General features: G+C 54.0%; 104 protein-coding genes and 4 pseudogenes (2 of these 108 cut by a window edge). 60 read left to right on the top strand and 48 right to left on the bottom strand.

From position 1 onward, the window contains the following. Positions 1–1,299 carry the end of an autotransporter outer membrane beta-barrel domain-containing protein gene (locus GSQ70_RS04925; protein ID WP_370521105.1) on the top strand. It extends 2,103 nt beyond the left edge of the window, so only the last 1,299 of its 3,402 coding nucleotides appear in the window; its start codon lies off the left edge, out of view; it ends in the stop codon at positions 1,297–1,299. Positions 1,300–1,302: 3 nt separating this feature from the next. Here GSQ70_RS04925 and GSQ70_RS04920 read toward each other — a convergent pair whose 3' ends face one another. Continuing rightward, the gene (locus tag GSQ70_RS04920) at positions 1,303–2,148 is read right to left on the bottom strand and encodes a LysR substrate-binding domain-containing protein (protein ID WP_158781517.1); all 846 of its coding nucleotides are present in this window, start codon (positions 2,146–2,148) and stop codon (positions 1,303–1,305) included. Between the two features lie 117 nt (positions 2,149–2,265). Here GSQ70_RS04920 and GSQ70_RS04915 point away from each other — a divergent pair, with 117 nt between their 5' ends. Together GSQ70_RS04915 and GSQ70_RS04910 are read left to right on the top strand one after the other, a co-directional pair. Next, positions 2,266–3,435, top strand: coding sequence for a methionine aminotransferase (locus tag GSQ70_RS04915; RefSeq protein ID WP_158781516.1), 1,170 nt, complete (start codon positions 2,266–2,268; stop codon positions 3,433–3,435). Positions 3,436–3,455: 20 nt separating this feature from the next. Continuing rightward, the gene (locus tag GSQ70_RS04910; RefSeq protein ID WP_158781515.1) at positions 3,456–4,232 is read left to right on the top strand and encodes a transporter substrate-binding domain-containing protein; all 777 of its coding nucleotides are present in this window, start codon (positions 3,456–3,458) and stop codon (positions 4,230–4,232) included. A gap of 58 nt (positions 4,233–4,290) precedes the next feature. Here the strand turns inward: GSQ70_RS04910 and GSQ70_RS04905 are convergent, their stop codons facing one another. Together GSQ70_RS04905 and pepT are read right to left on the bottom strand one after the other, a co-directional pair. Next, complete coding sequence (locus GSQ70_RS04905) at positions 4,291–5,040, bottom strand: SDR family oxidoreductase (protein WP_158781514.1); 750 nt, start codon at positions 5,038–5,040, stop codon at positions 4,291–4,293. Positions 5,041–5,183: 143 nt separating this feature from the next. Then, on the bottom strand, positions 5,184–6,419 hold the full coding sequence (pepT, locus tag GSQ70_RS04900) for a peptidase T (protein WP_158781513.1): 1,236 nt from the start codon (positions 6,417–6,419) through the stop codon (positions 5,184–5,186). Between the two features lie 132 nt (positions 6,420–6,551). Between pepT and GSQ70_RS04895 the strand changes: the two genes are divergently transcribed. Together GSQ70_RS04895 and GSQ70_RS04890 are read left to right on the top strand one after the other, a co-directional pair. Continuing rightward, positions 6,552–6,980, top strand: coding sequence for an OsmC family protein (locus GSQ70_RS04895; protein WP_158781512.1), 429 nt, complete (start codon positions 6,552–6,554; stop codon positions 6,978–6,980). 190 nt (positions 6,981–7,170) lie between these two features. Beyond that, complete coding sequence (locus GSQ70_RS04890) at positions 7,171–8,763, top strand: ABC transporter substrate-binding protein (RefSeq protein ID WP_158781511.1); 1,593 nt, start codon at positions 7,171–7,173, stop codon at positions 8,761–8,763. On the opposite strand, the gene GSQ70_RS04885 is transcribed toward GSQ70_RS04890, so the two are convergent. Then, positions 8,745–9,662 carry a helix-turn-helix transcriptional regulator gene (locus GSQ70_RS04885; protein ID WP_158781510.1) on the bottom strand — a complete coding sequence of 306 codons (918 nt, stop codon included), beginning with the start codon at positions 9,660–9,662 and terminating at the stop codon, positions 8,745–8,747. The genes GSQ70_RS04890 and GSQ70_RS04885 overlap by 19 nt on opposite strands. 83 nt (positions 9,663–9,745) lie before the next feature. Beyond that, a complete protein-coding gene (locus GSQ70_RS04880; RefSeq protein WP_158781509.1) occupies positions 9,746–10,669 on the bottom strand; it encodes a LysR family transcriptional regulator in 924 nt (307 codons plus the stop codon). A gap of 160 nt (positions 10,670–10,829) precedes the next feature. Between GSQ70_RS04880 and GSQ70_RS04875 the strand changes: the two genes are divergently transcribed. From GSQ70_RS04875 to surE, 3 genes are all read left to right on the top strand, one after another. Beyond that, a complete protein-coding gene (locus GSQ70_RS04875; RefSeq protein ID WP_158781508.1) occupies positions 10,830–12,260 on the top strand; it encodes a M20 family metallopeptidase in 1,431 nt (476 codons plus the stop codon). Next, on the top strand, positions 12,257–13,534 hold the full coding sequence (locus GSQ70_RS04870; protein WP_158781507.1) for an MFS transporter: 1,278 nt from the start codon (positions 12,257–12,259) through the stop codon (positions 13,532–13,534). The genes GSQ70_RS04875 and GSQ70_RS04870 overlap by 4 nt, the downstream gene beginning before the upstream one ends. Positions 13,535–13,681: 147 nt before the next feature. Further along, positions 13,682–14,572, top strand: coding sequence for a 5'/3'-nucleotidase SurE (surE, locus tag GSQ70_RS04865; protein WP_158781506.1), 891 nt, complete (start codon positions 13,682–13,684; stop codon positions 14,570–14,572). Positions 14,573–14,625: 53 nt separating this feature from the next. On the opposite strand, the gene aldA is transcribed toward surE, so the two are convergent. After that, complete coding sequence (aldA, locus tag GSQ70_RS04860; RefSeq protein WP_158781505.1) at positions 14,626–16,065, bottom strand: aldehyde dehydrogenase; 1,440 nt, start codon at positions 16,063–16,065, stop codon at positions 14,626–14,628. Positions 16,066–16,436: 371 nt separating this feature from the next. Here aldA and rhaT point away from each other — a divergent pair, with 371 nt between their 5' ends. Beyond that, entirely contained in the window at positions 16,437–17,471 is a 1,035-nt protein-coding gene (gene rhaT, locus GSQ70_RS04855; RefSeq protein WP_158781504.1) for an L-rhamnose/proton symporter RhaT, read from the top strand. A gap of 34 nt (positions 17,472–17,505) precedes the next feature. Here the strand turns inward: rhaT and rhaR are convergent, their stop codons facing one another. Both rhaR and rhaS read right to left on the bottom strand, forming a co-directional pair. Next, positions 17,506–18,357 (bottom strand): HTH-type transcriptional activator RhaR, encoded by an 852-nt coding sequence (gene rhaR, locus GSQ70_RS04850; RefSeq protein WP_370521035.1) that lies wholly within the window; start codon positions 18,355–18,357, stop codon positions 17,506–17,508. Between the two features lie 8 nt (positions 18,358–18,365). Further along, on the bottom strand, positions 18,366–19,193 hold the full coding sequence (gene rhaS / locus GSQ70_RS04845) for an HTH-type transcriptional activator RhaS (RefSeq protein WP_158781503.1): 828 nt from the start codon (positions 19,191–19,193) through the stop codon (positions 18,366–18,368). Between the two features lie 299 nt (positions 19,194–19,492). Here rhaS and rhaB point away from each other — a divergent pair, with 299 nt between their 5' ends. The 4 genes from rhaB to rhaM are packed head-to-tail and all read left to right on the top strand — an operon-like array spanning position 19,493 to position 23,374. After that, entirely contained in the window at positions 19,493–20,965 is a 1,473-nt protein-coding gene (gene rhaB, locus GSQ70_RS04840) for a rhamnulokinase (RefSeq protein WP_158781502.1), read from the top strand. Continuing rightward, the gene (locus tag GSQ70_RS04835; protein ID WP_158781501.1) at positions 20,962–22,218 is read left to right on the top strand and encodes an L-rhamnose isomerase; all 1,257 of its coding nucleotides are present in this window, start codon (positions 20,962–20,964) and stop codon (positions 22,216–22,218) included. The genes rhaB and GSQ70_RS04835 overlap by 4 nt, the downstream gene beginning before the upstream one ends. A 9-nt stretch (positions 22,219–22,227) precedes the next feature. Then, positions 22,228–23,070: a rhamnulose-1-phosphate aldolase gene (gene rhaD, locus GSQ70_RS04830; protein WP_158781500.1), complete on the top strand. Its 843-nt coding sequence runs from the start codon at positions 22,228–22,230 to the stop codon at positions 23,068–23,070. Next, positions 23,060–23,374, top strand: a complete 315-nt coding sequence (rhaM, locus tag GSQ70_RS04825) for an L-rhamnose mutarotase (protein WP_158781499.1) — start codon at positions 23,060–23,062, stop codon at positions 23,372–23,374. Before rhaD ends, rhaM begins: the two co-directional genes overlap by 11 nt. A gap of 74 nt (positions 23,375–23,448) precedes the next feature. Here rhaM and GSQ70_RS04820 read toward each other — a convergent pair whose 3' ends face one another. Beyond that, positions 23,449–24,633, bottom strand: coding sequence for a sugar transporter (locus GSQ70_RS04820; RefSeq protein WP_158781498.1), 1,185 nt, complete (start codon positions 24,631–24,633; stop codon positions 23,449–23,451). Positions 24,634–24,907: 274 nt separating this feature from the next. Between GSQ70_RS04820 and GSQ70_RS04815 the strand changes: the two genes are divergently transcribed. Next, positions 24,908–25,402 carry a hypothetical protein gene (locus tag GSQ70_RS04815; protein WP_233268251.1) on the top strand — a complete coding sequence of 165 codons (495 nt, stop codon included), beginning with the start codon at positions 24,908–24,910 and terminating at the stop codon, positions 25,400–25,402. Between the two features lie 107 nt (positions 25,403–25,509). On the opposite strand, the gene GSQ70_RS04810 is transcribed toward GSQ70_RS04815, so the two are convergent. Beyond that, positions 25,510–26,058: a flavin reductase family protein gene (locus GSQ70_RS04810; protein ID WP_199257317.1), complete on the bottom strand. Its 549-nt coding sequence runs from the start codon at positions 26,056–26,058 to the stop codon at positions 25,510–25,512. Positions 26,059–26,275: 217 nt separating this feature from the next. Between GSQ70_RS04810 and GSQ70_RS04805 the strand changes: the two genes are divergently transcribed. From GSQ70_RS04805 to GSQ70_RS04795, 3 genes are all read left to right on the top strand, one after another. Further along, positions 26,276–27,148, top strand: coding sequence for an NAD(P)-dependent oxidoreductase (locus GSQ70_RS04805; RefSeq protein WP_158781496.1), 873 nt, complete (start codon positions 26,276–26,278; stop codon positions 27,146–27,148). 212 nt (positions 27,149–27,360) lie between these two features. Next, positions 27,361–27,843 (top strand): Rrf2 family transcriptional regulator, encoded by a 483-nt coding sequence (locus tag GSQ70_RS04800; RefSeq protein WP_158781495.1) that lies wholly within the window; start codon positions 27,361–27,363, stop codon positions 27,841–27,843. A 191-nt stretch (positions 27,844–28,034) separates the two neighbouring features. Beyond that, positions 28,035–29,858 carry a S8 family serine peptidase gene (locus GSQ70_RS04795; protein ID WP_158781494.1) on the top strand — a complete coding sequence of 608 codons (1,824 nt, stop codon included), beginning with the start codon at positions 28,035–28,037 and terminating at the stop codon, positions 29,856–29,858. A gap of 48 nt (positions 29,859–29,906) precedes the next feature. On the opposite strand, the gene GSQ70_RS04790 is transcribed toward GSQ70_RS04795, so the two are convergent. Then, on the bottom strand, positions 29,907–33,077 hold the full coding sequence (locus GSQ70_RS04790) for an efflux RND transporter permease subunit (RefSeq protein WP_158781493.1): 3,171 nt from the start codon (positions 33,075–33,077) through the stop codon (positions 29,907–29,909). A gap of 20 nt (positions 33,078–33,097) precedes the next feature. Further along, positions 33,098–34,261 (bottom strand): efflux RND transporter periplasmic adaptor subunit, encoded by a 1,164-nt coding sequence (locus GSQ70_RS04785; RefSeq protein ID WP_158781492.1) that lies wholly within the window; start codon positions 34,259–34,261, stop codon positions 33,098–33,100. A gap of 376 nt (positions 34,262–34,637) precedes the next feature. On the opposite strand from GSQ70_RS04785, the gene GSQ70_RS04780 reads away from it, so the two are divergent. The 5 genes and pseudogenes from GSQ70_RS04780 (at position 34,638) to GSQ70_RS04760 (ending at position 39,134) form a co-directional block, all read left to right on the top strand. Beyond that, on the top strand, positions 34,638–34,979 hold the full coding sequence (locus GSQ70_RS04780; protein WP_158781491.1) for a helix-turn-helix domain-containing protein: 342 nt from the start codon (positions 34,638–34,640) through the stop codon (positions 34,977–34,979). Between the two features lie 139 nt (positions 34,980–35,118). Then, positions 35,119–36,138 (top strand): AI-2E family transporter, encoded by a 1,020-nt coding sequence (locus GSQ70_RS04775; protein ID WP_158781490.1) that lies wholly within the window; start codon positions 35,119–35,121, stop codon positions 36,136–36,138. A gap of 29 nt (positions 36,139–36,167) precedes the next feature. Continuing rightward, positions 36,168–37,598: pseudogene (locus GSQ70_RS04770) on the top strand (methyl-accepting chemotaxis protein); the annotation flags it as partial. Positions 37,599–37,811: 213 nt separating this feature from the next. Further along, the gene (locus GSQ70_RS04765) at positions 37,812–38,765 is read left to right on the top strand and encodes an AEC family transporter (RefSeq protein ID WP_158781489.1); all 954 of its coding nucleotides are present in this window, start codon (positions 37,812–37,814) and stop codon (positions 38,763–38,765) included. 165 nt (positions 38,766–38,930) lie between these two features. Continuing rightward, on the top strand, positions 38,931–39,134 hold the full coding sequence (locus tag GSQ70_RS04760) for a hypothetical protein (protein ID WP_158781488.1): 204 nt from the start codon (positions 38,931–38,933) through the stop codon (positions 39,132–39,134). An 80-nt stretch (positions 39,135–39,214) separates the two neighbouring features. Here GSQ70_RS04760 and GSQ70_RS04755 read toward each other — a convergent pair whose 3' ends face one another. From GSQ70_RS04755 to GSQ70_RS04745, 3 genes are all read right to left on the bottom strand, one after another. Next, positions 39,215–39,478, bottom strand: coding sequence for a biofilm development regulator YmgB/AriR family protein (locus GSQ70_RS04755; RefSeq protein WP_233268250.1), 264 nt, complete (start codon positions 39,476–39,478; stop codon positions 39,215–39,217). Between the two features lie 443 nt (positions 39,479–39,921). Next, positions 39,922–40,167 (bottom strand): regulatory protein YcgZ, encoded by a 246-nt coding sequence (gene ycgZ, locus GSQ70_RS04750; RefSeq protein ID WP_158781487.1) that lies wholly within the window; start codon positions 40,165–40,167, stop codon positions 39,922–39,924. A 275-nt stretch (positions 40,168–40,442) separates the two neighbouring features. Next, the gene (locus GSQ70_RS04745) at positions 40,443–40,751 is read right to left on the bottom strand and encodes a hypothetical protein (RefSeq protein WP_158781486.1); all 309 of its coding nucleotides are present in this window, start codon (positions 40,749–40,751) and stop codon (positions 40,443–40,445) included. Between the two features lie 202 nt (positions 40,752–40,953). Between GSQ70_RS04745 and GSQ70_RS04740 the strand changes: the two genes are divergently transcribed. After that, a complete protein-coding gene (locus tag GSQ70_RS04740) occupies positions 40,954–41,484 on the top strand; it encodes a ribonuclease domain-containing protein (protein ID WP_158781485.1) in 531 nt (176 codons plus the stop codon). A gap of 1 nt (position 41,485) precedes the next feature. Continuing rightward, positions 41,486–41,755 (top strand): barstar family protein, encoded by a 270-nt coding sequence (locus tag GSQ70_RS04735; protein ID WP_158781484.1) that lies wholly within the window; start codon positions 41,486–41,488, stop codon positions 41,753–41,755. Positions 41,756–41,828: 73 nt separating this feature from the next. Here GSQ70_RS04735 and GSQ70_RS04730 read toward each other — a convergent pair whose 3' ends face one another. The 4 genes from GSQ70_RS04730 to GSQ70_RS25925 all read right to left on the bottom strand — a co-directional run bounded on the left by GSQ70_RS04730 (position 41,829) and on the right by GSQ70_RS25925 (position 48,937). Next, positions 41,829–44,219 carry a virulence factor SrfC family protein gene (locus tag GSQ70_RS04730; protein WP_158781483.1) on the bottom strand — a complete coding sequence of 797 codons (2,391 nt, stop codon included), beginning with the start codon at positions 44,217–44,219 and terminating at the stop codon, positions 41,829–41,831. After that, entirely contained in the window at positions 44,216–47,200 is a 2,985-nt protein-coding gene (locus GSQ70_RS04725; protein WP_158785216.1) for a virulence factor SrfB, read from the bottom strand. Before GSQ70_RS04725 ends, GSQ70_RS04730 begins: the two co-directional genes overlap by 4 nt. Before the next feature lie 2 nt (positions 47,201–47,202). Then, entirely contained in the window at positions 47,203–48,615 is a 1,413-nt protein-coding gene (locus GSQ70_RS04720; RefSeq protein ID WP_158781482.1) for an SrfA family protein, read from the bottom strand. A gap of 85 nt (positions 48,616–48,700) precedes the next feature. Continuing rightward, a complete protein-coding gene (locus GSQ70_RS25925) occupies positions 48,701–48,937 on the bottom strand; it encodes a hypothetical protein (protein ID WP_158781481.1) in 237 nt (78 codons plus the stop codon). A gap of 83 nt (positions 48,938–49,020) precedes the next feature. Between GSQ70_RS25925 and GSQ70_RS04710 the strand changes: the two genes are divergently transcribed. Then, positions 49,021–49,203 (top strand): hypothetical protein, encoded by a 183-nt coding sequence (locus tag GSQ70_RS04710; RefSeq protein ID WP_158781480.1) that lies wholly within the window; start codon positions 49,021–49,023, stop codon positions 49,201–49,203. Here GSQ70_RS04710 and GSQ70_RS04705 read toward each other — a convergent pair. Continuing rightward, entirely contained in the window at positions 49,181–50,134 is a 954-nt protein-coding gene (locus GSQ70_RS04705) for a LysR family transcriptional regulator (RefSeq protein ID WP_158781479.1), read from the bottom strand. The two genes, GSQ70_RS04710 and GSQ70_RS04705, sit on opposite strands and share 23 nt — an antisense overlap. Positions 50,135–50,250: 116 nt before the next feature. On the opposite strand from GSQ70_RS04705, the gene GSQ70_RS04700 reads away from it, so the two are divergent. From GSQ70_RS04700 to GSQ70_RS04690, 3 genes are all read left to right on the top strand, one after another. Beyond that, positions 50,251–51,567 carry a serine hydrolase gene (locus tag GSQ70_RS04700; RefSeq protein ID WP_158781478.1) on the top strand — a complete coding sequence of 439 codons (1,317 nt, stop codon included), beginning with the start codon at positions 50,251–50,253 and terminating at the stop codon, positions 51,565–51,567. Between the two features lie 205 nt (positions 51,568–51,772). Further along, entirely contained in the window at positions 51,773–52,789 is a 1,017-nt protein-coding gene (locus GSQ70_RS04695) for an NAD(P)-dependent alcohol dehydrogenase (RefSeq protein WP_158781477.1), read from the top strand. A gap of 27 nt (positions 52,790–52,816) precedes the next feature. Continuing rightward, positions 52,817–53,035 carry a VF530 family DNA-binding protein gene (locus GSQ70_RS04690; protein ID WP_158781476.1) on the top strand — a complete coding sequence of 73 codons (219 nt, stop codon included), beginning with the start codon at positions 52,817–52,819 and terminating at the stop codon, positions 53,033–53,035. A gap of 50 nt (positions 53,036–53,085) precedes the next feature. Here the strand turns inward: GSQ70_RS04690 and GSQ70_RS04685 are convergent, their stop codons facing one another. From GSQ70_RS04685 to GSQ70_RS04675, 3 genes and pseudogenes are all read right to left on the bottom strand, one after another. After that, positions 53,086–54,429 carry an MFS transporter gene (locus GSQ70_RS04685; protein ID WP_158781475.1) on the bottom strand — a complete coding sequence of 448 codons (1,344 nt, stop codon included), beginning with the start codon at positions 54,427–54,429 and terminating at the stop codon, positions 53,086–53,088. Between the two features lie 144 nt (positions 54,430–54,573). Continuing rightward, positions 54,574–54,654: pseudogene (locus tag GSQ70_RS26330) on the bottom strand (helix-turn-helix domain-containing protein); the annotation flags it as partial. 279 nt (positions 54,655–54,933) lie between these two features. Beyond that, entirely contained in the window at positions 54,934–55,317 is a 384-nt protein-coding gene (locus GSQ70_RS04675) for a DUF1090 domain-containing protein (protein WP_158781474.1), read from the bottom strand. A gap of 75 nt (positions 55,318–55,392) precedes the next feature. Between GSQ70_RS04675 and GSQ70_RS04670 the strand changes: the two genes are divergently transcribed. The 4 genes from GSQ70_RS04670 to GSQ70_RS04655 all read left to right on the top strand — a co-directional run bounded on the left by GSQ70_RS04670 (position 55,393) and on the right by GSQ70_RS04655 (position 59,065). Next, on the top strand, positions 55,393–56,046 hold the full coding sequence (locus tag GSQ70_RS04670) for a DUF6037 family protein (RefSeq protein ID WP_158781473.1): 654 nt from the start codon (positions 55,393–55,395) through the stop codon (positions 56,044–56,046). 134 nt (positions 56,047–56,180) lie between these two features. Next, positions 56,181–56,888: a response regulator gene (locus GSQ70_RS04665; RefSeq protein WP_158781472.1), complete on the top strand. Its 708-nt coding sequence runs from the start codon at positions 56,181–56,183 to the stop codon at positions 56,886–56,888. 11 nt (positions 56,889–56,899) lie between these two features. Then, entirely contained in the window at positions 56,900–58,180 is a 1,281-nt protein-coding gene (locus tag GSQ70_RS04660) for a HAMP domain-containing sensor histidine kinase (protein ID WP_158781471.1), read from the top strand. A 117-nt stretch (positions 58,181–58,297) separates the two neighbouring features. Then, entirely contained in the window at positions 58,298–59,065 is a 768-nt protein-coding gene (locus GSQ70_RS04655; protein ID WP_158781470.1) for a MipA/OmpV family protein, read from the top strand. Between the two features lie 30 nt (positions 59,066–59,095). Here the strand turns inward: GSQ70_RS04655 and GSQ70_RS04650 are convergent, their stop codons facing one another. After that, a complete protein-coding gene (locus GSQ70_RS04650; RefSeq protein WP_158781469.1) occupies positions 59,096–59,785 on the bottom strand; it encodes an SDR family NAD(P)-dependent oxidoreductase in 690 nt (229 codons plus the stop codon). 166 nt (positions 59,786–59,951) lie between these two features. On the opposite strand from GSQ70_RS04650, the gene GSQ70_RS04645 reads away from it, so the two are divergent. Beyond that, the gene (locus GSQ70_RS04645; protein ID WP_158781468.1) at positions 59,952–60,896 is read left to right on the top strand and encodes a LysR family transcriptional regulator; all 945 of its coding nucleotides are present in this window, start codon (positions 59,952–59,954) and stop codon (positions 60,894–60,896) included. 93 nt (positions 60,897–60,989) lie between these two features. Here the strand turns inward: GSQ70_RS04645 and GSQ70_RS04640 are convergent, their stop codons facing one another. Both GSQ70_RS04640 and GSQ70_RS04635 read right to left on the bottom strand, forming a co-directional pair. Beyond that, positions 60,990–62,390: a Xaa-Pro peptidase family protein gene (locus GSQ70_RS04640; protein ID WP_158781467.1), complete on the bottom strand. Its 1,401-nt coding sequence runs from the start codon at positions 62,388–62,390 to the stop codon at positions 60,990–60,992. A gap of 207 nt (positions 62,391–62,597) precedes the next feature. Further along, the gene (locus tag GSQ70_RS04635; RefSeq protein ID WP_199257223.1) at positions 62,598–63,437 is read right to left on the bottom strand and encodes a PadR family transcriptional regulator; all 840 of its coding nucleotides are present in this window, start codon (positions 63,435–63,437) and stop codon (positions 62,598–62,600) included. Positions 63,438–63,584: 147 nt separating this feature from the next. Here GSQ70_RS04635 and GSQ70_RS04630 point away from each other — a divergent pair. Continuing rightward, positions 63,585–63,986: pseudogene (locus tag GSQ70_RS04630) on the top strand (recombinase family protein); the annotation flags it as partial. 103 nt (positions 63,987–64,089) lie between these two features. Here GSQ70_RS04630 and GSQ70_RS04625 read toward each other — a convergent pair. Both GSQ70_RS04625 and GSQ70_RS04620 read right to left on the bottom strand, forming a co-directional pair. After that, the gene (locus tag GSQ70_RS04625) at positions 64,090–65,550 is read right to left on the bottom strand and encodes a Cu(+)/Ag(+) sensor histidine kinase (protein WP_158781466.1); all 1,461 of its coding nucleotides are present in this window, start codon (positions 65,548–65,550) and stop codon (positions 64,090–64,092) included. Further along, a complete protein-coding gene (locus tag GSQ70_RS04620; RefSeq protein WP_158781465.1) occupies positions 65,540–66,223 on the bottom strand; it encodes a copper/silver response regulator transcription factor in 684 nt (227 codons plus the stop codon). The genes GSQ70_RS04625 and GSQ70_RS04620 overlap by 11 nt, the downstream gene beginning before the upstream one ends. A gap of 185 nt (positions 66,224–66,408) precedes the next feature. Here GSQ70_RS04620 and GSQ70_RS04615 point away from each other — a divergent pair, with 185 nt between their 5' ends. The 4 genes from GSQ70_RS04615 (at position 66,409) to GSQ70_RS04600 (ending at position 72,723) form a co-directional block, all read left to right on the top strand. Beyond that, complete coding sequence (locus GSQ70_RS04615) at positions 66,409–67,794, top strand: Cu(I)/Ag(I) efflux RND transporter outer membrane protein (protein ID WP_158781464.1); 1,386 nt, start codon at positions 66,409–66,411, stop codon at positions 67,792–67,794. Between the two features lie 30 nt (positions 67,795–67,824). Beyond that, complete coding sequence (cusF, locus tag GSQ70_RS04610; protein ID WP_158781463.1) at positions 67,825–68,181, top strand: cation efflux system protein CusF; 357 nt, start codon at positions 67,825–67,827, stop codon at positions 68,179–68,181. A gap of 101 nt (positions 68,182–68,282) precedes the next feature. After that, entirely contained in the window at positions 68,283–69,566 is a 1,284-nt protein-coding gene (locus GSQ70_RS04605; protein WP_158781462.1) for an efflux RND transporter periplasmic adaptor subunit, read from the top strand. 10 nt (positions 69,567–69,576) lie between these two features. Further along, entirely contained in the window at positions 69,577–72,723 is a 3,147-nt protein-coding gene (locus GSQ70_RS04600; RefSeq protein ID WP_158781461.1) for a CusA/CzcA family heavy metal efflux RND transporter, read from the top strand. A 230-nt stretch (positions 72,724–72,953) separates the two neighbouring features. Here GSQ70_RS04600 and bla read toward each other — a convergent pair whose 3' ends face one another. Together bla and GSQ70_RS04590 are read right to left on the bottom strand one after the other, a co-directional pair. Further along, a complete protein-coding gene (bla, locus tag GSQ70_RS04595) occupies positions 72,954–73,829 on the bottom strand; it encodes a class A beta-lactamase (RefSeq protein WP_158781460.1) in 876 nt (291 codons plus the stop codon). Position 73,830: 1 nt separating this feature from the next. Further along, positions 73,831–74,502 (bottom strand): TetR/AcrR family transcriptional regulator, encoded by a 672-nt coding sequence (locus GSQ70_RS04590; protein WP_158781459.1) that lies wholly within the window; start codon positions 74,500–74,502, stop codon positions 73,831–73,833. An 81-nt stretch (positions 74,503–74,583) separates the two neighbouring features. Between GSQ70_RS04590 and GSQ70_RS04585 the strand changes: the two genes are divergently transcribed. Both GSQ70_RS04585 and GSQ70_RS04580 read left to right on the top strand, forming a co-directional pair. Further along, positions 74,584–76,119 (top strand): MDR family MFS transporter, encoded by a 1,536-nt coding sequence (locus GSQ70_RS04585; RefSeq protein WP_158781458.1) that lies wholly within the window; start codon positions 74,584–74,586, stop codon positions 76,117–76,119. Next, positions 76,103–76,453: a hypothetical protein gene (locus GSQ70_RS04580; RefSeq protein ID WP_158781457.1), complete on the top strand. Its 351-nt coding sequence runs from the start codon at positions 76,103–76,105 to the stop codon at positions 76,451–76,453. Before GSQ70_RS04585 ends, GSQ70_RS04580 begins: the two co-directional genes overlap by 17 nt. A gap of 64 nt (positions 76,454–76,517) precedes the next feature. Here GSQ70_RS04580 and GSQ70_RS04575 read toward each other — a convergent pair whose 3' ends face one another. Next, positions 76,518–77,447, bottom strand: coding sequence for an AraC family transcriptional regulator (locus GSQ70_RS04575; protein WP_233268249.1), 930 nt, complete (start codon positions 77,445–77,447; stop codon positions 76,518–76,520). 112 nt (positions 77,448–77,559) lie between these two features. Between GSQ70_RS04575 and GSQ70_RS04570 the strand changes: the two genes are divergently transcribed. Next, complete coding sequence (locus GSQ70_RS04570; protein WP_158781456.1) at positions 77,560–78,393, top strand: oxidoreductase; 834 nt, start codon at positions 77,560–77,562, stop codon at positions 78,391–78,393. A 6-nt stretch (positions 78,394–78,399) separates the two neighbouring features. On the opposite strand, the gene GSQ70_RS04565 is transcribed toward GSQ70_RS04570, so the two are convergent. Next, positions 78,400–78,999, bottom strand: coding sequence for a pentapeptide repeat-containing protein (locus GSQ70_RS04565; protein ID WP_158781455.1), 600 nt, complete (start codon positions 78,997–78,999; stop codon positions 78,400–78,402). Positions 79,000–79,073: 74 nt separating this feature from the next. Beyond that, positions 79,074–79,325, bottom strand: coding sequence for a DUF2534 family protein (locus GSQ70_RS04560; RefSeq protein WP_158781454.1), 252 nt, complete (start codon positions 79,323–79,325; stop codon positions 79,074–79,076). Between the two features lie 385 nt (positions 79,326–79,710). On the opposite strand from GSQ70_RS04560, the gene GSQ70_RS04555 reads away from it, so the two are divergent. From GSQ70_RS04555 to GSQ70_RS04530, 6 genes are all read left to right on the top strand, one after another. Continuing rightward, positions 79,711–80,016, top strand: a complete 306-nt coding sequence (locus GSQ70_RS04555) for a DUF1471 domain-containing protein (protein WP_158781453.1) — start codon at positions 79,711–79,713, stop codon at positions 80,014–80,016. Positions 80,017–80,166: 150 nt separating this feature from the next. After that, complete coding sequence (locus GSQ70_RS04550) at positions 80,167–80,571, top strand: GFA family protein (protein WP_158781452.1); 405 nt, start codon at positions 80,167–80,169, stop codon at positions 80,569–80,571. A 152-nt stretch (positions 80,572–80,723) separates the two neighbouring features. Continuing rightward, the gene (treZ, locus tag GSQ70_RS04545) at positions 80,724–82,511 is read left to right on the top strand and encodes a malto-oligosyltrehalose trehalohydrolase (protein WP_158781451.1); all 1,788 of its coding nucleotides are present in this window, start codon (positions 80,724–80,726) and stop codon (positions 82,509–82,511) included. Then, the gene (treY, locus tag GSQ70_RS04540; protein ID WP_158781450.1) at positions 82,508–85,009 is read left to right on the top strand and encodes a malto-oligosyltrehalose synthase; all 2,502 of its coding nucleotides are present in this window, start codon (positions 82,508–82,510) and stop codon (positions 85,007–85,009) included. The genes treZ and treY overlap by 4 nt, the downstream gene beginning before the upstream one ends. A gap of 54 nt (positions 85,010–85,063) precedes the next feature. Beyond that, entirely contained in the window at positions 85,064–87,136 is a 2,073-nt protein-coding gene (gene glgX, locus GSQ70_RS04535; RefSeq protein ID WP_158781449.1) for a glycogen debranching protein GlgX, read from the top strand. Positions 87,137–87,224: 88 nt separating this feature from the next. After that, positions 87,225–87,530 carry a hypothetical protein gene (locus GSQ70_RS04530; RefSeq protein WP_158781448.1) on the top strand — a complete coding sequence of 102 codons (306 nt, stop codon included), beginning with the start codon at positions 87,225–87,227 and terminating at the stop codon, positions 87,528–87,530. 36 nt (positions 87,531–87,566) lie between these two features. On the opposite strand, the gene GSQ70_RS04525 is transcribed toward GSQ70_RS04530, so the two are convergent. The 3 genes from GSQ70_RS04525 to GSQ70_RS04515 all read right to left on the bottom strand — a co-directional run bounded on the left by GSQ70_RS04525 (position 87,567) and on the right by GSQ70_RS04515 (position 89,878). Continuing rightward, the gene (locus GSQ70_RS04525; protein WP_158781447.1) at positions 87,567–87,932 is read right to left on the bottom strand and encodes a DUF1330 domain-containing protein; all 366 of its coding nucleotides are present in this window, start codon (positions 87,930–87,932) and stop codon (positions 87,567–87,569) included. 41 nt (positions 87,933–87,973) lie between these two features. Next, the gene (locus GSQ70_RS04520) at positions 87,974–88,699 is read right to left on the bottom strand and encodes a YafY family protein (protein ID WP_158781446.1); all 726 of its coding nucleotides are present in this window, start codon (positions 88,697–88,699) and stop codon (positions 87,974–87,976) included. A gap of 63 nt (positions 88,700–88,762) precedes the next feature. Next, positions 88,763–89,878, bottom strand: coding sequence for a metallophosphoesterase (locus GSQ70_RS04515; protein WP_158781445.1), 1,116 nt, complete (start codon positions 89,876–89,878; stop codon positions 88,763–88,765). 270 nt (positions 89,879–90,148) lie between these two features. Between GSQ70_RS04515 and GSQ70_RS04510 the strand changes: the two genes are divergently transcribed. The 4 genes from GSQ70_RS04510 to GSQ70_RS04495 are packed head-to-tail and all read left to right on the top strand — an operon-like array spanning position 90,149 to position 93,532. Next, entirely contained in the window at positions 90,149–91,018 is an 870-nt protein-coding gene (locus GSQ70_RS04510; RefSeq protein ID WP_233268534.1) for a metal ABC transporter substrate-binding protein, read from the top strand. Then, complete coding sequence (locus GSQ70_RS04505) at positions 91,015–91,833, top strand: manganese/iron ABC transporter ATP-binding protein (protein WP_158781443.1); 819 nt, start codon at positions 91,015–91,017, stop codon at positions 91,831–91,833. Before GSQ70_RS04510 ends, GSQ70_RS04505 begins: the two co-directional genes overlap by 4 nt. 2 nt (positions 91,834–91,835) lie before the next feature. Then, positions 91,836–92,696, top strand: coding sequence for an iron/manganese ABC transporter permease subunit SitC (gene sitC, locus GSQ70_RS04500; RefSeq protein WP_158781442.1), 861 nt, complete (start codon positions 91,836–91,838; stop codon positions 92,694–92,696). Next, positions 92,690–93,532 carry a metal ABC transporter permease gene (locus GSQ70_RS04495; RefSeq protein ID WP_158781441.1) on the top strand — a complete coding sequence of 281 codons (843 nt, stop codon included), beginning with the start codon at positions 92,690–92,692 and terminating at the stop codon, positions 93,530–93,532. Before sitC ends, GSQ70_RS04495 begins: the two co-directional genes overlap by 7 nt. 111 nt (positions 93,533–93,643) lie before the next feature. On the opposite strand, the gene GSQ70_RS04490 is transcribed toward GSQ70_RS04495, so the two are convergent. After that, positions 93,644–94,282: an NAD(P)H-dependent oxidoreductase gene (locus GSQ70_RS04490; RefSeq protein WP_158781440.1), complete on the bottom strand. Its 639-nt coding sequence runs from the start codon at positions 94,280–94,282 to the stop codon at positions 93,644–93,646. Between the two features lie 401 nt (positions 94,283–94,683). Here GSQ70_RS04490 and GSQ70_RS04485 point away from each other — a divergent pair, with 401 nt between their 5' ends. Next, complete coding sequence (locus tag GSQ70_RS04485) at positions 94,684–94,863, top strand: GrpB family protein (RefSeq protein WP_158781439.1); 180 nt, start codon at positions 94,684–94,686, stop codon at positions 94,861–94,863. Between the two features lie 293 nt (positions 94,864–95,156). Here GSQ70_RS04485 and GSQ70_RS04480 read toward each other — a convergent pair. Further along, a pseudogene (locus GSQ70_RS04480) lies at positions 95,157–95,855 on the bottom strand (methyl-accepting chemotaxis protein); the annotation flags it as partial. Positions 95,856–96,105: 250 nt separating this feature from the next. On the opposite strand from GSQ70_RS04480, the gene GSQ70_RS04475 reads away from it, so the two are divergent. Next, entirely contained in the window at positions 96,106–96,585 is a 480-nt protein-coding gene (locus tag GSQ70_RS04475; protein ID WP_158785212.1) for a nuclear transport factor 2 family protein, read from the top strand. Here the strand turns inward: GSQ70_RS04475 and GSQ70_RS25920 are convergent. After that, entirely contained in the window at positions 96,568–96,789 is a 222-nt protein-coding gene (locus GSQ70_RS25920; RefSeq protein WP_233268627.1) for a hypothetical protein, read from the bottom strand. The genes GSQ70_RS04475 and GSQ70_RS25920 overlap by 18 nt on opposite strands. 61 nt (positions 96,790–96,850) lie before the next feature. Between GSQ70_RS25920 and GSQ70_RS04470 the strand changes: the two genes are divergently transcribed. After that, positions 96,851–98,011, top strand: a complete 1,161-nt coding sequence (locus tag GSQ70_RS04470; RefSeq protein WP_370521034.1) for a glycoside hydrolase family 10 protein — start codon at positions 96,851–96,853, stop codon at positions 98,009–98,011. On the opposite strand, the gene GSQ70_RS04465 is transcribed toward GSQ70_RS04470, so the two are convergent. Beyond that, positions 97,983–98,507, bottom strand: a complete 525-nt coding sequence (locus tag GSQ70_RS04465) for a TetR/AcrR family transcriptional regulator (protein ID WP_233268248.1) — start codon at positions 98,505–98,507, stop codon at positions 97,983–97,985. The two genes, GSQ70_RS04470 and GSQ70_RS04465, sit on opposite strands and share 29 nt — an antisense overlap. 89 nt (positions 98,508–98,596) lie before the next feature. On the opposite strand from GSQ70_RS04465, the gene GSQ70_RS04460 reads away from it, so the two are divergent. The 3 genes from GSQ70_RS04460 to GSQ70_RS04450 all read left to right on the top strand — a co-directional run bounded on the left by GSQ70_RS04460 (position 98,597) and on the right by GSQ70_RS04450 (position 102,397). Then, positions 98,597–98,989, top strand: coding sequence for an MFS transporter (locus GSQ70_RS04460; RefSeq protein ID WP_233268247.1), 393 nt, complete (start codon positions 98,597–98,599; stop codon positions 98,987–98,989). A 542-nt stretch (positions 98,990–99,531) separates the two neighbouring features. Further along, the gene (locus tag GSQ70_RS04455) at positions 99,532–100,914 is read left to right on the top strand and encodes a diaminobutyrate--2-oxoglutarate transaminase (RefSeq protein WP_158785211.1); all 1,383 of its coding nucleotides are present in this window, start codon (positions 99,532–99,534) and stop codon (positions 100,912–100,914) included. 13 nt (positions 100,915–100,927) lie between these two features. After that, positions 100,928–102,397, top strand: a complete 1,470-nt coding sequence (locus tag GSQ70_RS04450; RefSeq protein WP_158781436.1) for an aspartate aminotransferase family protein — start codon at positions 100,928–100,930, stop codon at positions 102,395–102,397. A 36-nt stretch (positions 102,398–102,433) separates the two neighbouring features. Here GSQ70_RS04450 and GSQ70_RS04445 read toward each other — a convergent pair whose 3' ends face one another. After that, positions 102,434–103,135, bottom strand: a complete 702-nt coding sequence (locus GSQ70_RS04445; RefSeq protein WP_158781435.1) for an O-methyltransferase — start codon at positions 103,133–103,135, stop codon at positions 102,434–102,436. Positions 103,136–103,298: 163 nt separating this feature from the next. On the opposite strand from GSQ70_RS04445, the gene GSQ70_RS04440 reads away from it, so the two are divergent. After that, positions 103,299–103,865: a TetR family transcriptional regulator gene (locus GSQ70_RS04440; protein ID WP_370521033.1), complete on the top strand. Its 567-nt coding sequence runs from the start codon at positions 103,299–103,301 to the stop codon at positions 103,863–103,865. A gap of 118 nt (positions 103,866–103,983) precedes the next feature. On the opposite strand, the gene GSQ70_RS04435 is transcribed toward GSQ70_RS04440, so the two are convergent. The 6 genes from GSQ70_RS04435 to GSQ70_RS04410 form a co-directional block, all read right to left on the bottom strand. Further along, positions 103,984–105,372, bottom strand: coding sequence for a sugar porter family MFS transporter (locus GSQ70_RS04435; protein WP_158781433.1), 1,389 nt, complete (start codon positions 105,370–105,372; stop codon positions 103,984–103,986). A 230-nt stretch (positions 105,373–105,602) separates the two neighbouring features. Then, a complete protein-coding gene (locus GSQ70_RS04430) occupies positions 105,603–106,610 on the bottom strand; it encodes a substrate-binding domain-containing protein (RefSeq protein WP_158781432.1) in 1,008 nt (335 codons plus the stop codon). Between the two features lie 36 nt (positions 106,611–106,646). Further along, the gene (locus GSQ70_RS04425) at positions 106,647–107,624 is read right to left on the bottom strand and encodes an ABC transporter permease (RefSeq protein ID WP_370521032.1); all 978 of its coding nucleotides are present in this window, start codon (positions 107,622–107,624) and stop codon (positions 106,647–106,649) included. 75 nt (positions 107,625–107,699) lie between these two features. Further along, entirely contained in the window at positions 107,700–109,202 is a 1,503-nt protein-coding gene (locus GSQ70_RS04420) for a sugar ABC transporter ATP-binding protein (protein ID WP_158781430.1), read from the bottom strand. Then, the gene (gene xylB / locus GSQ70_RS04415; protein ID WP_158781429.1) at positions 109,202–110,719 is read right to left on the bottom strand and encodes a xylulokinase; all 1,518 of its coding nucleotides are present in this window, start codon (positions 110,717–110,719) and stop codon (positions 109,202–109,204) included. The genes GSQ70_RS04420 and xylB overlap by 1 nt, the downstream gene beginning before the upstream one ends. Before the next feature lie 3 nt (positions 110,720–110,722). Beyond that, entirely contained in the window at positions 110,723–111,757 is a 1,035-nt protein-coding gene (locus GSQ70_RS04410; RefSeq protein WP_158781428.1) for an NAD(P)-dependent alcohol dehydrogenase, read from the bottom strand. Positions 111,758–111,977: 220 nt separating this feature from the next. Between GSQ70_RS04410 and GSQ70_RS04405 the strand changes: the two genes are divergently transcribed. Further along, positions 111,978–112,520, top strand: a complete 543-nt coding sequence (locus GSQ70_RS04405; RefSeq protein ID WP_158781427.1) for a D-lyxose/D-mannose family sugar isomerase — start codon at positions 111,978–111,980, stop codon at positions 112,518–112,520. 84 nt (positions 112,521–112,604) lie between these two features. After that, the gene (locus tag GSQ70_RS04400) at positions 112,605–113,606 is read left to right on the top strand and encodes a LacI family DNA-binding transcriptional regulator (RefSeq protein WP_158781426.1); all 1,002 of its coding nucleotides are present in this window, start codon (positions 112,605–112,607) and stop codon (positions 113,604–113,606) included. An 8-nt stretch (positions 113,607–113,614) separates the two neighbouring features. On the opposite strand, the gene GSQ70_RS04395 is transcribed toward GSQ70_RS04400, so the two are convergent. Continuing rightward, on the bottom strand, positions 113,615–114,312 hold the 3' portion of the coding sequence (locus tag GSQ70_RS04395; RefSeq protein WP_158781425.1) for an MFS transporter. Its footprint extends 511 nt past the window's final position; the window shows 698 of its 1,209 coding nt (coding positions 512–1,209); its start codon lies off the right edge, out of view; its stop codon occupies positions 113,615–113,617.

Here is a 114,312-nt window from a genome sequence, read left to right as displayed (position 1 = left end):
AATACCGCGCTGGGCGGTGACAGTTCAGCCACCGATAAACTCACTGTTAATGGCAATACTTCCGGCACCACCGGAGTCAGCGTGATGAATGCCGGAGGGACTGGCGCGCAAACGCTGAACGGGATTGAAATTATCCATGTCACCGGGAGCTCAGACGGCGAATTTACCCAGGACGGCAGGATCGTGGCCGGGGCTTATGACTACTCTCTGGTCCGTGGTCAGCAGGATAACAGCGGTAACTGGTATCTGATCAGCCACAAACCCGACCCTGATCCACAGCCGGATCCGCAGCCCGGCCCGGCACCACAACCGGATATCCGCCCTGAAGCAGGCAGCTATACCGCGAATCTCGCGGCTGCCAATATGCTGTTCACCACCCGGTTGCACGATCGTCTGGGTGAAACTCAGTATGTTGATGCATTCACCGGTGAGACGAAAGAAACCGGTATGTGGATACGTCATGAAGGCGGACATAACAACTGGCGCGACAGCAGCGGACAGCTTAAAACCCAGAGCAATCGCTATGTTATGCAGATTGGCGGCGACGTTGCGCGCTGGAGCGCTGACCGCCTTGACCGCGGGCATCTGGGCCTGATGGCTGGCTATGGTCACAACAGCAGCAACACCCGTTCCTCCGTGACTCACTACGGTTCAGGAGGCTCAGTAAATGGTTACAGTGCAGGGGCTTATGCTACCTGGTATGCCAATGATGAATCCCATCAGGGCGTGTATGTCGACAGCTGGGCACAGTACAACTGGTTCAACAACCATGTGAAAGGCGACGATATTCAGGGTGAAGCCTACAAATCCAAAGGCTTTACCGCCTCGCTGGAAACAGGTTATACCCGGAAAACCGGTGAGTTCAGGGGCAGCCACGGTTCACTCAATGAGTGGTTTATCCAGCCGCAGGCCCAGATTGTCTGGATGGGCGTGAAAGCTGACGATCACCGTGAATTTAACGGTACCGGGGTTCATGGCGAGGGTGACGGCAATATTCAGACGCGCCTCGGGATGCGGACTTTCCTGAAAGGTCATCATGCCATGGATAATGATAAAGAGAGAACGTTCCAGCCGTTTGTGGAAGTTAACTGGCTGCATAACAGCCGTTATTTCGGGACAAAAATGGACGGTATAGGTATCCACCAGACCGGCACGCGCGATCAGGGCGAAGTGAAAACCGGCCTGGAAGGGCAGATCGCTCCGCAACTGGATGTCTGGGGCAACGTTGGGGTACTAATTGGCGATAAAGGCTACAACGACGCCGCTTCTATGGTTGGCGTCAGATATAACTTTAAATAGGTTCTAAGACCTTAACCACGCCACCAGCTCCTGGAGTTGTGGTGGCGCTTCCTCCGACGGGCGCTGGATCAGACTGTAGACCGCGCCCGTTTTTACTGTCGCTGTAAAAGGCGCGATCAACCGTTTCATTGCCAGATCTGCCTCGATCAGCGTCACATCCGCCACCGTCACGCCAAATCCCTGAATGGCCGCACTGATTGCCAGATCCATCGTGTCAAAATGCTGGTTGCGCCTGATAGCAACTTTCACCTGCTGCTGGCTGAGCCACAGCTGCCAGTCACGGCTGTCAGCAGTTGGGTGCAGAAAGGTAAAGCGTGGCAAATCCTCAATCTTCAGATCGGTTTCCGGCTGCAGGCTCGCAGCGATCACCGGCGTCAGCTCTTCATTAAACAAACGGTAGCTGCCCGCGGTGGGGGGGCCATAGACAATCGCCGCATCAAAATTATCCAGCTGGCTGCTGTGGTCGACGGTGGTGGTTAGCGCCACATGCAGATCGGGCCGCGCCTGCTCCAGCGCCACCAGTTTGGGTACCAGCCAGCGCATGGCACAGGTCGGGGCTTTCAGGCGGACCACTGCATGCGTTTTACTGGCCTGTTCCGCTGCCTGCATCATCTGTTCAAAGCTGGTTTTCATCGCCGGGAGCAGGCTGGCGCCCTGCGGGGTGAGATACAGACCCCGTGCGTGACGGTCAAACAGAGCAAAACCCAGCCAGTTTTCCAGTGCAGCAATCTTGCGGCTGACTGCTCCCTGAGTGATACAGAGTTCACCGGCTGCGCGGGTCAGATTGAGATGGCGTGCAGTGACAATAAAGGCATGAACTGCATTTAGCGGAAGCGGACGCCGTGACATGAATACCCTTTGAGCTATGTTTAAAAGTCATGGCTATTATGACAACAATTCGCTTGTCGGCTCAAGCAGCCTCACGTTGAATGAGGAATAAAGCCTCAGATCACTACCGGAGACAGCATGACCATCCTTTCATCCGTTCAGCAGCATTCCAAACTTCCTGATGTGGGCACCACCATTTTTTCCGTTATCGGCCAGCTTTCCGCGCAGCACAATGCCATTAACATGTCGCAGGGTGCGCCAAATTTCCCTTGCGATCCGGCGCTGGTACAGGGCGTGACCCGGGCAATGGAGCAGGGCCATAACCAGTATGCGCCAATGACCGGACTGGGTGCGCTGAAAGAGGTGCTGGCCAGCAAGGTTAAAGCACTGTACGGCCAGCAGTATGATGCGGGCAGTGAAGTGCTGATCACCGGCAGCGCCAGTCAGGGGATCTATGCGGCTATTGGTGGCCTGGTGCATGCAGGCGATGAGGTTATTTTCTTCGAACCTGCGTTTGACAGCTATGCACCGGTAGTGCGGCTGCAGGGAGGTGTTCCCGTCGGCCTGAAATTGCAGATGCCGGACTTTGCCATCAACTGGGAACAGGTGCGGGCGACTATTACCCCGAAAACCCGGATGATCATTATCAACACGCCGCATAATCCAAGTGCGCAGGTGCTGAGCCGCGAAGATTTGGATCAGCTGGCGGCGATCACCCGCAACACCAATATCGTGGTGCTGTCTGACGAAGTGTATGAGCATATTCTGTTCGATGGCCGTCAGCATCAGGGCATGGCGACTCACCCGGAGCTGGCACAACGCAGCGTAATCGTCTCTTCCTTTGGCAAAACCTTCCATGTCACCGGCTGGCGGGTGGGCTACTGCCTTGCTCCGGCTGAGCTGATGGAAGAGATGGTGAAGGTACATCAGTTTATGATGTATTCCGCCGACACGCCGATGCAGGTGGCCTTTGCCGACTATTTGCGCAACCCGGAAAACTACCTTGGCCTCGGCGCGTTTTATCAGCAAAAACGCGACACGCTGATTGAACTGCTGAAAGAATCGCCGTTCCGTTTGCTTCCTTCGGCTGGATCTTTCTTTATGCTGGCGAGCTATGCAGATTTCAGTGACGAAACCGACAGTGAAATGGTAAAACGTCTCATTGTTGATTACGGTGTGGCAACTATCCCACTTTCGGCGTTCTACACGGATGGTACCGACAATAAATTGATCCGTCTCTCTTTCGCAAAAGACGAAGCCACGCTGCGGGCAGGCGCTGAAGCGCTGTGCCGGGTGAAGCCTCGCTAAACACTCCTGAGGGGAAGTTGATGAAGAAGTTAAGTGCACTGTTAGTGGCGGCAGGGTTGCTGTCTTCCATCTCTGCAATGGCGCAGGAAACGCTGCGTTATGGTCTGGAATCACAATATCCACCGTTTGAGAGCCGCAATGCGTCCGGCGATCTGGAAGGCTTTGATATCGAGCTGGGCAAGGCGATCTGCCAGGTCGGTAACTTCAAGTGCAGCTGGGTCGAGAGCAGCTTTGATGCACTGATCCCGGCGCTGGCCGCGAAGAAATTTGATGCGATTAACTCGGCGATGAACATCACTGAAGCGCGAATGAAAAGCATTGGCTTCACCAACCCGATTTACCGTATTCCAAGCCAGCTGATCGGCAAAGAAGGTTCCGGCCTGCAACCTGCGATTGACTCGCTGAAAGGTAAAAATATCGGTGTGCTGCAGGGTTCCGTACAGGAAACCTATGCCAAGAAACACTGGGAACCGCAGGGCGTGACCGTGACTTCCTATCAGGACCAGAACCAGGTTTATAACGACATGGTGGCGGGCCGTCTGGATGGCACGCTGGTGATGTCAGCGGCGGGTCAGTCTGGCTTCCTGGAGAAACCACAGGGCAAAGGTTTTGCTTTCGCCGGTGGCCCGGTTGAGGATAACGATGTTCTCGGCGTGGGGATTGGTTTTGGACTGCGTAAAAACGATACCAAACTGAAGCAGGAACTGGATGCGGCGATCGCTAAGGTTCAGACTGACGGTACAGTGACTAAACTGGCCGCGAAGTTCTTCCCGGGTATTGACGTTTCCGTTAAGTAACGGCGAACAAGCGGCCTGTATCTGCAAAGGGGAGCAGGTACAGGCCGCATGACCTTCTTTATTTCTGCGATTGTGCCAGTTCTACTGCGTCATCGCCTGCCGGGATCCTCATCGGCGACGTTGGATCGGTTGCCGCACGCCACACGGCTTCAGCCACAGCTTCAGATTCTGTTATCGGTCCGCTGTACTCACGCCATTCGGTAAATACCTGCTCGCCCTGGGTAACATAAGCGGGTGGGAAAGCCCCTTCCAGTCTTGGTTGTGCATTTTCCCCAAAGCGGGTACCTGGCGCACGCCCCGGCAGTACAAGCCTCATGCGGATATTGAACGGTTCCAGTTCCAGCGCCACCGATTCGGTAAAGGCATTCACGGCAGCTTTGCTGGCGGTGTAAACGGAAAGCAGCGGCAGTGATTTGATGGTCACGGTCGAAGTGACATTGACGATCACACCTGTATTACGCTCCCGGAACTGGGGCAGAACAGCCTGAGTCAGCGCGATAGTCCCCAGCGTGTTGGTTTCAAAAACTTCCAGCGCAGTGTCCATCGGAGTGCCTTCCAGCGCGCCGAGCATGCCAATCCCGGCGTTGTTGACCAGGACATCAATCGGTCCGGCAGCCTGCAGTGCTTTGCTGATGCTTTGCGGATCGGTCACGTCCAGCGGCAGAATGCGCAGGTTAGAAGACCGCGGCAGAATATCCTCGCGCGGGGTGCGCATGGTGGCAATCACCTTCCAGTCGCGGGCAAGAAAGTACTGTGCAGTCGCCAGGCCAAAGCCGGATGAGCATCCGGTGATCAGGACAGTTTTCATGGTTCACTCCTTTTCGGTTGGGGATTGAAAAGGATAGGGGGGAATAATCGGACTGACTATCACTCAGTGTCCATAAAACGTTTGCGAGAGTCCTTATTATAACGGTGAGAATCCGCCGGCCTTCACGACCGGGCGAAAAAGTCTCACGACTCAGCAGCCAGCAGGCAGAGCTTCTCTGCAACCTGATAGGACTTCACAAATGAAGGCACCGGCAGGAACTCGAACTTAGAGTGGAAGTTATGCGCGCCGGTGAAAAAGTTTGGCGTCAGCAGACCTTTGGCTGACAGGGCTGCACCGTCGGTACCGCCACGCATTGGCGTGACTTTCGGTTGGATATCCAGCTGTTCCAGCGCGGTAAAGATCAGGTCAACAGCCCGGCGATCTTCACCGATCGCATTGCTGATGTTGCTGTAGATATCGCTGATTTCCAGCTCAACTTTACCGGTTGGATACTGCGCGGCAATCTTCGCGGCAACGTCGTGCAGCCGGGTTTTACGCTGCTCAAAAGAATCCAGATCGAAGTCACGAATCGAGGCCTTAACCACGGCCTCGCTGGCATTGGCGGACATATCGTTAAACCAGACATAGCCTTCGCGGCCTTCGGTGTGTTCCGGTGTCTGCTGGCGGTCGAAATGGCCGATAAAGTCCCATGCCATCAGCAGAGGATTGACCAGCACGCCTTTGCCTGACATGGGATGTGCGGTCACGCCGGTGAAGGTAATCCTGGCTCCCGCCGCATTAAAGTTCTCGTAAACCACTTCACCCAGCTCGCAGCAGTCGATGGTGTAAGCGAAGTCGACGTTAAAACGTTTCTCCAGGTCCAGCGCCTTCGCGCCACGCAGTCCAATCTCTTCGTCCGGTACAAACGCCACCACGATATCGCCATGTGGCGTGTCGTGAGTCAGGTTTTCCATCAGCGTCATCACCACGGTGACGGCCGCTTTGTTATCCGCACCCAGCACGCTGGTGCCGTCGCTGAAAATAATGTCCTGGCCGTGATAGGCATTGATTTCAGGATGTTCTGCCGTTCGTAACCAGATGTCCTGTTGCTGATTAAGGCAGAGATCTTTGCCTTCAAAGCGCAGCGTCTGCGGGTGGATATGCGGGGAAAGACCGACGTCGACGGTATCGATGTGGGTGATAAAACCGATGCGCGGTGCAGCAGGGCGATTGCCTGGTTTGACGGCGGTCACGGTGGCGAACTCATCAATCACCACGTCCTGCAGCCCCATCTCCCGAAGTTCATCCGCCAGCATCTTCGCCATATCATGCTGCTCCGGCGTGCTTGGCAGCACGCTCGCTGAGGCATCGCTCTGGCTGGTGACGGCCAGATAGCGGTAAAAGCGGGTGCAAAGCTGATTAGCCAGTTCCTGATTCATGCAAATGTCCTGTTTGTGATGAGTGCATTGATAATTTACGGACAGAGACTGGCCGATTGCAAGTCGGTGTCCGGCAATGTGCTGAAAACTCACTATACTCAGAGTTCACGACAAACAAACGGGAGGAATGGAATGACCATTCATAAGAAAGGGCAGGCTCACTGGGAAGGCGACATCAAACACGGTAAGGGCACCATCAGCACCGAAAGTGGTGCGCTGAAGGAACAACCATATGGCTTTAACACCCGTTTTGAAGGCAAACCCGGCACAAATCCGGAAGAGCTGATTGGTGCCGCGCATTCGGCGTGCTTCTCCATGGCATTGTCACTGATGCTGGGCAACGAAGGTTTCACTCCGGAAAGCATCGACACCGTGGCCGACGTCTCGCTGGATAAAGCCGGAGACGGTTTCAAAATCACTAAAATCGCGCTGGACAGCAAGATCAGGCTGCCGGGCGTGGACAGCAGTAAATTCGATGAAATCATCAATAAAGCGAAAGCCGGTTGCCCGGTTTCTCAGCTGCTGAACGCTGAAATCACGCTCGACTACAAACTGAACTGAGCCTGATTCCACACTCCCTGCCGTCCGGCGGGGAGTAAATTTTCTGCCGCATACCTGATGCTAAACCGGTTCAACTTCCTGAAATATAGTTAAATTATATGCCTGTAAATGCAGATTTTTTGCTGGCCCCCTCTCTTTTTCCTGCGTAAATTGTTATCCGGACAACAGGTATTCAAAACGCGAGGATGCAATGAAAAAATCCGTATTGAGAACGGCAGTGGCCGCTCTGACGCTGGCAGTGGCCTCCGGGGCCATGGCGAAAACGCTGGTGTATTGCTCTGAGGGATCGCCAGAAAACTTTAACCCGCAACTCTACACTTCTGGCACCAGCGTGGATGCCAGCGCCGTGCCGGTCTATAACCGGCTTGTGGATTTTAAAGTCGGCACCACCGAACTGGTGCCCAGCCTTGCCGAAAGCTGGGACATCAGCCCGGACGGCACGGTTTACACCTTCCATCTGCGCAAAGGGGTGAAATTCCAGAGTAATAAAGCCTTCAAACCCACCCGGGATTTCAACGCCGACGATGTAATTTTCTCCTTTATGCGGCAGAAAGATCCCAAAAACCCCTACCACAACGTCTCAAACGGGGCCTATACCAACTTTGAGAGCCTGGAGTTTGGTTCGCTGATTAAAAGCATCGATAAGGTCGACGAGCACACGGTCCGCTTCACGCTGGCCCATGCTGAAGCGCCGTTTCTCGCCGATCTTGGCTGGTACTTTGCTTCCATTCTTTCGTCAGAATATGCCGATGAAATGCTGAAAGCCGGTACGCCGGAAAAAGTCGATCAGGATCCGATTGGTACCGGCCCGTTTGAGCTGGTGCAGTATCAAAAGGACTCACGCATTCTGTTCCGCGCCTTCCCGCAATACTGGCAGGGCAAAGCGAAGCTCGATCGCCTGGTGTTCTCCATCACCCCGGACGCTTCGGTACGTTACGCCAAACTGGAAAAAAACGAGTGCCAGGTGATGCCGTTCCCGAATCCCGCTGACCTCAAGCGGATGGGCGAAAATAAAAATATTACGCTGATGCAGAAAGCCGGGCTGAACATCGGCTTCCTGGCGTTTAATACTCAGAAACCCCCGTTTGACAACGTCAGGGTCCGTCAGGCGCTGACCATGGCAATCAACAAACCGGCGATTATTCAGGCAGTATTCCAGGGTACCGGCACGATGGCGAAAAACCTGCTGCCGCCGGGAGTGTGGAGCGCGGACAAAGACCTGAAGGATTACGATTACGACCCGGAAAAGGCGAAAACGCTGCTGCAGGAAGCCGGGATTAAACCAGGAACCGCAATTGACCTGTGGGCCATGCCGGTGCAGCGTCCTTACAACCCGAATGCACGTCGTATGGCCGAGATGATTCAGGCAGACTGGGCAAAAGTGGGAATTAAGGCAAATATCGTCAGCTTTGAGTGGGGTGAATACCTCAAGCGGGTGAAAAATGGCGAGCATCAGGCGGCGCTGATGGGCTGGACTACCGCCACCGGCGATCCGGATAACTTCTTCGGTCCGCTGTTCAGTTGCACCTCCGCCAACGGCGGGTCCAACTCGTCAAAATGGTGCTATAAGCCGTTCGACAAGTTGATTACCGAAGCCCGTGAAGAGCAGGATCATAACAAGCGCATCCAGCTCTACCAGCAGGCTCAGAAAATCATGCATGATCAGGCTCCGGCAGTGATGATTGCTCATTCAACGATTTTTGAACCGGTTCGCAAAGAGGTGACTGGCTATGAGATCGACCCGTTTGGTAAACATATTTTCTATCAGGTTGATGTGAAGTAATTTCCTGAGTAATCCTGTGAAATGAGGTCGCTACAGGCCTCTTTTTCCTCTCCGCTGGCAACCGGCCGTGTTCGTTGCCAGGTGTCTATCAGACGCTGAACCTTGTTGCGATCAACCAGGCTGGCAGGGGTGTAGATCACCAGTCCAAGATCGGCCCGGCCATCGATAGCAAATGAGGAGTATTCAAAGGAGACGTCTCCCACTTCGGGATGTTCAGTCCGCTTCAGCCCTTCTCCAAAGCGCTGTACGTCATAGTCACCCTGCCAGATGGCCGCAAAATCAGGGCTGCGCTGGCACAGTTCATCAACCAGCCCCTGTACTTTCTCCTGTGCCCCGGCACGGATCACTTCAGCGCGGAAAACGGCAACAACATTAGCTACATCCCGCCGCCAGTTACTCATGCTGTTACGCACCCGGGGATTGCAGAACAGGATGCGCAGAATATTGCGGTCTTCCGGTGGCAGCGTTTCATAGTCGAGCAACACGGCGCGTGCGGCATCGTTCCAGGCCACAATGTCCCACAGCGATGTTCTGACCAGCGCCGGGCTGTGCTCAAGCGAGTCCAGTACGCGCTGCAACTGCGGCGAAACCGGTTCGCCGGGCTGATACTGCACGCGGGGCGGGCGCTGCTGCGCCAGTAAAAAGAGGTGTTCGCGCTCTTCTTTATTCAGTTCCAGTGCTTCCGCAAGGCGGTTCAGCACTTCTGAAGAGGGGGAGCCGCCGCGGCCCTGTTCCAGCCAGGTGTACCAGGTGGCGCTGACATTGGCACGCTGCGCCACTTCTTCCCGCCGCAGTCCGGGTGTGCGGCGACGGATCGGTGAAATGCCAAAATTCGCCGGATCGAGCTTGCCCCGGCGATCTTTCAGGTAGTTACCCAACAGTTTGCTGTCTGGCGTCACAGAAAAGCCCTCAAGGTCATAAGCGAAAAATCAGGTCCGACTGCGTGAGGCGGCCTGCAATGATTACCAGTATAACGCAGACCCTACAGGCCATATTCATGCATGAATAGGGCATTCTGCTGTTGCAACTGTACGCGGATGAATTCCAGAAACAAATTGAGCGCCGCCGAGCGCTGGCGTCCGGAGACGGTCTGTACCTGCAGCGTTCGCTGGGTAAGCTGGTCGATCCCCATTGAGCGCAACGCGAGACAGTGTTCCCGCGCCTGATATAGCACGGTGAACTGGCTGCAAATGGTGATGGCCAGCGGATTCTGCTGCAGGAAAGTATAGAGGGTGCTGAAATTATTGCAGGTCAATGCCGGTTCGATAAAAGTACCGCTCATCTGGCAGCTCAAATCAAACAGCTGGCGTACCGTTGTGCCCTGGTCAGGCAATGCAACAGGATAAGCCGTTAAATCCTGCAGCTGAAATGTCCTGTTTGCCAGCGGGTGTTGCTGATTCATCACGATCAGCACCGGCGCAGCCCAGGAACCCACCACGTCCACGCCGCGCTCCGGATGCAGGCTGAACTGGAATGCCACGTCACATTCGCCGTGACGCAAAATGTCGGCCACCTCCAGCGCACTGCTGACCGTCAGATTAAAACTCACCGAAGGATTCTGCTGGCGAAACTGTGAGCACAGCGTCGGCAGAAGGCTGAAGGCCATGCCATCCGTGCAGGCCACGCGCAGTGCGGTACGTCTTACGGCTTTCAGCCCTTTAATTTCAGCCAGCGCGTGTTCCATGCCCAGCATGCTGCGGCGGACGTGATTTTCGAAGATTTTTCCGGCGTCATTCAGCACCATTCCCCGCGGATGACGTTCAAACAGCGGTGCGCCCACCTTAGCTTCCAGCCGCTGGATCTGGCGACTGATGGCCGATACTGCGACAAAGAGCTGCTGGCTGGCTGCGCTTAATGACCCGCAGTTGGCGACAGCCAGAAAATAGCGAATTTCGGTACTGTGCATCTGTGCGCCTCTTACTGGTGCATGCCGCGTGATTGTGCAGGAGCGCTTTGCTTTTAAAGCAAGACTGGTTTGATATTTTGATAATTGTGGCAAAGCAGGATTTTAGCTTAGATGGTCTGCATAACAAAACAACAAATCAGCAAGCACAACGGGCAGGCTTATGACAGGTGAACAGGCGGTGGCGCAGGCCACCAAATACTTCGACAGTGGTGAATTCAAGCAGGTGCTGGCCCGGCGGGTGGCAATCCGTTCTGAAAGCCAGCGAGAGGATCGTGACAGCGAACTGCAGCGCTATCTGGCTGATGAACTCACCCCGGCGATGCAGGCGCTGGGTTTCACGCTGACGCAGATTGATAATCCTCAGGCCCCGCTGCGGCCATTTCTTCTGGCCACGCGCATCGAACAGGCTGAGCTGCCCACGCTGTTATGCTACGGGCATGGTGACGTGGTGTTCGGCGATGATGAGAACTGGCGTGAAGGGCTGACGCCTTGGGAGTTGAAAGAAGAGGGCGATCGCTGGTACGGCCGCGGAAGCGCAGACAATAAAGGGCAGCACTCGGTCAACATAGCCGCACTTGAGCAGATCTTTGCAGCGCGGAGCGGAAGTCTGGGGTTCAACTGCAAATTCCTGTTCGAGATAGGGGAAGAGATCGGCTCGCCAGGTCTGGCGCAGATTTGCCGGGACCATCAGGAGCTGCTGAGCGCGGATATCTTTATTGCCTCGGATGGCCCGAGGCTGAATGCCGACAGCCCGACGCTGTTCCTGGGTTCACGGGGTGCAGTCAATGTTCGCCTCAGTATCAACGCCCGCGACCGCGATTATCACTCCGGCAACTGGGGCGGCTTACTGAGCAACCCCGGCACGCAACTGGCGAACGCTGTGGCGTGCCTGGTGAATCAACACGGTCAGCTGCAGGTCAGTGCGCTGAAGCCACCGGCTATTTCCGCTGACGTTCGCGCTATTCTCAGCGAAATAGACGTGATGACTTCCGGCAGCGGCCCGCAGATTGATCCCCAGTGGGGCGAAGCGGGTCTGACCCCGACTGAACGCCTGTACGGCTGGAATACGCTGGAGGTGCTCTCTTTTCTGACCGGTAACCCGGCACGGCCGATGAACGCTATTCCCGGCAACGCAACGGCAGTTTGCCAGTTGCGTTTCGTGGTGGGAACTGACTGGGAAAACATTGAGCAGCATTTGCGCCATCACCTGCAGGAGCACGGTTTCAGCCAGGTGGAAGTGACCGTATTACGCGGCTCTCCGGCAACCCGTCTTGACCCACGTGATCCCTTAGTGGGTTGGGCGCTGGAAGCGATGCAGCAAACCAGCGGCAAAAAGCCGGCGCTACTGCCGAATCTGGGGGGTTCGCTGCCCAACGACGTGTTTGCCAATATTCTGGGGCTGCCAACGCTTTGGGTGCCTCACTCCTATCCGGCCTGCGGACAGCATGCGGTTGATGAGCATATGCTGAAGTCCATCGCCCGTGAAGGGCTGCAGATCATGACCCGCCTGCTGTGGGATTTGGGCGAGCAGGGTGAACAACTGCTGGCCAGCCATCGTAACTATCAGCAGCAGAAAGGAGCTAAGCAATGAGCACCTTAATGCAACCGTCTGCGGCAACCGCAGTACAGCCCAATCTCTGTAAAACCCTCTTTGCTACCTGCGTGGGGAATGCGCTGGAGTGGTTTGATATTGCTGTCTACGGCTTCTTCGCCAGCTATATCGCCCATGCCTTTTTCCCCACTCAGGATCCGTCCGTTTCCCTGCTGCTGACCTTTGGCAGTTTTGGCGTGTCATTTCTGATCCGACCGTTTGGGGCGATTGTGCTGGGAGCCTATGCCGATCGCGCAGGGCGCAAAAAAGCGCTGATGTTATCCATCCAGCTGATGATGCTGGGCGGGGTAATCATCGTGCTGATGCCGTCCTATAGCAGTATCGGATTGATTGCTCCGGTGATGATCCTGCTGGCAAGGCTGATTCAGGGCTTTTCGGCGGGGGGGGAATTCGGCAGCTCAACGGCCTTTCTGGTGGAGCATTTTCCTGAACGCCGCGCGTTTATTGCCAGCTGGCAGTTTGCCACTCAGGGGGCGAGTACGCTGATGGCGTCGGCCTTCGGGCTGGGCCTGACCCAGTGGCTGAGTGAGGCGCAGATCCAGCAGTGGGGATGGCGTATTCCGTTTGCTTTTGGCCTGCTGATTGGGCCGGTGGGCTTGTATATCCGTCGCCATGTGCATGAACCAGCCAGTTTCACCGCACAGCAGCAGACCCATTCCCCACTCAAACTTCTGGTGGGTCAGCAAAAGCGCCTGTTGTTACTGGCGATTGGGCTGATGGTTATCTCCACCGCCATCAACTATATGCTGAATTATGTGCCTACTTATGCGACAAAAAGCCTGCATCTGCCAGGATCTGCTGCCTTCAGCGCCACGTTGCTGGCCGGGGTGATCCTGACGGTGGTGACGCCGCTGATGGGGATGTGGGCGGAAAAAATAGGTCGCAGACCGCTGATGTGGAGTTCGTTGGGGCTGCTGATCCTGACTATTTACCCGGCCTTCCTGCTGGTGGTTAACCATCCCACCGGCGGGATGCTGCTGGTTTTGGTCGGCTGGATGGCGCTGCTGAAGTCGGTTTATTTTTCTACCGTTCCGTCGATGATGGCCGATCTTTTCCCCACAGCTACCCGTGCCAGCGGCATGGCAATTAGCTATAACATTGCGGTGACAGTGTTCGGCGGTTTTGCACCGCTGATCTGCACCATGCTGATTACTGCAACCGGCACCAGCCTCGCCCCAAGCTATTATCTGATGGTACTGGCGCTGGTCAGCGGCTGGGCGCTGTATAAAAGCCAGCGCAGGCTCAAGAATTAACAAAAAACACGTTGCAAGTTTTAATGACGGTGGTATCAGTAATAGCTGATTAACAGGGTTGTTACTGTAAAACAGGCAAAACCTGAGCCGGTCTGATTATTTTCAGACCGGCTCAGGTTTTTTTTTGGATTAATTATGGAGATCACAATGAAAAAAATTTTACTGACCACAGGGATCCTGCTCGGCAGCATAATGACCGCACAGGGAGCAGAGCGACCATTACGCATTTTGCTGGTGAACGATGATGGTTGCCACTCGCCGGGCATCACCCAACTGCAGAGTAAGCTGGTGGCAAAAGGCTATGACGTCTGGCTGGTGGGGCCTGCCACAAATCAAAGCGGCATCGGTTCGGCCATCACTTTTAAACCCAATAAAATTTTCGATGTTGAAAAAGTTGCAGAAAAAACATGGTGTTTTCCCGGCACTCCAGCGGATTCTGTGGACTTCGGCCTGCTGGGCGTGATGAAGGACTCACCACCGGACCTGGTCATTTCAGGGGTTAACGATGGCCCGAACACCGGCGTTGCCCAACTGAATTCCGGTACGCTGGGAGCGGCGGTCAGGGCTGTCCGCTATGGTTATCCGTCCATTGCTGCCAGCATTGGGTATAACCTGACCGAAGAAGAGATGCGCAGCGGCTGGCCGAGCACGAAAAAATACTGGCCGGATGCAATAGATTACGTGGTGACCATGGTAGGAAAATTGGCGTATGACTGGCAGCCGGGGAAATCTTTATTACCTGAAGGTTCGGGCCTGAGTATTAACTACCCGCCTTTGCCTGAAGGGGAAATAAAGGGCGTGAAATATAGTGATAATGAACGTTATCCGACGCCACAGCATCATTATAAATTGCTGCCTGATGGCAAGGCTCAACAGATTATGAATCAGGCGGTATTGCAACCCAGCCAGGCTGACACGGATACCGGGTGGCTGAATAAAGGCTATATTGTTTATTCAATTTTTGATGGGGACTGGAATGCAGCTCAACTGACGGGAGAATATCAGCAGCGGTTGGGTAACGGGCCGCTATCGAATTAATGCTGATGACTGAAATGATTAAGGCCGGAATTTCCGGCCTTGTTTTTCGGCTTTTAGTGAGCCTGCAAATAAGCCACATGGGTCTGCAGATACTCTTCCAGCCCGTGACGGCCATCCGCGCCGCCGATGCCAGATTTCCGCCAGCCAGCATGGAAGCCCTGCATCGCTTCGAAGTTTTCGCGGTTAACGTAGGTTTCGCCGAACTTCAGCTGTTTCAGCGCCTGCATGGTGGTGTTCAGGTTCTCGGTAAAAATTGAGGAAGTCAGACCGTACTCGCTGTCATTCGCCAGCGCGATAGCTTCGTCCAGGGTTTTGAAAGCAATCACCGGCAGCACCGGACCAAAAGTCTCATCCTGCACGATAGCCATTTCCTGCCGCACGTTGGTCAACAGGGTGGGCTCAAAGAAGAAGCCACGGTCGCCTTTACGCTTGCCGCCCGTCACCACTTTCGCCCCTTGTTCCACGGCGTGAGCCACTTTCTGCTCGACGCGCTTCAGGGCATCGGCAGATATCAGCGGACCCATCGTCACGTTATTTTCTTTCGCCGTATCGCCGCTGGTCACTTCTTTAAATGCTGCGGTCAGGCGTTTTACCATCTCGTCATACACACCTTCCTGCACGTAGAGGCGTTCTGCACAATTACAGACCTGCCCGGTATTGATCATCCGTGAATCAACAATCGCTTTTACCGCCAGATCGAGGTTGGCATCGTTCATCACAATGGCAGGCGCTTTGCCACCCAGTTCCAGCGACACTTTGGTGACGTTTTTCGCGGCGGCCTGCAGAGTGGCGATCCCGGCATTGACGCTGCCGGTCAGGCTGACCATACCGACTTCAGGATTGGCGGCCAGCGCCTGGCCCACTTCCGGGCCATAGCCGGTGACCAGGTTGAACACCCCGGCAGGCAGGCCGACTTCATCAACAATCTCCGCAAACAGGATCGCATTGTTCGGCGTCAGTTCACTGGGTTTAATGACGATGGTGTTGCCGGTGATCAGCGCTGGCGCGGCTTTGCGGGCAATCAGAAAGAAAGGGAAGTTCCACGGCAGGATGCCGGTCGTCACCCCAATGGCTTTTTTGAATACCATGATGGTTTCATTGGCGCGGTCACTCTGGACGATTTCACCCTCGTAACGACGCGCCCATTCGGCCATGTAATCGAGGTAATCGGCGGTGAACAGCACCTCGGTTTGCGCCAGCTGCTGAGTTTTTCCGCCTTCGGCAACAATAGTGGCGGTGATTTCCGCTTCGCGACGACGCACGCCAGCGGCAATTTTCCGCAGCCAGTTACCGCGCTCGATGGCTGACAGTGCTTCCCATCCGGCCTGAGCAGCGGAAGCAGCCTCGATGGCGCGGTCGGCATCTTCCCGGCCACCTTCCGGGATCTGCGAAAGGATCTCTTCAGTGGCCGGATTAATCACATCAATCCAGCGACCACTGCGGTTTTCGACAAACTGACCGTTAATGTACAGACGATGTTGGCGCAGGGACATGGCAAATTCTCCGTAAACGATTTTTTATAGTGTGGTTAATGGGTTGTTGCATAAAAAGCATAGTGCCGGAGCGGCAAAAGAGCCGCCTTTCTGTGGCTGCCAGACGCCCACTGAAGATGGCAAAAAAGAAAAGGTGTGAAGCAGGACGGAGAAAACAGGATTTTTCTGAGTTAAATTAGAGGATTAGGATGGCTTACGCTTCTTTACAGTTAAAATCACCAGAAACCGTATTTGTGATCGCTGTCGGCGGCAGGCGCTGGATTTTGCCATTTTTGCCGGGTGCCGGGCAGTCAGCCTAAGGTGGCACCCGAACGTTCCTTCGTAGACTGCAACCTACCGGGAAAATTACCCTCCTACGAAGGAAGAGAATAATGAGTCAAGCTATCGTGTCAGGCATCCTCTGGCATCTGGTAGGCGCCGCCAGTGCCGCTTGCTTTTATGCCCCGTTCAAAAAAGTCCGCCACTGGTCATGGGAAACCATGTGGTCAGTAGGTGGCATCATGTCATGGATCATTCTGCCCTGGGCCGTCAGTGCCGTGCTGTTGCCGAATTTCTGGGGCTACTACAGCTCCTTTTCCCTCTCACAGCTGTTGCCGGTCTTCCTGTTCGGTGCGATGTGGGGCGTGGGTAACATCAACTATGGACTGACCATGCGCTATCTCGGCATGTCGATGGGGATTGGTATCGCCATCGGGATCACCTTAGTGGTCGGCACGCTGATGACTCCGCTGTTACAGGGACGTTTTGTCGAACTGTTCAGCTCAGAAGGCGGCAGGCTGACGCTGCTGGGTGTGCTGGTCGCGCTGGCTGGCGTGGCGATTGTTTCCCGTGCGGGCCTGCTGAAAGAGCGGGCGATGGGGATCACCGCTGAAGAGTTCAACCTGAAGAAAGGGCTGCTGCTGGCGGTGATGTGTGGCGTCTTCTCCGCAGGGATGTCCTTTGCCATGAACGCCGCGAAACCGATGCATGATGCGGCTGCGGCATTAGGTATCGATCCGCTGTATACCGCGCTGCCAAGCTACGTCATTATCATGGGCGGCGGTGCGGTGGTAAACCTTGGTTTCTGCTTTATCCGTCTGGCCACCAAATCCAGCCTGTCGGTGAAAAGCGACTTCTCGGTAGCGAAATCACTGTTGATTTCTAATGTGCTGTTGTCGCTGCTGGGCGGAACCATGTGGTATCTGCAGTTCTTCTTTTACGCCTGGGGCCATGCGCGCATTCCGGCGCAGTACGACTTTATCAGCTGGATGCTGCACATGAGTTTCTATGTGCTGTGTGGTGGTCTGGTAGGGCTGGTACTGAAAGAGTGGAAAAACGTTGGACGTCGTCCGGTCAGCGTACTGTGCGGAGGCTGCTTTGTGATTATCATCGCCGCCAATATCGTCGGCATGGGAATGATGAACTGATCGCTGTCGGACGCCACCGCAAAGTGGCGTCCGATCAATCCACTTTAACCCGCATCCCGGGATGCTCGAACTGCTGCCGGAAGGCACTGGGCGTCATACCCGTCTCCTTCGTGAACACCACTGAAAAATAATTGCTGTCATCAAAGCCGCTGCTGGCCGCCACTTCGCCGATCAGGCAGTCGCTGCTGCGTAGCATAAACTTGGCCTTGCACAGTTGCAGCTGACGAATGTACTGCGAGGGCATCATACCGGTCTGCTGGCGGAACAGCTGTTTCAGCGCACGCTCCGAAAGCTGATGCTGCCGGCAGAAAGCGGCCAGATCAAAGTGGGAGGCAATCTGTCCCTGAATGGCGGACATCAGCAGATCCAGCTGCTCTCCTTCAGGAAGCTGCCAGGCGCAGTCTGCTTTGTAGCGGTGGCGCTGCAGAATCAACAGCAGTTGCAGGAACAATGCCTCGGTCAGCTGGCGGGAAAGCAGATCGCTCTTACGGCTCTCCTGTGACAGCTGCTGGATCACGCCGCGTGCCAGCGCCATTCCCCTTGTGGTCAGCCGCCAGGCAGCCTCATCCTGCGGCAGAAATTGTGACCAGTCCAGGCCCAGGCGAAACCGATCAGGGCAGTAGATGATGTTATCGAGCACCAGCTCGTTGACCGATTCGTAGCTGTGGCAGTCATCAGGGCAAACGTAGAAGAGATCGCCGCAGGTGATCAGCCACGGCCGGTCGTTCATCAAATGCATCCCGTTGCCACGCCAGACGATCACCAGCTCACTGAATTCATGAATATGTGGGGGAAAAGAGGGCTGAGGGGTGCGGTCAGCAACCGCCACCGGCATCAGCTCTGAAGGAAAATAGTCGGCTTTCGCCAGACGAAGGGGCACGCTCACGTTTCACCTCACAGGTCATTTTGCCTGATGGTACGCGGAGAAGTGCCGAACTCGCGCTTAAAGAGTGTGGAAAAGTGATTGCTGTCACCAAATCCGCACTGAAATGCGATATCGGTGATGCGTGTTTCACTGTGGCGCAGCAGGTGCCTGGCCTGCAACAGGCGCAGGCGGTTAAGGTAACGTTGCGGTGTACTGCCGGTCTGTTGCTTAAGCTGACGGTGCAGCGTGCGCAGGGAAAGTGAAAATTTCTCTGCCAGCTCTTCCCAGTCCACTTCCTCACTGTAATGGTCGGCCAGCCAGTCGAGCAGGCTGCACATCCGGCCGTTCTGGTCCTCGCCCGGCTGCTCGCTGCAACCCCGACGCAGCAGCACCAGCAGCTGCATAAAACGCATCTCCTGTTCCGCATGGCTCTCCAGAGTTATTGGCGCGGTGGGCTTTTCCAGCTGGTTAATCAGCTGTTTTGCCTGCTCCAGCACTTTATTACTGATGCGCCAGTGGGAAGGGTAATTGCCATCGCACTCCTGCGGCAGCAAATGTTGAAAACCGGTGATGAAGCGAAAGGCTTCCGGCCCGCGATAAAGCACGTTGGTCAGGATCAATTGATCGGTTTTTTCATAAAGGTGGCGGTCGTGATCGCGGACGAAGCACACGCAGCCGCCACACAATGGCTTAGGTTCACCGTTAAAGACATGAATGCCAGCCCCCTGTTCGACAATCACTATTTCATGAAAATCATCGTGATGATGCTCAGGAAAAGCACCCTGCGGAGCCCGGGGTTCAATCGCCACCGGCAATCCACCACCGGGGAAGAAATCCACGCTATGCAACACGGTCATGATCCATCCTCGTTAGTCACTGTCGACGCAGTCTACTGCCTGGTCCTGACCCTTCACCTTGAATTTTCGACATGAAAAGCCAGCCCGGAAGCTGATTTTTCAAGAACGGGCAGGCGGAAATGCAGAATTGCGTGTCGTGTCACATCCGGGTCCGGCGGCAGGCAAAAATGAAAATGTGAGCTGATTCACGTTCACCTTTGCCGTGCTGCCAGGCCGTTGCAGCGTCTGGCAGTGGCGGGAAGGTACTAAATTTGCTGGCTTTTAGACTGAAGGCATTGAACTGACAGGAAGCCAATGCCATGAGCATGAGAAATTGTGTTGCCATTGACCTGGGGGCATCCAGCGGCCGTGTGATGCTGGCCCGCTTTAATGCCGCCAGCGGGAAACTGCAACTGGAAGAAGTTGCCCGCAGTAAAAACAGTCTGGTCACCGTGGACAATCACCAGTGTTGGGATGTGGATGCGCTTGAAGCGTTTATCGTCAGCTCACTTAACAAGCTGGAGCCGCAGGGTATTGTGGCTGACAGCATCGGGATTGATACCTGGGGCGTGGATTACGTGCTGCTGGATAAGGAAGGTCAGCGCATTGGTCTGCCGGTTGCTTACCGTGACGATCGCACCCATGGCGTGCTGAACCGCGCCTGCCGGGAGCTGGGTCGTGAGAATATCTATCAGCATACGGGCATCCAGTTCCTGCCATTTAACACTCTTTACCAGCTAAAAGCGCTGTGCGAGAGCAAAGCCGCATGGCTGGATGACGTGCAGCACGCGCTGTTGATCCCGGATTATTTCCATTACCGGCTTACCGGTGAGCTGAACTGGGAATACACCAACGCTACCACGACTCAGTTACTGAACATCCACAGCGGCGACTGGGATGCTGATTTGCTGAAATGGGCCGGTGCCAATCCGGACTGGTTCGGCAAGCCTTCTCAGCCTGGCCGTAAAGTGGGTCACTGGCAGACGGCTTCAGGACAATCCGTACCAGTGATCGCGGTGGCGACTCACGACACTGCCAGTGCTGTACTTGCCGCACCAGTGACAGGGAATAATGCCGCCTGGCTCAGCTCCGGTACCTGGTCATTAATGGGGTTTGAAAGCCCTGAACCCTGCAACGGCAAAGCAGCGCTGGCGGCCAATATCACCAATGAAGGCGGTGCAGAAGGGCGCTACCGTGTGCTGAAAAACATCATGGGGCTTTGGCTGCTGCAGCGCGTCTGCAACGAGCTTCAGATCGAAGATCTGTGTGGACTGGTGAAAGAGGCCGAAGGCCAGCCAGCATGCCGTTCGCTGGTCAACCCGAACGATGACCGCTTTATCAACCCGGCCAGCATGGTGCGTGAAATTCAGGATGCCTGCATGGAACAGGGTATGCCCCTGCCTGCAACCGCTGCCTCGCTGGCCCGTTGTATTTTCGACAGTCTGGCGCTCTATTACCGGCAGGTGCTTGAAGAGCTGGAACAGGTTCGCGGCGACACCTTCAGCCAGCTGCATATTGTAGGCGGTGGTTGTCAGAACCCACTGTTGAACCAGCTCTGTGCTGATGTCTGCGGCATTCCGGTTATCGCCGGCCCGGTTGAGGCCTCCACGCTGGGCAACATCGGCAGCCAGCTGATCGCCTGCGGCGATGTGCGGGACGTGTCGCACTTTCGTCAGATCGTTGCACAGAATTTCCTCTTACAAACTTATACCCCACAAGCCAGTGACGTATACCGCCGCAGTTGGCCACTTTTCCAGTCACTGACACACACGGCTAAGGAGCTATGTATATGACCCGAGCAATCGATCAGGCCTTTGAACTGGCTAAACAGCGTTTTGCCGAGATCGGCATTGATGTTAACGCCGCAATGGCCCAGCTGGATAAGATGCCCATTTCCATGCACTGCTGGCAGGGTGATGACGTTCGTGGTTTCGAAAATCCGCAGGGAGCGCTGACAGGCGGCATTCAGGCCACCGGTAATTATCCGGGCAAAGCCCGCAATGCCGTGGAGCTACGTGCCGATCTGGATAAAGCGATGTCGCTGATCCCCGGCCCGAAAAGACTGAATCTGCATGCGATCTACCTGGAGAGCGATACGCCGGTGGAACGTACCGACATCCAGCCAAAACACTTTGCCCACTGGGTGGAATGGGCGAAAGCCAACAAGCTTGGGCTGGATTTTAACCCGTCCTGCTTCTCCCATCCGATGAGCGAAAGCGGATTCACCCTGTCCAGTGCCAACAAAGAGGTACGCCAGTTCTGGATAGAGCACTGTAAAGCCAGCCGCCGGATCTCTGCTTCCTTTGGCGAGCAGCTGGGCACGCCGTCAGTGATGAACATCTGGGTGCCGGACGGCATGAAAGATTTAACCGTAGACCGCTTTGCCCCTCGCCAGCGCCTGATGACCGCTCTGGATGAAGTGATCAGCGAGAAATTCAGCCCCTCTCTGCATATCGATGCGGTGGAAAGCAAGCTGTTCGGCATCGGTGCCGAGAGCTATACCGTCGGCTCTAACGAGTTCTGCCTGGGTTACGCCAGCAGCCGCCAGACCGCACTGACGCTGGATGCCGGTCACTTCCATCCGACAGAAGTGATCTCCGACAAAATCTCCACTGCGATGCTCTATGTGCCGCGCCTGCTGCTGCATGTCAGCCGTCCGGTACGCTGGGACAGCGATCACGTGGTGCTGTTAGACGACGAAACTCAGGCCATAGCCAGCGAAATCGTCCGTCAGAAGCTGTTCGACAAAGTGCATATCGGTCTGGACTTCTTTGATGCCTCCATCAACCGCATCGCCGCCTGGGTTATCGGTACGCGCAATGCGAAAAAAGCCCTTCTGCGTGCGCTGCTGGAGCCGGTTGACCAGCTGAAAAAACTGGAGCTGGAAGGGGATTACACCTCACGCCTGGCGTTGCTGGAAGAGCAAAAATGTCTGCCGTGGCAGGCTGTGTGGGAGGCATATTGCCAGCGTCACAACGTCGCGGCCGATGCCAGCTGGATCGGCGACGTCCGTCATTACGAACAACAAATTCTCAGCAAACGTTAAGGGTGCAACATGCAACACATTCAGACTTCATGGTTTGTCCAGGGGATGGTCAAAGCTACCAGCGACATGTGGCTCAAGGGATGGGACGAGCGCAACGGCGGTAACGTCAGCCTGCGCCTGCTGGATGAAGAGGTAAAACCTTTCGCACAGGATTTCTATCGTGAGCCGAGAACCGTTGAGCTTACCCAACCTGCGCCGGGGCTGGCTAACTGCTGGTTCCTGGTTACCGGCTCAGGCAAATTTTTTCGTAACGTTCAGCTCGATCCTGCTGACAGCCTGGTACTGCTTCGAGTCAGTGAGGATGGCCGTGCCTACAGCATTTACTGGGGCCTGACCAACGGCGGTCTGCCGACATCCGAGCTGGCTTCGCATTTCCAGTCACACAGCGTGCGTATGAAGGTCAGCAACGGTGCGGACCGCGTTATCATGCACTGTCATGCCACTAACTTTATGTCGCTGAGCTACGTGGTGGATCTGGATTCGGCGAGCTTCACCCGCCTGTTATGGGAAGGCAGCACCGAGTGTCTGGTGGTGTTCCCGGACGGCGTGGGGATTGTACCGTGGATGGTACCGGGCACTGACGGCATTGGTGATGCCACTGCAGAACAGATGGCTTCGCACAGTCTGGTGATGTGGCCGTTCCACGGCATCTTCGGCGCGGGGCCGACGCTGGATGAGACTTTCGGCCTGATTGATACCGCCGAAAAATCATCTGAGGTGGTGGTTAAAGTGCTGTCGATGGGCGGTATGAAGCAAAGCATCACGACCCAGGAACTGATTGCGCTGGGTGAACGCTTCAGCGTGAAACCCTGGCAGGCGGCGCTGGACGCAAGGCATCCTCATGTTGCGTAAAGCGTTCGTGATGCAGGTACATCCCGATAAGCATCAGGAATACCAGCAGCGGCACAATCCCATCTGGCCGGAACTGGCTCAGACGCTGAAAGATCATGGCGCGCATCACTACAGCATTTTCCTTGATGCTTCCCGTAATCTGCTTTTTGCGGTGGTGGAGATTGAGTCAGAAGAACGCTGGAATGCCGTGGCGCAGACGGAAGTGTGCCAGCGCTGGTGGCGTTCGATGTGTGAGCTGATGCCGTCGAATGCCGACTGCAGCCCGGTAAGCGCTGAGCTGCCTTCGGTGTTTTATCTGGAGTAGACGGGCCAGCCCGGGGGATAGTCATCCTGAAAAAATGGGGCGAAATTAACGCCCCATTTCATTTCCTCTGGTTCTCAACCGTTAATGCGAAGCTGCGGATAGCGTTTCATACTCCAGGCGCACCACGCCAGTGAGACCAGACCGATGGTTCCTCCCACATAGCCAATGTTGGCCATATCCAGATGCAAACTGACCTGATTTCCCAGCAGCGCGCCGCCACCGATCCCGATGTTATAAATACCCGACAGCAGCGACATTGCCACATCTGTGGCATCCGGCGCCAGCGCCAGCACGCGCACCTGAACCGCGAGGCCAATAATCATCATCGACATGCCCCAGATAATACACAGCGTTGAAATTGCCACGCTGTGAGTCGCCGCGAGATATAGCCCCAACATACACAGTGAAATCAGCGCTATTGCACCCAGTAAAAATGTTGCCGGGTATTTATTCCCCAGTGAGCTGAACAGGATGCTGCCGACAATTCCGGCGGCTCCAAATATCAGCAGCAGGAAGGTAGTGAAATTATCACCCATTGAAGCGACGCTCTGAATAAACGGCTCTATATAGCTGTAAGCGGTATAATGTGCAGTAACCACCATCGCAATCAGCAAATAAAGCGAAACCAGAGCGGGGCGCTTAAATAACATCGGCACGCTGGAAAGCGATCCGGTATGTTCGCTTGGCAGCTTCGGCAACAATTTCGCCAGGCACAGCATGGTGATCAGCGCCACCACGCCAATCACGCCAAAAGTGATCCTCCAGCCCAGATACTGCCCAATCAAACGGCCAATCGGTAAGCCCAGCACCATCGCCAGCGCGGTCCCGGTTGCCAGCATACTCAGCGCCTGCGTTTTTTTACCGGCCGGAGCCACACGGATCGCCAGAGAGGCGGTGATTGACCAGAAGATCGCATGCGACAGGGCGATGCCAATCCTCGAGACCACCAGGGTATTGAAACTCCAGGCAAAAGTGGAGAGCGCATGACTGGCGATAAACAGCAGGAAAATAGCAATCAGCAAAAAACGCCGCTCAACCTGGCGGGTCAGCAGCATCATCGGCAGCGACAGCAGGGCCACCACCCAGGCGTAGATGGTCAGCATCAGCCCGACCTGCGCCGTATTCATGGAGAAGCTGGCGGCAATATCAGACAGGAGACCCACCGGCGCAAATTCGGTGGTATTAAAAATAAACGCGGCAATGGCTAACATGATGACACGTAGCCATGCGGTTTTGCGTGAGACGGTAGATGATTGCATGAAAGTTAACGGCTTGTTGGTATTAAGTTAATTTCGCGCCAGGCGAAATCAGAAAAAGAGCGCATATTGTGTTTTATTTAGGTCACAGATGACATCTAAAAAAACATCTTTTTTTGTAAATCAGATCCTTTAATCCCCTGAGGGCCGTTCAGTATAGTCAGACAACGTGGTTGTTCCAGTTAAAACGGGAAAATTACCGCGATTCAGAATTATTTAATGGCGTTATTCCGCCAATATTGGCGATGACAGCGTCAATAAAAGTTTTAACAGCCGTTTGCAACAGCACCTGTTTTCGCTGGCCGGACATCACTCCCCGTTACAAACAGCAGCAAAGGTCTGCGCTAAAGTTTCTGCGCACGGCCAGCTCCTGTTGGATACGCTGAGCCCTTTGCCTGCGGTGATCCAGACCAGCCGCTTCGATATTCTCGGTTATAACGAGGCCTGGAGCAGGCTGCTTAACCTCGATCTTGAAACTATCCCGGAGGAGGATCGCAACTGTATCCTGCTGGCTTTTACCAATCAGGAGTGGCGTCGTTCGATGCTGGACTGGGAAACGCTGATGCCGAATATGGTGGCGATGTTCCGCACGCAGATGGGGGATAATCATGAAGACCCTTACTGGAAATCCATGCTGGATCGTCTGCTGACCTCCTCTGAGGAGTTCCGGCAGTTCTGGCTGCGCTATGAAATCCGCGCCATCGACAATCAGGTGAAGCGTTTTTTCCATCCGAAAGTGGGCGGGCTGCCGACAGCCGGGCTGAAGCTCTGATTTTAATCGATGCACGCTGGCACCCACTCTGGAAGCGATGAAAATTTAGAGCGATAACTGTATTGCACAGCAGGTCTGACTCCCGGCGTTCTGGCTTCCATCAAAATTCAGAGCATTTCAGGGCGAAATTGCGAGCGGCGGCTGACGTGTTTACCCGACAGCATAAACTCACCGTCGCCACAGTAATGCACGGTTTCAGGCTGTGCGGGTGAGGGAGCCACATGGGCTTTCACCACTTCAAATATGAAGAAATTGAAGTTATCCACCAGCGAATCGTCATAAAGTTTGCATTCAAAGCAGGCATGACACTCTTTAATCAGCGGGGCTTTAACTTTACTGGCTTTCCCGGCTGTCAGAGAAAATTCACTTAACTTATCCACCTGTTCCCCGCTGCAGTTACCAATCGCCACAACCGTATCCAGCAGCGAGGATGTCGGCAAATTAATCACGCACTCCCCACTGTTCCTAATCAGCTGATGGCTGTGATTCCCGGCTGAAATCATGCAACCAACCAGTGAAGGGGAAAACTCAAGAATGGTGTGCCAGCCCAGCGTCATGATGTCCGTCTCTTTTCCTGAAGCGGAGGAGATCAGTACTACCGGGCCAGGCTCGAGAAAATGACGTACGTTGTGCACAGGAAAATCCACTTTCTTCATCATCACACTTCCTCCCGTTCAGTCATAAGAGGCGGCAATGTTTGTCTGCCGCTGCTCCTTACACTATAGATCCCCCGCAACCGTAATACTTTTTAACGTATTCACTGACGCAAAACAGCGCGGTAAATCAAGCATTTCGCGCCAGATTACGCTACCCTGGAGAGCTGACGGTGGTCGCAGCGCCACCCCTGTTAACCCATCAAAAGGATGACACCAGATGAATAAACGTCCCTCTGTAGCGGTATTGGGATTGGGCGCAATGGGCCACGCCTTTGCCGCCAACCTGTTGAAAAATGGCTTTACAACTTATGGCTGGAACCGGACTAAGGCGCGGGGCGAAGACCTGCAAAGTGCCGGACTGCAGCTGGCCGACAGCCCGGAAGAAGCGGTGAAACAGGCTGATGTGGTGATTGCCATGCTGGCAGATGCGGCTACCACTGAAAGCGTACTGAAACAGATGCAGTCCTCGCTGAAGCAGGGCGCAATCGTGGTGCAGATGGGCACCATCGGTGTGGAGTCAACTGAAAAACTGATCGCCACTTTCGCTGGGCAACGGGCAGATATTGTGTTCCTTGATGCGCCAGTGTCCGGCACCAAGGCGCCGGCTGAAAACGCCCAAATCGTGATTCTGGCGAGCGGCGATCGCGAAAAATCCAAAGCCATTGAACCTGTTTTTGCGGCAATTTCTAAAGGAACAAAGTGGCTGGGGGAGGCCGGCGCATCTTCACGTATGAAGCTGGTAGTGAACTCCTGGCTGATTTCAATGGTGCAGGGGCTGTCGGAAAGTACCCGGCTGGCAAAAGAATTCGGCTTCTCGCCGGAAGAGTTCTGGAACGTGCTGGAAGGTGGCCCGCTGGCGGTTCCATACGTCAAAGGTAAGCTGGATATGATTAGCGGTGGTCAGTACGATCCCCAGATGCAGCTGACCTGGGCGCTAAAAGACGTCAATCTTGCGCTGGCGGCGGCACCGGAAAGCGAACTGCCGGGACTGACGCTGATCTCTGACGTCTGGCAGGATGCGGTGGATAAGGGCTATGGCGAGAAAGATTTATCGGTGGTCTACCGCTATTTAAGTGAAAAAACGAAGTAATCTTCTGGCAGCCGGGCGCGAACCGGCTGCCATAATTGTCGATTTTTCAGCGTGATAAAGGGAATAGCAGTAATCGCTTAAGGGGATTCTTCTAAAGTGCAACAATATTTGTTATATTAATCAGGCGTTGTTTTTTATAGTTTACTGATTTTTAATGCTTTTTAAGACCACCGTCAATCCGGTGATGCACAGCTAAAAGCAAGGATCTGAACATGCTTGATATTCGTTTTCCTACGGCCTTACAAATGGTGCTCAGTGTGGCCCAGGCGGAGCGGGAAGGTAAACGCAGCACCAGCAAAATTCTGGCAATGGGCCTTGAGGCCAACCCCAGTTTCGTCCGTAAGATGATGGTGCCGCTGACCCGCGATGGCATCATTGTCTCGACGCTGGGGCGCACCGGCACCATCAGACTGGGCCGTCCGGCTGAAGAGATCACATTGTGTGATATTTACACTTCTGTGCTGGAAGATAAGCCGCTGCTGGCAGGGCGTCCGGAAGTTCCGGCGCGATGTCTGGTCAGCGCCAATACCTGCTGGTTCTTCAAAGAGCTGGCGCGCGAAGCCGAGCAGGCTTCAATGAACGTGCTGGCGAAGCGCACGGTAGCCGACGCACTGAAAGAAATTTACGAGCGGGACCGCCGCTACCCGGAAGGCAGCTGCGAGGCGCAAAAAGCCCACGATAACGCCGAATCCTGATTGACCTTTTTTCTGAAACTTATCCAGCCGTTATTTTTAACGGCTGGATTGTTTTTTTTGAAATTTACTCTCCCGATTCAATCAATTAAATTATTTTCGAAGTGAACAGGAATATATTTTTATTCAGTGAGTTAAATTTATTTAACTGCGCTCTTCACTTCATTGCAAAAAAAATAATTTAAGGAATGAAAATGAGAGAGTTTCTTGACGTTTACCGACAGCTTAATTACGACGGTCGGACCTATGCCAAAGTCCAGACGGATAAGCCCGTAGAGTTAATCACCTATTCGCTTTATTCAGGCGATAATCTTGTCACGAAAAAGAGCAGTATTCTGGCCGGAGAGGCAGTTTGCTTTGATATTCCCGGTTCTGGCTCCTATCATGTGTCGGCTGAAGTGGCTTATGCAGCTGATGATGAGGTTGCCACTTTCCACAAATATTTCAGTGTTAAACCGACACTGTTGCGATCCCACACCAAACACATTGCCACTGACACCCGCAAGTTAAAGGGAAAAGCAGAGCCTGTTGCTGGCTGTGACCGCTATTATCTTGAGGTGAAATTTAAGTCAGGAACATACAGCACATTCAATTTTGAACAGGAACAGCGGATTCCGTTATTTAAAAAAATAGTCCGGAAGCATCAGCGAGAAGTTATAAATGCTGATGGGAAAGTATTGCTGCCAGTCTTTAATCAGATTTATCAGAAAAAATACGAGTCTGGCCTGCTGAATGATCTGTATAAATTGCCCTTTTACGCCAGTTTTAACGACCTGAAGCCGGTTGCGGAGGAGCTTGAAAAACTGGAGTGTGTTGAATTCTGCTCAATTGCTCCGGTCGCAGCAGATCTTCTTCCACCTGCTGAACTTTTTGAGGTCGAATCTGAAACGCAGGTAGAAAACCGGGCTTCTGCTACGCCAGATTTTACTGCCCTCCAGAGTTACCAGAGTGCATGGCCAGGAATGAATGTGCGCAATGGCTGGAACAAAGGCAGCGCTGGATCTCATGCAACTGTGCGCCTGCTTGATTTTGGCGTATACCGTAATCATGAAGATTTAGTCGGAAATATTACGGTGGTTAACAGCCGTGCAGAAACGCAGGATTGCCATCACGGCACAGCCTCTACCGGGGTAATTGCCGCGAAAAAAAATAGTTACGGTGTGACAGGAATTGCACACGAATGCGACTTTAATTTTTATGACACCGGCAATCTTGACCTTATTGTGCGTGATGCCCAGCCGGGCGATATCGTTGCGCTGAATATCCAGTTTGTCGTTAACGGACGTTATTTACCGGCTATCTGTAACTCAAGCTGGTGGAACAGAATTAAAGCGCTCACTGATAACAACGTGGTCGTGGTGATGGCGGCAGGTAACGGTAGCGTCGATCTGAGCCCTGAGGCGGGTATCCTGAGCGATTTAGGCGACAGTGGCGCTCTGGTCGTCGGGGCCTGCAGTTCAACAACCTCGCGCCGGTTGTCTTTTTCCAATTACAACCACTATACCTCGCTGATCTGCTCATGGGGCGAGAGAGTGACCACCACGGGATACGGTGCATTACAATCAGGCAATGGTAATGTAAACCTGAGTTACACCAATGGCTATAACGGGACTTCCAGCGCCACGCCTTTAACAGCGGCCGCGCTTGCAGTTATTCAGTCTTATGCCAAAGAGCGTTATGGCGTGTTCCTGAACACCAGTGAAATGAGGGATCTGATTGCAGCCAGCGGTAACAGTCAGGGGGTGAATGACCGCATTGGTTATATGCCTGATGTTATGGCAGCGATGGAACGTCTTGATGCCATGCTGGATGAGGGAATTCCCGATCCACAACCAGAACCAGAACCATCCCCATATCCGTTATGGGCCAGAAACACCGTCTATGTCGGCGGCGATCGCGTCAGCCATCTTGGCCAGAACTATCTTGCAAAATGGTGGATCAGTCCTAATGTCGAACCAGGACTGCCTGGTACGACCGGTGCAGCGAGTGGCGATGCCCTTCCCTGGACTCGCATTTAATAAAATACCCCCGCCTGAACGGGCGGGGGAGAGAGTTTAATACCTTATTCAGTTCTGATGTGCATCCTGAACACGGTTATTTTCCGCCGGTTTTTCTTTGTGCTTAACCAGCATACGCAGAGCAACATAGAACACCGGTGTGAGGAACAGGCCGAACAGCGTTACGCCCAGCATTCCGGCAAACACCGTGATACCCGTAACGGTGCGGACTTCTGCTCCTGCGCCGTGGCCCAGCATCAGCGGAATTGTCCCGGCGATAAAGGCGATTGAGGTCATCACAATCGGGCGCAGACGCAGGCGACAGGCCTCCAGCGCCGCTTCGATCACAGTGCGGCCCTGCATCTCCAGCTCGCGGGCGAACTCGACGATCAGGATAGCGTTCTTACAGGCCAGCCCCATCAGCACCACCAGTCCAACCTGCACAAAGACGTTATTGTCACCCCCCGTCAGCCAGACGCCGAACAGAGCGGAAAGCAGTGTCATGGGTACGATCAGGATCACTGCCAGCGGCAGCGTCCAGCTCTCATACAGCGCGGCCAGCACCAGGAAGGCCAGCAGCACCGCAACCGGGAAGACAATTACCGCCGCATTACCCTGCGTTGCCTGCTGGTAGCTGAGGTCAGTCCATTCGATATTCATACCGTTTGGCAGGATCTGGTCGGCGATAGCCTGCACCCGCTGCATGGCCTCAGTGGAGGAGAGCACCCGGGGATCGGCATCACCAATCAGGTCAGCCGCAGGGAAACCGTTATAGCGGATCACCGGGTCTGGCCCGTAAGTCGTGCCGAAATGCACCATGCTGCCGATCGGTACCATTTCACCACTTGTATTGCGCGTCCTCAGGTTGGCAATATCCTCGATGGTTTCGCGATACTGTCCATCCGCCTGCGCGTAGACTTTCCATGTGCGCCCAAAACGGTTGAAGTCATTGATGTATGACGAGCCAAGATAGGTCTGCAGCGTGCCAAACAGATCGGTCAGCGCCACGCCCTGGGCCTTGGCTTTATCGCGATCAACCTGCGCATCCAGCTGTGGAACGTTTGCCTGATAAGTGGAGATCGGGAAGTGCATCCCCGGCGTTTGCATAATGGTCCCTGCCATCGCGTTGGCAGCGTCCTGCAACGCTCCGTAACCCAGGCCTGCGCGATCCTGAATATAGAGCGAGTAACCGGAACCCTGACCAAGGCCGAGGATCGGTGGCGGCATGATCGAGAAGGCGAAACCTTCCTGAAGCTGCGACAGTTTGGCATTGATCTCGGCATTAATCTCCGCAGCAGGACGGCTACGTTCGCTCAGCGGTTTTAGCGTGAAGAACACCGTGCCGGTATTCGGCGTATTCGTGAACTGCAACGCATTCAGCCCCGGAAAAGCAATCGCATCTGCCACGCCATCCGTGTGCATCGCGATGTCGCTCATCTTGCGGATCATTTGATCGGTGCGCTCCAGCGAGGAGCCTTCCGGCATCTTCACACCGCCAATCAGATACAGCTTATCCTGAGTCGGTATAAAGCCGCCCGGCACCGTTTTAAACATCACGCCAGCACCAACCAGCAGTAGCACATAAACACCGAATACCGCACCACGACGGCGCAGGATACGAGAAACACCGCCCTGGTAACGCTGAGAGTTGCGATTAAAGAAGCGATTGAATGGACGGAACAGCCAGCCAAACAGCGTATCGATAATCCGGCTCGGGCGATCTTTCGGTGCGCTGTGGGATTTCAGCAGAATAGCCGCCAGCGCAGGCGAGAGCGTCAGCGAGTTAATGGCTGAAATCACCGTGGAAATAGCGATGGTCACGGCAAACTGCTTGTAGAACTGGCCGGTTACGCCGGAAAGGAACGCCATCGGCACAAACACCGCACAAAGTACCAGCGCGATGGCGACAATCGGACCGGAAACCTCACGCATCGCCTGATGTGCTGCTGCCCGAGGCTCCAGGCCTTCCTCAATATTACGCTCGACGTTCTCCACCACCACGATGGCGTCATCGACCACGATACCTATCGCCAGCACCAGCCCGAACAGGCTTAACGTATTCAGCGAGAAGCCCAACAGGTAGAGCACCGCAAAAGTCCCGATCACTGAAACAGGGACGGCCAGCAGCGGAATAATCGAAGCGCGCCAGGTTTGCAGGAACAGGATCACCACCAGTACCACCAGCAGAATCGCTTCCAGCAGCGTATGCACCACCGAACTGATCGAATCACGCACAAAGATGGTCGGATCGTACGGGGCTTTCCACTGCACTCCTTCCGGGAAGCGGGTGGCCAGTTCGGCCATTTTTGCCCGCACGGCATTCGACAGGTCGATGGCATTCGCGCCAGGAGCCTGGAAAATACCAATCCCGACTGCATCTTTATTGTTCAGCTGCGACCGCAGCGCGTAGCTGCCGGATCCCATTTCAATCCTTGCGACATCGCGCAGGCGAACAATCTGGCCGTCATCACCGTTTTTCAGGATGATATTGCCAAACTCCTGCTCGCTCTGCAGTCTTCCCTGAGCGTTAATCGACAGCAGGAAATCACTCTTGTTCGGCATCGGCTCTGCGCCGAGCTGACCGGCAGAAACCTGCACGTTCTGCTCCTGAATTGCCGCCACCACATCCCCGGCGGTCATGCCACGGGCCGCAACCTTGTTCGGATCCAGCCAGATGCGCATGGCGTATTCACCCGCGCCAAAAATCTGCACCTGACCGACGCCCGGCAGGCGGGCCAGCTCATCTTTCACTTTCAGCTCGGCATAGTTGCGGAGATAAAGTGAGTTGTAGCGACCATCCGGAGAATCGAGATGGACAACCAACGTCATGGTCGGAGATTGCTTCTGAGTGGTGATGCCCTGACGGATCACGTCTTCCGGAAGGCGGGCCTGCGCCTGTGCCACACGGTTCTGCACCTGAACCTGTGCCTGATCCGGATCGGTACCAGGGCGGAAGGTGACGGTAGTGACCAGCACGCCATCGGAACCGGCAATCGACTTCATGTACATCATGTTTTCGACGCCGTTAATCGCTTCTTCCAGCGGCGTGGCCACCGTTTCGGCAATCACCTTCGGGTTGGCGCCTGGGTATTCCGCACGCACCTGCACGCTGGGTGGGACCACATCCGGGTATTCACTGATCGGCAGCAGTGGAATGGCAATCAGCCCGGAAACAAATATCAGAATCGACAGTACGGCCGCAAAAATCGGCCGGTCGATGAAAAATCTGGAGAAATCCATAACAGTTCCTGCGGGTCTGATTAAAGGGCGGCAGGCGCCATTGGCACCGTTTTGGCATTGACCGGCATGCCCGGCATAAAGACTTTCTGCACGCCATCAACGATCACTTTGTCGCCAGGCTGCAAGCCCTGCTGCACAATCCGCAGGCCGTCAGCCATCTGGCCAGGCTTGATATCGCGGCGCTGTGCTTTATTCTGGGCATCAATAACGTAAACGTATTTGCGATCCTGATCGGTCAGCACGGCTTTGTCGTTGACCAGCAGAGCAGGGAAGTCGGCACGGCCAGGCAGCTGCACGCGGGCAAACAGGCCTGGGGTGAACAGTCTCTGACGATTATCGAGCACTGCCCGCATGCGGATGGTGCCGGTGCTGGCGGTCAGCTGGTTATCGGTAAAATCGACTTTACCTTCGTGCGGATAGCCGTCTTCACCCACCAGGCCAATTTTCACCGGCAGGGCGTGATGAGCGGTCGCCGCGCTTTCTCCGTCGCGGCTCATCTGCTGGTAGCGCAGAAACGTTGACTCATCTACATCGAAATAGACATAGACGGTATCCAGTGAAACCAGCGTGGTCAGTACGCTGCTGCTGTCGCCCGCCGTCACCAGATTGCCCGGAGTAATCATCGCCCGGCTGGCGCGGCCATCAATCGGGGCAGTGACTGTCGTGAAATCAAGGTTCAGCTTCGCCATATCCACGGCCGCTCTGGCCGACAGGACGTTTGCATCGGCCTGAGTGGCGGCAGAGCGGCGCTGCTCCCAGACTTCGCGGGAGATGGCCTGGCTGCCAATCAGCTTCTCAGTACGACCGGATTCACTGCGGGCAAGCTGTGCCTGAGTGCGGGCGCTGGCCAGATCGGCCTCAGCACGTTCCAGTTCGGCCCGGTAGGTACGGTCATCAATCGTAAACAGTACCTGACCTTTTTTCACTTCCTGGCCTTCGGTGTAGTTCACCTTGTCGATATAACCGGTTACGCGGGGGCGGAGCTGCACGCTTTGTACCGCTTCAATGCGGCCGGTAAAGTTATCCCACTGGCTGACGGTCTTTTGCTGAACTTCCGCCACGCTCACCTGCGGTGCCGGTGGCGCGCTCTGTTCAGCGCCCTTCGAATCGCAGCCTGCCAGCCAGACGAGCGATAGCAGCGGCAGAGCGAAAAGACGCAGTTGAGTTGAGGCGATTGATTTCATTATGTAATCCCTGTTGCAGGTGCTTAACGACGGTGAAAGAGAGCACGGCAGTACGCATAAAATGTATTTATAACAAATACACAAAACAGGCGGGATTGTAAGAAGGGTGAAAATAATCTGCAAGTATTATTGTTGCTTTTAGCACATTACTGTCAACAGCAGTGACAAAATGTTAAGGCGCTGAAAGGGAGGTGGATGAAGTTGATTAACGGACAATGACAGAGAATCGCATTAAATGCAACAATTAAACTTGCATTAAGCTCAGGGAAGCTCTACCGTAGATAAGTGCATTCATTAAAGTTACCTTTTACCCTGACTCAGGGAAGAGGTCAAGAGCAAGAACGGGTTGCAACTATTTAGCGTTAAGGGGAAGACAATGAGCCATGATGATTTTATTCGCGATCTCGTGAAGTGGATCGATACCCATATTGAAGGGAAGATGGATCTGGATACGGTAGCCAACCGCGCAGGTTATTCCAAATGGCATCTGCAGCGAATGTTTAAACAACACACCGGCTATGCGCTGGGTGAATACATTCGTGCCCGCCGCCTGAAAAAATCTGCTGAACGTCTCGCACGGGGTGCTGAGCCGATTCTTGACGTGGCAATCTCCTTCGGGTTTGATTCCCAGCAGTCATTTAACCGCAGCTTCAAGCGCCAGTTTGGTCAGTCTCCTGGCGCATGGCGTCGCCAGGTTCAGGTCAGCGCCTGTTCTTAACTCTCTCAATAGCGGGCGTTCCTGCCCGCTGTGAACTTTCTGCACCTGTCCCGTCACGGCAAATCTGCAAAAAATCCTTCCGGGAGTTGTATACTGTCTGAATTACAATGAGTTTTAATCAATCCAGACAGGAAACGTGATGGAAATACGGAAACTGAACAAGCAGGGGATGTGCGAGGCGGCCAGTTATTTACTGATTTTTCTTGCGCTGTTTTTAATTTTTCCTTTGCGGCTGCTGCCCTGTTTTCTGGCAGGCTTTATTGTTTACGAAACCATCCTGGCACTGACGCCGTGGGTGGAAAGGCTGGTAAAAGGGCCGCTGGCTCGCTGGATCATTATCTTCTTCCTGACGGTAGTGGTGCTGCTGGCGCTGGTACTCGGCATCACCAAGCTGATCGGTTTCCTGCTGCATGATTTTCAAAACCCGGCGGCTTTCCACGCGGCGGCCAGCAAGCTGCTGGAAGATGCACAGCGCACGCTTTCCCCGGTGGTCACTCGTTACCTGCCTGCGGATATTGATGAGCTGCAACATCAGGTCATCACATGGCTTCGGGAGCATCTGGTGGTGGTGCAGACGTTTGGCCGTACCGCCGCGCACACTTTCGCGACTATGCTGATTGGTATGCTGCTGGGCGCTATCATTTCACTGCGGGTCAGCGGAACCGACAAGCAGGATGCGCCACTGAAGCATGCCCTTCTTGAACGCCTCAGCAGGCTGGCAGCCTCATTCCATAACGTGGTTTTCGCCCAAATCAAAGTCTCACTGGTTAATACAGTCCTGACCTGCGGCTTCCTGTTTGGTGTGCTGCCGCTGTTTGGGCTGCATTTCCCGTTTGCCAAAACGGTGGTGGTGCTGACCTTTATCGCCGGGCTGCTGCCGATTATTGGCAATTTGATTTCCAATACGGTGATCGTGCTGATTGGGCTGTCAATTTCGCTGGAAGCGGCGCTGATTGCGCTGATCTTCCTGATACTGGTGCATAAACTTGAGTACTTTATCAACGCCCGGATATTCGGTACCCGTATCAACGCCAAAACCTGGGAGATCCTGCTGGCAATGTTGGTCTTCGAATCGGCCTTTGGCCTGGCCGGAGTGGTGGCCGCGCCGGTTTATTATGCTTATCTGAAAAGTGAGCTGCGCCATGCCAGTCTGATCTGACCCGCCTGACTGGCCCTGGACAAACCTGAATCGAGCAGGTTATTGATACCGCGCGTAATGCTCAGGTGCAGTTCAAAATTCTGGTTCAGGAGTGGAAAAACACCTTGCTGCGTGGCGGCCAGAATCAACAGACTTTCGACAAGTTTAAAACCGCATTTGTGGAAAGGAGCCATAAAACGCAGGAACTGCTGGGTACGCTGATCGCCTCGATGCCTGCGCTGGGCATGGATAATACAGAAGCGATCAAAACCCGACAGCTGCACGCGGAACTTGAGCAGCGCTACCTCGCAGCTTTACAGGAATATCACCAGGGCGATGCCACCAGTCCACAACGAGTGGATCATCTGGTGACCGGAATTGACCGTCTGCCGACCAGCATGATTGATCAGGTGGTGAGCAGCGTGCTGGCTCACACCGTGCAGATGCATGAAAAGATTGAAGCTGCTAACCTCGCAGCGTATCAGCATACCCGTCTGCTGTTGGCGATCTCGATGCTGATTGCGCTGATCACCGGCAGCACCATTACCTGGTGGCTGGTACGCAGCATCACCCGTCCGCTTGCCCAGGCAGTTAAAATCGCACAGACGGTTGCGGCTGGCGATCTGCAGGCAAATATTGTGGTCAGGGGCCGCGATGAAACCGCGTTGCTGATGGCCGCGTTAAAAGAGATGAATGGCAACCTGACCCGCATCGTCTCTGATGTGCGTGAAGGCACTGAGACCATCGCCACGGCATCGGCGCAGATTGCTCACGGCAGTCAGGATCTCTCCGCACGCAACGAGGCTCAGGCCAGCGCTCTGGAGGAAACTGCTGCCTCAATGGAAGAGCTGACTTCGGTCGTGAAGAAAAATGCTGACAATGCCAGGCATGCCAGCGATATCGCCCTGACCGCAACTTCAGCGGCGCAGCAGGGGGGAACAGTGGTGGAGGAAGTGGTGCAGACGATGGGCGAAATTCACCATTTTTCTCATCAAATCAGCAATATTATCAGCGTGATCGACGGCATTGCTTTCCAGACCAATATTCTGGCGCTCAACGCTGCGGTTGAAGCGGCAAGGGCTGGTTCGGAAGGGCGCGGATTTGCAGTCGTGGCTGCTGAAGTGCGGGCGCTTTCCCAGCGCTCTGCGGCTGCAGCCAGAGACATTAAAACGCTGATAGACAGCTCTGTCACCCGCATTAATGCCGGAAACGCGCTGGTGGCACGCGCCGGGGAAGCGATGGAAAATATCGTTGAAAACGTGCAGCGCGTCAGTTCGCTGGTGGCAGAAATATCACTGGCCAGCGGGGAGCAGAGCGTGGGAATTGACCAGGTTAATCTGGCAGTCACGCAGATGGATTCCGCCACGCAGCAGAATGCCTCGCTTTCGCAGGAGTCAACGGTTGCAGCCCAGTCGCTGCAGGCTCAGGCGGAGAACCTTCTGCTCAGCGTCAGCGTGTTCAAAGTGGCGCCGAATATGTGACCCTGTAACTTTTTGGGCGTTTCCTGCATTTACCGTTCCTGTTACGGTATACACCTGTGCCTTGCACCACGGACGGTGCATCTCAGTCAGCGATTTCTCTCATCCACGCTTCAACAGAAGCCCGTATTTTGTTTTTTATTACCTAACCAGCTCTTTACGCTGTGCGACTTCGACTTTATGGTAAAGAAAAAATTATCGGGAACTCAGTGACTCATGCCTGAACTTCTGTCCACTCTGCTGCACCAAATCCTGCTCTCGATGCCATTATTTATCCTGATTGCCCTGGGCTGGGGACTGGTTCGCTGGCGCAAATGGCCGGACAGCATCAGCGAAGCGTTGAACCGCGTGGTATTCAAACTCGCGCTGCCTGCCATGCTGTTCAGGTTGATGTGTGATTTCAGTAAAGGTCCGCCGGTGGATGCCCGCCTGCTGTTCGCCTTTTTTGGCAGTTGCCTGATTGTCTTTGTGCTGGGCAGGGTGATTGCCAGCCGCGTCTTTCAGCTGGACGGCGTTTCCGGTTCGGTTTTTGCTCTTGGCGGTATTTTCTCCAACAATGTGATGCTCGGCCTGCCGATTGCCACGGTGATGCTGGGCGAAAAGGCCATTCCGTCCGTTGCGCTGGTGCTGGTGTTTAATGGACTGATTTTATGGACGCTGGCGACAGTCTCTGTTGAATGGTTCCGTCACGGTGCGCTGAACATTAAAGGCTTTGGCAGGACCGCCGTCAGCGTGCTGAAGAATCCACTGATTATTGCCATTCTCTCCGGCACGTTATTCAGCCTGACAGGTCTGGCTCTGCCGCTGATGATCGATCAACCGATCAGTATGCTCGGCACTATAGCCGTGCCGCTGGCGCTGGTTGCGCTGGGAATGAGCCTGGCAGCCTATCAGATGAAAGACGGGCTGAAGGAGAGCTATGCCATCTGCCTGTTGAAACTGATCGTGCAGCCGCTGGTGATCTGGGCGCTGGCCTGGCTGATTGGTCTGCCACCGCTGGAGAGTAAAGTGGTGGTATTGCTGGGATCAATGTCGGTGGGCATCAACGTTTACCTGATGTCGCAGCAGTTTAATGCGCTGACCGGACCGGCTGCCACCAGTATGCTGCTTTCGACCATTTTCTCGGCGGTCACCACGCCGGTGCTGCTACTGATGATGGATATGGTCTGAGCTCGTGTCGTCTCTTCTGCTCCATGAGTGAACTGCCCCGGTTGCTTAACCGTAAACAGTGGCGGGCTCTTGACGCGGCCCCGGTTTTACAGGAATTAGAGTGCAGTAAAGAATTTTCTGTATTAATGTGTACTGTAAACACATACAGTTGTGAGCGGAGACAAGTTGTCTGATGATAATCAAATACCGGAAGCGGTTTATGAAGTGATAGCTGCGGTTGTGGTCCGCCTTCTGAGGCCGGATCATTCCCTGACGCTTCATGAAATAATCCGTGCCCTGCATGCGATGGGTGAAACTGCCGGTAATAAGCAGAGCATACGTGATGCATGCGCCGAAGCAGTCAGAATTCTGGCCAGTCAATTACACTGACACAGCCTCAGCGGTTGGCAGTTTAATGACAAAGAACTGCCATTGACGAATATTCGGCAGAACCTGGAAAGTCAGCGGAGTCAGAACCCCTTGTCATCCGGCGTATGTCCCACTACGATTTCAAGTACATTGCGCAGCACGTCCAGCCTGATAACATCGGACGTGGTTTCCATTTCGCCAATAATCTGAAGAATAATCGCTTTCGTGGTTATCCTGTTTCCACTGATAACGATGTTCCGGATGGCCGCGTCAAGGGCGGCAATCTCTTCTTGAAAGTCATTTTCGTTGCGACGAAAGTAGCTGATGATTTCTGCTTCCGGTGTTACCCGGATCATCTGTTGCATGTCAGTTATCCTCCACGGGATAATGTCAGGCTGAAGGCCCCTGAAAATAATTCTCTGCCGTCATAAGTTTTCGGGCATCAGTGCTTCCCGCTGTGGTGGGAATCCACCGAAACCGGTAACGTCGGGGCATCCGTTGCTGAAACAAATTCAGTCTGAACCTCGATCATCAGTGCGCTTAATGCCTGAAGACGTTCCGGGTCAGTCTCATTTACCGCCATTTCCTGAAGGCACCGGAGCAGCATTGCGCCGCTGAATAGACTGCTTTTACTGAGCAGTCGGACCACCGCCTCACCCAGAACCGTTTCTGTTAACTTTTCGTGTCTGTTTCTGTTCATACCTTCTTCCCACTGACTTATGACAGGAGTAAGGAATGGGATTTTCATTAAATCTGAACGCACCGCCTGGAGGGTGTAAGGTTAAGGCTCGTCCGGCAGGTGTGAGCATCAGCCTCCCGGCTCAAACAGCATTCCAATGAGGGTCTGATAATGCTGCTGCTCTTCACCGGTCGTGGCCAGTTCCAGGTGTTTCAGCAGCCTGATGCAAATCGCCTTTCTGTTGAGATGTTTTCCTGCCTGAAGAATTTCCACAACAATTTTCCCCAGGGTCTCCTGCTGGGAGGGGTGCGCAGTTTTGCTGAAATAACGGGCGATTTCACTGGCAGCTGCTGCCGGGGAGCCGGTGTGATGCATTTAAGGCCTCTCATTATGCGGTCGATGTAATCACAATGTAATGAGGGATAAACTTATACAAAAAAACAATACTTGTACAGAATAATGTTAATCAACTGCATTGTGTACAGAGGTTATTCGTTTAAAACGGCGTTAACCTGCGCATGGGCGGGGTGAAAAGGGCACGGGCGAAAAAAAGTGCGTATCTGAGCTGAAGGAGTTGTGTTGCAGAGGAGGGTGTCATCCCTGACATAAGTCTCCGGCCGGCGCGCCCGGAGGCGCGTCCGATAAAAAGGTTATCTTTCATCGTCGTTTTCCGGCCGGAGCCGGACCACGTCTCCACTGTGCTTTCCTTCAATTCCCTCATCATTTCCCGCCAGCCAGTAATGCGTGGCCCGGGTTCTCTGACCCGGCTGTCTGAAGCTCCTGAGCCCGTTAATGGCGTCGGATATCTGCATAAGCCGAAGGTCGCTGGTTTCATTTTCGGCAAGCAGTCTGAGCTGTGCAAGGAGTGTATCGACACTGATGTCTTTATCACTCAGGGCAAGACTCAGAGCGGCTTCACCGATAATGTTGTGACCTGATTCATCGTCGTGAAAAAACACGGAATATCCTCCTTAAACGAACGGGTGATAACCTCGGTGTTAATTTTAGACGAAAAACGCCGGGGAATCAGAAACATATTTAACATCAGGTCAGAAAGAGGTGATTGATTCTAATCAGATAACCGTTGATTCAGACGAACCAGGAATCATGAAGGGTGATAAGAAATAGACGCTAATTCTGTTGCCAGGTTAAAATCCGGCGATGAACAAAAAACTGATTGTTGCGGTGATTTTTGCCATTGTGGCCACCGCCACCGGATTGCGACACCCGGCAAAAGAATCCTCACATTCGCAGGAGGCTGGCAGCAGTCACGCCAGCCAGTCGGCCAGCAATGCCCCCAGTCCACGAGTAACCAATGCTGCGGACGACAATCGCTCCGGCAGTGCAAACAACCGCGATATCAGCGTACTGACTCAGCAACAGCGGGTGGCGGATTATCTTCATCAGCACCAGCGTCTGCCTGACTATTATCTGCGAAAAAGTGAGGCCAGAAAACTCGGCTGGGATCCTTCACGCGGCAATCTCTGTGATGCTTTGCCCGGTCGGGCGATTGGTGGCGATCGCTTCTCTAACCGGGAAAAAGTACTGCCTGAAAGTCAGGGGCGTCGCTGGTTTGAAGCGGATGTAAACTACCAGTGTGGCCGTCGCGGCAGCGACAGGATGCTCTACTCCAGTGACGGAATGATCTACGTCACCCGCGACCACTATCGCCACGTGGAAAAGGTGTACTGAAATGAAAATGGTCAGCTTTGATTTTCATACTATCGCTAATGTTGACGAATTCTACCGGCAGTTCGTGGTTAAATTCGCCATTGAGATGCAATTTGGTGCCAATCTTGATGCGCTGTGGGATGCCCTGACGGGGATGATTGATCTGCCCGCCCGCATCACGTTGCGGCATCTGGCTGAGCATAAAGATGCCGCGCAATTTGACGCTATTATTGCCGTCATGCGGGAAGCCGAAGAGGAAACCGCCGGGAATTTCAGTCTGCGATTACGTTAATGACCCTCCCTTTAATCGTTACCGCAGAATCTACCGCCTCTGTCACTGATTTCTGGCTGAATGCAGTGAATAATCAGCCAACCTGCTTCAGAATCGCAGCAAGTTGGTTACGATGCTCGCTGTCAATTTCACGGGCGGCGGAGTAACCGGCATTCTGCATAATCATTTCGTTCAGCCCGACCAGCCAGTCATAGATGTAGTAGGCGGCGTGGTTATTAGGCTTCAGCGCCAGGCGGGTCAGACGCTGGCCCGGCCCCAGGCTGGCGGTCTGCGTTTCCGGCTTGGCGAAAATGCGCTGTCCCCGGTTGATTTTACTCTCCGGACGCTGGGCTTCCGGCACGTGCTGAAAGCCCAGCCAGGCAACAAAGTCGCCCAGTACGCTCAGCGCACGGGAAACCTGACGATCGGCAATCATCTCGGCAGGTGCGCCCGGTGCTTCGTTATCGGTGAGCATTTTCACTAACGCCGCTTCCGTATCCAGTCGAATACTGGCAGTCACCAGCTCTTCAGTCAGCATCTCCAGCGTCGGTTTACTGACGCCCAGAAGTTCGAGCAACGCGCCCTGATCGGGTAGTTGACGCAGCACGTTAATCCAGTGGCGGTACACCTGCTGTGCAAATTCCGCTTCCGGTACTTCTTCCTTCGCGTCTTCTTCCGGGGTGAGCAGGCCGGAGATCGGTTCATTGCTCAGCAGATCGATGCTCATGCCAATGCCAAACGGATCGTCTTCGGTCAGGGCAAACGCCTCGGTCACTGGCCGTTCGCCCCGATTCTGGCGCTGCAGGAAGAGATGGCGCAACGTCTCACGGGCCGGCAATAACCGCTCCAGCAGCTCGCCATGCACACCCGTTCTGGCCTGCAGGGTTTTCAGCAACGTTTCGGCAATGCGCAGACGCGCCTGCGGTTCCTCTTTTTCGGACGCCAGATACCAGCGGCCCAGCAGGTTTTCCGCCAGTTCGCGACGGACTTCGTTCTGCTGTTCCTGCAAACGTTCCAGCTTGGTTTCGCGGCGAACTTCGGTCGTCAGCCAGCCCGCCATGCGCTTCACGCCTTTATCGTCCATGGCCAGCATTGAACCCCAGGCATCGCCGGGATTTCCCACATAACGCTGCACGGCGGCATCATAATTCTGCCCACGGGTCACACGCTGGTCGAACGGCGTCAGCGCCCAGATCAGGCCAGGCTTGCGGCGACTGCGAACCTGACTGTTTTCACCCTGAGTCTGCTTCACCCAGTTATCCAGCACGCGACCAACGGTTCGGGTATCAGCCCGCTGGCTGGAAGCACTGCACACCATCAGCAGATTCACATCCTGGCGCTCGGCGGCGCGGGTCAGCAGGAAAGGGCGTTTGGCGATCAGGAAGGCCAGCGCCAGTTCGTGATCTTTATCGTCCGGCAGCACGGCAGGTTCTTCGAAGCCCGGGAAGTCTAGCAGATCGACCGTTTCAAACAGGTTTTCTTTCGGTGCGCAGTAGAGCGGCATCAGCACTTCACGGCTGAGCAACGTCAGCTCGGCCAGCGCCAGATTCACCGGCTGCAGGCCACGACCATTGTGTTGCGGCACCACCTGGATCACCCGATCGGAGGAAGCATTGAAGTAGCGCAGGCCATTGCTGTTCAGCACGCTTAGTGAAGCATCTTCCACTGCGGCCAGCGGCGCAAACACCTGCCGCGCCCCGGACACGTGATGCAGCACGTGAGCCAGCTGGCGATAGAGACCGGTCAGTTCGCGGTCTTCACCCCAGAGCAGTGAAAAGAGGCGGGCACGATCGTCAACCCCCAGCATCGGGGCCAGTTCAACGGCCAGCGGCCAGAAATGGGTCTCCAGCGCCTTACTGCAGCAAAGCTGCGCGGCAGCCAGCCGATCCCACAGAGCGACCACATCATTACGGGTCAGCCCTGCGGTTTCCTGCGGCTGGCGGTACATGGCGACGTTTTTCAGGCGTTCTGCTATCTGCTGCTCATCCAGCACCACCGTCTGTTCGCCGCAGCGTCTCGCCCAGACATCGGCAAGGATTGCGGCCAGCTCTTCTTCACTGAGCAGTGCCAGTTGAACCGGCCACTCGTTATCCACGCGCGCCTGCTGACCGCTGTAGCGGGTCACCATCGTGCCGGTTTGTTGCTGCGGGTTCAGCAGGTTATAGTCAAAATTCGCCCCGCCAAGGGCAATCTCCATCCGGCCTTTATCACTGGCAGCCAGCGCTGAGATCAGATAAGACTTTCCCGCCTGAGAGAGACCAAAGAAGCCGATCGCGCACTCTTTACCGCTGGCGACGGTAAGGTTGCTGGCTTTATTGCGCTGGCGGCGCAGCCTGACGCTGAGGCGGTCGGCTTCCATATTCAGGCGCGGTGAGGTTTCGCGGGCGCTTTCCAGCCAGGCAATCGACTGATCGATGCCTTTGGCCAGCGTATCCAGTTTTTTGCCGAACGTGGCCGACAACTGCTTGGGCGTCAACGGTTTCATTTCTTGTATACGCTCCCACTGTCAATCCAGTAATGGGTTAATCCCGATCCGCTGCTGGCTAAGGTATTCAGCTTCAGCCGCAGCTGTTCCAGCGGAACCCGCGTGCCATCATCCAGCGTGGCGTCGGCAATTTCAAACCGCTCCGGGCCAAATCCCCCGCTGGTTTTGGCAACTGCCAGTTTAATTTTCAGCACCTTATCTCCGGCCACGCTGCGCGCCAGCTGAGGATCGGCAATCGACAGCGTATAGAGCGGTGAGGCTGGCCAGCGGTCGTTATCCAGCTGACGGAAACCTAAGGTCAGCGAGCCGCGCACCTGGAAGCATTCTCGGGCGTCCAGAGCGAATTTCTCATCGTCCAGATCGATATCGGCATACCAGACGTTATCGCTGCTCAACGATCCGTTCCCGTCCAGCATCCCGAGATAGCGGATGGTGGAATAGGGCTGGAAGTCACCGGCTTTAAACCAGAAGTTGGCAAGCCGGAGATCCAGCGACAGCAGACACAGCATCGCCCCGACGGCAGCGGTGGATTTCGGATTCTCAATGCGCCCCTGTTTGTTAAAGGGATACCAGTCATTGGTATGATAACCGTCCAGCGAAAGAATGCGGCTGACCGGCAACGGCTGCAGATGGCGGAACAGCGCCTGCACGCCAGGGAAGCGCGACGGACGACCGGTCAGCAGCAGCACGTCACAGTCATATACGGCAACCACTTCAGACATCGAGCGCAGGCTGTGGGTGATGTTCATGCGCGACGACAGGAACTCAGCGTGCAGCTTGCTCAGCTTGACGATCAGCGGCACTCGCAGAATATCGAACTCTTCCGCTTCGTTCGGCAGCTCGCGCTGGATCTCACGGTTAATGTAGTCGAGCAGCTTCTGCGTCGGCGTTTGTGACAGCAGCTCCTCGAAGCGGGCATCGATTTCTGCGTTCAACTCCAGCGGGTCGAACTGCTCATAGGCTTCCAGGATCGCCTGACCAACCGGAATAAAAATCTGCAAAGTGACCTGCTGGCGCAGCGTGGAGTGACCATCGAGCCTTCCTTCATGCCCAAACAACCGGGCCATTACGCCTTCAGGATTGACCATACCAGCCTGTTTAAAAGCGGTCTGCAGCGCGGGCAAAACGTACAGCTGGATCACATCCAGAAGAATATCGTCACCTGCCAGCTTGAAGCCTTCGCGGAACAGCAGGCGAGGCATGATTTTCACGTTGTTACCAACGCCGTCATCCAGCCGGTACTGGGTAATCGCCAGGTCGGTGGTGCCGCCGCCAATATCAATTGAGGCGATGCGCAGGGTTTTACCCACTGGCTCATCGGCGGCACGGGCACGGTCCGGGCGGGCCATACTGACAAAGAATGCCTCAGCGCGACCGCCAAAATTCACCTGGGTTTCGTTGTAGAGATAGACCATCTGGCCGCAGGTCGCTTCGTCCCACTCCATCTGAACGTCCGGCACCGGCACGCGGCTTTTCGCTTTGTCCTTCGCGGTGGAAAAGTCGTCATCAGCCGGATGCCAGCCCATCGCTTTCCACACCAGGGCGATAGCTTCGATCATCCGGCGGCGGAAAATTTCACGCTCCGGCTTTGGCATCGCCGAAGGCAGCGTCAAAATAATATTGCGCAGCTGGCGTGGAGCGCTGCTGTGCAGCATTTTCTGGCGCTGGGCCGGGCTGTTCATCTGCATCAGCGCCTGCGCCAGCAGTTCAGAGAGCATAAAGCTCATGACAGAACTGCGGCTGTACTGTGGAGAAAAGACCGGCAGACGATCTTCCAGCGGCTGGTTGTACAGCGGCTGGCCCTCATCGTTGACCAGATTGGTCACCGGAGCTGCCGTTGCCAGCGGTTCCTGAGAAGCGTTGCCCGGCGTGCGGCTGAAACGCCAGCCCGGGGTGTAACTCTCTTCATCCCACAGATAACGACGTGGGCTGGAGATGCCGGTCGCCCCTTCGGTGCCCAGACGCTGCAGCGCAAGATGGCTGGCTTCACGGCCCACTCGGGTGATGGAAGGCCAGATAAAAGCGTCGTCACGGCCGCTTTCAACCGAGAAGTTTTGTTTGCCGAAGCTGGCCTGCGCAAACTCAACGCGGCTTTCAAATAGCTCGTTATACAGCTGATGTGGCTCACTAAGGTTACGCAGGTGCAGCTCATAGGTATGTTTGAGGCCATGGTGATCGTCAACATGATCTTCAACCATAATGCCGCAGGTGTGCGAGTTGCCGACATCGAGGATCAAATCCACCGGAACGGCGGGTTCTTGCAGTGTGGCGGCACTGATTTTCAGTTCCGGCAGGGAAAGCTGATTGCCCAGCATATGCAGGATATTCAGATAGTGCGCCTGATACTCAAATTCACGCAGGGCGGTGCGGATGTTAACCTGCGGCCGCTGCTCAATCTGGGAAGCCTGCTGACTGAACACTTCACGCAGCCAGCCGTCGATCCAGGTGTGATCCAGAAACTCGCCCAGCTCATCGCTGCGGTGTGCCAGCGCAAAACTGACGCCGTTTTTCACGTCGCTTTCATTCAGCGCCAGCGATTCATCTTCGCCTTCCACCCAGACGCGGGTTTCGAATGCCAGGCAGATGCGGTGGGTATTGCCGTTGACGTCTGGTTTTTCCAGTTCGAGGATCTGTACCCGCGCCCAGTTATCCGGCCCGCCGATAAAAGTCCGCGGCGGATTAAAGCGGAAATAGGGCAGCGGCAGCCAGATGCCGTTCAGCAGATCCAGCGACTGTTCCAGCGGAAAACTGAACTCCGGCTTGACCACTTCAGGCGTACTACCCACGCCAATCGGCAGCAGATATTTACCGCTCTGAGCATTAAAGTTAAGGCGCAGCAGCGGGCCGTTTGCGGTCTGCCGCACAAATTTCCCCGGCAGGTCTGCGTCCAGCTCAGGCGTCAGAGCAAAGTCGAGGAACTGAATGCCGCTGTTGTGGATCAGCGTCATATTCGGTTTAAAATCAGCGATCGTCGCCAGCATCATCATTTACTCTCGCGCTTCATCGTCATCGGTAACACCGTATTGGCATCGTACTGGCCGCTGCACTCTGCGGCACCGGTCGCCCCTTGCTTACAGACCAGCTCAGGCATCTGATAACGGGAGCCGTCGCTGCACTTCGCTTTGGTGCGGCTGTTGATCACCAGGTTGCCTGATTTCATCAGCCCGGCATACACATCCACACGGCAGCTGATCCCGTCGCCCTGGGTGATCTTCGCAATGCCCTGGCCGTTCTTCATCTGATAACGCAGGCTGGGTGGTTTGCCGGTCAGTGGATTTTTTCCGCCGACAATCACGCGCCAGTTACCGTTCAGGAATTTGGTTGAACCCAATTTCACTGCATCTGCTGGCATCACTAAATCGTCTTTCGCCGCCGGGACGGCAGGTATTTCCTCTACCGCAGCCGGAACTTCCGCTACAGGCGTTGGTGTCGGAGCGACTTCATGCTGGGGGGCGGCTACGCTGGCCGGTGCCAAAGGCAGAACCGGTTTTTCGATTGGCGCAGGAGATTCAGCCCTGGCCTCTGGTTTCACGTCAGGTTTAACGACCGGGGGGGCTTCTGCCTGGGTGTCGGCCGGTTTGCTTTGAAGTTTCACCTCAGCAGGTGCCTGAGCCGGGGAGGAGATATAGCCTTCAATTTGCACGCCGAAAGCGACCAGCAGCGCGGCTGCCGGGAGCATCCAGCCGTAACGGATCAGGTTGCTGCGAGTCTTTACCGAAGCGATTGCGGGCGGAGCAGGTGCCACAACGGGTTCCTGCACAACCGGTTCAGACTCGCTTTCAACCACTTTTGGCTCTGCCGGAATCACTGCCGGAGCCGGAGCGGCCACAACCGGAGCAGGCACAATCACCGGTGCAGCAGGGGCAACGGTGGCTGTCATCTTCGACAGGCTGAGCGGCGGAGTATTGTCTTCCTCCACCGTGCGCAGGCAGTCCAGCGCATCCTGACGGTATTTTTTATCCAGGCTGACAAAGCCCCAGAAGGTCAGAACCGGTTTACCACCAACCAGATAGACAAAGTTCTGATCGGGAAACTGCAGAGCTTTCGCCAGCAGCGCGCCGAACAGCTTCTGGCTGTTTTTTTCGGACTGCAGGGCACGCTGGCAGATGTCGGCTACAGCCTGCTGGCAGGCAACCAGCTGGTTCAGGGCGTGTGCGCGGGCGCTTTCGCTGGCGGCTGCCCAGGAGGTCACCTTACCGGAAATGGGTGAGTACCAGTCAAGCCGGTCACCGGCATCGTTGGGTTGGGGAATGGCCAGGCAGTCAGCGATTTGTTGCTGTTTTCTCAGGCGCAACGTTTCGCGCAACTGCAGGGCGGAAAGATAAACGGGCTGACCGTTCTCGCCGAGGGGCAGAACCGCATCCAAACTTCCGCTGCGTAAGAATGATTTTGCCACGCAAAAAAGACCTTCTAGTCAGATGTCAGGAGTGGAAAGACGTTTTAATTCAAATTTATCCTTACTGTAGTCGAGTGGACTTAAATCAAATGCGGAAATAAGAGGGTAAACCAGTGATTACTTTCGCAATGAGAATGGCAAAAGTCAGAAAAGCCTTCTTAATCAAGAAAAAAACGGCGAATGTTACACCGCCGTTAAAGTTTAGCAGAACGAACCGGTTCGCCTCAGCAAACGCGATTTTATCCCCTGCCAGCAGAGGGTTCAGACTGGGCTCATCGAAGTCTCCTGCAGCGTGGCGTACAGTTTGTCCCGGTCGTGCCACTCTTCGACTTTCTGCTGACCGATCAGCAAAAAACGGTTGCAGCTGGCTGCCAATATCAATAGCGCCAGCCAGGAATCTCCGGCGTGGTGGACCGTAATCAGCAACTGGCCGCACTGGCGCAGAAAAACATTTCTGCCAACCTGACGCGAACAGACCTGGGGGTGACGCTGGTGCGGGAAGCGGGCGAGGCGATCGTAGATATTCAGAACAACTCAGCACAGGTGGTGGAAGCCATCGGCAACGTCACCCAGCGTCTGGCGGACTGACAGCTGCAGGTTTGCTGGAGCAGGGATTGTTACTCTGATGTTCGGCACCAGCAGCAGTATACCGGCCGGTTTCTGCGTAGATTCGTTGGACCTTTTCAACGATCCCGTTCAGCACCGGGCAGGCTCCGGGTTTCCACAAGGCGACCATCGGGTGGAGTAAACCCTGCTGGCCAAGTTCAGTGGCATACTGGCGGATATGTGGCCATTCCCCGGCAGCAAAATGGGTGGGCAAAAATGCCCATCCCTGGCCTGAACTCAGCAGCCTCTGAAGTAGCGAAATTTCACTCACCGTGCGGATGTTGTCAGCAATCTGCAGGCGTTGCTTCATAGACTCGGGCAGATGATGGAAGGGCAGCAACTGAGGACAGGACGCCAGAGTAAACAGAGAGACAGGCTTGCTGCCGGTAAAAAAGTCTGCCGCCGCAAATACGGCCAGTTCAATACTGCCAATTGCACGCCACTTAAATTTGTCACTGATTGAGCGGTTTAAAGCCTGACATATTGCCAGCTCCGCCAGACCTTCTTCCGCCGCCTCGCGCTCCATCAGCAATAAATCCAGCTTGAAACCCTGAAGATGCAACTCCGTAGCCAGTGCGGTCAGAAAATCCCGGGGCGTGAAAGGGTCATAGCAGAGGGTGAGTTTCTGTCCCAGTTGCTGAGGGATATCAGTAATAGCCAGGCTGAACGCCTCGGCTTCCTGCAAAAACAATCGCGCCTGGCGATACAGGCGCTGTCCTTCCTCAGTCAGCTGCAGCGGTCGGGTGCGGCGATCAAATAGCGGATAGCCCATATCCACCTCCAGATACTCCAGCAGTTCGCGGACGGTGGTGCGATCCTTTTTCAGCCGCTTCGCTGCCCGGGTAATGTTACCCGCCTCACAAACACAGGCGAAGGCCTCAATCTGTGCCAGGGTGAAACGAATTTGCGTCATATGAATTCCTGTCCTTGCGGGGGTTTTTCCCCCGGTAAGCTACTTATCCGCGCGGCCCGGTGAGGGGTATTGTCTGCGGGTAATGACCACCGGGATAACCTATTAAGGATAACATCATGAAAAACCTCAAACCAGGCGCCTGCCTGCTGGCTGCCTGTCTGGGCCTGACCTTCCAGTCTCAGGCCGCTGAACCGCACACTGCTTGTGGCGCCCCTCAACTCAGCACCTGCCCGCAGCCAGTGGATAAAAACCTGCCGGACGTGAAAGATATGCTCACCTGGAATCAACAGGATCGGGTGGTTGGTTTCCGCAATGATTTCCGTTCCTATCCGGGCGATGTGTTCAGACACGGAAAATCTACCCCGCTGACCTATGCCAGCCGCGATCTCTCTTCGGCTGTCTATCGCATTCACGGCCAGCAGTATCATCTGCAGGATTATGTCAGGCGGAACAATGTCACCGGCATGATGGTGATTAAAGACGGTAAGGTGGCGTGGGAATATTTCGGCGAGGGCAACAACAAAACCACCTTATGGACATCACGATCGGTCGGTAAATCAGTGGTTTCCACGCTTGTCGGCATTGCGCTGAAAGAGGGAGTAATCGCCTCTCTTGATGACAAAGTGGTGAAGTACAATCCTGAGGTTCGCGGTACTGCCTGGCAGGATGTAACCCTGCGGCAGCTCCTGCAACACACTTCCGGCGTGAGCTGGGATGAGAACTATCAGGATCCGAAGTCAGACTTTGCCAGGCTGACCCAGTGTGAGGCCGGGAAGGAGACTTATGACTGCGTTCGTCAGCTGATTATCACTCCGCAGCGCAAAGCTTACGCCAGGCCGGGAAAAGTCTGGTCATACTCTTCCGGAGGAGCCTGGCTGCTGGGTGATACGCTGGAGAAAGCGACCGGTATGCCGCTGGCTCAGTACCTGCAGGAAAAAATCTGGCAGCCTTACGGCATGGCCAATGATGGCGTGTGGCACAGCTATCAACAGGGGCAACATGATGTTGGCGCGCACGGTTTTAATGCCACGCTGGAGGACTGGGGGCGTTTTGGCCTGTTTGTGCTGAATAATGGACAACTGCCGGATGGCAAAAAGCTGTTACCTGACAATTGGGTGAAGGAGGCTGGTCGCTGGAATCAGGCAAAAAACTCTGTTTCCGCCGCGCATCCGGAAGGAACCTATGGTTTTGAATGGTGGAACAACAGCGTACCGGCCAATGCCGGAGACGTGGCCCCGAAAGAAGGGCTGTTACAACAGGACACGCTATGGGCGCTGGGGATCTTCGGACAGGTGATTGTCGTCAATCAGAAAGAGGATCTGGTGATTGTACAGTGGTCGGCCTGGCCGAAAGCTGAACCCTCCTTCAGTGCTCAGCCGCTGGAAGCGTCGCTGATGTTTAATGCTATCGCGAATACCCTGCAGAATAATTAAGGTCGCAACGTTGGCGCCTTAAATTGCCTCAACTCTGCTCACGCCTGTTTACGGTGTGGGCAGCCTTTAACCAAAGTGGGGGAAAATCCCGCGACATTTTACAGCTTGCAACATAACACTGCGGTTATGCCTCATCCTGCTCCCCAGGCAGGGGAACGACTTTGCTACACTCCTTCATGACTGTTAACCGGAACTGAGGTAAAGAATGAAAATTAAAAGTTACGCCGCGATGCAGGCCGGTCAGGCTCTTGAACTGTATGAGTACGATGCTGCAGATCTGACGGCAGAAGAAGTCGAAGTTGAGGTCGAGTACTGCGGCGTCTGCCATTCTGATTTATCGATGATCGACAATGAGTGGGGCATCTCCCGCTATCCGACCATTGCCGGGCATGAAGTTATCGGTCGCGTTTCCGCCCTGGGCGAAGCGGCAAAAACGAAAGGGCTCTCTGTGGGACAGCGTGTGGGCATTGGCTGGACGGCAAAAAGCTGCCAGCACTGCGATGCCTGCATCAATGGCGAACAGGTGAACTGTGAAGAAGGCAGCATCCCGACCATTCTTAACAACGGGGGCTTTGCCGAGAAGCTGCGTGCGGACTGGCAGTGGGTGATCCCGCTGCCGGAGAAACTGGATGCGGCGAGTGCGGGTCCGTTGCTGTGCGGCGGTATCACGGTGTTTAAACCGCTGCTGATGAGCAACATCACCGCAACCAGCCGCGTTGGCGTGATCGGCATTGGCGGACTTGGCCATATCGCCATCAAACTTCTGCGTTCGATGGGTGCCGAAGTAGTGGCGTTCAGTTCCTCGCCGGATAAGAAGCAGTCTATCCTCGATATGGGAGCCGATGAAGTGGTGAACAGCCGCGATCCGGAAGCGCTGAAAAAGCTGGCAGGGCGGTTTGACCTGATCCTCAGCACCGTGGCGGTGGATCTGGACTGGAAACCTTACTTCGACGCGCTGGCACCAAAAGGCAAGTTCCACACCGTGGGCGCGGTGATGAAGCCTTTCCAGGTTTCAGCTTTTGACCTGATTATGGGCGATAAGGCCGTCACCGGCTCTTCTACCGGTTCGCCGGGGCAACTGCGTTCGCTGCTGAGACTGGCTTCACGTGCCGATATTGCACCAAAAGTTGAATTCTTCCCGATGTCGAAAATCAACGACGCGCTGGATCACGTTCGCGCCGGTAAAGCAAATTACCGTGTGGTGCTGAAAGCCGATTTCTGATTTTCACATGTTTTTACAGGATCCAACATGGCAGATCATGTTTCGAAAGACCCTTTGCATGGCGTAACGCTGGAAGCCATCGTAAACGCATTAGTGGCCCACTATGGTTGGGCGGAGCTGGCAAAACGCATCAACATTAATTGCTTCAGGAGCGATCCCAGCGTTAAATCCAGCCTCAAGTTTCTGCGCCGGACGCCCTGGGCGCGCAAAGAGGTGGAAGATCTGTATATAGCTACGCAAAAATAATTAAGCAACGCCACGGGCAACAGGAGACTCTGCCCGTGGCGTTTTCAGTTTTAGCGCGTATCCCCGACGTGCTTATGCACTATCCCAGAAGTCCGTTCATCCGGAATACGTTCTACCCTGCCGATGAGGAAAGTAAAGGAGACAATGCTAAGCGCCACTACTGCAGCGATATACACCAGGCAAGGGGCGAAGCCGTAATATTGCGACAGATAACCGACCACGATTGGCACGGAAACGCCGCCCAGTGCGCCAAAGAGATTAAAGCAGCCGCCGCTCATGCCAATTAAATGCACGGGAGCAATGGACGACACCAGGGACCAGGCTTGAGAAGCAAAGCCATTACCAAAGAAGGCCAGTGCCAGTAAGCCAACGATTACATTGATATTTGTGGTGTAGTTCGCGCCAACAATGGTCATTGACAGCATTAACCCAATTAAAATGGGCGTCTTGCGGGATACGCCGATCGACAGGCCGGACTTCGCCATTTTATCGGCCAGAAAGCCGCCGCCAATCACTCCCAGAAATCCGGCAATAAACGGGATGGAGGTCATCAGGCCGGTGGTGGCTAAATCAATATCCCGGCCTTTACTGAGATAGGTTGGGAACCAGGTGAGGAAGAACCACACGGTAGTTGCCAGCGCAAACTGCACGATATAGACCCCCAGCAGCTTCGGATGGAGCACCAGCTTCCACTCCTTACGGGTTAGTTTACGACGTGACGCTGAATTTTTATCCGTTGCTGTTTCACCATCGGTAATGGCTCCGCCTTTAATAATATGCTGCCGTTCGGCCTCATTGACTTTTTTATCCTGATGAACGCTTTTATATTTCACCAGCCAGAACAGCGACCAGAGAATACCCACGCCACCGGTGATAATAAAGACCCAGTGCCAGCTTAATACATGCTGAACCCAGATCAGAACCGGTGTAAAAAAGGCCAGACCAACATATTGTCCGGACGTATAGATAGCAATTGCCCCGGCTCTTTCCTGCTCGGGGAACCAGCTACTGATCACCTTATTATTGGTTGGAAAAGAGGGCGCCTCAAACATACCTGTAATGGCCCTCAGACCCAGAAGCGCAGCGAAACCATTGGCAAAACCCTGCAATAAAGTGGCAACAGACCAGCCCAGAATGGCGATAAAATAGGTGACTTTAGATCCCATTAAATCGAGGAAGCGTCCGCCAGGCAGCTGAAAAAGAGCATAAGTCCAGCCAAAGGCGGAAAATATATACCCCATTTGCACCGCCGATAATCCGAATTCTTTTTCAATTTCGGACGAAGCAATAGCCAGGTTAGCACGATCGATATAATTTATGATCACCGTAATTAAAAGCATAAAGGCGATCAGATACCTGCGTCGACCAGGACGCGCAGCTGAAGTCGGGGCCATAATAGATTCCCTGATAGTGAGTCAGAATGGCAGGCTGACGCCTGCCCTGATTGTCATTAGAGTACAAAATGACTATCTTGTACTACAATACTGATCACAAAAACTACAATTTGTCATTTTTAAGTGTAATGAAGCAGACAACCCCTTTTCCCGCGCTGCACGGCGGTAAAGGGTGCTGCGCGCTACGCCCAGCGCATGTGCTGTTTTGCTGATATTGCCGTAAAACGCTGCGGATATTAGCTAAAAACATCAGTAAAAATCAGTTTTAAGTCTGTCTGAGCGGACGAATTAAGGATCGCAATGATTAGATTTGCGCAAGAGGGGAATAATATGAATTGCTAATGGAAAATTGAGGCCGATCGGCTGATTTATCTGTGTTGGTTAGTATGCCTGTTCCACGAGAAAATTCTCGGGTAGGGCGGAGAACAGAAGGGTGGATTGTGATCGATCTGGCGCTCTGACCATTAAAAAGCCTCTTCACGGGAAGAGGCTTCTGTTTGTTATTTACTTCGTTAACTGTGCCTGAGCTTCGCGGAGTTCTTCGCGGGCTTCTTCAAGTTTACGCTGCTGTTTGGAAATTTTCTGCTGATCGCCTTTGGTCTGTGCCTCGGCCAGATCTTCCTCGCGTTCTCGCACCTTCAGCGTTTTCTCATTCACCTTCTCCTGTCGCTGCTTCTCCAGCCCGCTTTCGGTGCAGTGATCGTTAACTTCCGACAGCGCCTGCTCCAGACCGGCAACGCGATGAGTATTGCCCTGCTGCTGTGCCCACTGGATCTGCTGCTCAATTTCCTGCTTTTTCGCCAGGCAACCGGTAGCCGCGCTTGCCTGAGTGGCAAACAGTGACAGACCCAGCACCCCGAAGGCAGTTTTCAACAATGTATTTTTCATAATGTCCCTATAGCTCCATGAATGTTGCTGAACATTATAGCGACTTTTCTTAAGAACATCTTAACGGCATGACCAATGCTTGATCTTTCCCGAAATTTTGGCAACATGAAAAACTTATTGATAAGAAATGTTTATAAAAGGATGCGTGTGGTGCTGAAACTAAACCAGCTTGAATTGCTCGACCTCAATATGCAGCAGAACCAGATTGTCAGGCAGAAAATTGCCTTTAGTTTTCATAATGTCCACTTCTCTGTAATCTATATTGCGGACACTTTTCCCCATCAATTACTGTTTGGTTGTGTGGCGCATAATATCTTCTTTGTGCTGGACGTTAACCGTAATTATGAAATCGACACGTATTTGGGTCCCCATTATCAAACGCTGATTAACGCGCTTGGATTCAACAATGGCAAAGGTAATGCCTTAAAATCCAATGATTTTTTTTCCCAGTTTGATCGCAGAATTCCACTCACCGCACACATCAACAATAATCCTACCCTGGCTGAAATTGCGGCCCTGAGCAGGGACGTGGAAGAACCGGACAAAATCTATTTTGTGGGCTGGCTAACGCATGATGGGGTACATTACAATGTCAGCGCGACCAACCTGCAAAAAACCTTACGTCTTTGTGGCCCGACAGCCCATGCACTTTGTCAGCAACTTAACATCAGCAGCCGCTGGAGCGATATTGGCGCACTTCAAAAAACGTTGACCACACCGGGCACATAACCTGCCGGTGGCACGTCACCTGTAAGTCATCAAAAAGTCATTTTTTACAATGGATACGCGAGATTACAGAGTTCACTGACTTTTAAACAAAAATCGTTGTCCTACTGTTTTATCCCTCTGATTGCGGATTCGTGATGGTCAGGAATACCCCTGTTCTGTTGATTGAAGATGATCTCCGGCTGGCACAGATGCTTGTGCCTTACCTCACGCAGCATGGCCTGAGCGTGATGCATGCCAGCAGTGCGCAGGAAGCTTATGCCGCCCTGAATGGCAATTCGTTTGCATTGATATTGCTGGACCTGATGCTGAACGATGCCGACGGTCTGGATGTTTGCCGCTATATCAGGACGGTCTGCACTGACGATCCGGCGATCATTATGGTCACCGGTCGGGGCGAACCTACCGACCGGATTATTGGTCTGGAACTGGGAGCGGATGATTATATGCCCAAGCCGTTCGAGCCGAGGGAATTACTGGCGCGTATCAGGGCTATTTTGCGGCGCGTGCTGAAGGCCACCCGTCCGAATGTGGAGCCACCAATCCGTTCCGGGGCGCTGGAAATCAATCCTGCGGCCCGTACCGTCACCCTCGGCCAGCAATCCTGCGCGCTAACTTCAATGCAGTTCGATTTGCTACTGACGCTGGCACGTAATGCCGGGCGGGTGATGAACCGCGAGCAATTGTGGCAGGCTTTACGGGGTGAATCCTATGAGAGTTTTGACCGGGCGATTGACGTGCATATTGGCCGCATCCGCCAGGCGATAGAGGAAGATCCGCGCGTGCCGACCAGGATCATCACGGTCAGAGGCATCGGCTATGTCTTTTCTCGTCTGCCGCTGTAGCAGAGGATACGATGCGTAAACTGACCGATACCCCGATGTACCAGCAGATATTTTTCGCTGTGACCGCTGCCATCAGCATTGTGGTTATCTCGACCATTGCCATCTGGCTGTGGGTGGACGATGACCACCGTCATCTGAAGGCGTTTGCTGCTTTCACGTCAATGATGGAAGAGACGCTTCCGCCAGCAGACAGCTCCCGTGCTGTTCAGTCTGCGGCTATCGATAGCTGGATGCAGCGCACCCACACTCGCTTTACTCTTTTTGACGGCCAGGGACACTTACTCAGCCGTCAGCTCAGCCCGCCCACGCCTTATCCCCGGAACATCATAAAGGGAGGGTTCTTTGACGACGGGTTCGCCACCCGTTTTGTCTGGCAGCTGGCCGACAAAAGGCTGCTGGTGGTGCAGTTCAGTGACGATCGTGCCAGCCGTCCCTGGCTGTTTATTGGTTTGTTAATGTCGCTGGCCTGTGCCGTGGCGCTGGCCGCCTGGCCGGTTATCCGCAGACTCACGGCTCGCCTGGAAACTTTGCAGCTCAGCGTAGAGTCGCTGGGAAAAGGGGATTTATCCTCTCGCGTCCCCGTTTCCGGGGATGATGAAGTCGGGCGTCTGGCGGCCAGCTTTAACCGTTCGGCCAGCCAGCTGGAAACGCTGGTCAGCGCGCAAAAAAACATGCTGGCAAGAGCTTCCCATGAGTTACGTTCGCCGCTGGCGCGTATTCAGATGGCGTCGGCTCTGCTGGCTACGGAAGCTTCACCGGTGCGCCACGAGCTGGAACGCAGTGTAGCCGAGCTTGATGAACTGGTGGAGGAAATCCTGACCATGAGCAGGCTTGAGACGGCTCAGGCCGCCAATAATCGCCATTTTCAGCCTGCGGACATCACCGCAATCGCTGCTGAGGAGTGTGCCAGGGCGCAGATCGAACTTGAAGCGGATCATGTTATTGCACAGGTTGATGCAACGCTGATCCGCCGCCTGATGCGCAATCTGCTGGAGAATGCGCTGAAGCACGGCGCGTTACCGGTGACAGCCAGCCTGCGTCTGGCTTCTGATGCTGAATTTATCTTTGAGGTCTGTGACCGCGGCCCCGGCATTCCTGCAGACGAAGCCGCGCGCATTTTTGAACCCTTCTATCGGATGACGAACAGGGATCCGTTACCTGCGGGCAGTGGTCTGGGACTCGCGCTGGTCAGGGCGGTCGCTGAGCATCATGCCGGGCAGGTTTTCGTGCATAACCGACAGCATGGCGGAGCCAGGTTCAGCGTACAAATCCCTGTAGAACCGGTTGGGTAAGCCATAAAATGCTGCGTTCAGTTACATAACTTTACCGGAGGTAAAAAGCCGGTTTACAGAAGGCTGTTTTAATCAGTCACCTGAAACGGTTATTAGCTAACTGAAGGATACGCGGCAATGCGTTTTGCGGTGACAACACTTTTTTCGTGCATGTTGGTAGCCTTTACGGCCAGTGCTGACGGGGCACCAGATAAATTCAGCGGATTTATCGGCGGGGGGATCGGCGTTAAACCTGATTACCTGGGATCGGATCACAGCAAGCTCACTTTTATCCCGGCGGTAAAAGTGGATTACGGTCCATTTTTTGTCGGTGGCGTGGATACCCTCACCGCGCTGGGCTGGAAATTTTACGACTCGCAACACTGGCAATTCTCGCTGGGTGCCGGTGCCGATCTCTCTCCGCGTCAGGAGTCAGACAATGACCGCCTGCGCGGAATGGGGGATATTGACGTATCGCCTCATGCTTTTCTGGCAGGAAGTTATAAAAATGCTTTTTCCCGCAGCGGGATGATCCTGACTCAGGATATCGGCGGCAATCAGCAGGGGCTAAAACTTTATGCTTACAGCCACCTCGACTGGCAGCTCAGCGAAGACAGTCGGATTTTCTTCGGGCCACGGCTGAGCTGGGGAAATGCGGATTATATGCAAACCCAGTTCGGCGTTAGTGCAGAACAGTCATCACGTAGTGGGTTACAGCGCTACGAAGCCGGTGCCGGGCTGCAGGATATCGGTCTGGAACTGGGGATTGATTACCAAATCAGCCCGTCGTGGATGGCCGGTTTCCGGGCGACCGCTCTGCATCTGGAAGACGAGGCTGCGGATAGCCCGGTGGTGCAGGATAATAACCAGCTGCGTTACGGCCTGTTCTTTGCCTGGAAATTCTGACAAGGGTTCAGCAGCCACTGAATGCTGTCTTCACCAGGCCACCACTTCTCCCTGATAGTCCAGATAGTGCAGGCCGGTGCGGCCTTCGTAGTCGGCGATAGTGTTAATCAGCGAAGGAATGCTTTCGCCGATGGTCAGCCTGGCCTGCGGTCCACCCATGTCGGTTTGTACCCAACCAGGTGCCATCAGCAGCAAGGTTTTACTGCCCTCGCGGTGGCGAGCCGCAAAGCTGCGCATAAACATATTCAGGGCTGCTTTGCTGCCGCGATAGACCTCATAATTGCCGTTAGTGTTATTGGTCAGGCTACCCTGGCCGGAAGACATCACGCCAATGGTGCCGGTGGGAAGTACGAGATCCTGAAACTTCTCGATTACCCGCAGCGGGCTAAGCGCGTTGGTGACCATCACCCGGATAAATTCTTCTGTCGACACGTCGGCTATGGTTTCGCGGTCATCATTTTTAACCCCTGCGTTGACGAAGAGCAGATCAACTTTGCGGTCTGCCAGGCGGGTGTGCAGCGTGTCAACCTGCTCCGGCAGCGTAATGTCGACCGCTTCCACTTCCAGCAGGGCGGGAAATTTCTCCGCCAGCGTCAGCAGGTGCTGCCGGGAAGCTTCACGCGCCGTGGCGATCACTTTCCAGCCGCGCTGCAGGTACTCTTCCACCATGGCGAAACCAAGCCCACGTGATGCGCCGATCAGTAATACGGTTTTATTCATTATGCTGTTCCTCTGGGTAAGTCATCAGGGGACGGGCAGTGACTGCATTCCCGTCGATACCGGTAACTGTACGCCGGGTGGAGACAGGGCGGAAGACGCAGCAGTTGCACATATAACCTGCACCGGACGCCTTGTCATGCTCTTTCCCGGCGGTTTATGATGGGGCATGACTGAACCTGACCTGAATCTCCTTATCGCGCTGGACGCATTGCTGGCTGAAGGCAGCGTGGCCGGGGCTGCACGCCGTTTGCGGCTGAGCGCTTCGGCTATGAGCCGCACTCTGGGACGCCTGCGGGCAACAACCGGCGATCCTTTACTGGTGCGTGCCGGGCGAAATATGGTGCTGACGCCCTATGCAGAAGAGATCCGCCAGCGAACGCAGAGCGCCCTGTATGAGGCCCGCAGCCTGCTCAGCCCTTCAGCGGCGGAGCTGGATTTAGCCACGCTCGAACGCACATTTACCCTGCGTACCAATGACGGTTTTGTTGAGGCTTTGGGCACGGCATTGATTACCGCTGCAGCAAAGGTCGCGCCGAATGTCCGTTTGCGCTTTACGCCAAAACATGAGAAATCGTCAAAACATCTGCGTGAAGGGCTGGTGGATCTGGAGATCGGCGTGCCGGGCGAGATGGGGCCGGAAGTGCGTTTACAGGCGCTGTTTCGCGACTATTTTGTGGGCGTTGTCCGCAAAGGACATCCTCTTGAGTCACTGGCTGAGATTACCGCCAGCGATTATGCAGCCTGTAGCCATGTGGTGGCTTCCCGCCGGGGAAATATGTGCGGACCTGTTGACGATGCGCTGGCTGAACTGGGGCTGAAGAGAAAGATTGCTGCGGCAGTGCAGAGTTTCCCGGCCGCTTTGACGGTGGCACACTCTTCCGATCTGGTCGCGTTGGTTCCTGCATCGCTGCTAATCAACCAGCCGGTGGAGGGGAGAAGCAAGCCAAATCCTACCCTGTTCGCCTTTGCGCTGCCGGTCAAAACCAGCGGAATAACCATTTCGCAGATGTGGCATCCCCGTGCCGAGGTGGAACCAGCCCATCGCTGGTTACGACAGCTGGTACTGGCCGTCTGTCGCCAGCAGGTACCTGAAACACTCAGTACACGGTAATCAGCTTGCCAGCTTGCATGCTGCTGCAGCCTCTGGCGCTGAAGAGGGAAATACGAAGAGAATAAGGCCTTTCTCACAAAAGGCCTCCTGATTTCAGGGCTGACGAACCAGCGCGCGGGTTTTATCCAGCAGAAATGGCCGCAGGTAGCCGACAGTGTTCGACAGCGGCAGAACATCTTCAGAAACGTGGATATTCAGCACATCGCGCAGATGCACCTTTCGCGTCTCCATCCGCTGCCAGACTTCCGGATAATCATCCTGCAACTGCTGACGCAGGCTGGCATCTGCCAGCGCCACGGTATCTTCGATGCTGCAACCCGCATAGCCTGGCAGAGAAGGGATGATATCGATCTGGAAGATCATTCCACTCACCAGTTCGATCGCGGACTGAGGGTAAACCGGTGAACAGAGCCACTCTTCATCCGCCACCAGATGGCCCGGGTTCAGATGCCAGTGATACTTCGCTTTCGGCAGCACAGTTTCGATGGTCTGATACAGTTCGCCGCCGGTCAGTCCGGTACGCAGCGTTTCCAGCCAGGTAGTGACGGCCTGATAATAGGGGATCGCCAGCGCCGGAAGGTAATCCGCCACCGCAGCAGGCAACTCACTTTCGCTGGCGACGACATAAGCTGCACGGCTGCTCAGGCCACCTTTATAGCCCACGGTCAGCGAGAATTTATCGCCTTTGCGGATTAGCTTATCCGAAGGATACAGACAGGCGTTCGCGAAGCGGTCACCGGTGGCGGCGACCATCACCACGTTGCCAGGCTGGCCTTCAGCAGAAAGAAGCTGACCAATCTCTTTCTCACTTTTTCCCGGTTCAATGCTGTCCAGCGCCTTCAGGATCCGGGTTGAAGCGAGATTCGCACCATATTCGTAAAACGTGATTTCACTGGCGGTATTGATGCGTCTGGCCCCAACCGCCGGAGAGGTAAACAACGGGGTGGCATTGACCACAGCACTGCGATTGCCAGCCGCAGCAATCACAGCATCCAGGATGAACGCGGGAACATCAAACAATGTGGCGTTGTCCTGCAACTGGCTGGTAAACAGTTTCCAGCCAGCCACTCCCGTTTTACTGCCGGGCTGAAGACCGGCCGCCGCCAGTACCTCCACCAGGGGGCGTTCGTTATCCATTGGCTGGTTGGGCAGGGAAAATGCCGGAGCATGCAGGCATTTTCCCTGATTACGGGCATAAGGCACCAATTTCAGGTTCTCATTGCCCATGATGTAAGTCAGTTCGCCGTGCGCATTCAGGGTCAACAGCGCCTCTTCAAAGCGGGGAATAAAACCGGCGAGATATTCAAAGTTGCCGCCGTGCTCTTTGTCGGCGTAAATCACCAGGAAGTCCAGGTCGTTCTGTGCCATACCTGCGAGCACTTTCTGCTTGCGCGAGGCCATGACGTCATCGGCGATCGCCGGAATTCTGACGTTGGGGAAAGTCGCTGGTGCGTTGATAACGGTCAGCTTAAATCGTTCGGTGGAAACGCTCATTTTTATTCCTCAAAAATAATCACGTAAAAGGATCACTCCCGGCCGCTCCCTGCCGGATTGTTATTTTAATTCTTACAGGCGATGGCAACTTTTAGCGAATCCTCTTTTAGCGGTCAATCCTGGGAACTCAGGCCTGAGCGGTGAAACGTGTAAAGTTTCTTCAGTGAAGAGACGTCGCGGGCAGGATAAAGCCCGCAACAGTAGCAATCATTTGACTGACCGCAAATGAGCCAGGGTCTGCTGAATAATATCAGCAACCTGCGCCTGAACCTCCTCACTGCTGCCATGATAATGGTGCAGCTCGCTGCGCAGGGCGTGAATAGCTTCGGTCAGCGCCGGGCTGAAAGGCTGGCGTTGCTCGAACATCGCCTGGTTAAACGATTCGCTCTGACGGGCAAACAGCGCCAGCTTGGCCAGCAGGGCATCGGTCATCTGCTGATTTTCAGCCAGATAAGCCTGGCCTTGCTCGCTGATGGCATAGCGCTTACGGTTACCTTCCTGCAGTACACTGACATAACCGACATCTTCCAGATAAGTCAGGGCCGGATAGATCACGCCAGGGCTTGGCGTGTAAAACCCGCCGCTTTTCTCTTTGAGGATCTTGATCAGTTCGTACCCGTAGCTGGCCTGATCTTTCAGCAGGCTGAGCAGTAACAGCTGCAGCTCATCGGCACCGAACTTACGGCCACGCAGGAAAGAAGGGCGATCGCGATGACCGGCATCATCTCCACCCCGACCGCGCCCATGTCCGCGATGTCCGTCACGGCGGTCACCCCGGCGATCGGCATAACGGGGATGATAGTCTTCCTGACGACCTTCATGGCAGTCAGCGCCACGTTCGCCCCGGTGATGATGACGATGGCCCTCACGGTGTCCGTCATGACGGATCCGTTCTTCACGCATGGCGCGACGCCATTGGGCAAACATCATTTCCAGCGCCTCTTCACGGCTTTCCGCCTCGTTGAAGCACTCACTGCGGCCATCTTCTGAATGGTCGTGTTTGCGATGGCGACCACCGCGACTGTCTCTGAACATGGAATTAAACATAAATGACTCCTGATAAGTTGGATGTATCTTACGACCGTATCGTAAGATAGTGTTATTTTTATATCTTACGATAATAAAAAGCAAGAGGCAGGGCATAAAAAAGAGTGGGATGTACTGAACACCAGTGACTGAGCACTGGTGGGAAAGGGTGATGTACTGATTGTTACCAAACTTGACCGTCTTGGCCATAATGCGATGGATATAAGAAAAACCGTTGAGCAACTGGCCGCGTCTGATGTGCGGGTGCATTGCCTGGCATTGGGTGGTGTGGACCTGCCCAGTCCTGCCGGAAAGAAGACCATGCAGGTGATTTCAGCGGTGGCAGAGTTTGAGCGAGATTTACTGCTCGAACGCACGCATTCTGGTATTGCACGGGCCAGGGCATCAGGAGAACGCTTTGGTCGTCCATCAGCGCTGAGTGAAGATCAAAAACGGGCTGTGACGGAATCTCTCAATGCTGGAATCAGTGTTAGCGCTGTTGTCCGCGAATTTAACACCTCCCGGCAGACTATTCTCATAGTGAAAACATCTTCAGAAACAGTTAATTGAGTTTGATATATTTTATTAGATGGATAGTCCGTCTTTTTTCTGGACTGACTATCCTATTGTCTTTTAGTTATAAAGGTGGCACCCGATTGAAGGTGCCTGCCTGTTAGCAATGAAATCGGGGGAGAGTGAGGGTAAAGCGAGTGGAACGGGAGTCGGAGGCGACGCTGATTTTTCCTTTATGCGCCACCACAATGGATTTGACGATGGCAAGCCCGATACCACTGCCTTCACTCTTTCTATGGCGCGAAGGATCCACCTGATAAAAGCGGTCGAACAGTCGCGGCAGGTGCTCCTGAGGAACCGATGTGCCTGGATTTTCCACGGTCAGTTCAACCCATTGTGTATTTTCATGAAGATGAACCGTAACTGAACAGCCTGCCGGGGTATAGCGGATAGCGTTGGACAGCAGGTTATTTATAACCCGACGCAGCATCAGTCCGTCACCCTCAACCATGCAGGCATTGCCCTCCAGTGTCAGAGCCACTTCGCGCTCTTCCGCCCAGGCTTCAAAAAAATCAAACACTTTGAGGGTTTCAGCTCTCAGATCCAGGGACATCTGCTCCGGGATCAGCTGATTGTTGTCTGCCTGAGCCAGGAACAGCATATCACTGACCATTTTGGCCATTCGATTGTACTCTTCAAGACTGGAATAAAGAACGTCTTCCAGTTCTTTCTCCGTTCTCTGCTGGCTTAAGGCTATCTCCGTCTGGGTCACCAGGTTCGTTATTGGGGTTCTTATCTCATGAGCAATATCTGCGGAAAAATTGGCTTGCCGGGTGAACACGTCCTCAATACGCGAAATCATGCTGTTAAAGGAAATCACCAACTGTTCAAGCTCAATCGGTACGCAGGCAGGATCAAGACGAACATCCAGATTATCTGAAGTGATGTTTTTAATTTTCATACTAACATTACGTAACGGCTGGTGCCCTTTATGCACAGCAAAATAAACCGTCAGTATAATCAGCACGCTCATCAGCGACGCAATGATTAATAGATTATATTTAAGAGCATCCAGGTAATGTATATGAAAATCTATCGATAGCGCAATTAATAAGGTGTCGCTTTTGATTTTCCCGCCAGTGGATGAATTAACCGGGGAGGCGATAATCCTCCAGGATGGCTGACTCATACTGCTATTACCATGTATATTTACATTATTTGGCATCTGACCGTCAGACCACTGAAAAACATCACCGGAAGATTTCGATTTTAAAAAATTAGCCGTGCGTAATACCGGCATCAACTCCAGTCCGTCAGGGGAACGATAAATAACGTTATTTCCCTGATTCAGTAATAATACGGAAATATGGTGGTAACTGCTGAGGATAATGCTTATCTTATCCACTTTTTTTCGTTCCGATTCCTTCGGGTTGTCCAGAATAGCGGTCAGCGTGTTGTTGATTTGTCGCAGGCTTTTAATATCCTGTTCAGCGAAATGATTCTGAACAGAGATGAGCATAATCGCCGCGAAAGTCGCGAAGGTAAAAATAGTGGCCAGGCTGATGAGAAACGTCAGCCGAATTTCGAGGGAAAAAGGCCTGCGCTTTCCGTTAAGCCTCATCCGGTACCTCAAGGACGTAGCCGACGCCGCGCACCGTCTGGATCAGTTTTGGCTCAAAATCATTGTCAATTTTGGCTCTCAGACGTTTTACCGCCACGTCGATGGCGTTGGTATCGCTGTCAAAGTTCATATCCCAAACCTGAGAAGCAATGAGCGAACGGGGAAGCACTTCACCCTTATGACGGACAAAAAACTCCAGCAGGGTAAATTCTTTACTGGTCAGCGTAATTCGCCGTCCTGCGCGGGTGACTTTACGTGAGACCAGATCGATGTTCAGATCGGCTACCTGAAACTGACTTTCGGCAATGACCGCCGCCCCCCGGCGTAGCAGCGTCCGGACCCGGGCCAGCAGTTCAGCAAAAGCGAATGGTTTCACCAGGTAATCGTCCGCCCCCAGTTCCAGCCCTTTAACCCGATGTTCAATGGTGCCGAGCGCGGTCAGTAACAGAATAGGCATTCCTTTTCCGGCCCCCCGCAGCATGCGGACTATATCCCAGCCATTCACGTCAGGGAGCATTATATCCAGTACGATAAGATCGTATTCTGCCGTCATGGCGTAGTGGTATCCGGTGAGGCCGTTATCCGCCAAATCCACGATAAACCCGGCTTCAGTCAGCCCCTTGCTTAGGTATTCGCCGGTTTTCGCCTCATCTTCAACAATCAGTATTTTCACCTTCTCTCCGGATGTCGGCAATTTGTCTGTCATTCTAGTGAACCGAATGCCGGGATCAACGACTGAAAGGGAAAATGACAGCTTTGTCATTATCCTGTCACCAAGCCAACAGAGTCCTCTCGCTACTCTACCCCTATCATTATTCATCCGCACGATTTACCTGGCGAGCCTGGACGGGAAACGACATGTTCAAATTAAAACAACTGACGGTCAGTACGGTGCTTATTCTGACTGGGTGTGTCTCACTCGCGCCAGAATACTCGCGTCCGGCACTCCCCGTACCGCAGCAATTTTCACTTTCACGAACCAGTCTTGTTCCCGCCAGTGCAGGCTACCAGGACTCCGGCTGGAGAACATTTTTTGTCGATCCCCAGGTCCGGCGTTTCATCGCTGAGGCGCTGAGAAATAATCCGGATCTCAAAATGGCCGCCCTGAAAGTCGAGGAAGCACAGGCGCAATACAAGGTGACTGACGCAGACCGATACCCACAGCTGAATGCGTCTTCAGATGCCAGCTACCAGGGCGGTTTAAAAGGCAATAGCGCCACGACGAAAGAGTATTCCGCAGGCCTGGATCTGAGCTTTGATCTCGATTTCTTTGGCAGGCTGAAAAACATGAGCGAAGCCGACAGACAGAATTACTTTGCCAGCCAGGAGGCGCAGCGCAATGTGCACATCCTGCTGATTTCCAACGTTTCACAAAGTTACTACAACCAGCAACTTGCTCAGGCGCAGCTGGCCATCGCCAAAGAAACGCTGCAGAACTATCAGCAATCCTACGCTTTCGTTGAACAGCAACTGGTGACAGGCAGTACGACAGTGCTGGCTATCGAACAGGCGCGGGGCGTCATTGAAAGCACCCGCGCTGAGATTGCCAGTCGTGAAGGGCAACTTGCCCAGGCGAATAACGCACTTCAGCTGCTACTCGGTGTGTACAGCGGCCTTCCTGCTGCCCGGGCGGATGAGTCGGCTGATCTTAACCCTGTCAGGTTACCGCCCAATCTGCCCTCGAATCTCCTGTTACAGAGACCGGACATCATGGAAGCGGAGCATCAGCTGAGAGCTGCAAATGCCAATATAGGCGCGGCCAGGGCGGCATTTTTCCCTTCAATCAGTCTGACCAGCGGCCTGTCGGCCAGCAGCTCGGATCTCTCCAGCCTGTTTACACCGGGGAGCGGGATGTGGAACTTCGTGCCTGAAATTTATCTGCCCATTTTTAACGCGGGCCGCAATGAGGCGAATCTGACCCTGGCGCAGGTTCGTCAGCAACAATCCGTGGTGAATTACGAACAAAAAATTCAGACAGCATTCAAAGACGTGGCCGATGCGTTGTCACTGCGCGAAAGTATCAGCGGGCAAATTTCAGCCCAACAACGCTATTTCAACTCGCTGAAAATCACACTACAGCGTGCCCGTGGATTATATACCAATGGCGCAGTCAGTTATATTGAAGTACTGGATGCAGAACGTTCACTGTTTGCCACTCAACAGACCCTTCTCGATCTCAAATATTCTCAACAGGTCAATGAAATAAAACTCTTTAACGCACTCGGTGGCGGTTGGATTGAATAAACATCTTTAAATTTTTCAGGAGTACACAATATGCGTCTGTCAACGAAAGCAGTCTTTTTAGGGGTTATGTCACTGGTGATGACCCAGGCCGCCGTGGCCACAGAGTCACATCAGGGCATGGATATGTCTCACGGTAAAATACAGGCAAAACAGCAGGTTATTAGCGCCGCTGGTATCGTAAAAGATGTTGATTTTCTGAATAAAAAAATCACTATTGCCCATGAAGCTATCCCGGAGATTGGCTGGCCAGCCATGACCATGCGCTTCACTTTTACAACGCAGAACGACAGTATCACAGCGCTGAAATCCGGCAGTATAGTTAATTTCTCCTTCATCCAGCAGGGCAATATTTCTCTGTTACAGGATATTCAGGTGACACAGTCATAATATCTGCCCTCTATTGATTCCCATCATAATGAGAAATTGTGGTGGGTGTCTTTTTATGCTGTCTGACATTTGCGCTTATATTCACTTTATCAGGAACACTCATGGCTTCCTTAAAATTAAAATACGCTGCGGTAGTGGTCAGCAGCCTTCTTATTGGAGGGATTGTTTCGGTTGCGGTCACTCCTTATTTTTATACAGCGAAACATTCAACCTCAACGCCTGCTGACCGTAAGGTCCTGTTCTGGTATGACCCGATGAAGCCGGATGTCAAATTCGATCAGCCGGGCAAGTCACCGTTTATGGATATGGACCTGGTGCCAAAGTACCCCGATGAAGGTGATACCCAGAACAGCAAGGGGATCCGGGTTGACCCGTCGTTAGTGCAAAACCTGGGGATGAAGACCGGGAAGGTGAGTAAAGGACATTTGCAGTATGCTCAAACGTTGCCGGCCAACGTCAGTTTTAACGATTATCAGTTCGTTATCGTCCAGGCCCGTGCTAACGGATTTGTCGAAAAAGTCTATCCACTCACCATCGGCGACAAGGTGCAAAAAGGTAACCCGCTGATTGATATCACTATTCCAGACTGGGTGGAAGCGCAGAGCGAATATCTGCTGCTGTCCAGTACCGGTGGTACGCCGGTACAGGTAAAAGGCATCCTGGAGCGTCTGCGTCTGGCGGGGATGCCGGATGACGATATTCAGCGACTACGAAGCACCCACACTATCCAGACTCGCTTCACCATTAAAGCGCCGATTAGCGGCGTGATCACAGCCTTCGATCTGCGTACCGGGATGAATATTTCCAAAGACAAAGTCGTGGCCCAAATTCAGGGGATGGATCCGGTGTGGATCAGTGCTTCCGTGCCGGAGTCCATTGCCTATCTCATCAATGATACCTCCCAGTTTGCCATATCGGTTCCGGCCTACCCGGACAAAGCGTTCACCATTGAAAAATGGAGCATTTTGCCGAGCGTTGACCCGACAACCCGCACGCTGCAAATCCGACTGCAGGTGAGTAACCCGGATGAACGGTTAAAACCGGGCATGAATGCTTATCTGAAGCTCAAAACCCAGAGTGCCGAGATGCTGCTGATCCCGTCGCAGGCGGTGATTGATACGGGCAAGGAGCAGCATGTGATTACCGTGGACAACGAAGGACGCTTTGTACCGAAAGCTATCAAAATACTGCATGAATCACAGAACCAGACCGGGATCGCCAGCGGGCTTGCAGAAGGGGAATCGGTGGTGGTGAACGGACTGTTCCTGATTGATTCCGAAGCCAATATCTCAGGTGCGCTGGAAAGGATGCACCAGGCAGATAAGCCAGCACCAATGGCTGCGGGTATGGCGATGCCATCTGACAGTACGCATACCGGTCACTGAGGATAAAACAATGATTGAATGGATTATCAGGCGTTCGGTTGCCAACCGTTTTCTGGTGATGATGGCGGTGTTGTTCCTGAGCATCTGGGGAACATGGACCATTGTAAATACCCCGGTCGATGCCTTGCCCGATCTCTCTGATGTTCAGGTGATTATTAAGACCAGCTACCCGGGCCAGGCGCCGCAGATTGTTGAAAACCAGGTCACTTATCCCCTGACCACCACCATGCTGTCCGTGCCGGGTGCGAAGACGGTGCGCGGTTTTTCCCAGTTTGGAGACTCCTATGTGTATGTGATTTTTGAGGATGGTACCGATCAGTACTGGGCGCGCTCACGGGTGATGGAATATCTGAATCAGGCACAGGGGAAATTGCCCAAAGGCGTGACCTCGGGAATTGGCCCCGACGCCACCGGTGTCGGCTGGATTTATGAATATGCCCTTATCGATAAAAGCGGCAAGCACAATTTAGCCGAACTGCGTTCACTTCAGGACTGGTTCCTGAAATATGAGTTAAAAACGATTGCAAATGTCTCAGATGTCGCATCGATTGGCGGGATGGTGCGGGAATATCAGGTTCAGGTCGATCCGATAAAACTGTCGCAGTATGGCGTGACACTGTCGCAGGTAAAAAATGTACTGAACGCCTCAAATCAGGAAGCGGGCGGCTCTTCCGTTGAACGGGCCGAAACTGAATACATGGTGCGTGCCACCGGCTATCTTCAGTCGCTGGATGATTTCAACAATATTGTCCTTAGTGCCGGGGCGAATGGCATTCCGGTATATTTAAAAGATGTCGCCCGGGTACAGATTGGCCCCGAAATGCGTCGTGGCATTGCCGAGCTGAACGGTGAAGGGGAAGTTGCCGGTGGGGTGATTATTTTACGCTCCGGGAAAAATGCCCGGGACGTAATTTCCGCAGTGAAGGATAAGCTGGAGACGCTGAAAAAGAGTCTTCCACAGGGTGTTGAAGTGGTCACCACCTACGACCGCAGCCAGCTCATCGACCGGTCGATTGACAACCTCAGTCATAAATTGCTGGAAGAGTTTATTGTGGTGGCCGTGGTCTGTGCGCTGTTCCTCTGGCATCTGCGTTCTGCGTTGGTCGCAATCATTTCGCTCCCGCTGGGGTTGTGTATTGCCTTTATCGTGATGCACTTCCAGGGAATGAACGCCAATATCATGTCGCTGGGAGGGATTGCGATTGCGGTCGGTGCCATGGTCGATGCCGCAGTGGTGATGATAGAAAACGCACATAAACGGCTGGAAGAGTGGGACCACCAGCACCCGGGTGAAACAATTGATAATGCCACGCGCTGGAAAGTCATCACTGACGCATCGGTGGAGGTGGGGCCAGCGCTGTTTATCAGTTTGATTATCATCACGCTGTCATTTATCCCGATTTTCACCCTAGAGGGTCAGGAAGGCCGCCTGTTTGGTCCGCTGGCGTTCACCAAAACCTATTCGATGGCTGGAGCCGCGGTTCTGGCGATTGTGGTGATCCCAATCCTGATGGGGTTCTGGATCCGGGGAAAAATTCCGGCCGAAACCAGTAACCCGTTAAACCGGTTCCTGATAAGAGCGTATCACCCATTGCTGCTACGCGTGCTGCACTGGCCGAAGCTGACACTGGTCGTGGCATTGCTCTCGATCCTTACCATTGCATGGCCGCTCAGTAATGTAGGTGGGGAGTTTCTGCCGCAGATTAATGAGGGTGACTTGCTGTATATGCCGTCCACGCTGCCGGGAATTTCGCCTGCACAGGCCCGCACGCTGTTGCAGACCACCGATAAGCTCATCAAAACCGTCCCCGAAGTGGCCTCGGTGTTTGGTAAGTCAGGCAAGGCGGACACAGCAACCGATTCTGCCCCGATGGAAATGCTGGAAACCACTATCCAGCTGGAGCCGGAGAATCAGTGGCGTCCGGGCATGACTATCGACAAAATCATCGATGAGCTTGATCGAACAGTTCGTTTGCCTGGCCTGGCTAACCTTTGGGTTCCGCCTATTCGTAACCGTATTGATATGCTGTCGACCGGGATAAAGAGCCCGATAGGGATTAAAGTCTCCGGCACGATTCTGGCTGACCTTGACCAGACCGCGCAGCAGATTGAAGAAGTTGCAAGAACCGTACCCGGAGTCACTTCTGCCCTGGCGGAACGTCTGGAAGGCGGGCGCTACATTACGGTCGATATTAACCGTGAAAAAGCGGCCCGATACGGCATAAGCATTGATGATGTCCAGTTGTTTGTGACCTCGGCGATTGGCGGCGCTCAGGTGGGGGAAGTGGTGGAAGGTGTGGCCCGATATCCCATCAATGTTCGCTATCCACAGGGTTACCGTGACGGACCTGAGACGCTGCGTCAGTTACCGATCCTCACCCCGATGAAACAGCAGATCACCCTGGGGGATGTGGCGGAGGTGAAGGTGGCTTCCGGTCCGGGCATGCTAAAAACAGAAAATGCCCGGCCAACGAACTGGATCTACATCGATGCTCGTGGTCGCGATATGGTCTCGGTGGTTAACGATCTCAAAGCAGCCATCAGTGAAAAAGTGACCTTAAAACCCGGAACCAGTGTGGCCTTCTCCGGGCAGTTTGAACTGCTGGAGCATGCCAATAAGAAGCTGAAACTGATGATACCGATGACCCTCATGATCATTTTCGTTCTGTTGTATCTGGCGTTCCGGCGCGTCGATGAAGCACTGTTGATCCTGATGAGTCTGCCATTTGCCCTGGTGGGTGGGATTTGGTTCCTTTACTGGCAAGGCTTCCATATGTCGGTAGCAACCGGAACTGGTTTCATTGCCCTGGCGGGCGTTGCCGCTGAGTTTGGGGTAGTGATGCTGATGTATCTGCGTCATGCCATTGAGTCTGAACCGGCACTTTCCCAGGGGGAAACCTTTAGCGAAAAAGGGCTGGATGAGGCGCTTTATCACGGTGCGGTATTACGCGTTCGGCCAAAGGCGATGACCGTAGCGGTGATTATCGCCGGACTGTTACCTATCTTATGGGGAACGGGCGCGGGCTCAGAAGTGATGAGCCGAATAGCCGCCCCCATGATTGGAGGCATGATCACCGCACCGTTGTTGTCTCTTTTCATTATTCCAGCGGCTTACAAGCTGATATGCCTAAGGAGACACAAGGCCAGCAAAAGTTAGAGGCGTACAGATGAAGGTCTGAATTCCTTTTTTGTGTATTTACCTTCAGGCAACACACGGACTGTATAAAAAACAGCTTTAGCGTAGGATATTTTCCGTTTTCCAGGCGGATCCCAATTTGAACCGGAGAATGGCTAAGGGTGATGAGAGGGGTTAACACTTCACACGGCCTGCTACTCTGCGATATTCAGAGCGACGGGCCTGATTCCAGAAAGAACATCTTCAGCAGGTTAAAGTCCTGCCGTCACAATTTTTGCCGCGGAAGCTAAAACATCTCTCCGGGCTTTGGCATCCTGCACTGGCTGAGTAAAGTAGGTCACCAGAATCAGCGGGGCATGGTTTGGCGGCCAGATAACAGCGATATCATTGGTCGTGCCGTAATCGCCGCTGCCGGTTTTATCACCGACTACCCACGTGGCAGGCAGACCGGCCCGAATGCTTTGAGCACCGGTAGTATTCCCTTTCATCCACTCAACCAGTTGCGCACGCTGTGCTTCACCCAGTGCCTTACCCAGAGTCAGCCTGTGCAGGCTGTTTGCCATAGCCAGTGGGGTGGTGGTATCACGTTTGTCAGCCGGGATGGCCGTATTCAGCGTGGGTTCAGTACGATCCAGACGAAAAGTCTTGTCGCCTATGGATCGTGCAAAACGGGTGACTTTATCCGTTCCGCCCAGATGGGAAATCAGTTTGTTCATGGCGGTATTGTCACTGTATTGCAGTGCTGCGGCACTCAATTCGCCCAGCGTCATCTCCTTCCCTACATATTTCTCCGTGATGGGATTATAGTTGACCAGATCTGATTTTTTGATTTTAACCCTATGATTCATCAGGTTTTTGGTTTCACTTTGCTTTAAAATAGCCGAGGCTGCCATCACTTTACTGGTGCTGCACAGTGGAAAACGTTCATTACCACGGAAGAGGATTTGCGAATTATCTGCGGTATTGATCAGGGCAACGCCCAGACGTCCCCCGGCATCTTTTTCCAAATCAGCCAGCTTCTGCTGAATATCTGCCGTCGTACCTGCCCACGATGGAACAGTGCCAGAAAGAAATAGCATTATTGCTGCGGCCTTCAGGGCCGTGTGACGCCATGTCCGTTTAATCATCTCAATCCTTATCTACAGAAATCCCCTGGCAAAGCAGCGCCAGAGCGTGTTTAACAATCATTTCCCTTTCGATCCTATCGGCATTTTTCCCAAGGCGGGCAAGGGGAACCAGCACCAGACTCATCAGTGAAACCATCAGCAACTGGGGAGACAGGTCCGGATTAAGCCGGCCAGCCTGCTGCCAGCCTTCGATAATGCTGAGCACTTTTTTCCGCTCTTCTTTGCCATAACGCTCATGCAACCTTTGCTTTAACAGCGCTTCATCACTGGCCGCCTCCTGCATCCACAACGGGGCAAACCAGCTGTTTTTTTGTGCCGTTTCGGCAATTTCTGTCACCAGCAGGCTAATGGCAGTAACAGGATCGTCAGCATTGGCCACAAATGCTTCAAATATCCGGCCACGAAGAGGGGCAAAACGTTCCTCAATAACGCTATCCAGTAGCGCTTCGCGTGAACGGAAATAGTAATTGAGCATAGCAGGACTGACGGCCGCCTGGCGGGCGATGGCGTTGAGGGACGTCTCTGCAATGCCCTGGCGGGCGAACAGATGTAAAGCAATATCCAGCAGATGTTCCCGCTGTTCAGCATTGATAGCGCCCCCGCGCGGGCGGCCCGGCTTACGAACAGGTTTTTTATCTGGTTCAGGGTCGAAATGTTCTTTCAGTGCGGTCATCTTGTGCCTGCCCGTTGTGTTCTGATAATCTCTGCGCTAAATATTAATTGCGCATTTAATTAATTACAAGTGAGTGTCGTTATGGACTCTGAACTTTCCGGCCAGCAGCAAGACACGCTGGCAAAAGAGCCGTCGCTGCGACTGCTTTTCACCGCGTTGTTACTGGTGATGCTGCTGGCCGCTCTTGATCAAACGATTGTCTCAACCGCGCTGCCGACCATTGTCGGGGAGCTGGGAGGGCTCGATAAGCTCTCGTGGATCGTGATTGCATATACTCTCGCGTCCACCGTGGTTGTCCCGCTGTATGGAAAATTTGGCGACCTGTATGGCCGCAAGCTGGTGCTGCAAATTTCAGTGGTCCTTTTTCTGGCTGGCTCGGCGCTGTGCGGCCTGGCTCAGAATATGGATCAGCTGGTGATCACCCGTGCGATCCAGGGGCTGGGTGGTGGGGGGCTGATGGTAGTCAGCATGGCGGCGATTGCCGATGTGGTGCCTCCGGCTGAAAGGGGCCGTTATCAGGGGCTGTTTGGCGGCGTTTTCGGTCTGGCGACGGTTATTGGCCCCCTGATGGGCGGATTTATCGTTCAGCATGCTTCCTGGCGCTGGATCTTCTATATCAACCTGCCGCTGGGGCTGTTTGCTCTGTTGGTGATTGGCGCAGTGCTGAAACCGGGCGGTAAACGCAAACAGCATGAGATTGATTATCTGGGCGCTATCTATCTGACCATGGCGCTGCTGGGCGTCACGCTGTTTACCAGTGAAGGAGGAACCGTACGGGAATGGTCGGATCCTCAGCTGTGGTGCATTCTGGCTTTCGGTGTGGTGGGGCTGATTGGTTTTATCTATGAAGAACGTCTGGCGTGGGAGCCGATCATCCCGCTGACGCTGTTTGGTGACCGCAGCTTTTTGCTGTGCAGCATGATTGGCTTCATTATCGGCATGTCCCTGTTCGGCAGTGTGACCTTCCTGCCGCTGTATTTGCAGATTGTCAAAGAGGCTACACCTACTCAGGCAGGTATGCAGTTGCTGCCATTGATGGGCGGACTGCTGCTGACCTCGATCATCAGCGGCAGGATTATCAGCCACACCGGAAAGTACCGCTTATTTCCGATTACCGGCACCCTGCTGGCGGTTATCGGGATGGCGCTGTTGACCACTATCAGCACGGCTTCGCCAACCTGGCATCTGTACCTGTTCACCTGCGTAATGGGGATGGGACTCGGCATGGTTATGCAGGTGCTGGTTCTTGCCGTGCAGAATACCGTGTCGCCAGATTTAATGGGTGTGGCCACCTCCGCCGTAACGTTGTTCCGTTCGGTGGGCGGTTCTATCGGAGTCGCATTGTTTGGTGCGGTATTCAGCCAGGTGTTAAAAACGGGGCTGGAAAAATTGCTGCCTGAAGGTGCAGAGCTGCCGCGTTCCCTGAATCCTGATGCTATCCGGCACCTACCTGAAGCCATCCACAACGACTATCTGCAGGCTTTTGGCAATGCCATTCACGCGGCGTTTTTGATGGCGGCAAGTCTGATGGTAGTGGCGTTTGCGTTGTCGTGGTTAATTCCCGAGGCCCCACTGAAAAAAACAGCAAAGGAGAGTAAAAATGGTGTTTCTGCATAGCATTTCGTATTTCTTTGGTGGTGTATTTTTGACTAATGCAGTGCCGCATTTTATCAGCGGTGTGATGGGCAAACCTTTTCAGAGTCCGTTTGCCACACCGCCAGGAAAAGGGCTTTCTTCATCGATGGTCAATGTTCTCTGGGGATCCTTTAATATTGTCGTGGGCTATCTTCTTGTTTGTCAGGTTGGTGATTTTCACCTCCGGGCGGCGTCCAGCATCCTGCCTTTCGGTCTGGGAATGCTGGCGATGAGCCTGTTCAGCGCATATCACTTCGGCAGCCAGAATGGCGGCATGGCCAGCTCGCTCAACCCTGCCAGCGGGAGCCACGAATAATGCAGCAGAAATTCAGCGGTTTGGAAGCTGGCTCGATCGCATTCAGGAATTTTGCCCACGAGATTTAATGAGAGGAAATATACGTTGCCCCTGCATGCGCCGGGGGGACGGCAAAATTCTTCTTCATTCGTCTGACTTCTTCCGCCGGAGGCAGGCCAAACAGCCGTTTGAATTCGCGGTTAAACTGCGAGGGGCTCTCATAGCCTACCGCATGGCAGGCTGCGGAGGCCGTCATCTCCTGGCGAATCATCAGTAATCTGGCCTGATGCAGACGGGCAGATTTCACGTACTGAATCGGAGAGGTCTGCGTGACCGCTTTAAAATGGCTGTGGAATGTCGGCACGCTCATGCCCGCTTCATTGGCCAGGTAAGTGATGTTTAACGGCTGCGCATAGCTGGCATGAATACGTTGCAGCGATCGGCAGATTTTGCCGAACTGTCCCTGCATATTCATCGAAGATCTCATCGCATTTCCCTGAGGGCCAGTCAGGATGCGGAAGTAAATTTCGCGCATCAGAGCCGGACCCAGTATCGCAGATTCCAGAGGGAGGGTCATAGCGGTCAGAAAGCGCAGCACGGAGCCTTTCAACGCTTCATCCATCGGGCTGGACATCATGCTTTGTGGGCCAGCGGCGGGGGCGCTCAGCCCCAGACGGTCGATCTGAATCATCAACTCGGCCGCCACCTGAAAATTCAGATGCAGATAAATCGCCAGCAAAGGCTGTTCCGGAGAAGCATCCGTTTCCATCACAAAAGGCACGGGCACAGAAACTGCCAGATAATTATGCGCATCATAAAGATAAACTTTATCGCCGAAATAGCCCCGTTTGCAGCCCTGGCAGACAATAACGATGCCGGGGTCGTACAACACCGGCGTACGCGCCAGCGGGCGATCTGAACGCAGAATTCGCACGTCAGAAAGCGCGGTCAGGTTATAGCCTTCGACCGGGGCCAATTGCTTTAGCAAATCTACCATCTGTTGCTTATCTGTCATGATTTCAGTCATCAGCTCATAGGATCGGGCAAGAAAAGGAGAGTATACGGCCTGATAATAGCGGCCACCGGAGAGTAGTATGTCACCATTCTACCTGACAAGAGGAAATACCATGACAATGTCTAAAATTCTGTTAGTGACCGGTGTCAGCAGCGGCTTCGGCCTCGCCCTTGCTAAAGAAGCCCTTGCCGCGGGTTGCCACGTAGTCGGCACCGTTCGCAGCCAGCAGGCAAAAACAGACTTTGAGGCCTTGCACCCTCAGCGTGCCAGCGCCCGAATCCTTGACGTAACAGATTTCGGCTCGATTAATGGCATCATCGATGAAATTGAAGGCAGCATCGGTCCGATTGACGTGCTGGTTAACAACGCCGGTTATGGCCATGAAGGGGTGATGGAAGAATCCACTCTGGAAGAGATGCGTCAGCAGTTTGACGTGAACGTTTTTGGCGCTGTAGCCATGATCAAAGCCGTGCTGCCAGCCATGAGGAAACGCCGCCGGGGCCATATTCTTAACATCACCTCGATGGGCGGGTTTGTCACGATGCCCGGCATCTCTTTCTACTGTGGCAGCAAGTTCGCGCTGGAGGGGATTTCTGAAACGCTGGGCAAAGAGGTGCAACCCTTTGGTATCCATGTTACGGCTGTGGCACCCGGCTCGTTCAGAACTGACTGGGCAGGCCGGTCAATGGTCAGAACTCCACGTTCGATCGCGGATTATGACAGCCTGTTTGATCCGGTGCGTAAGGCGCGGGAAGAGAAGAGCGGCAGACAGTTGGGCGATCCACAGAAAGCCGCGCAGGCTATGCTGGCGGTGATTGATTCGGCCTCGCCTCCGGCGCATCTGCTGTTAGGCAGCGATGCGCTGGGGCTGGTACGGGATAAGCTGGCAGCGTTATCTGCAGAGATGGATAAGTGGGAAGCGCTGACGCGCTCCACTGTTGGCTGACTGGTCTCAGTCTGCCAGCTCAATTCCCAGGCTTTCCAGCAGGGAAACAGCTTCAGTGCGGGAAAATTTAGCCCCGGTGATGATATTGTTCAGGACATTGAGAGTGAAGTCCCAGGAGCCAGTGAAGTCCGCGTTTCGCAGGTTGGTATTGCTGAACAGACTCCCGGAAAGATCGCAGCCGGTTATTATTGCACTGGTCAGGTCACACTCTCTGAAATCCGCCTCATTCACCCGACACTCCTCCATCTTCACGCGCTGCAACGTCAGTCCAAAAAAGGAAGCGTTGGTCAGGATACATTTGCTGAAGCGCAGTTCAGGATCCAGGTGGAAGGGCGGCCAGTACGCGCGCGTCCAGTCCACACCGCTGATTTTGCATTCGGTAAATTCCACGGCAAACAGGATCGCCCCGGGAAACCCGGCCACGCTCAGATTGCAGTGGCTGAACGTACAGTTGGTGAATTTGCAGCGGGCAAATTTTGTCGAAGTGAAGTTGCAGTGGTCAAACTCACAGTCTTCAAAGTGGCTGCTTTCCAGTTCCGATGAGGATAAATCCAGCTTGCTGAATGATTGATCCAGGTACTCTTCATGACTGACCAGTTTTTCCATGCAAACCCCAACTGAATGCTAAATCTGATTGAGAATGTAAAAAACTTGCTGCCTGAGAGCGAAGCAGATCGCTTTTAATCAATCCTGCCGGACTCTTTTTCACCGAGGAACCAGTACCAGAGCGGAATGGAAAGCAGGCCCGTGAATACCATGGAGTAAACCACAATCATAAAGAGCTGGGTGACTAACATCTCGGCTGACCAGTTGTTCAGCGGAATATGGTATTCCTCGATCGCTCCGCCAACCATGGCTTTGGTCATTATCGAGAGCGCGATAAGCAGCACCACGACAACGGCTGAGATAAACTGTTTTTTTTCTTTACGCATGGGGGAGTCACTTCCTTTTGCATTGTTCAGACTAACGATTCTGCCAAAAAAAAGATAAATCGTCTTACCTTTTCTTGTTAGCCGGATCCTGAAATATTATTCAACTGCCCATTGCATGTCTGAAATAACCAAATTGTAATCAGATGAAAATATCTTCGCTCAAAGTTAGCTAAGTGATGGCTGAAGGTTTCTTAACAATTAATTAGCAATTAAAGCTAAAACGCGCAACACAAAAAAGGATTAAGTTGATTCACCGGCATCGATCACTGGCCGTGCGCAATTGTCGTTTTATTGAAGAGTGGCTGTCGATTAAATACCGATAAAGAAAGCGTCATATCCCTTTCAATTAAACGACTTAGCAATAGAATGATTCAGGAGTAAAACCATGAAAAACTTAGTTAATGATGTTATCTCAATCTTTTCACCGCAGACCGTTAAACCTGTTGTGATCCGCGCAGGATTAACTCATCGTGAGTTAGCTTCCATGCAACCAATGGGGATAACGTCGGTGAGCTGGGTCACCACCATGGAAGAACTCAACGACGCCTTTATGAAGAAAGCGCTGGATGCGGGCGCGGTCGGCTATCACATTACCGATGTGGAATCTCATAAGCCCGGTAATGACGATCAGCATGTTCTGGCTGCCACAGCGACGCTGTATAACATTAATGATAAAGCGGCTTATGGCTGATGTGTCGTAATGCAAAATGTGTGAATAATAAAACACCGCATGCCAAAAGGTCTGTGGTGTTTTTTATCTTCAGTGCCCGGAACAATCTGCCTGAAACAATTTCAGCGTAACATTCTGTCAGCCCTGTCGACTCAGCCGAAGGAGTTTTGAATGTCAGACAAGATGCCTGCCCAGTGCCACTGTGGGGAAGTTGTGTTTACCGTTGCCCTCACTAACGGGCTTAACGCCGTGATGCGCTGCAACTGTTCATTTTGCCGCATGCGTGGTGCCGTTATGGCACCCGCGCTGTCAGTTGAAGTGATTAAAGGGAAAGAGAAGCTGACGGAGTATCGCTTCAACTCGCGAACCGCAGCCCATTACTTCTGTTCAGTCTGTGGCATTTACACCTTCCACCAGCGCCGTTCTAATCCGCAACACTTTGCCGTCAATGTGGCCTGCCTCGAAGGAGTGTCGCCTTTTGATTTTTCTCCGGTCAGAGTCAACGACGGCATCAATCACCAGAATGATGGCGGTAAGGGCGGTGTGGCGGGCTGGCTCTTTTATCAGCCTGAGTAATAACCTGAGCTTTTCCGATCCTCGTTCCTACCGTTTTTCCTGATGCCTGTTTCCCCTGAAGCCCGTCCCTGACGGGCATTCTGGTGGGCGTGGTCTATGATTACTCCTGTCGTCGTCCCTTGCTCGTTTCATGATTATCAAGAGGCAATACAATGGAGTCAAATTCATTACTGAGACATTGGGGAGCCGACTATGCTGCTGACGGCACGGTTCGTTTTCGCCTTTGGGCATCCGGCCAGAACGCCGTAACGCTGCGGCTTTCCGGCAAAGATTTTGCCATGAAGGCGCTGGAGGATGGCTGGTTTGAACTGCTGGCCACCAGCGTATCACCGGGCGCGGAATATCATTTTATCCTCGCCGATGGCACAAAAGTACCTGATCCTGCCTCTCTGGCGCAGAAAGCAGATGTTCACGGCCCCTCTGTTGTTGTCGACCCTGATGCTTACCACTGGCAGAACGCTGCATGGAAAGGGCGACCGTGGGAAGAAACCGTGGTTTACGAGATGCATTTCGGCACGTTCACGCCGGAAGGGACGTTCCGTGCTGCAATGGAAAAACTCGCCGGGCTTGCCGGGCTGGGTATCACCATGATTGAGGTGCTGCCGCTCTCGCAGTTCGAAGGCAATCGCGGTTGGGGTTATGACGGCGTGCTGCTCTACGCGCCTCATTCTGCTTACGGTACGCCCGATGATTTCAAAGCCTTTGTTGATGCCGCCCATGGTTATGGCCTGTCGGTGGTGCTGGATATCGTGCTTAACCACTTTGGCCCTGAAGGCAATTATCTTCCGCTGCTGTCACCTGACTTCTTTGATAAAGAACGCAAGACGCCGTGGGGAGCCGGTATTGCTTATAACGTGGATGCCGCGCGTCATTATATCAGCGATGCCCCTCTTTACTGGCTGAGGGAATACCGCCTGGACGGCCTGCGTTTTGACGCGATTGACCAGATCAAAGATGCGTCTGACAAACATATTCTGGTTGAGATTGCAGAGCGGATACGAAGCAAAATTACCGATCGCCCCATCCATCTCACCACTGAAGACTGTCGCAATGTAGTTTTCCTGCATCCACGCGATCCGGATGGTTCCGCGCCGCTCTTTACCGGCGAATGGAATGACGACTTCCACAATGCCGTACATGTCTTTATCACCGGCGAAACGCATGCTTATTACCAGGATTTTGCGGATAAACCCGGGAAACTGATTGCCCGGATCCTGGCTGAGGGATTTGCTTATCAGGGCGAAGTTTCGCCTCAGAGTGGGGAGAAGCGGGGCGTTAACAGCAGCAGCCAGCCACCAGTCGCCTTTGTTGATTTTATCCAGAATCACGACCAGGTCGGCAACCGCGCCCGTGGCGAGCGTCTGATTGAGCTGGCCGGAGAGGATCGTACCCGGCTGCTGTTTACCACCTTGCTTCTTTCGCCCCATATTCCGCTGATGTTTATGGGCGAAGAATATGGCGAAACCAATCCGTTCCTGTTCTTCACCGATTTCCATGGCGATCTGGCGAAAGCGGTGAGGGAAGGCCGGGCGCAGGAGTTCGAGGGGCACGCCGGTCACGAGGGCGAAAGCGTTCCGGACCCTAACGATCCGCAGACCTTCGCGCAGTCCAGGCTGGACTGGAGGAAGCCACAAAGCGAGCAGGGCAAAAAATGGCTTGAACTTACCAGAGAACTGCTGACCCTGCGCCAGAAATATGTGGTGCCCTTGCTTTTCGATGCTGGCGGGAATACGGGCAAAGTGATCGACACCGCAGAGGGCTTTTTTGCCGTCAGCTGGACATTCCCTCAGGGAACGCTGTCGGTTGCGGTCAATATTGGCGAGACGCCACGCCCGCTTCCTGAACTTCCCGGCGATATTATTTATGCCTGGCCACAGGCGGCCCAGCCGCTGCAAAAAAACGCCATTATCGTGCGCGTTGCTTCAGGAGTCGCAAAATGACAGTCCCAACCGCCACTTACCGTATCCAGTTCCGCAACGGCATGACCTTCGACCGGGCGGCCGGCCTCGTGCCTTATCTGAAAAAACTGGGTATCAGCCACCTTTATGCTTCACCCATATTCACCGCGACCTCTGGCTCAACACATGGCTACGACGTAACCGATGTGAATGAAATCGAACCGGCAATTGGCGGTCGTGCAGGCTTCGACCGCATGGTGAAAGCACTGAAAAATGCAGGGTTAGGCCTGATCCTTGATATCGTGCCGAACCATATGGCCGCCTCGCTGGAGAATGCCTGGTGGCATGACGTGGTCGAATACGGCAGGCAGAGTCGCTATGCCAGATATTTTGATATTGACTGGTCACGCCGCCTGACGCTGCCGTTCCTTGGTGATACTTTTGAGGCGCTGCTGGATAACGGCGAAATCAGCCTCAGGCCCGATCCGAACACTGGCAGGCCAGCCATGGTCTGTTATGACACCTTCTACCCGCTGACTCCCGGAAGCTGGCAGGGCAGAGAAACGGAAGTTCTGCAGATAACTGATAAGGCGGAGATCGCCAGACTGCATGAGAGTCAGCCGTGGCGACTGATGTGCTGGCGGGATGCACCCCATGACCTCTCTTACCGCCGCTTTTTTGAGGTCACTGGTCTGGTTGGTGTGCGGGTGGAGGACGAAGCCGTTTTCCATGATTCACACCGGTTGATCCTCGAACTGGTCCATTCCGGCGCGGTCGACGGGCTGCGTGTCGATCATATTGACGGCCTGGCCGATCCGAAAGCCTATCTGGATCGTCTGCGTCAAAAGAGCGGACCAGAGTGTTATATCACCGTTGAAAAGATCCTCGCTGAGGGCGAGCATCTCCCGGCAGACTGGCCGGTATCCGGCACCACCGGCTATGAATTTATCTCCTCAGTGACGGATGCGCTGGTGGATGGCAGGAATATTCCAGCTTTGCGCAGGGCATGGGAAAAGGTGGTTGGCAAACCGGTCGATATGAGAGCCGAACTGCGTGCGGCCAAGCTGCTGATGGTGGAACATAATTTTGCAGGAGAATTCACCACGCTGCTGAATCTGGCGTTGAAAATTGCCAACGCCGGTAGCGTGCCGCTGGGGGAAGATGTTATTCGCCCGGCGTTACGGGAGCTGCTGGTGGCTTTTCCGGTCTATCGCACTTACGGTACGCCAGAAGGGCTGCCAGCGGCAGATGCCGGGCTGTTGCATACGGTGGCGACAAAAGTCAGCGTGCCGTCGCCGGAGGCGCTGGCGTTTCTTGTGCAGATCATTGAAGACAATGTGTCAGCAGAGGCTGCCACTTTCCGTACCCGGTTCCAGCAGCTGACCGGCCCGCTGATGGCAAAATCGGTGGAGGATACGCTGTTCTACCGGCAGAACATGGCGCTGGCGCTGAACGAAGTCGGTGCGGAGCCGGTTCCACTGACTTTCTCAATCGACCGTTTTCATGCGGAGATGAAAACCCGGCTTCAACGTCAGCCAGATGCACTTTCCGGCACTTCAACCCATGACACCAAGCGCGGCGAGGATGCACGAGCCAGGCTCTGTACGCTGACCGAAGCACCGGAGCGTTGGGCTGAGTGTCTCGCCCGCTGGAGTCAGATGAACAAAGACCAGGTCAGCGTGCTCAATGATGGCCCAGCACCCAGACCAGCGGGCGAGTGGATGCTTTATCAGTCGCTGGCCGGGGTATGGCCAGCCACGTTGCAACCTGACGATCGGGCAGGGGTGAAGGCACTGGAGGAGCGATTTGTCGTCTATGTGGAAAAAGCGCTGCGTGAAGCGAAACTGCGCACTAATTGGGGCGACAACAACGATCCTTATGAAAGGGCGATTATCGACTATGCCCGCCATTTGTTCTCACCAGAGAATCAAACCTTTCTGCAGGATTTTCATCACGCGCTACAGCCATTTATCCGTGCCGGACTGGTAAACAGCCTTACGCAGACCATTGTTAAGCTCGCCGCGCCGGGCTTGCCGGATATCTATCAGGGCAGTGAAGCGCTGGACTTCAGCCTTGTCGACCCTGACAACCGCCGTGAGCCGGACTTTGCCATGCTTGAGCGTCAGTTGAAAGAGAGCAACCCCGATTTCAACGCGGAAGCCAGCTGGCTCAGCGGCCGTCTGAATCAACACGTCATTGCCAGATTGCTCCGGTGCCGCCAGCAGCGGCCAGCCCTGTTTCGCAGAGGTGATTATTTGCCGCTTACCGCCAGCGGAAAACAGGCTGAGAACGTGCTGGCTTTTGCGCGTGATGAGAACGGCGCGGCACTGATCGTCATTGCTCCACGTCTGACCTTCGGGATGGTCAGTGATTCCAGCTCTTTCAGCATTCACTGGCCGGAAACAGAAATCAGGTTGCCAGCCCGGCTGGCAAACCGACGCTATCTTAACCTGCTCAGCGGAGAAGCGACGGAATTAGCAGACACTGTCGACCTGGCCAGATTTGCGGGCCACGCGGCCATCATCCTGCTGAGTGAATGAATTAACGGCACTGACAACAACACTAATGTTTTTTCAACTGATGGCGAGGAAAGTATGTCTGACGTCAAACTGATTATTACGACAGGTGAAAGCCTGCCGCTCGGCGCTAATTACGATGGCGAAGGGGTTAACTTCGCTATTTTTTCCGCACACGCGGAGCGCATTGAGCTTTGTCTCTATGATGCCAGTGGCAAAGAGGAGATCGCCAGGCTGGAACTGCCGGAATACACCAATGAAATCTGGCATGGCTATGTGCCGGGATTACAGCCCGGTGCGCTGTATGGCTATCGCGTTCACGGCCCCTATGAGCCAGAAAATGGTCACCGTTTTAACCCCAACAAGCTGCTGATCGACCCCTATGCGCGGGAGCTGGCCGGTGATATTGAATGGAGTGAAGCTCACTATGCCTACGATCTGCAGGATGAGGACAAGGATCTGAGCTTTGACACTCAGGACAGCGCGCCATTTATGCCCAAGTGCCGTGTTATCGACCCCAATGAATTTGACTGGCAGGATAACAACCGGCCAGTGATCCCCTGGTCAAAAACCGTGGTTTATGAAACCCACGTAAAAGGGTTCACCCAACTGAATCCGGCCATTCCGCAAGAACGGCGGGGCACCTACGACGGGATGTCGCACCACTCCACCGTTGATTACATCAAAAGCCTGGGTGTCACCTCTGTTGAACTGCTGCCGGTACACTGGTTCCCGGACGATCAGCATCTGCTCGATAAAGGGCTGAAGAATTTTTGGGGATATAACACGCTGGCATTCTTCGCCCCGGCCACGCGCTATTTCGGGCCGAGGGGTATTCAGGGCTTTCGCGATATGGTGCGGGCGTTCCACGATGCCGGTATCGAGGTGATCCTTGACGTGGTATATAACCACACCGCTGAAGGTAACGAACTTGGTCCGACGCTTTCATTTAAAGGCATCGATAACTTCTCCTATTACCGCACGTTGCCCGATCAGCATCGTTATTACATTAATGATACCGGCACCGGCAATACGGTGAATACCTCACACCCGCGAGTATTGCAAATGATCATGGATTCCCTCCGTTACTGGGCTGAATCGATGCATATCGACGGTTTTCGCTTCGATTTGGGGACTATTCTGGGCCGTGAGCCGGAAGGCTTTGATCAGCGGGGCGGCTTCTTCGATGCGATTATGCAGGATCCGATACTGTCAAAGTTGAAGCTGATTGGCGAACCCTGGGATATTGGCCCCGGCGGTTATCAGGTTGGCGGCTTCCCGCCTGGCTGGGCGGAGTGGAACGACAAGTACCGCGATACGGTGCGGGAATACTGGAAGGGCGATAACGTGTCGACCGATTTTGCCGCCCGTCTGCTGGGGTCCGGCGACCTCTACGATCAGCGCGGCCGTCGGCCCTGGTCGAGCGTCAATTTTATCACCGCCCATGACGGCTTTACGCTTAACGATATGGTTTCCTGGAACGAAAAACATAACGAAGCCAACGGTGAAGATAACAACGACGGCCATAATGACAACCGATCATACAATTATGGTGCCGAAGGACCGACTGACGATGAAGGCATCAATGCGGTACGTGAACGGCAGAAGCGTAATTTTCTCGCCACGCTGTTCTTCTCGCATGGAACGCCAATGTTGCTGGCCGGAGACGAATTTGGCCGCAGTCAACTCGGCAATAATAATGGTTACTGCCAGGACAGCGAGATCTCCTGGATCCACTGGGAAAACCTGCCTGAAAGCAGCGAGGCGCTGCGCGAGTTTACCCGTCATGTTATCAGGTTGAGGGCAGAGCAGCCGCTGCTGCGCCGCGAGAACTGGCGGGATGGGATGGACATCAAATGGTTTAATGCCGGTGGCGGTTTCCAGCAATCTGAACAGTGGGATGAAGGTTCGACTCTTGGGGTCTATATCGGCCGTCCCGACCTGCAAACAGAGGAAGGTATCTGGCATGACGTGCTGATCCTGCTTAATCCTTTTGAAGGCAATGTGCCGTTCCGCATCCCGCAGTTTGGCGAAGGGGGCTGGGTGCTGGAACTCACTACAGGTGATACCGGCAGGCACGGTATGGTGATCAGTAAAGAAAAGGATTACGAGCTGGAAGGCCGCAGTCTGGCTCTGTTCCGCCGGCCTTAATGAACAGGGCGCTTAACCGCGCCCTGTTAAGCTGACATCAGTCGCGATAAACTGGAACACCCGTCGCCTGTTTACTCCAGGAGGGAGTATGAACAGCATGATTAAAATGACAATTTTGCCAGCCCTGATGCTGGTTGCGTCCTGCAGCCATCAAGGGGCCGATGACAGCAACTGGCGTGAAAACCCGGAGTATGCCCATCCTGGCATCGGGCGTGAAGTTCAGCCGCTGCAGATAAACAGGCCACGTTCTCGCGAGGAATATGATGCCTGGGAGAAAGAGCGTTATCATGAGTACCGCAAAGTGCAGCGTCAACAGCAGCTGCAGAACCGCGGCATGATTGATAACAGCACCGATACCGGGCGCGGAATGGGCCAGCCGGTCAGTTTGTACTGATACCGGCGGGCCTTCTTAATGCCGCCTGACTGGCTGTTACAACAGACCATCGATATGCTTCAGAGGTTGCAGCACGATATCAGCAATTGCCGCTTCTCCGACTTTGAACGCCACCTGATATTCCGCATCGCCTGACAAGTTCCGGAATGCGGAACGAGATGGATACTGAACAAGTACGACGGCATTCCATTCCTGCCCGGTAGTGAGAGGGGGCAATCCATCGCCGCCAAACAGAATTTTTGCCCCAAATCGGGCCAGAACCGGCTTAGCCATTTGGAGATAGTCGAGATATCTTTCCCGACCACCGTCAGGTTCAAATCGGATAAGATTTAACATTACAATGCCTGCGTCGTCTTCTTCACTAAGGAAGGCCCCGATGGCGGCCGGTAATAATGAAACCATTTTTCTTTCCTCTGACATGGCCCCCGGAGTGAGTGCCCAGGTCAAGAGTAACCCTTCGATGTGTCAGAAACTGTCAGCAGCGAACGCCAGTCTCTGTCCTGCAGCTGCCAACGTTTCACGATCGACTGGCGTCGCCCGGGGTAACGCTCTTCCGAAATGGCTTTCACCTGCAAGCGGTCAACGCGGAAATGTCTGAAGGCGGCCCGGTGTTCACACCAGGCCGCCAGTACACTTACACCGTCGAAATAGACGATGACGATTGGCCAGATAGTGCGTTCGGATAAAGAACCGTGAACGTCTTCATAGCCAACCGTAATCTTGCGTTGCCGACGGATAGCATCGCGCAACAAAGCCCACTGCGGTGGGTCCATCGTTTCAGGCGCGCTGGTTGCGCTCACCAGAGCAGGGGGGTCATGGTTCAACGCAGTACCGCTGTTTACGACAGCAAAGATTTTTGCCAAAGCACTGTCACTGCTTTTTGCCAGAGCAGGTTCACCTCGCTGACGCACCCAGCCCAGACCAAGGACTAACGCATCCAGTTCGTCCGGTGAAAACGCGAATTCGGGAAGGAAAAAACCCTTTCTCAGGCAATAGCCGATCCCTGCCTGTCCCTCCAGAGGGGCACCCAGCGAGCGCAGGGTGTCAATATCCCTGTATACGCTCCGCTGCGAGATGCCCAGTTCATGCGCCAGTTGAAGAGCCGTAGCCGGGGTTCTGCGCGCGCGCAGGATACTGATGAGTTCAAACAGGCGACTGGTTCTCGACATACCGTGAATTATCCTCGGTGAACATGACGACTGAGGGGAAAGAGAACCCGGCTTTACAGTGGGTTAACGTTTTCTGGTCAGCGTAATGCGCGTCAGTTCTGAAGGGCGGCCAATTCTGATCGCCATCCCCGGCCAGAGCGCGGTACCGTTGTTAACATAGAGCTTCATATTATCCACGTCATACAGGCCCGAGACAAAACCTGCGTTAGGTTTCAAAAACAGCCGATCGAAACCAATAATCAGTCCACCGTGGGTGTGACCAGAAAGCTGTAAATCCACACCGTGTACCGCATTCTGACGGGCATTTTTCGGCTGATGATCGAGCAGGATCACCGGCGCATTTTCCTGAATGCCCTCCATGGCTTTCGTCAAATCCGCACCGATAGCTCCCCGTGTAGCCGCTGAGGCATCCGGCACGCCCACAATGGCCAGCTCAGCGCCGTTTCGTTTAATTTTTACATGTGAGTTCAGCAAGGGGAACAGTCCCAGCGAGGCCAGGTGTTCAGTCCAGCGCACCTGCTCGAAAAAATATTCGTGATTGCCGGTGATGGCAAAGACGCCATCCGGAGCGTGCAGATTGCGCAGCGGCTCGACGTCAGCCCGGCGGTTTTCCAGAGTGCCATCGATAACATCCCCGGTGACCAGAATAAGATCAACGTTGAGGGACAGGGCCTTTTTAACCATCGCCGCAGTCCATGATGCGTTAAAAAGCCGGGTAATGTGCAAATCCGTCAGCTGTAGCAGCTGATAACCTTCAAACTCAGCAGGAAGATTGGCGATTTCAATGGTGATGTCTTTAACCGGAGGAACCCGGATAGCCTGCTGAACACCCACAGCCGACACAACCATCGCTATTATTGCGGCGGTGTAGCGCACACCGGGAACGATCTCCAGCGGATGTCTGAACACGATCGACAGCAGCGCAACCACATCAATCAGAATCTGCGCGATAGCGAGAAACAGCACGGCCCCGAAAGCCCAGTTAAACAGAATAATGACCGTGCGCGGCATTTCGGCTGAAAAAATGCTGCCAGAGGTCAGTTTTCCCACCAGAAGATATTGTGAAGCCAGCAGCGCCAGCAGAGATAACACGATTTTTACTACGATGGGCAGAGACAGAGGCCCGATGACACGTACGATGACATACCAGCTGGGTATGCTGAAAATCAGGTGAAACATTAAACACCTTCCATAACTTGAGGCAGATGACAGCTTTAATGTCATTTTGGGCAAATCCCAAAGGGGTTCAGGGAAGTTACAGCAATGACAACAGAGTTTGCAATGACTGTCGCCCCTCACGCAGTCGGGAAAGAGAATCATTACCATTTGAAATTAGCTTGTGCTATATAATATAGCAGGAGCTATACTTATCTTAATTTTCTTCACCTCAGGGGATTTCTGATGCACTTAATGAGAAAAAGTCATGTGGTACTGCTTTCCGCTGCTCTGATGCTGTTCGCCAACGTCAACGTTCATGCTGCAGATAAATTCAGAGTCATCACCACTTTCACCGTGATCGCGGATATGGCCAGAAACGTGGCCGGAGATGCGGCGGAAGTGAGTTCAATCACCAAACCCGGGGCAGAGATCCATGAATATCAGCCGACGCCGGGCGATATTAAACGAGCACAGAAAGCGCAACTTATTCTGTCGAACGGCATGAATCTGGAGATGTGGTTCCGTAAATTTTTTCAACATCTTAAGGGCGTTCCGGAAGTTGTGGTCACCACGGGGATCGTCCCAATGGGCATAACGGAAGGACCCTATAATGGCAAGCCCAATCCTCATGCCTGGATGTCACCAGATAACGCCTTAATGTATATCGATAATATCCGCGACGCTCTGATGAAGTACGATCCCGCCAATGCCACGACCTATCAACAGAATGCGGAAACCTATAAGAAACAGATCATTGCGACCCTTGCGCCACTGCGTAAGCAGGTGGCGGAGCTGCCGGTCAATCAGCGCTGGCTGGTCTCCAGTGAAGGGGCGTTTTCCTATCTGGCGCGCGATCTCGGGCTGAAAGAACTCTATTTGTGGCCAATCAATGCCGATCAGCAGGGTTCACCGCAGCAGGTACGCAGAGTGATCGACCTGGTTAAACAACATCATATACCGGCGGTGTTCAGCGAAAGTACCATTTCAGATAAGCCAGCCCGCCAGGTCGCGCGTGAAACTGGTGCGCATTACGGTGGTGTGCTGTATGTCGATTCACTCAGCCCGGCAACCGGACCCGTGCCTACTTATATTGACCTGTTAAATGTCACGACCAGCACGGTTGTACAGGGCATTAAAAACGGTTTTAAGGAACAGAAATGATGCAGGGCATTGTTGTTTCGAACGTTACCGTGAGTTACCGCAACGGCCATACCGCTTTGCAAAATGCTTCTTTCAGCGTTCCCACCGGATCCGTCGCGGCTCTGGTAGGGGTCAACGGTTCCGGTAAATCAACACTGTTTAAAGCGGTGATGGGATTTGTCCGTTTGTCATGCGGGAAGATTTCGATTCTGGATATGACCGTCCGGCAAGCGTTACACCGTAACGTTATTGCCTATGTGCCGCAATCTGAAGAGGTCGACTGGTCGTTTCCGGTTCTGGTGGAAGATGTGGTGATGATGGGGCGCTATGGCCGTATGGGATTCATGCGCATTTCATCAACAGAGGACCGGCGAATTGTCACGCAGGCGCTGGAACGGGTGGATATGCAGGATTACCGGTACCGGCAGATTGGTGAGCTGTCCGGTGGTCAAAAAAAACGAGTCTTTCTTGCCCGCGCCATTGCTCAACAGGGAGAGGTCATTCTGCTCGATGAGCCGTTTACCGGCGTGGATGTGAAAACAGAGGCAAAAATTATCAGCCTGCTGCGCGAGCTTCGTGATGAAGGAAAAACGATGCTGGTTTCCACTCATAACCTGGGTTCGGTTACCGAATTCTGTGATTACACCGTGATGGTTAAAGGAACGGTACTGGCGAGTGGTCCAACAGAAACAACCTTTACCACCGATAATCTTGAGCTGGCTTTCAGTGGCGTCCTGCGCCACGTGGTGCTAAATGGTTCGGAGGACAGAATCATTACTGACGATGAGCGCCCGTTTATTTCGCGTCGTCTTCAGGCCGACGATAAGGGGGGATGACAATGGGCTGGCTAATGGAACCGTTTGGTTATCAGTACATGCTTAATGCTATGTGGGTTTCCGCGATGGTCGGTGGGCTCTGTGCATTTTTATCCTGCTACCTGATGCTGAAAGGCTGGTCACTGATTGGTGACGCACTGTCACACTCTATTGTTCCGGGTGTGGCAGGAGCTTATATGCTTGGGCTGCCGTTTGCGGTGGGTGCCTTTGTGTCTGGTGGTCTGGCGGCGGGTAGCATGCTGTTTCTTAATCAGAGAACCCGTCTGAAGGAGGACGCGATTATCGGGCTGATCTTCTCTTCCTTTTTTGGTCTTGGCCTTTTTATGGTGTCGCTGAGTCCTGCCTCAGTCAATATTCAGACCATTGTTCTGGGCAATATTCTTGCGATTACCTCAGAGGATATCGTACAGCTTTCAATTATTGGCGCAGTCTCTGTGGTCGTGCTGTTTTTCAAATGGAAAGATTTAATGGTGACCTTTTTTGATGAAAACCATGCACGAGCGGTCGGTTTGCACCCGGCGCGCCTGAAGGTTTTGTTCTTTATTTTGTTATCAGTGTCTACCGTTGCCGCATTGCAAACGGTGGGGGCTTTTCTGGTTATTTGTCTGGTGGTGACGCCCGGTGCCACAGCATGGATGTTGACAGATCGATTCCCACGGCTGCTGTGTATTGCGGTGGCGATAGGCAGTATTACCAGTTTTCTGGGCGCATGGGCGAGTTATTATCTGGACGGCGCAACGGGAGGCGTCATTGTCGTGGCACAAACGATGCTGTTCCTGTTGGCTTTTATTTTTGCACCGACTCATGGTTTGCTGGCTAACCGGCGGCGCGCACGGTTAATCGCCGGGAGGAAAGAATGCTGACGTTATTAGCCGAGCCTTTTCAGTTCGGATTTATGAATAATGCGTTGTTGATTGCATTGGTTGTCGCCATTCCCTGTGCGCTGCTGTCGGTATTTCTGGTCCTGAAGGGCTGGGCATTGATGGGGGATGCAATGAGCCATGCTGTATTTCCCGGCGTGGTGTTGGCCTGGATGATAGGGGTCCCACTGGCGATCGGCGCTTTTATCGCCGGATTATTTTGCGCGCTGGCGACCGGTTTCCTGAAAGATAACAGCCGTATCAAGCAGGATACCGTGATGGGCATTGTTTTTTCCGGGATGTTCGCTGCAGGGCTGATTTTGTATATCGCGGTGAAACCTGAAGTCCATCTCGATCATATTTTGTTTGGCGATATGCTGGGGATTAATAATCAGGACATCCTGCAGACAGCTGTTATCACGTTGTTTATTGTACTGGTAATTAGTTTCAAATGGCGCGACTTTCTGCTTTTCTGTTTCGATTATCAACAAGCGAAGGTCTGCGGTCTGCGTACCCGATGGTTACATTACGGCCTGCTGTGTATGGTGTCGTTAACCATTGTGGCCACACTGAAAGCCGTGGGGATAATTTTATCCGTCTCTTTGTTAATTGCTCCCGGTGCCATTGCAGTATTGCTGACAACGAGATTCCATCGGGCGTTGCTGATTGCCGTGGCCATTTCAGTTGTCGTATCCCTCAGTGGAGTTTATATTTCGTTCTTTCTCGATAGCGCACCGGCTCCAACAATTGTTGTTCTGTTCGCCTGCGTGTTTATTGTTGTATTTACAGTGACAAGCTATAAAGCGCAACGACGGGAAAAGCTATTAGTACATCATTAACACGATGGTGATCAGAGGGCAGGGAAGAGCAATGCCTTATAAAAGGCTCCCTGCACCTTACTCCGTTGGATGTTCAACTTTTGGGGTGCAGTTCAAACAAAGGCTTAAGGCTTATTTGATCTCAGTGATGAAGTTCTCGCGTGAACGACGAACTTTTTTCAGATTAACCAGCCAGTCGCCTTCATCTGCACGGTAGCCCAGTGGCAGAATGATCACGCTGCGCAGATTTTTCGCAGATAAACCCAGGATGTCATCCACAGCAACCGGATCGAAACCTTCCATTGGCGTGGCATCCACTTGTTCCTCAGCGGCGGCAATCAGGGCTGACCCCAGGCCAATATAGGCCTGACGGGCAGCGGCCTGATAGTTAGCTTCTTTGCCACGTTCTGCCACAATGCCCAGCAGCATCTGACGATAATTTTCCCAGCCCTCATTGGTCATGCTGCGAACTTCATTGGTCAGATCAAACATCATATTGACCCGATCCGCAGTGATATCGTCCCAGGCAGCGAAGACCAGCAGATGAGAGCAATCTGTAACCTGCGCCTGGTTCCAACTGACCGCTTTAATCTTCTGGCGAATTTCATCATTGGTCACGACCAGCAGTTCAAACGGTTGCAGACCGCTGCTGGTTGCCGTCAGCCGCACGGCTTCCAGGATATGATCCAGCTTTTCAGCCGGAACCTTTTTGGACGGATCATATTTTTTTGTGGCGTAACGCCAGTTAAGCAGTTCAGTCGTTTTGCTCATCAGCAGAGTCCATAGCGGTTTAAGTGATTGTTTATCCGTATAACAGCCGTCGGATGTCGTGACTATAGTAACGAATAATTGACCAGATCCTGTAGAGCAATTCGAGGCATTCTGATGGGGAAGGGAAACTCGTTGTTTGCGGCCAATAATAATAGCATCTGCTTAAAATCAGCGGGGTGATTTATGTTAAATAGTAAACGCGCTGTGTGAAATATGACGTACAGAGGGTGCCAAAGATAGAAAGAATTCACGTAGCGACGCCATTTTAATATGGTGTATTGAGCGAGGTATCTCAGTATGAGTACGCCATAATGGCACTACCAGGGTGCTAAGCTGGTTATCGATATGCCGCTGGAAATAGCAGTGTTCTGGAAAGACAGGCTATCAGGCGCGTGGCGAAAATGGCATTACTGGCAGAAAGTATTATCAAAGGCAGCGACCAACGCAGTCATCAGTTGCACACGTTTGCCGCAGGTGATGAGCAAACAGAAAAGCATCTGGCGTTCAGAGATTATCTGATTGAGCATCCGGTGTTAGCAAAACAGTATGTACCGGTTAAACATAACGATGCAGGCCTTTGAAAACGACGTTCATCAATACAGCCATCTGAAAGAAGGTTTTATCAAAAGGCATCTTAAGCGGGTAACGGAAAGCAGGCAGTCAGTCGGCCGATCGTTGGCAAGCCGCGTCAGCACTGGCAATGGCCAAAATACCGGATTTCACGCATCACTATACAGGTACGCATAATGTATATTATGTTAAATAAGACATTGAGGAGAACCCTCCTCTCCGGTCATTTCCAGGCACCACCGTGAAAAATCAGAAAGCCAATAATAATCAGGCTTTATCAAGACGGAACACGCCGACTATCGTCTGCAGACTCCTCAACCAGCGAGGCATTCTGCTGCGTGGTGGTATCGATTTGCCCCATCGCAATATTAATCTGGCCGATACCGTCGCTCTGCTCGCGACTGGCCTGAGCAATTTCCTCGATCAGTTGGATCATATTTTGAACATTGCCGATAATTTCCCCCATGCCACCGTCAGCCTGCTCTACCAGGCTGCGACTGGAGGCAATGCGCGCAACCGAATCATCAATCAGTACTTTAATCTCACGCGCCGCAGATGCACTACGTTGTGCCAGATTGCGCACTTCGCTGGCTACCACCGCAAATCCCCGGCCAGACTCACCCGCGCGTGCCGCCTCTACAGCTGCGTTCAGCGCCAGAATATTTGTCTGGAAGGCTATGCCATCGATAACCTGAATAATGTCGGACATTCTGGACGACGAGTGATAAATCTCCTGCATTCGCGTTGAGACTTCATTCATTACCGCGCCGTTTTGTTTTACTACCAATGACGTGGCGCTAACGTACTGTTTTGCCCTTTCGGTATTAGCTGCTGTGTTATCAATAGTCGAAGAAAACTCCTCCAGGGTGGCGGCAGTCTGCTCAATACTGGTAGCCTGAGCTTCGGTGCGGCTGGCAAGATCGGTGTTTCCACTACTGATTTCAGCAGCGGCCAGCGTGATACTGTCAGCACCATTACGGACTTTCTGTACGGTGTTACATAAACAAAAACTGCTGGAGTATGTCCTCTTGTTATGTGAACAGGCTCAGTGCGCGCAACCCCTGGTGCTGGCCAGACAACTGCTTATTCTGATTGATGGATCAATAACCGTGGCAAGAGTCACGGGAGATATTGAGGCAGCGGAGAATGCCAAAGCCATTGCAAATTCGTTGCTGGATCGGGCCTGTCCGCTGACAGTGCAATAAATCTGTTTCTGGTAAACGGTCAAAAAGCTAATCAACTAAGGAACGATGATGTACGAACTTTCACCCACACGCCCACCGCTTCCCCCCTTCACTCTTGAGTCAGCAACCGAGAAAGTTCGTCTGGCAGAAGATGGCTGGAACAGCCGCGATCCAGAAAAAGTCTCACTGGCTTATTCTGTTGACACCCGGTGGCGGAATCGCGTCGATTTTGTAACTAACCGCGAGGAGTGCAAAGCCTTCCTCACCCACAAATGGCATAAAGAGCTGGAGTATCGTCTTATTAAAGAACTGTGGGCCTTCACCGGTAACAGGATCGCCGTTCGCTACGCTTATGAATGGCATGACGATTCAGGAAACTGGTTTCGGTCCTATGGCAATGAAAATTGGGAATTTGGCGAAGACGGCCTGATGACCCGGCGATTCGCTTGCATCAATGACCTGCCAATCCAGCAGTCTGAGCGCAAATATCACTGGCCGCTGGGACGTCGCCCGGATGATCATCCCGGGTTGTCAGAGCTGGGATTGTGATCCAGGCAACTGGGGATGGTTGACTTTGATCGGGATAAGGAGAAAATGCTTGTTCAGGAACAATTGCCAGTAAAAAATGGAGTTTATCATCGCTCTCTTTCCCGAATATTTACGCATACCGCCAGTAAAAAAAGCAGGTGCTCTTATTGTCGCGGCTCTTTTACTGGCCAATTGTTCCTCCACACCACCGGTATCGCTGGTCACTCCATTACCGCCTGACACCAGACCGACACCTCCGCCCAAACCTGCACAGGGTCATGAGCCAGTGCGGGGCGTCTGGCTGGCAACCGTTTCACGTCTTGACTGGCCACCTGTTGCCTCGCTGACTGCCGGGAGTCCGGCACAGCGTATCAGCCAGCAAAAAGAGGCGTTGCTCGCGAAACTCAATAAACTGCAAAATCTTGGCATCAATACGGTCTTCTTCCAGGTTAAACCTGACGGCACCGCTTTGTGGCCATCTAAAATTTTGCCCTGGTCAGATATGCTGACTGGCGAAATTGGCAACGATCCTGGCTATGATCCGCTGCAATTTATTCTCGATGAAGCGCACAAACGCGGCATGAAAGTTCACGCCTGGTTTAATCCCTATCGCGTCTCTGTTAACACCAAACCGTCCACCGTCTCGCAACTGAACCGTACGCTATCTTTGCATCCGGCCAGCGTGTTTGTCCTGCACCGTGACTGGGTACGTACCGCTGGCGATCGTTTTGTTCTCGATCCCGGTATCCCGGAAGTTCGGGACTGGATCACCAGCATCGTGGCCGAAGTTGTTGCCCGCTATCCGATTGATGGCGTGCAGTTTGATGACTATTTTTATGCCGAAACGGCGGCTTCACAGCTCAATGACGGCCAGACCCTCCGGCAATACGGTCAGGCGTTTGCCTCGAAAGCGGACTGGCGGCGGCACAATACTCAGTTGCTGATTGAACAGGTTTCCCGCACTATCAAGCAACTGAAACCCGGTGTTGAATTCGGCGTCAGCCCTGCTGGAGTCTGGCGTAATTTGTCACACGATCCCGCCGGTTCTGATACCCGGGGAGCAGCGGCCTATGATGAATCTTATGCTGATACCCGCCGCTGGGTGCAACAGGGCCTGCTGGATTACATTGCCCCGCAGCTCTACTGGCCCTTCTCACGTAGCGCAGCCCGCTATGACGTGCTGGCAAAATGGTGGGCCGATGTGGTGAAGCCAACGAAGACGCAGCTTTATATCGGCATTGCGTTGTACAAAGTGGGTGAACCCTCAAAAATTGAACCAGACTGGACGATAAATAACGGCGTGCCGGAGCTGAAAAAGCAGATTGAAATGAATGAATCCACGCCAGGGATAGCTGGCACTATTCTGTTCCGGGAAAACTACCTCAATCAGCCACAGACTCAGCAAGCCGTCGATTATCTCAGAAGCCACTGGGGTAAGCAGCCTTAACCCCAAGTGCTCCCTGATCGACCAGTCTGAGGAAAGCCGTTGTCGCAGCCTTTGAATCCTGAGTGCCCATGAAAATACGGTGGGCCTGAATAAAAGCCACGGTCCATGTCGCCAGTGTCAGTTCAGCCGCCAGCCAGGCGTCAGGATCCTCAGCTACTTTACCGACACTTTCCGCCAGCGACTGAGCGACCAGCTGCACCAGTTCCCCACGAATCGCCCTCGCCCGCGCTTTAAGAATTTCGCTGCGCTCAACTGTTGCAACAAAATTCTGGCTGCGGCGCGAAAACTCAAGATAAGGCACCTGCTCTGCAATCAGCCGGTGAGCCAGCAAACGTAATGTCTCAATGGGGTCGATCTGCCGATCGCGCTGCAACAGTGCTTCTCGCAACGTTTCCCGTCCCTCTTCCTCACGGTCAAAGAACATATCTTCCTTGCGGGGAAAATGGTTGAACACCGTCATTCGTCCGACATCTGCGGCTGCTGCAATCTGATCCACCGTAACATTCTCAAAACCCTGCTCCAGGAACAGTCGATGGGCTGTCGCTGGGAGCTTTCGGCATTTGCCAGACGCTGGTACAGGCATTTTTGCCCGGTCCTGCGGCCCGGTTGCTGGGCGAACGCGGAGCCGTACTGACGGGGATTGCCTGTGCCTGTACGGCACTGGCGCTGTTGGCCTTCACCACTCAGGGCTGGATGGTGTTTGCGGTGATGCCCCTTTTTGCGCTTGGCAGCGTAGGAACTCCAGCGTTGCAGGCGCTGGCAACCCGACAGGTTGATGCCGATCGTCAGGGACAATTCCAGGGCGTACTGGCTTCAGCGGTCAGTCTGGCCTCGATCTTTGCTCCGCTGGCATTTTCATCGATCTATTTTGTGGTGCGCAGTGAATGGCCCGGAGCGATCTGGCTTTCGGTGATCGCCGTCTATGCAATCGCAGTGCCGCTGATTTATCTCTGCACGCGCAAACCAGCTGAAATCTGAGTCACCCTTCACTCCTCTGGCGGTAAATCACCATCAGAATGCGCTCAATGCGTAAACCCGGTTTTTGCCAGCAATGTTTCGAACGTCTCATCTGTACCGTCATCTCGGCATGAGGAAAATCACGGAAAAAGCTACCGATCATCTGACGCACCGAATGTTAATAGGCTGTAAATAAACTCTATTTTTAGCACAATAAATCACACCAGGATATTTCGCGCTTCGTTTACTTGTAATATTTGTTAACTTTTTTTGGTTTATTCCAGCCCCGAGCCAACCCGCCCCCGGTGCCGTTTTGGTGCTTAAGCTGTTCTTTTCGTGCCTTATTAATGACCACCTATCTTACTGAGGACAGCATCTTCGGTCACTTCCTCACCAACATACTGATTCATATAGTAAAATATTAAGCTAAACTGAACGAAATTAATGATTGAGATGCAGAGTGAAAAGCCATATATTGGGCGCGTTTTTCACCTGCAGTTTTTTTTAAATTCATTTATTCAACTACGGCGTTACAGATAACCCGGAGTTGTAGGAGAGATATGATGACGGATAAAGTCCGTATTGATACTTTAGTTGCGAACACCTCAAATGGTAACAACGAAACCTATTTGGCGCGACAGGCTGAATTTGAATCGAATGTCAGAAGTTATCCGCGCAAATTACCGTTAGCGATTGCGAAAGCTCAGGGCGTCTGGATCACCGACGTTGAGAACAATCAGTACCTTGATTGCCTGGCCGGTGCGGGAACGCTGGCGCTTGGACATAACCATCCTGATGTACTGCAGAGCATCCAGAGTGTCATTACCAGCGGCTTGCCGTTACATACTTTAGATCTGACCACGCCTTTAAAGGATCAGTTCTCCGAATATCTGCTCTCCCTGTTACCAGGTCAGGGCAAAGAGTACTGCCTGCAGTTCACCGGCCCATCCGGTGCTGATGCGGTTGAAGCTGCGCTGAAACTGGCCAAGAAGTACACCGGCCGTTCAGGCGTGATCAGCTTCTCCGGCGGCTACCACGGCATGACCCACGGCGCGCTGGCAGTCACAGGCAACCTGGGCCCGAAAGAAGCAGTAAACGGCATGATGCCGGAAGTGCAGTTTATGCCATACCCTCACGAATACCGTTGCCCGCTGGGCATTGGTGGCGAAGCGGGCGTTAAGGCACTGACCTACTACTTCGAAAACCTGATCAACGACGTTGAAAGCGGCGTTCGCAAACCGGCAGCGGTAATCCTGGAAGCACTCCAGGGTGAAGGCGGGGCCAACCCGGCACCAGCTGAATGGCTGCAGCGTATCCGTAAAGTCACTCAAGAACACGGCATCGTGCTGATCCTTGATGAAGTTCAGGCTGGGTTCTGCCGTACCGGCAAGCAGTTTGCCTTCGAACACGCTGGCATTGAGCCAGATATCATCGTGATGTCCAAAGCCGTAGGTGGCAGTCTGCCGCTGGCCGTACTGGGTATTAAGAAGGAAATGGATGTCTGGTCTCCGGGCCACCATACCGGCACCTTCCGTGGTAACCAGCTGGCGATGGCTACCGGCCTCACCACCATCAAGTACCTGAAAGACAATAAAATCGCGGACAAAGTTGCCGCTCAGGGCGAGTGGCTGAAAAGCAAACTGGCTGAGATGCAGAAGCGCTTCCCGGTCATCGGTAACGTGCGCGGTCTGGGCCTGATGATTGGTATGGAAATCGTCAAGCCAAACGAAGCGCCTGATCACATGGGTAGCTACCCTGCCGATCCGGAGCTGTCAGCGCTGCTGCAGAAAAAATGCTTCGAAGCGGGTGTAATTCTGGAGCGTGGTGGTCGTAACGGCACCGTTCTGCGTCTGCTCCCTTCCCTGCTGATTACCAACGACGAGCTGGGGATCTTCATGGATAAGTTTGAACAAGCCCTGATTGCCGCTGGTATCAAACCAGTCTGAGTGGAGTAAGTTGATGTCCCGGTCTAATCCGATTCTGGCCGCTTCAGCGCAAAGCACTGAAGCCTACCAGCAAGCCATTGCCCAGAGCAGCGCGGCGGTGGTGCAGTGGCTGCAACAACCTGAAATGTATCAGGGGAAATCCGTCGCTGAACTGCGTGAGCGTATCAAGCTGGACTTTAATCCTGAGGGCCTGGGCAACCAGGCCGCTATTGAGCGCGCGATTGAGTTTTTCCTGAAAGATAGCCTGTCGGTACATCACCCGCAGTGCGTTGCGCATTTGCATTGCCCGAGCCTGGTGATCAGCCAGGCCGCCGAGGTGATGATTAACGCCACCAACCAGAGCATGGACTCCTGGGACCAGAGCCCGTCAGCGACTCTTATCGAGATCAAGCTGATTGAATGGCTGCGGACGCAGGTCGGCTATCAGTCTGGCGATGCTGGCGTGTTCACCAGCGGCGGCACGCAAAGCAACCTGATGGGTCTGATGCTGGCCCGCGATGCGTTCTTTGCCCGCCAGGGGCACTCTGTTCAGCAGGATGGTCTGCCAGGCGATCTGAAGAAGATTAAAGTGCTGTGTTCTGAGAACGCGCACTTCTCCGTGCAGAAGAACATGGCCCTGATGGGCCTGGGCTATCGGTCCGTCACTCTGGTGAAAACTGATGAGTTTGCGCGGATGGATCTGAACGATCTGGCTGAGAAAGTGGCGCAGGCTGAAGCCAATGGCGAGCAGATTCTGGCGATCGTGGCAACTGCCGGGACTACCGACGCAGGTGCTATCGATCCGCTGCGCGCTATTGCCGGTCTGGCTGCTGAGCATAACATCTGGGTGCACGTTGACGCAGCCTGGGGCGGCGCGCTGCTGATGTCAGAGAAGTATCGAGACTACCTGGACGGGATTGAACTGGTGGACTCCATTACCCTGGACTTCCACAAGCAGTTCTTCCAGACCATCAGCTGTGGTGCCTTCCTGCTCAAAGAAGCGCGTCACTACGAGCTGATGCGTTATCAGGCGGCCTACCTGAACTCCGAGTTCGACGAAGCGCAGGGCGTACCGAACCTGGTCTCCAAATCTCTGCAGACCACCCGCCGTTTCGATGCGCTGAAACTGTGGATGGGGCTGGAAGCATTGGGACAGAAGCAGTATGCCGAAATCATCGATCACGGAGTGACGCTGGCACAGCAGGTAGCACAGTATCTCACTGAGCAGCCTGCCCTGGAGCTGGTGATGAAACCTCAGCTGGCCAGCGTGCTGTTCCGCTATCGTCCGGCTCAGCTGGCGGACAGCGGTGATGCCGCTATCGCCCTGCTGAACCAGAAGATTGGTGATGCCCTGCTGGACTCCGGCCGTGCCAACGTTGGCGTGACCGAGCATAACGGTGTGACCTGCCTGAAGATGACGCTGCTGAACCCAACCGTGACCCTGGAGGACATTAAAGTCCTGCTGGCGCTGGTTGAGACCACGGCACAACAGCTGCTGGCTTAATCTTTTCCCGTTTCGCTTTATACAGAAGCCGGTAACTCAGTTACCGGCTTTTTTGCAGAGGCAACCCTGCCCAACGTACAGAGAAATCTCCAGCCCGTCCTCGACAGGCACAGAGATAAATGCCTCTGAAGAGTGGATCTTCTCCAGATATTCTGGGTTGAAATCAGCATCATCCTCAATTACCAGCGCACCACGGCTCAGACGTGGAACAATTAAGTCCAGAATTTCCGGGTACAGCCCTTTCGCCCCATCCAGCAGCAGCAGATCAACCGTTACCGGCAAATCACGGCTTAATGTCACCAGCGCGTCACCTTCACGCACATCCACCAAATCAGCCAGCCCGCAGTCTGCAAGGTTTTGTCGTGCCCGCTGAACTTTTGACGGCTCGAATTCACTGGTAATCAACCTGCCGCCGCCGTTATCCCTTAATGCGGCTGCCAGATGGATGGTTGAAATCCCGACCGACGTACCGAATTCGACAATATTAAGCGCCCGACTGCTGCTGGCAAGGATATAGAGCAATTTGCCGGTGTTTCGCGAGACAGAAAGTGGAATGTCTTTCATCTGGCCATAAAATTCCAGATAATCCGTTTTGCTGCGCAACAGTCTCTGCCGCTCCTCTTCCGGTAAACTTTCCCAATATTTCGACACATCGGACTCTTCAGACCAGGCGGACTCTGATTCACTGAACAGGCGCGATAAAACGGCGGAAACCGACTGAGTATTTAATGTATTCATAGTGTCACTCTGCATTTATTATTGGGTTACTGATGGCTGAACTGATAATATGACGAATCAGTCGCATTGAATAATCGCATTCGCCAGGCAGCCAATGAACAGTAAGCTAACCCCACGAATTTCCTCATTAAAAGAGCCGAAACAGGTCCGTTCAGCAAAGCTTGTGGAAGCTATTTTACAGGCAGCTACTCAGGTTTTAGCGCGTGAAGGTGTGCAGCGTTTCACTACCGCCCGGGTGGCAGAGGCCGCTGGTGTCAGTATCGGATCGCTTTATCAGTACTTTCCCAATAAAGCAGCGCTGCTGTTTAGGCTGCAGTGTGCAGAGTGGCAGGAAACCAGCGATATGCTCAGCGCCATCCTGCAGGATCGGACGATGTCCACCGAAGCCAGATTGCGTAAGCTGGTGATGGCATTTATTCATTCCGAATATGAAGAGGCGGCCACCCGCAGTGCGCTGGCAGACGCGGCCCCACTCTATCGCAGCGCACCTGAAGCGCAGCAGGTTAAGGCCGCCGGTTCGCGGGTATTTCTGGATTTTATTCAGGAGGCCTTACCTGAGCTGGCTGAAAATAAGCGCAGCATCGCGGCTAATCTGCTGCTGACGACGTTTCGTGATGTGGGAAAAAGCTTATCGGTGCAGTGCTGCTCGCATGAGGAAATTGACGCTTATGCTGAGCAGATGGCAACTATGTTCTGCGCTTACCTCAACGTACTGGAACAAAACCGGTAACCCGAAAATCCATTCCGATGTCTGAAAATTGACGGACATTTAATGGTATTTCGCGTCACCGGTTCGATTATTTTTTGCCACAGTCGCTCTCTGGAAATTCTGTGGGCTCCTGCTTTCTTTATGCGCCAATGTCACGCAACGGTTTACCCTTCATCAGGTTACGTTCGATATGCTCCAGCGTGACGTGCTTGGTTTCCGGCACCAGCCACATCGTCAGCAGGATAAACACCAGGTTCAGCACGGCGTAGAACCAGAAGGTATTGGCGTTCCCCATCTTCTCCAGCATGGTCAGGAAGGTTGCGCCGACAATCATATTGCCAACCCAGTTGGTGGTTGTGGAGGCAGTAATGCCGAAGTCTCGCCCTTTCAGCGGCTGGATCTCCGAGCACAGCAGCCATACTACCGGACCGGCCGCCATTGCAAAACCGACGATAAACATCAGCAGCATCGCAATCGCAAAGTATTTGCGGAAATCTGTTTCCACGCCGATATGCAGCAACGTACCTAATACTCCCATCCCGACGGCCATTACCAGAAAACTGGTGGTCAGCATCGGTTTGCGTCCCCAGCGATCGACCAGACCGATGGCGAGCAGCGTGGCCAGCATGTTGACCATGCCGACAATAACAGTGCCCCACATCTGTTCACTGGTGCTGGAGAAACCGGCAATGCTGAAGATTTTCGGCGCGTAGTACATCACCACATTCATCCCGGTAAACTGCTGCATCACCTGCAGCAACATCCCCAGCCAGACTGCCCGGCGGAAGTGACTGTTATTGCGGAACAGTGACCAGCCCCGCTGTTTCACCTGCAGGCTTTCACGGATCTCTTCCAGCTCCTGTTTTGCCTGTTCACTGGTATTACGGAGGCGATCCAGTACTCGTTGCGCCTCGTTAAATCGGCCGTGCGAAGCCAGCCAGCGCGGGCTGTTGGGCAGGAACAGCACGCCGATGAACAGGATCAGTGCCGGAATAGCAATCACGCCCAGCATCCACCGCCAGCTGCCACTGTAGCTGAAGGCGGTATCGGAAAGATAAGCCACTACGATGCCGGTGGTTAGCATTAGCTGATACATTGAAATCATCGAACCGCGAATACGCTCCGGCGCGATCTCAGCCAGATACAGCGGCGCAGTGTAAGAGGCCACGCCAACCGCCAGCCCAAGCAGCACGCGGGCAAAGACCAGTGATTCCACATTGGGAGAAAGCGCCGACCACAGCGAGCCAATCACAAACAGCGTCGCCCCGACCAGCATACTTTTCTTACGGCCCAGCTTTGACGACATCCAGCCTGCGGCCAGGGCGCCAATTGCGGCACCAAACATCATCGAGCTGACCACCCACTCCTGCTCATGGTTGCCGATCTGGAGATCTTTCGACAGAAAGGGTGGCGCCCCCGCAATTACCCCGATATCAAGCCCGAACAGCAGGCCCGAAAGAGCCGCCATAAAACAGACAAACCACGTAAACCGGTTCTGCTTATTCCCCGATGCTTTACTGGCACTCATGCCGTTTCTCCTCGCCATTACAGAATGAATGTTAAGCATATGTAACGAATGAGATTGCCGATGCGTTACCGGTCACATTTCTGCCTGGCTAAAATATCGCAGTCCTGACCAATGTATATGGTCACGAGATTAGTCAGGGAGGCAAAGAACTGCTGGGTTTTACAACGGATAAATGAGATGGCTGATACAGCGCAATTGCCACGCTGGCAACTGCGCTGAAAGATTAACGATTACTTCCTGGCATCCAGCAGCTGCTGTGCATTATCCGCCGTCACTGTGGTCCATGGAATATAGTAGTGTTTTTGGGTGCCGCCGTCCCAGGCCAGGTCTTTGGCGTACTGCTGCCAGATAGTGGATTCAGGCTTATAGCTGTCGCCTTTAGCCGCGCGCATTGCCACGTCGATTGCGCCCTGCATCTGCCCTTTTGCATCCTGCAGGATCGAGACCATTTCACCAGCCTGTACCGCATGGATAGCGTCGGAAACGCCGTCAACACCCGCAATGGCGAAGTCTTTTACGTTCAGGCCCGCACCTTTGATCGCTTCGATTGCGCCCAGAGCCATTTCGTCGTTCTGCCCAATCACGCCATTGATTTGTCCGCGATGTTTTTGCAGCCAGTTCTCCATCAGCGGCTGAGCTTCTGCGCGTGACCAGTTGGCCGTCTTGCGCTCCAGTACCGTCACCTGACCGGCCCCACACTCCGCAATCGCTTTGTCGTTGCCTTTGCCGCGCTGGATCTCACCGCTGCCGCCTTTCGGGCCTTCGATAATCACCACATTCACTTTTTTCGTCTTACAGTCGAGTTTATCCAGCACCGCTTTAGCTTCCAGATAGCCGCCCAGCTCGTCATTGGAAACCACTTCAGATGTCATCTCTTCCGTATTCAGACGGGCGTTGGTCACCACCACCGGAATTTTCGCTTCGTTGGCGTTGGTGACGATGTCGATGTTGGCTTCAAAATCCATCGGGTTAACGATAATTGCATCAGCCCGCGTCTGGATGGCGGTAGCCGCCTGATCGTTCTGCACCGAGGCATCGTAACGTCCGTCATAGAAGGTCAGTACGGCATCGCCGCTCTTCACTGCCGGATGCTCTTTGGCGTAGCGTTCCATCAGCTGCACAAACTCAGCCTTGTTACCGTACATCAGCACCGCAATCTTCACCGGCGCGGCCTGGGCAACTGCCATGCCCCCCATCATCATTGCTGAGGCAAGCAATGCCATTCTGGTCATTTTCATTCTTTTCTCCTGGTCGGATTTTTTATTTAAGTAGGGTTAATCGCGCTGTTGTTTGCGCGAGGGGTCCAGCAGTACAGCCACTACAATCAGAGCGCCTTTAATGATCTGCTGGTAATAGGACTGCACACCCAGCAGGTCGAGGCCGTTATTCATTACGCCGATAATCAGTACGCCAAAGAAGGTGCCCAGTAGCGTGCCCACCCCACCGGCCATACTGGTACCGCCAATCACCACCGCAGCGATGGCGTCCAGCTCATAACCCGCGCCAGCGTTGGTCTGGGCAGAACCGGTGCGGGCCGTGAGGATCAGCCCCGCAATCCCGGCCAGCGCTGCACAGAGGGTATAAACCAGCACTTTGATGCGCACCACGCTGATACCGGAGGTTCGGGCACTTTTCGGATTGCCGCCCACCGCGTAGACGTAGCGGCCGAAGATGGTTTTATTCAGCAACAGCCAGGCAAGAGCAAACAAGGCAACGAAGATAATCACCGGGACGGGAATGCCGGAAACATAACCGTTCCCCAGCCAGCGAAAGTCGCTGTTGAGCTGAGAAACCGGGTTGCCATCGGTAGTTAACATCGCCAGACCTCGTGCGGCCGAGAGCATGCCCATGGTGACAATGAACGGTTGCAGACGATAGCGGGCCAGCACGGTGCCGTTAATCAGCCCGCAAACAATCCCGATCCCCAGCGCGATAATCAGCGGCATCATCACCGCATGCGCGGTATCGCCAATTGCCATTCCACTGTTGTTGGTGGCAAAACGCGCGGCAACAATGCCACTTAATGCCAGTACCGATCCCACTGACAGGTCAACTCCGGCGGTGATGATCACGAAGGTCATGCCGATGGCGAGAATGCCGTTGATCGACACCTGACGCAGTACGATCAGCATATTTTCATTACTGAGGAAGTAGTTGCTGCTCCAGGCCCCCTTCGCCACCTGGTACTCGCCGATGGTGGCGACAATAAGGCAGAGCACAAAGAAAGCGATAATGATGCCGTATTTGTGCATACGACGTTTATGGCGTGTAAAAAACGAAACCCCTGGTGTGATTGAATGTGCACTGTTCATCTTATTATCTCTCTGTTATACCGCCAGTTTCATCAGCCCGGCCTGGGTGGCCTGCGCCGCGGTGAGCTCTCCGGCCAGCTGGCCGTTGCGGAACACCAGAATACGGTCGCTCATGCCAATGATTTCCGACAGCTCGGACGAGACCATGATGATCCCTTTGTTTTTCAACGCGAATTCTGACATAAAGCGGTAAATTTCCTTCTTGGCCCCCACATCGATTCCCCGCGTGGGTTCATCCAGCAGCAGCACCTCCGGGTCGAGCAGCGCCCAGCGCCCCAGCACCACCTTTTGCTGATTACCGCCGCTGAGGTTACCGACGATCTGATCGCCGTCCGGCGTTTTCACGTTAAAGCGTTTGATCATTGCGCTGGCACGATCCTGCTCCTGCTTTTCGTTAATGAACCCGGAGCGACTAATGGCACCGAAGGATGAGATGTTGATGTTCTCGCTGACCGAACGGCACAGTACCAGGCCGGTCTCTTTGCGATCTTCAGTGACATAGGCAATGCCACATTTGATCGCCTCTTTTGGCGAGTGGCGGCCCAGAGTTTTGTCACCCAACTGGATGGTGCCGCTGTCCGCGTGGTTGATGCCGAACACCAGGTCGAGGAACTCACTGCGGCCGGATCCGACCAGGCCGTAGATGCCGAGGATCTCGCCGCGTTTCAGATGGAGGCTGATGTCCTTGATCTTGTTACGCCAGCGCAGTTTCTTCACTTCCATCATCACCTCTTCGCCCGGCTTATTGAACTTGGCGAACTCGCTGTCGTATTCACCACCGATGATGTGCTCAATCAGCTGTTCGCGGGTGATGTCAGCAATAAACCCTTCCTGGATATACGCGCCGTCGCGGAAAATGGTGTAGCTGTCGGCAATCTGGAAAATTTCTGACAGGCGGTGCGAAACATAGATAATGCCTTTGCCCTTCTGCGCCAGCCGGGTAATGGTCTGGAATATTTTCTGTGCATCCTCTTCCCCAATCGCCGAGGTGGGTTCATCCATGATGATGATGTCGGCATTCGCGTGAGACAGCGCTTTGGCGATCTCGACCAGTTGCTGCTCGGCCACGCTCAGGTTGCGCATTTTCTCAGTGGCGGAGATGCGAAAATCAAGCTCCTTCAGCAGCTCGCTGGTGCGCTGGTTCAGGGTGGCAAAATCCACAAAGCCAAAACGGCGAGGCTCGCGACCCAGCCAGATATTTTCGGCTACGGTCAGGTCAGGAATGGCGCTCAGCTCCTGCTGAACTATTGCCACGCCGGCGGCCAGTGCTTCCTTCGGGTGATGGAATTCGCAGCGTTCACCATTAATGAAGATGTCGCCACCGTCAGGTTGAATAAACCCCATCAGAATGCTGAGAAAAGTCGATTTTCCCGCCCCGTTACCGCCACAGAGCGCGTGAATTGATCCGCGCCGCAGAGCAAACTCGGCGTTTTTCAGCGCCACTACCGGGCCGAAGGCTTTTCTCACGCCGGTCACTTCCAGCAGATAAGCGGGTTGTTGCGTTTCAGGATCGCGCATCACAGTTGCACCTCCGGATAAGTCTGTTGCAGGCGTTGCAGATAACGCTGATAGCGCTGGTCATACTGCGCCTGGCGCGCGGCATCAGGCAGGGTTCGGGTCGATTCATCGAGTGAGACAAAGCGCTGGCAGAGGTCCGCCAACACTGAGTCAGCATCCTGCTGAGGATCGACAGCCAGCTCGCTGGCCCACATCGCCTGAATCGCCCCGCCAAGGGCTGCGGTCTCCTGGATCTTCAGGCAAACTACCGGACAGCCCATCACATCAGCCACAATCTGCCGCCAGCCCGCGCTACGGGCACCGCCGCCGGTCAGACGGATTTCAACGGCATCAATTCCCTGCTGACGGAACAGGTCGATGCCGTAACGCAGGCCGTAAGTGGCGCTTTCCACTACCGCCATACAGAGATTGGCGCGGGTGAAATTGTCACTGTCGAGGTTGTGCAGGCTGGCGCGGGCATGCGGCAACTGTGGCACGCGCTCGCCGTTAAAAAAGGGCAGCATCTCCATTCCGCCAGCACCCGGTTTCGCCTCAGCCAGCAGCTGATTGAAGCCGGAGATATCCTCTTCCAGCAAAGTCTGAACCGAAGTGGTGGCCGAAGTGACGTTCATGGTGCAAATCAGCGGCAGCCAACCATTGTTGCTGGAGCAGAAGCCCGCAATGGCCTCTGAATCTGCCACCACCGGCGCACCAGACCAGGCAAACAGCGTGCCGGAGGTGCCGAGACTCATGGTGACGGTGCCAGTGGCGATATTGCCGGAGCCGATGGCGGCCATCATGTTGTCACCGCCGCCGGTTGCCACAAGCGTTGCGGCAGAGAGGCCGAGCTTCTCCGCCGCTTCGGGAAGCAGCGTGCCGATGCAGCTCTCCGCGCGTTTCAGAGGCGGCAATGCGTTCCACAGCCGGCCACTGTCGTCGATCAGTTCAACGGTATGACGATCCCAATCACGGGTGCGGATATTCAGCAGCCCGGTACCTGAGGCGTCACCATATTCAGCCACACGTTCTCCGGTCAGCCAGAAATTGAGATAGTCGTGCGGCAGCAATACCGTATGCAGACGTGCCCACAGTTCAGGATGGTGCTTTTTGAACCAGATGATTTTCGACGCGGTATAGCCGGTGGCCACCATCAGCCCGAGCTGCTCCAGCGAACCGCTGATGCCACCTAATTGGTGCAACAGCTGCTCGTTTTCCGCATCGGTTTCAGTGTCACACCACAGCTTGACGCTGCCGAGCACGTTGCCCTGCTCATCCAGCGGCACAAAACCATGCTGCTGGCCGGAAACCCCCAGCGCTTTGATCTGTTGCGCATCCACTCCGGCCTGGCTCACGGCCTGACGAAAAGCCGCGATCAGCGCTTCAATCCACCAGTCAGCCTGCTGTTCACGACGACCGTTTGAGCCACTGATCAGGCGGTGAGCGGCGCTGCCCTCGCCAAGGATCGCGCCCTTCCCGCTGTCGACAATCACAACTTTGGTGCCTTGTGTCCCGCAGTCAATGCCAGCATAGAGCGCCATGGCTTACTCCATTTCCAGCATGATTTTGATGTCAGAAGCATTACCGGCGGCAGCGCGCTCAAACGCGGCCACGCTGTCGGCAAACTTATAGGTCTGGCTGATCAGCGGTTGAACACGCAATTTTCCACTGCTTAATAAACGCAGGGTGCGCGGGTACATGTTGGCGTAGCGGAAAATGGTTTTGAAAGTGATCTCTTTCGCCTGCGCGGCGACAATATCCATTGGGGCGGCATCGACTGGCATGCCAACCAGCACGGCGGTCGCACCCGGCGCGGCATGCTCTGCCAGGGTGGCAATAGCGGGTTTCGCACCGCTGCATTCGAATACCACGTCAGCACCATTGCCGCTGGTCAGGGCGGCCACTTTGCCCGCCAGGTCGCCGGTTTTGATATTCACCGCATGCAACCCCGGATACTCGGCGGCCACTGCCAGCTTCTCGTCAAACAGGTCACAGATGATGACATCCGAGCAGCCACCCGCCAGCGCGGCCAGTGCAGTCACCACGCCAATCGGACCGGCACCAATCACCAGTGCGATATCACCCGGCTTAATGCCTGCTTTGGTGGCGGCATGCATGCCGATTGCCAGCGGTTCGACCATTGCGCCTTCGGCAAAACTGACGTTGTCCGGCAATTTAAACGTAAATGCACCGGGATGGATCACCGACTCCCGCAGGCAGCCGTGTACCGGCGGTGTTGCCCAGAAGCGCACAGCGGGATCAAGGTTGTATATGCCCGCACGTGATTGCGCAGAGTTTAAATCGGGGATGCCCGGTTCCATGCAGACGCGGTCACCGGGTTTAACATGGCTGACATTTTTTCCGGTAGCCAGCACCACGCCGGAGGCTTCATGCCCGAGCACCATCGGTGCTTTGACCACAAACGGCCCGATACGGCCATGCTGATAGTAGTGAACATCGCTGCCGCAGATCCCGACTGAATGGATTTTTATCTTCACATCATTGTCACCCAGCACCTCGTCAAACTCGCGATTTTCAATAGCAATTTTGCCCGCTTCCGCCAGAACTAACGCTTTCATTTTAACCCCCGGTGAAATCATTTTGATGTTATCGATATCATTTAACTGCGGCGATACTGGCGTAAAGAGAGCGGTAAATCTGTGATGTATGTTAAATAATCATCAAATTTGTAAATCATAATGAGTGGATTAGGTGCTGAATATCGATAACGATCACAGATCATCCACCCCTGAGCCGTATCTAATGATACCGATACCATTAACGTGCGCGGGGGACCTGATGAATCACATCCATGACTACGTACAACAGACGCTGCATTATCTGCAAAAAGCCCATCTCATCCTGACCGAAGATGAGCAGCAACGCATTGAAATTGCTTCATTTGGCTTGCCTGATTACCCGATTTCCGGCCTGCAGCTCCTGACCTACATTAACTCTCCGCGTTACTGCGCCAAGGAGCTGGTGCTGTTTCCGCGACAGACCTGCCCGGAACATCTGCATCCGCCTTTCAACAACTCTCCCGGTAAGCAGGAGACTTTCCGCTGCCGCTGGGGCGAGGTTTATCTGTTTGTTGACGATGACAGCCTGACGCCGAATCACGCGGGCGGCGATCTCACCTGCCGGGTGCCAGCAGACAGTGAAGCCTGGTATACCTGCACGCGATATATCCTGCTGCGTCCCGGCGAGCAGTACACGATTGCGCCCAACACCCGTCACTGGTTCCAGGCCGGAGAGCATGGCGCAGTGGTGTCTGAGTTTTCCTCAGAGAGCCGCGACGATCTGGATATCTTTACCGATCCGCGCGTAAATCGCATGGCTTAGCAAGCTGCATTCGCATCGCTGCGCGAAATCTGTCATGATTCAGTAATGATACAAAAATGATGTGTTTTAACTAAGGAGCCGAACTTGGCAGCAGGTCGGGGACAAAAAGCGACGCTTGCAAGCGTCGCTGCGCAGGCTAACGTCAGTAAAATCACCGCCTCCAGGGCATTTTCCCAGCCGGAGAAAGTGCATCCGGAGACGCTACAGCGTATCCGTCAGACAGCAGAGCAGCTTGGCTATGTGGTCAATGCAGCGGCGAGGAATCTTCGCGCAAAAACCAGTAAAACTATCGGCATCGTCAATCCCGATATGGCGAACCCGTTCTTTGGTGGACTGACGCGCCTGATGACGCTGGAAGCACAGAAGCTGGGTTATGACACGCTGGTGTTCGACTCCTATGAATCTCAGGAGACGGAAGATCGCATTATCGACAAGCTGATTAGCTATAACGTCGATGCGATCATTCTGTCGGTGATATCCAACGATCATCACTACCATCCCTCCTATATGAAGCGGCTGGAAACCCTGAATATTCCGGTGGTGCTGGTTGACCGCGAGCTGGAAGTGTCCCATTGCAGCGGGGTGTATATCGATAACCTCGATTGCGGATTGCAGGCCGGACGCTGGCTGCTGGAACAGAAAGCCCGGCGTGTGGTGGTGGTGTCCGGGCCGGAAAATTCCAGCGTGGCACGTGACAGAGTCACGGGATTACAGGCCGCGCTGCAGGGAAAAGTGGCCTCTCTGGAGGTTCTGCACGCTGATTTCTTTATGGACGTGGCCTGGCAGGAAACCAGCCGCTGGCTGGCCGATAATGAAGCACCGGACTATTTCGTTGGTTGTAACAACCAGATCTCTTTAGGCATCGTCAAAGCCTGTATTGAACACAAACTGCCGCTGATGAAGCAGGTGAATTTATTCAGTATCGATGAGGTTTCGCATGCCGGTATTTATGGCTTTCACTTTCCCTGTGTGTCACATGATTTGCAGGAAATAGCCTGGCAGGCATTCAATCTGGCGATCCGTCGAGTCACCGACGGTGACAGCAAGCCCGGAAAAGTGGTGGTCCGCGGGAAAGTTGTGCAGTAACAGCGGCATCAACCAATGTGGCGTCGTCTTCCGGCCAGTGGGGCCACTACCATCTGCAGCATGCTCATGGCAATCAGGACCACCAGGGGCACTGTCCATCCCCCGGAGTGTTCATGCAGGATGCCGAAGAACAGTGGGCCGAAAGCGGCCACCAGATAGCCTACGCATTGCCCCATGCCGGAAAGTCTGGAGGCCTGACGATGATCCACGGCACGCAGGCTGAACAGCGACAGGCAGGTCACCATTGAAGCCCCTGCGCCAAGACCGGCAACCACCAGCCATAATGCAGCCAGGCCCGGTGCCAGCCAAAGCCCGGTAATACCGGCAAAAATCGCCAGTGAAGAGACAAAGCCCACCATCCGCTGATCGGGGAGTTTTTTCAGCGCGGCCATACAGGCGAAATTGGAAGCGACGGCCACAATCTGGTAGACAAACAGCAGCCACCCGGCGGTCACCTGACTGAAGCCGTTAGCCTGGGCATAAGGAGTGAACCAGGCTATCAGGGTATAAAAAGCCATAGACTGCAACGCCATAAACAGCGAAACCTGCCAGCCCAGCATCGAGCGCCACGGGGATTTCAGTACAGTTGGACAGGCAGCGCCCGCCGTCGCTGAACGCTGGTGCCGGGTCTTTCTGAGCTGCGGCACCCAGGCAATCAGCGCCACCACGGCCGGGATCAGCCAGACGCCAACGGACAGGAACCACC

Origin of the sequence: Pantoea sp. BAV 3049, from assembly GCF_009765445.1 — a bacterium.
In the GTDB taxonomy this organism is placed as follows: Bacteria; Pseudomonadota; Gammaproteobacteria; order Enterobacterales; family Enterobacteriaceae; genus Erwinia.
The sequence above is the reverse complement of the archived record's forward strand: the minus strand, read 5'-3'. Positions and strand labels throughout refer to the sequence as shown.

What these genes read in the sequence shown, in the direction of transcription:
- GSQ70_RS04920 (WP_158781517.1), bottom strand. Translation starts at nt 2,148, where the DNA reads ATGTCACGGCGTCCGCTTCCGCTAAATGCAGTTCATGCCTTTATTGTC.
- GSQ70_RS04915 (WP_158781516.1), top strand. Translation starts at nt 2,266, where the DNA reads ATGACCATCCTTTCATCCGTTCAGCAGCATTCCAAACTTCCTGATGTG.
- GSQ70_RS04910 (WP_158781515.1), top strand. Translation starts at nt 3,456, where the DNA reads ATGAAGAAGTTAAGTGCACTGTTAGTGGCGGCAGGGTTGCTGTCTTCC.
- GSQ70_RS04905 (WP_158781514.1), bottom strand. Translation starts at nt 5,040, where the DNA reads ATGAAAACTGTCCTGATCACCGGATGCTCATCCGGCTTTGGCCTGGCG.
- pepT (WP_158781513.1), bottom strand. Translation starts at nt 6,419, where the DNA reads ATGAATCAGGAACTGGCTAATCAGCTTTGCACCCGCTTTTACCGCTAT.
- GSQ70_RS04895 (WP_158781512.1), top strand. Translation starts at nt 6,552, where the DNA reads ATGACCATTCATAAGAAAGGGCAGGCTCACTGGGAAGGCGACATCAAA.
- GSQ70_RS04890 (WP_158781511.1), top strand. Translation starts at nt 7,171, where the DNA reads ATGAAAAAATCCGTATTGAGAACGGCAGTGGCCGCTCTGACGCTGGCA.
- GSQ70_RS04880 (WP_158781509.1), bottom strand. Translation starts at nt 10,669, where the DNA reads ATGCACAGTACCGAAATTCGCTATTTTCTGGCTGTCGCCAACTGCGGG.
- GSQ70_RS04875 (WP_158781508.1), top strand. Translation starts at nt 10,830, where the DNA reads ATGACAGGTGAACAGGCGGTGGCGCAGGCCACCAAATACTTCGACAGT.
- GSQ70_RS04870 (WP_158781507.1), top strand. Translation starts at nt 12,257, where the DNA reads ATGAGCACCTTAATGCAACCGTCTGCGGCAACCGCAGTACAGCCCAAT.
- surE (WP_158781506.1), top strand. Translation starts at nt 13,682, where the DNA reads ATGAAAAAAATTTTACTGACCACAGGGATCCTGCTCGGCAGCATAATG.
- aldA (WP_158781505.1), bottom strand. Translation starts at nt 16,065, where the DNA reads ATGTCCCTGCGCCAACATCGTCTGTACATTAACGGTCAGTTTGTCGAA.
- rhaT (WP_158781504.1), top strand. Translation starts at nt 16,437, where the DNA reads ATGAGTCAAGCTATCGTGTCAGGCATCCTCTGGCATCTGGTAGGCGCC.
- rhaS (WP_158781503.1), bottom strand. Translation starts at nt 19,193, where the DNA reads ATGACCGTGTTGCATAGCGTGGATTTCTTCCCCGGTGGTGGATTGCCG.
- rhaB (WP_158781502.1), top strand. Translation starts at nt 19,493, where the DNA reads ATGAGCATGAGAAATTGTGTTGCCATTGACCTGGGGGCATCCAGCGGC.
- GSQ70_RS04835 (WP_158781501.1), top strand. Translation starts at nt 20,962, where the DNA reads ATGACCCGAGCAATCGATCAGGCCTTTGAACTGGCTAAACAGCGTTTT.
- rhaD (WP_158781500.1), top strand. Translation starts at nt 22,228, where the DNA reads ATGCAACACATTCAGACTTCATGGTTTGTCCAGGGGATGGTCAAAGCT.
- rhaM (WP_158781499.1), top strand. Translation starts at nt 23,060, where the DNA reads ATGTTGCGTAAAGCGTTCGTGATGCAGGTACATCCCGATAAGCATCAG.
- GSQ70_RS04820 (WP_158781498.1), bottom strand. Translation starts at nt 24,633, where the DNA reads ATGCAATCATCTACCGTCTCACGCAAAACCGCATGGCTACGTGTCATC.
- GSQ70_RS04810 (WP_199257317.1), bottom strand. Translation starts at nt 26,058, where the DNA reads ATGAAGAAAGTGGATTTTCCTGTGCACAACGTACGTCATTTTCTCGAG.
- GSQ70_RS04805 (WP_158781496.1), top strand. Translation starts at nt 26,276, where the DNA reads ATGAATAAACGTCCCTCTGTAGCGGTATTGGGATTGGGCGCAATGGGC.
- GSQ70_RS04800 (WP_158781495.1), top strand. Translation starts at nt 27,361, where the DNA reads ATGCTTGATATTCGTTTTCCTACGGCCTTACAAATGGTGCTCAGTGTG.
- GSQ70_RS04795 (WP_158781494.1), top strand. Translation starts at nt 28,035, where the DNA reads ATGAGAGAGTTTCTTGACGTTTACCGACAGCTTAATTACGACGGTCGG.
- GSQ70_RS04790 (WP_158781493.1), bottom strand. Translation starts at nt 33,077, where the DNA reads ATGGATTTCTCCAGATTTTTCATCGACCGGCCGATTTTTGCGGCCGTA.
- GSQ70_RS04785 (WP_158781492.1), bottom strand. Translation starts at nt 34,261, where the DNA reads ATGAAATCAATCGCCTCAACTCAACTGCGTCTTTTCGCTCTGCCGCTG.
- GSQ70_RS04780 (WP_158781491.1), top strand. Translation starts at nt 34,638, where the DNA reads ATGAGCCATGATGATTTTATTCGCGATCTCGTGAAGTGGATCGATACC.
- GSQ70_RS04775 (WP_158781490.1), top strand. Translation starts at nt 35,119, where the DNA reads ATGGAAATACGGAAACTGAACAAGCAGGGGATGTGCGAGGCGGCCAGT.
- GSQ70_RS04765 (WP_158781489.1), top strand. Translation starts at nt 37,812, where the DNA reads ATGCCTGAACTTCTGTCCACTCTGCTGCACCAAATCCTGCTCTCGATG.
- GSQ70_RS04755 (WP_233268250.1), bottom strand. Translation starts at nt 39,478, where the DNA reads ATGCAACAGATGATCCGGGTAACACCGGAAGCAGAAATCATCAGCTAC.
- ycgZ (WP_158781487.1), bottom strand. Translation starts at nt 40,167, where the DNA reads ATGCATCACACCGGCTCCCCGGCAGCAGCTGCCAGTGAAATCGCCCGT.
- GSQ70_RS04740 (WP_158781485.1), top strand. Translation starts at nt 40,954, where the DNA reads ATGAACAAAAAACTGATTGTTGCGGTGATTTTTGCCATTGTGGCCACC.
- GSQ70_RS04735 (WP_158781484.1), top strand. Translation starts at nt 41,486, where the DNA reads ATGAAAATGGTCAGCTTTGATTTTCATACTATCGCTAATGTTGACGAA.
- GSQ70_RS04730 (WP_158781483.1), bottom strand. Translation starts at nt 44,219, where the DNA reads ATGAAACCGTTGACGCCCAAGCAGTTGTCGGCCACGTTCGGCAAAAAA.
- GSQ70_RS04725 (WP_158785216.1), bottom strand. Translation starts at nt 47,200, where the DNA reads ATGCTGGCGACGATCGCTGATTTTAAACCGAATATGACGCTGATCCAC.
- GSQ70_RS04705 (WP_158781479.1), bottom strand. Translation starts at nt 50,134, where the DNA reads ATGACGCAAATTCGTTTCACCCTGGCACAGATTGAGGCCTTCGCCTGT.
- GSQ70_RS04700 (WP_158781478.1), top strand. Translation starts at nt 50,251, where the DNA reads ATGAAAAACCTCAAACCAGGCGCCTGCCTGCTGGCTGCCTGTCTGGGC.
- GSQ70_RS04695 (WP_158781477.1), top strand. Translation starts at nt 51,773, where the DNA reads ATGAAAATTAAAAGTTACGCCGCGATGCAGGCCGGTCAGGCTCTTGAA.
- GSQ70_RS04690 (WP_158781476.1), top strand. Translation starts at nt 52,817, where the DNA reads ATGGCAGATCATGTTTCGAAAGACCCTTTGCATGGCGTAACGCTGGAA.
- GSQ70_RS04685 (WP_158781475.1), bottom strand. Translation starts at nt 54,429, where the DNA reads ATGGCCCCGACTTCAGCTGCGCGTCCTGGTCGACGCAGGTATCTGATC.
- GSQ70_RS04675 (WP_158781474.1), bottom strand. Translation starts at nt 55,317, where the DNA reads ATGAAAAATACATTGTTGAAAACTGCCTTCGGGGTGCTGGGTCTGTCA.
- GSQ70_RS04670 (WP_158781473.1), top strand. Translation starts at nt 55,393, where the DNA reads ATGCTTGATCTTTCCCGAAATTTTGGCAACATGAAAAACTTATTGATA.
- GSQ70_RS04665 (WP_158781472.1), top strand. Translation starts at nt 56,181, where the DNA reads ATGGTCAGGAATACCCCTGTTCTGTTGATTGAAGATGATCTCCGGCTG.
- GSQ70_RS04660 (WP_158781471.1), top strand. Translation starts at nt 56,900, where the DNA reads ATGCGTAAACTGACCGATACCCCGATGTACCAGCAGATATTTTTCGCT.
- GSQ70_RS04655 (WP_158781470.1), top strand. Translation starts at nt 58,298, where the DNA reads ATGCGTTTTGCGGTGACAACACTTTTTTCGTGCATGTTGGTAGCCTTT.
- GSQ70_RS04650 (WP_158781469.1), bottom strand. Translation starts at nt 59,785, where the DNA reads ATGAATAAAACCGTATTACTGATCGGCGCATCACGTGGGCTTGGTTTC.
- GSQ70_RS04645 (WP_158781468.1), top strand. Translation starts at nt 59,952, where the DNA reads ATGACTGAACCTGACCTGAATCTCCTTATCGCGCTGGACGCATTGCTG.
- GSQ70_RS04640 (WP_158781467.1), bottom strand. Translation starts at nt 62,390, where the DNA reads ATGAGCGTTTCCACCGAACGATTTAAGCTGACCGTTATCAACGCACCA.
- GSQ70_RS04635 (WP_199257223.1), bottom strand. Translation starts at nt 63,437, where the DNA reads ATGTTTAATTCCATGTTCAGAGACAGTCGCGGTGGTCGCCATCGCAAA.
- GSQ70_RS04625 (WP_158781466.1), bottom strand. Translation starts at nt 65,550, where the DNA reads ATGAGGCTTAACGGAAAGCGCAGGCCTTTTTCCCTCGAAATTCGGCTG.
- GSQ70_RS04615 (WP_158781464.1), top strand. Translation starts at nt 66,409, where the DNA reads ATGTTCAAATTAAAACAACTGACGGTCAGTACGGTGCTTATTCTGACT.
- cusF (WP_158781463.1), top strand. Translation starts at nt 67,825, where the DNA reads ATGCGTCTGTCAACGAAAGCAGTCTTTTTAGGGGTTATGTCACTGGTG.
- GSQ70_RS04605 (WP_158781462.1), top strand. Translation starts at nt 68,283, where the DNA reads ATGGCTTCCTTAAAATTAAAATACGCTGCGGTAGTGGTCAGCAGCCTT.
- GSQ70_RS04600 (WP_158781461.1), top strand. Translation starts at nt 69,577, where the DNA reads ATGATTGAATGGATTATCAGGCGTTCGGTTGCCAACCGTTTTCTGGTG.
- bla (WP_158781460.1), bottom strand. Translation starts at nt 73,829, where the DNA reads ATGATTAAACGGACATGGCGTCACACGGCCCTGAAGGCCGCAGCAATA.
- GSQ70_RS04590 (WP_158781459.1), bottom strand. Translation starts at nt 74,502, where the DNA reads ATGACCGCACTGAAAGAACATTTCGACCCTGAACCAGATAAAAAACCT.
- GSQ70_RS04585 (WP_158781458.1), top strand. Translation starts at nt 74,584, where the DNA reads ATGGACTCTGAACTTTCCGGCCAGCAGCAAGACACGCTGGCAAAAGAG.
- GSQ70_RS04580 (WP_158781457.1), top strand. Translation starts at nt 76,103, where the DNA reads ATGGTGTTTCTGCATAGCATTTCGTATTTCTTTGGTGGTGTATTTTTG.
- GSQ70_RS04575 (WP_233268249.1), bottom strand. Translation starts at nt 77,447, where the DNA reads ATGACAGATAAGCAACAGATGGTAGATTTGCTAAAGCAATTGGCCCCG.
- GSQ70_RS04570 (WP_158781456.1), top strand. Translation starts at nt 77,560, where the DNA reads ATGACAATGTCTAAAATTCTGTTAGTGACCGGTGTCAGCAGCGGCTTC.
- GSQ70_RS04565 (WP_158781455.1), bottom strand. Translation starts at nt 78,999, where the DNA reads ATGGAAAAACTGGTCAGTCATGAAGAGTACCTGGATCAATCATTCAGC.
- GSQ70_RS04560 (WP_158781454.1), bottom strand. Translation starts at nt 79,325, where the DNA reads ATGCGTAAAGAAAAAAAACAGTTTATCTCAGCCGTTGTCGTGGTGCTG.
- GSQ70_RS04555 (WP_158781453.1), top strand. Translation starts at nt 79,711, where the DNA reads ATGAAAAACTTAGTTAATGATGTTATCTCAATCTTTTCACCGCAGACC.
- GSQ70_RS04550 (WP_158781452.1), top strand. Translation starts at nt 80,167, where the DNA reads ATGTCAGACAAGATGCCTGCCCAGTGCCACTGTGGGGAAGTTGTGTTT.
- treZ (WP_158781451.1), top strand. Translation starts at nt 80,724, where the DNA reads ATGGAGTCAAATTCATTACTGAGACATTGGGGAGCCGACTATGCTGCT.
- treY (WP_158781450.1), top strand. Translation starts at nt 82,508, where the DNA reads ATGACAGTCCCAACCGCCACTTACCGTATCCAGTTCCGCAACGGCATG.
- glgX (WP_158781449.1), top strand. Translation starts at nt 85,064, where the DNA reads ATGTCTGACGTCAAACTGATTATTACGACAGGTGAAAGCCTGCCGCTC.
- GSQ70_RS04530 (WP_158781448.1), top strand. Translation starts at nt 87,225, where the DNA reads ATGAACAGCATGATTAAAATGACAATTTTGCCAGCCCTGATGCTGGTT.
- GSQ70_RS04525 (WP_158781447.1), bottom strand. Translation starts at nt 87,932, where the DNA reads ATGGTTTCATTATTACCGGCCGCCATCGGGGCCTTCCTTAGTGAAGAA.
- GSQ70_RS04520 (WP_158781446.1), bottom strand. Translation starts at nt 88,699, where the DNA reads ATGTCGAGAACCAGTCGCCTGTTTGAACTCATCAGTATCCTGCGCGCG.
- GSQ70_RS04515 (WP_158781445.1), bottom strand. Translation starts at nt 89,878, where the DNA reads ATGTTTCACCTGATTTTCAGCATACCCAGCTGGTATGTCATCGTACGT.
- GSQ70_RS04510 (WP_233268534.1), top strand. Translation starts at nt 90,149, where the DNA reads ATGCTGTTCGCCAACGTCAACGTTCATGCTGCAGATAAATTCAGAGTC.
- GSQ70_RS04505 (WP_158781443.1), top strand. Translation starts at nt 91,015, where the DNA reads ATGATGCAGGGCATTGTTGTTTCGAACGTTACCGTGAGTTACCGCAAC.
- sitC (WP_158781442.1), top strand. Translation starts at nt 91,836, where the DNA reads ATGGGCTGGCTAATGGAACCGTTTGGTTATCAGTACATGCTTAATGCT.
- GSQ70_RS04495 (WP_158781441.1), top strand. Translation starts at nt 92,690, where the DNA reads ATGCTGACGTTATTAGCCGAGCCTTTTCAGTTCGGATTTATGAATAAT.
- GSQ70_RS04490 (WP_158781440.1), bottom strand. Translation starts at nt 94,282, where the DNA reads ATGAGCAAAACGACTGAACTGCTTAACTGGCGTTACGCCACAAAAAAA.
- GSQ70_RS04485 (WP_158781439.1), top strand. Translation starts at nt 94,684, where the DNA reads ATGGCATTACTGGCAGAAAGTATTATCAAAGGCAGCGACCAACGCAGT.
- GSQ70_RS04475 (WP_158785212.1), top strand. Translation starts at nt 96,106, where the DNA reads ATGTACGAACTTTCACCCACACGCCCACCGCTTCCCCCCTTCACTCTT.
- GSQ70_RS04455 (WP_158785211.1), top strand. Translation starts at nt 99,532, where the DNA reads ATGACGGATAAAGTCCGTATTGATACTTTAGTTGCGAACACCTCAAAT.
- GSQ70_RS04450 (WP_158781436.1), top strand. Translation starts at nt 100,928, where the DNA reads ATGTCCCGGTCTAATCCGATTCTGGCCGCTTCAGCGCAAAGCACTGAA.
- GSQ70_RS04445 (WP_158781435.1), bottom strand. Translation starts at nt 103,135, where the DNA reads ATGAATACATTAAATACTCAGTCGGTTTCCGCCGTTTTATCGCGCCTG.
- GSQ70_RS04435 (WP_158781433.1), bottom strand. Translation starts at nt 105,372, where the DNA reads ATGAGTGCCAGTAAAGCATCGGGGAATAAGCAGAACCGGTTTACGTGG.
- GSQ70_RS04430 (WP_158781432.1), bottom strand. Translation starts at nt 106,610, where the DNA reads ATGAAAATGACCAGAATGGCATTGCTTGCCTCAGCAATGATGATGGGG.
- GSQ70_RS04425 (WP_370521032.1), bottom strand. Translation starts at nt 107,624, where the DNA reads ATGCACAAATACGGCATCATTATCGCTTTCTTTGTGCTCTGCCTTATT.
- GSQ70_RS04420 (WP_158781430.1), bottom strand. Translation starts at nt 109,202, where the DNA reads ATGCGCGATCCTGAAACGCAACAACCCGCTTATCTGCTGGAAGTGACC.
- xylB (WP_158781429.1), bottom strand. Translation starts at nt 110,719, where the DNA reads ATGGCGCTCTATGCTGGCATTGACTGCGGGACACAAGGCACCAAAGTT.
- GSQ70_RS04410 (WP_158781428.1), bottom strand. Translation starts at nt 111,757, where the DNA reads ATGAAAGCGTTAGTTCTGGCGGAAGCGGGCAAAATTGCTATTGAAAAT.
- GSQ70_RS04405 (WP_158781427.1), top strand. Translation starts at nt 111,978, where the DNA reads ATGAATCACATCCATGACTACGTACAACAGACGCTGCATTATCTGCAA.